Raw genomic sequence first — 83,206 nt, 5'->3', positions numbered from 1 at the left:
AAAGCGCTGCAATTGTTATGACAGACGCTCTATGAACAATAACTGAAGAAAAAAAGCGCAGCAATTGCGATGACAGAGGATCTATCGACAATAACTAAGGAAAAAAAGTGCTGCAATTGCGATGACAGAGGATCTATCGACAATAACTAAGGAAAAAAAGTGCTGCAATTGTTATGACAGACGCTCTATCGACAAGAATTATAAAAATTTGAGGTGGAACTTGTTTAAATAGCTGCTACCCACAATGGCGTTTTCTAATTCACACTTATACTATATACATATATCAAATTACTCTTAGGTAATAAAACTGTCTGAAAATGGAGGGGAGGACTTTAAAATTCAGAGGGTAACTATACCCTCTGAATTTTATAAGAAATAGGAATTGATCTTCTCTGGATGAAGCCGATGGCCGATGTAAAAAGACCCAAATATACCATATTTTGCGCTTACCTCATCAAATCTGGTATCATAAATTAATTTTTTAAATTGAAGCGGGTCATTACAGAATAAGGAGACACCCCATTCATAGTCATCCAACCCGATAGCTCCGGTGATGATTCGTTTCACTTTTTCGGTAAAAGGTTTAGCCGTTTTGATATGGTCGAACATCATTCGTCCGCGATCGTTCTTTTCCAGCGTGAACCAATTATTGATTTCACCGCGTAGTTTGCTCATTGGATAGAAACAAATATATTCCTCAGATGGAATTTGTGGATAAAGCTTTTTAAGCATTTCCGGGTTATGATATGGATCCGTTTCCGGTTTTGTATAGGAACTTTTTTCAATGATGGAAACAAAAGATGCTTTTGGTTCTAACAAATGTGCTATTTCGAGCTTGTTGAATTTTGTTTTCCAATCAATAATATCTTTTATTTCCGGCCTTAAAATCATAAACATGAGATCCGCCTTACTGCCGGCAATGGTATATATTGCGTGACTGCCCTCTTTTTCTTCCACAGTATGCTCCCATTGCTTAATAGCTGTGTGCAATTCGTTAAGTAAACTTCCTTTTCTTTCATTAGTCAACTGTTGCCATTTCTCCCAATTCATGGTCCGGAAATCATGCAGTGAAGACCAGCCATCATACGTTTCTACCGTTTCAACCATAATCACCACTCCTTGCGTCGTTTAAATCTATTTCGATATGTTAATCATAATGCAGCGGTCGAGAGTAAAGTGTGATGTTAATCACTTAGAAGAAAAAGAAAATGGCATTTATATGAAAAAATGACGCACCGTTCCGGTGCGTCATTTTCTTAACTCATGCCATGGGGCCCAAGTGTTTGCGTGTCTTTCGCATTGCTCATTTGATTGACAAACGGAATCATCTTTTGCATGGTTTGGCCAATGCCTTGCTCATTTTTAGTCATGCTGTAAAATGTAGCGGCACCAACGCCTACAGAAGCAACTAATGGTATCCAAATATTGTTATTGTTCTTTTGCATTTGAATCATCCCTCCGTTTTTTGTCTTTCCCCATACATTAGTAGCATGTACCAATGTCAAAAATGCAAACGAGGAATCATCTGCCAGCAAGTGCTGCATTCATACCAGCCAGTCTTCCTGTCACAAGAGCGCTTGTGATGTTATAGCCGCCTGTATAACCATGAATATCTAAAATTTCTCCGCAGAAATACAATCCATCCATCTTTTTTGACTGCATCGTATTTGGGACGACTTCTTTGATCGATACGCCGCCCCCAGTCACGAACGCTTTTTCCAACGGCAAAGATCCGTTGACTGAGAAAGACATTTGCTTTAAAAAATGGATGTAAGACATCAGTTTTTCTTTGGAAATGTTTGCACATTTTTGTTCTTCACCAATCTGCAGTTTCAACAATATAAATTGAAGAAGTCGTTCGGGCACCATTCCTTTCACCGTGTTTTTAAACGTCTTTTTAGAATTTTCCTGCATTAGCTTTGTGAGCTCTTGATGCAGGGTTGTTTGGTTTTTCTCAGGAAGCACGTCTAATAGCATATCCACGGTCCGATGTCCCTTCATCAGCTCTTTAACGACAAATTGGGAACATCGCAGTACAGCCGGTCCGGATATGCCAAAATGGGTGAAAATCATGTCCATTTGATGTGTGATAATTGGTTTCTTTTTATTGTTAAGTACCGACAAGGCGATATTTCTCAACGAAAGCCCCTGCAGGCTTTTATCCTTGATGAAAGTTTCATCTGATGTTAATGCTACTTCTGTTGGGTACAATGTGGTTACAGTATGCCCGGCTTTTTTTGCCCAGGCATAACCATCTCCAGTTGAACCAGTATATGGCACTGCTTTGCCGCCAACAGCGATGACAATGGATTTTGCGGAAATTTTTTCGCCGTTTTCCAGAATTGCAGTATGAGAATGATCCCCATAATCAATGGCCTGGACAGGTGTTTGCAGCCGAATGGCCACGTTCAGTTGTTCTAATTTATTTAATAATGCTTGTACGACTGATTTTGATGAATTGGATACCGGAAACATTCGGCCGTGATCCTCTTCCTTCAAAGCCACACCCATTTCTTCAAAGAAAGCGATAATATCATAATTATTAAAGACCGAAAAAGCACTGTATAAAAATCTGCCATTACCGGGTATGTGCCTGATCACTTCGTCCTGTGGCAGTCGATTAGTCACATTGCAGCGGCCGCCTCCCGAGATTGCCAATTTATTACCGGGTTTTCTTCCTTTTTCCAATAACAGTGTCCGTGCACCGTACTCTGCTGCTGCAATCGATGCCATCAAACCAGACGGTCCGGCACCGATGACAATGACATCATAGTCCATATCGTTCATTCCTTTCGCATAGTATATTACCATTAGAGCCACCACATCCACAATTATTTTCAATGGTTTCATGGCAAATATTTTTCAAGGCTAGCTTTTTTGACGTGAAATTTTTTAAGATAAATGTCATGAAAAGTTAGAAGCTGTTTCGAATGATTTATGATAAAATAGCGAGTATGGTAAAGAAAAAGCAAATTCATGTTGATGAAAGTAAGTGCGGGTGAAATAATGTCGAATAAAATTGTCAGAGGAACGATGCTCCTGACTGGAGCGACGTTTTTGTCTAAATTCTTGGGGATGATTTATGTCATCCCATTTAACAGCTTAGTGGGGAATGAAGGTGGTGTGTTATATAATTTTGCCTACATTCCATATAACATTTTAATCAGTATCTCTACTGTCGGGGTGCCACTGGCTGTTTCCAAATTCGTTTCAAAGTATAATTCGCTTGGAGATTATCGAACAGGAATGCGCATGTTCAAAGCTGGTACCATGTTGATGGCGATTACCGGCTTCATTGCTTTTCTGCTCCTGTTCTTTGCAGCCGGGCCAATAGCAGGGATGATCGGTCTGGAAGATAGTGGAGAGGTAACGTTGCATGACGCTACAGTGGTTATACGAATGATCAGTTTTGCTTTACTGATCATACCGGCAATGAGTATTGTAAGAGGTTTCTTTCAGGGGTACCAGTCCATGGGACCGACAGCGGTTTCGCAGGTTGTTGAACAGATCATCAGAATTGTGTTCTTACTTGTAGCTGCGTTCCTTGTCCTGCATGTATTCCATGGTTCTATCGTCACCGCCGTTGGATTTGCAACCTTCGCTGCTTTTGTAGGCGCGATTGGTTCCTGCATCGTTTTGTGGTGGTATTGGCGTAAACGCAAACCTTATATTGAAAAAAATATTCAAAGACAAAAGGTGAAGAATGATATTCCACTCAGAAGTCTTTTCAATGAACTGCTAAGATACGCGGGGCCGTTTGTACTTGTCGGCCTGGCAACTTCTCTGTATCAGCTGGTGGATGAATTCACGTTCACCCGGGCAATGATCGCTGCCGGATTAAAAGATGAATGGGTTGTTTCTTTGGCGGCTATCAATATGTACGGCCATAAGATCATCTTGATACCTGTATCGCTTGCGACAGGTCTGTCCCTTGCAATTCTGCCTGCATTGACGGAAACATTTACCAAAAAAAACAAGCCTTTGTTATTTCAGCAGATCAACCAAGCGTTGCAGGTTATTGCCGTATTAGTAATACCAGCCGTATTCGGTTTGATTATATTATCTCATGAAACTTATGGGGCACTGTTTGGTGGGATGAAGGTGCTTGATTTGACTGGTACGTTATTGGCTTGGTATGCACCAGTAGCTTTGCTGTTTGCATTGTTTACAGTTTCTGCATCTTTGTTGCAAGGAATAAATGAACAGCGTTTCGCGGTCATTAGTTTGACTGCAGGTTTACTTGTAAAAGTTCTCTTCAATATCGAATTGATTCATCTCTTTGGTGCGAAAGGTGCAATTTTTGGTACAGCACTGGCGGCGGGCATAGCAACAATATTGAACCTGTGGCGTATGCAGAGAGCGATTCAGTTTTCGTTTAAACAAACCGTGAAACGAACTTTGCTCGTCTTTATCTTTTCCATTATCATGTTCATGGTCATTTGGGTCCTTAAATGGTTGATAGGGATATTCCTGCCATTTGAAACTTCAAGGACCGCTGCAGTCGTTATGCTGGGTATCGGAGTTGCCGCGGGAGGCGCTGTCTATTTATGGCTGGCATATGCTTCAACGCTGCTTGAACGGGTACTGGGATCACGTGTGCGGATATTGGATCGCTTTTTCCGACGTCATTGATAAGGAGAGGATTTTCATATGAGGCTGGATAAGCTGTTGGCTAATGTTGGACGATATGGAAGCCGGAAGGACGTAAAAAAAATACTGCAGAAAAAGCGAGTCACGTTAAATGGAGAAACGGTGAAGGATGGCAGTATACATGTGGATCCGCATACAGATAATATTGGTGTTAATGGGGAGTCAGTACATTTTCGCGAGTATATTTACATTTTGATGAACAAGCCGCAAAACGTCATTTCTGCGACAGAAGATGGAGTGCATAAAACAGTCATCGATTTGCTTGATGAAGAACAAAAACACTTCAAGCCATTTCCAGTGGGACGACTCGATAAAGATACAGAAGGTCTGCTTTTGCTTACGAATGACGGCCAATTGGCTCACTGTCTGCTGTCTCCAAATAGACATGTCGAAAAAACGTATTTTGCAAAGATTAGAGGTATCGTTACCGAAGAAGACCAGCAAAATTTTGCTGAAGGCGTAATTTTGGATGACGGATACCTAACAAAGCCAGCAAAACTGTCGATATTAAAACGAGGAGAAAATTCAGAAATAGAAATTACCATTACAGAAGGAAAATTTCATCAAGTAAAGCGAATGTTTGAAGCTGTCGGAAAAAAAGTAGTTTATTTGCAACGAATCCGAATGGGAGACATCCACTTAGATATGAATTTGCGGCCGGGACAATGGCGAGAATTAACAGAAGCAGAGCGGGCGTTTTGCGAAACACTGTTCCCTGTTGAATAGAGATTATAAGCGGGGAAAATAATGGCAAGGAGGAAAGGAAATGATTGCAGACAATCCACATTATTTTGTAGCAATCCCTTTGCCTGACAGTATCAAACAGAATTTGTCCGGGTGGCAGCATGAGTTGAAAGAAGTGCTTCCTTATAAACAATGGACGCAGCAGTCTGATTTTCATATTACGTTAAAATTCCTGGGTGGCGCATCAGGTAAAAAAATCAGCGAATTGGGAAAAAAGTTGAAAGTTATAAAAGAGCTGCCGCTATTTGAAATTGAAATTGCTGGTTTACACACCTTTGGAAAGCCTTCACAACCGAGAGTATTATGGGCAGGCGTTCAGAAAACAGACAGCTTGTTGAAATTACAAGGAATCGTAGCAAATCTGGCACATTCGGCGGGTTTTTCAAAGGAAGACCGAGCTTACCAACCACATATCACAATAGGAAAAAAATGGAACCACCAGGAAGCTGGAAAGGCAGTGCAACATTATATAGAGGCTTATAAACAGAAAAAGATGCAATTTTACGCGAACCAGATTGTGCTGTATCGCATCGAGCCGAATCACGTGCCGAAATATCACGTACACGAAGTTTATTCACTGCTTGGGAGGGGAGATTATGGCCCAGTTGATTAAGTTGCGTGATTATATTTCTCGCTATGAATGGAATATGTACCGTTATCCCAGTCAATTCATCCGCTTGAAACAGGAAAACTGGAAAAAGCTCAACCAGGCATGGGAAGAGCAAAGCGATTTATCAGTTGCTAAAGAGGAAAGTGTTCCTGATAAAGACATGCTTTTTACAAAGCTGAAATCCCTGCTAAAACGGAGCAGTAATCTATCTGTGGAGGACGGTCAAAACAGGCCACCGAGGTTATTGCCAGCTAAGCGCGAGGATCTAAAACATTATTTTCTAGATAAGTTGTATCCATCGCAATTGAATTGGGCAACCTCGACAGTTTCCGATATTTCCTTCATTGCACAGAAATACTATAGAGATACACAACTGAAATATTTTTTGCAGCGTTTTCCAGATACTTACCTGTTGTTGTATTATCCGATTTTTTCTATCAAAAATACGCCAGTCGATGGAGAAATCATTTTAATCAGTCCGCTGGGAATGGAGATTATTTACCTGTTCGCCGATGGGGCGGCAGAAAATATTATAGCTGAAGAAGGACGCACGTGGACGTTACATGACAAGGGTGACACGATCAGTGTTCTAAATCCATTTATTGCATTGAGAAGAACAGAGAAAATCATTAAAAGTATCATCCATCAGAAAGAAATTGATTTCCCTGTACAAAAAACGGTTTTGGCCCCTGATACACCGATTTATTTTCAAAAAGAACCGTACCAATCCCGGATTATCGGGTCCAGACAGTATCCAGACTGGTTTGGAGACAAACGTGCGTTAGTATCCCCATTGAAAAACCGGCAGCTGCGGGCTGCAGAGGCGGTATTAAATTATTGTGAAACCAATGCGGTGAAACGGCCTGAATGGGAAGAAGACGATTTGGATCAGTTTCCCCTTTCGGACGAGGTATGATATGTACGCATTCATTGTGAACCCAGCCGCAGGACATGGGAAAGGTAAACGTGTTTTTTTGCGGATCAGCAATAGTAAATTGTACAGCCAGCTAGATTGCAGATATTTCTATACCGATGCGGCTGGTGACGCAGAAAGGATTGCAAGTGAACTTTGTACAATAAAGAACACGAATCTGCAGGTCATTATTGTAATCGGAGGAGATGGGACGATCAATGAGGTGATCAATGGTATTGGTTCAAAATCGATACCTTTGGCATTCATACCTGGCGCCTCTGGCAATGACTTTGCCAGAGGCACTCGTATCACAGGCAGCCCTTTAGAAATATTTGAAAAAATTGTATCAGATACCGAGGGAGGAGCTTGTCCGTATTGGAGTGGTACATATTCACTTGACTTGCAGGACGAAAGATTATTCGTCAATAGTATCGGATTTGGATTTGATGCCCAGGTTGTCAGGCAAGCTAATAAATCCGCAGCGAAAAAACTATTTAATTTTTTCCGGGTGGGCAAGCTGAGTTATGTTTTTGCACTGCTGAATGTATTAATTCATTTCAAGCCGTTTCAGGTCAAAGTAGTAGCAGACGATAAAAGGTATATTATCGACCGCTGTTTCATGGTGACAGTGACGAATCACCCCTATTATGGTGGTGGAATGCGAATTATACCAAACGCCGCAATTCAACCGGACAGGATGTCCCTCTTGTTAATCCATTCCATTTCAAAATGGAAAGTACTTGCATTGTTTCTTACAGTATTTTGGGGCGGACATCGGAATTTTAAAGAAGTGAATATCATAGAAGCAAGCCAAATAGAAATCTCTGTCTCCAAACAAAATATGTGTCAAATTGACGGTGACGCCGTTTATTTTAGCAGATGCAGCTTAAGCAAAAATGCCACACCGATTTCAATGATAGGAAACTCGAGGAAAGCGCAAGCTGTGGAAGTGATAATGGAGAAAATTGAGGGAAAGGCCTCTGTAACGGGTAAAGAAACGTAAATATTCATCAGTTGCCTTGCAATACAGACGTTTTTTCGATAATCTATAACATGTCTGATATTTTTATCTGTCTATTTTCTTGTTTATACACGAAAAATTAATGAATGTAACGCAATCCTTTTTATGCATATTTGAAGCGATAATTCACCATGGCTTAGTATGTAGATGCCATGTTATTTTTCTAATATAACATTTTAGATTGATTAGATTTGGGGAATGAATGGTGGACTGGTTTAAAAAAGTTCTGAATGAAAATTGGGAAATATCAGCTGCTGGCGGGATGACTGGTGAAGCTTATGTAGCTGCAAAAGGAACTGAACGTTTGTTTTTAAAGCGTAATTCTTCTCCATTCCTAGCTGTTCTGTCAGCGGAGGGCATCGTGCCAAAATTGGTTTGGACGAAGCGGCTGGATAACGGTGATGTTATCACCGCTCAGGAATGGCAAGAGGGCAGGAAATTGTCTCCTTTTGAAATGCAGCAGCATGATGTGACGGCGATTTTGCAAAAAATCCACCATTCTTCTGAACTTCTGCATATGTTGATGCGGTTAGGAAAAAAGCCGATATCAGCTGATCAGCAGCTGTTGGCTGTAAGCGAGAACCTTTCTTTACTGCAATTGCCAAAAAGATATGAAACGTTGAATACATCACTACAATACTTGCAACAATTATTGCCTGTGACCGCATCCAGAAAGCAGGTCGTATGCCATGGAGACATCGATCACCATAATTTTTTACGTGCAGCGAATGGCAAGCTCTATCTAATTGACTGGGACAATGCATTGATTGGCGATCCGACAATGGATTACGCCAACATTCTGCATTGGTATATACCTAAAGAAAAATGGGGTGTATGGCTTGCTCAGTATGGAATTGAAAAAGACGAATATCTGTTGCAGAGAATGTATTGGTATCTGGTTTTGGATGCAATGTCCTATATTGCCTGGCATTTTGAGCGCAGGCAATGGGGAGAATTAGAAAAACGATTGAACCATATTCAGTCGCTCAATAAGGAAATTAAAAAATGGTTGATGAGTTAGATTGCTCGATGTGTTTAAGCCAACTGTCTATATTTTCTTTATTAGCGTCAATATGACTTTGCTGGCTTTGTGCAGCCTCTCCCTGCGTGCAATATTCATATATCTGTGGCAGTGACGCTGACAGCTGGGAGTGCAAAAGCTGCTGATTTGTCTGTATGGAATCGATCAATCTGCGAATTTGCTGATATTCATGTGCAGTTGCTTGTGCCTGGGAATGATGTTCTTCCAGAATGTCATGGAGCAATTCAAGCTGCTGATTTATCTTGATAGTCATTTTTTTCACCTCTTGGTTAGTTTGTGCTTTTGAAAGTTAGTTATGTATATACAGGAAATGAATCAGAATATAGGAGTGGTGAACTGTTTTGAGACAACGTCATAAACCTTGGGCGGACGATTTCATCCAAGAGCACAAGGATATATTTATTACCAATGCTGCAGACAGTAAACTTGATTGGACGGCAGTTTTCGGAAATTCCAATCCAGTCCATCTAGAAATCGGAACTGGCAAGGGGCAATTTATCACAGGTATGGCCCGTCAATATCCTCATGTGAATTTTGTCGGCATCGAGCTTGCAAAAAGCATCATTGTTTCGGCCGGACAGAAGGTGATCGAGGCCGAACAGGCTAACGTACGGCTGGTGTTAGGAGACGCAGCTGGTATTTCTAGGCTTTTTGATAAAGATGAAGTAGCAGCCATTTATTTAAATTTTTCTGATCCATGGCCCAAAAACCGCCATGAGAAAAGGCGCCTGACTTATCATGCTTTTCTGGAGCAATATGAAAATATCTTGTCCGGAGGCGGAGAGCTTGTATTAAAAACGGACAATAGCGGTTTATTCGCATACTCTTTAGTGAGTTTTTCACAGTATGGTATGACATTGAAGAATGTTTCACTCGACTTGCATGCTGAAAATGACCTGACGAATGTCCCTACTGAATATGAGCAAAAGTTTGCTGCCAAAGGCCAGCCAATTTATCGCTGCAAGGCTGTGTTTCAAGGAAAATGAAAAAGCTGCTCACTTTTGAGCAGCTTTTTCATTTGCTTATGCAGTTTCAAAAGAATCGATCACAGCACCGGTTTCCACATCGACATGGAATTCATACTGTTTGTTGGCACCGTCGATGTTTCGGGTAACTCCACCGCGGTATGCTTGATAAAGTAAGCCGTTCTTTTCATGTTCTTCCGGCTTCATGTAAATCCAGGAGCCGCTGATCGGTCCTTGTTTTTTAAAGGATTCTTTCGCATTTTTAAGTGCCTTTTCAGGTGTGATTTTCTGCATTTGATCTACTTGTTTTTTTGCCAGATAGCCAGCGGCAACACCGATCCCAGCCGCAATGATAACATTTTTCTTGCTCATTTTTTCACCTCAGATTTTTATTGAAAATGTGTACATAGTTTGTGTATGAAATATTCTTTTCGTTTAGTATACCGCAATTTGATAAAAATAGAAACTGATTCAACATATCCGCTATTAGCAAGTGCTGTTTGTGGAAAAGGGAACACAATCTTCGGTATACTTATCCGTAGTACATAAATGAAGGTGGGATAATGAGATGAATCAAGAGACTAAAGCAATGTTTGAAACGTTGACAGAGCTGCAGGGAGCATCAGGTAATGAACATCCTGTAAGAAATTTTATGAAAGAAGAATTGAAAAAGTATTCCGATGACCTGATTCAGGACAACTTGGGTGGCGTCTTTGGTGTACGTAAAGGTGAGGGCCCCCGTGTCATGGTCGCAGGTCATATGGATGAAGTCGGGTTTATGGTTACACAAATCACTGACAACGGCATGATTCGATTTCAGCCGCTTGGCGGATGGTGGAATCAGGTCCTGTTGGCGCAACGAGTACAAATCATGACTGATAATGGTCCAGTGATTGGGGTAATAGGTTCGATACCGCCACACAACCTGACAGATGAACAAAGAAAAAAACCGATGGAAATCAAACATATGCTGATTGATATCGGTGCTGACGATAGAGATAACGCTGCTCAAATCGGTGTCAAACCAGGACAGGCAATCTTGCCTATCTGCCCGTTCACCCCGATGGCTAACGAGAAAAAAATCCTTGCCAAAGCCTGGGATAATCGCTATGGCTGTGGCTTGTCCATTGAACTATTAAAAGAATTGCAAGGGGAATCCTTGCCAAATGAACTTTATTCCGGTGCCACAGTACAAGAAGAAGTTGGACTCCGCGGTGCAAGAGTAGCTGCAAATATGATCAAACCCGATATTTTCTATGCGTTGGATGCTTCTCCTGCCAATGATATGTCAGGCAATGATAAAGAATTCGGCCAGCTTGGCAAAGGAGCTTTACTGCGTATATTTGACCGTACAATGATCACTCATCGTGGAATGAGAGAATTTATACTGGATACTGCTGAAACAAATGGTATCAAATACCAGTACTTCATCTCCCAAGGAGGAACAGATGCAGGTCAGGTACATTTATCCAATAATGGCGTTCCTTCAGCTGTAATAGGTATTTGCTCGCGATATATTCATACATCTTCATCAATCATCCATGTGGATGATTATGCAGCAGCAAAAGAGCTTTTAATCAAACTGGTTAAAACGACTGACCAGAATACAGTAGACCAAATTCGCAGCAAATAAGCCAGCGTGAACACTAAGCCTGCGCTTGAGTTTTATTTATAAAGGAGAGGAATAATGCAGATCATAGTGGGTTCCAAAAACCCTGCTAAAATTGATGCGGTAACTTCAGTATTTTCGGATACTGCTATTGCATCCAAAAGTACTGAGTCCAATGTTTCGGCACAGCCTTTTTCTGATGAAGAGACAATGCGAGGGGCCATCAACAGGGCCAAACAGTGTGCTAATGAACCAACTGGTACAATCGGGATTGGGCTGGAAGGCGGCGTGATGTATATCGAAGAGGCTTTGTACCTGTGTAACTGGGGAGCCCTGGCCATTTCAGAAGATAAAATATACACAGCCAGCGGTGCTCGCATTATCTTGCCAAATGAAATAGCTAAGAAGCTGAAAAATGGGGCAGAACTTGGCGATGTGATGGCTGAGTACACTAAAAAATTGGACGTTCGCCAAAAAGAAGGAGCTATTGGCATTTTTACAAATGAGCTTGTGAGCAGGAAAGAGATGTTCACCCATGTGGTCCGCTTATTGCGCGGTCAGATGGAATTTCACCAAGAGCAGCACTGATGCAGTGCTGCTCTTTTTATTGTCTTGTCAGCGTCCTGTAGGGTCATCTTTGCTTTAATGCGTAAATCATTTATAAGGGATTATCGGCAAATCGGAATAATTTCGATTTATGACTAATAGATTGTATTATGAACAACCACCAATTAAGCTTATATGACTTTGTATACTGGGAGGGACAGAATGAATCATAGATTACATGCACTATTATTTGATGTTACTGGTATGTTTTCCATTGCCATCGTTGTATTCATAATATCGACCAGCCAGACGGTCGGACAAGCTTTATCCGTTTATATTCCAAATACATTTCATCAATTGAATACCATATTTTTAAGTATTCTAATAGAGGCGCTTCCTTTTGTTTTAATAGGTGTTTTGATTGCGGGATTCATTCAAATTTTTGTAACGGAAGAAATGGTCAGACGATGTATCCCTCAAAATAAATATTTGGCAGTATTAGTGAGTTGTGTGATTGGAGGATTATTTCCCGCTTGTGAATGCGGCATCGTTCCGATTGTAAGGAGATTGGTTTCTAAAGGTGTGCCGATTCATGCAGCAGTCGGTTTCATGCTTACAGGGCCGTTAATCAATCCGATAGTTATATTATCCACTTATATGGCGTTTGGAAATGATATGAAAATGGCGGCCCAACGGATGGGATTTGGATTTCTAGCTGCTTTAATTATTTCAGCTATTGTTGCTTTTTTGTATCAGTCTAACCAATTAAAAGAACCAGCCGTCGTACACACCCATAGCACAATGGCAGATTCTCGCCCCAAAAAAACTTTCAGTCAAAAGCTGGGAGAAATAATGCATCATGCCATTGATGAGTTTTTTGATATGGGAAAATATCTGTTTATTGGAGCCTTTATTGCAGCAGCCTTTCAAACTAGTATTTCTACATCTTCTATTGATTTGTTTGGTGATGGTATTTTTGGATCTACTGTCGTCATGATGGGGCTTGCTTATCTCATGTCTTTGTGTTCAGAAGCAGATGCATTTATTGGCGCTTCGTTCAGTCAAACTTTTCCAGCTACTGCAATTTTGGCCTTTTTGATGTATGGACCCATGATCGATTTAAAAAATACACTGATGCTATGGGGGGTGTTTAGAGCAAAGTTTGTGCTCGTTCTTCTTGTGATTATCACCTTGGTAGTGTTTTTATGTGCCGGCTTCGCAGATATGATAGGGTAGGGATGATAGATGAAAATACGTTTCGCACAATTATTTCGTACCATCGTTTTAGCATGTTTTGCAGCGTTTTTTTTCAAATTGCATTATACAGGAGATATTGCCAAATTCATTAATCCAAAGTACGACATCATGAGTAAAATTGCTGCAGTGGTATTTATCTTCTTATTTTTTATTCAGTTAACAAGAGTATGGCATTTTCACCAACACACACATGCTTGTGAAGACGATTGTGGGCATCATCACGATTCAGGCTCTTTTATGAAACGGTCCATTGGTCATTGCATTATTATTTTTCCGCTATTAACAGGTTTTCTAATTGCGCCAACTACCTTGGATGCCTCTTTAGCAGCCAAAAAAAGTAATATTTTGCCTCGGACGAACCAAACCGCAAACCAGTCCAATAAAGAGGAAGCCTCCAAAAATCTAGATATGGAGGACAATGGCGTTCCTGCGTTAAATAACGGACAAACACAGCACGAGCGTGTCATGACCAACAATAACTATTTCTCCAAGGAAGAGTATGATAAAGCGATGGAGGAGTTGCATCAATCGGATGAAATTCAAATGAACAATGAAATGTACGCCGCTTATTATGGAGAAATAGAGACGAATATAGAAAAATATATTGGAAAAAAAATCAAAACTACAGGATTTGTATATAGGGAAAAGGGTTTACAGTCCAATCAACTTGTGCTTGCCAGGTTTTATATGATCCACTGTGTGGCAGATACGAGCGTACTCGGTTTTTTAAGTGAGTTTGAAGAAGCAGGACAAGTGGAAGAAGATACGTGGATTGAGATAGAAGGCAAGCTTGATGTTACTACGTATAATGGCGCCCCAATCCCGGTCATAAAAGCTGAGAAATGGAAAGTCATGGAGGAACCTAGTGATCCTTATATATACCCCCCTTTAATTCAAGTGATAAAATAAAACCAACAGGGCCATACCCAGATTATATTGGTGGGGCCCTGCTTTTGTTAGAAGCATGATGCATGAATGGAAAACTTCATTGAGCGTCTTCCATTTTCAAATGCTCATTTTTTGTTTGATCATAATATGAATAAACTGTTTTTAAATGGTTGTTTGACCTAAGACTAAAAATAAATATTTTTTAATCGAAAACATATGCCAGTACATCTAAGGCTTGTTCCACTGTTTCAACCGTTACGTTCGCTTTGTTAGATAGTTCCTTCAGCGGATGGATCAGTGACTTCGGCCGAACAATGATAGTAGGCTTGTTCATGGTAATAGCGCAGCTTGCATCCATCGCGGTGTTCCATTGCTTGTACTGTTCCCCGAATAAAGCGATTACCGCATCCGACTTTTGCATAAGAAGCTGCGTACGGAAATTGTTGATATCAGAAGCAGCGTCATCCTTATGGAGCTTGTCAGGCTGTTCGCCAAGAATTTCTTCACCGATATTGTCGGAACGATCATGATTCGTTTGGGGGGCCACAAAAGTCAGCGGCAGATCTTTTTCTTTTGCGAGTTTCTCTAATTGTTCTCTCCAATCATCATGGATTTGTCCAGCTAAATATACGATAAAATTCATACTATCCCTCCTCAAATGTATAGTATAGCGTTTTTCGCCTTGAGGAAAGTGATTTGCCTGTGACTTCCAATTTTTTACGCTTTACAAAAAAACAACTGAAGGAAACTTCCATAGTACTTTATAAAATACACCTGCCTTCGGAATGAAACGTACGGAATAATCACTGCTCCAATGATTTTCCGTATCAGCGCTTGTCTTTATTGAAAGAGTAGACAAACCAATGTATGATATAAAGTGAACTATTCAATGGAGCACGTGCTTTCTTAATAGATGCTCCCATGATGCAAGTTGCATTAACGTTACCAATAATGGTCTAAAGAGAGCTGACCCAGACTGTGTTGTCTATATTACATTTGCATGCCGCACCCATGCGATTTGAAGTGAAAGACTCGTCGTAAAGCAATAGTTAGGTGCTAAAAAAAGGAGTTGTTAACATGCAGTCATTAAAATCAAAAGAAGAATTCCAAGAAATCATCCAGTCACCAAAGTCTATTTTTGTATTTTCAGCTGACTGGTGTCCGGACTGCCGCTTTATTGAACCATTTCTTCCCCAATTGGAGGAAATGTTTGATGAATATATATTTGTGATGGTAGATCGCGATGAGTTCATCGATATTTGCCAGGATTACGACGTGTTTGGAATACCAAGTTTCATTGCTTTTCAACATGGTAAAGAAGCTGGCAGGCTTGTCAGCAAAGATCGCAAAACAAAGCAGGAAGTCATACAGTTTATTGAGGCCCTCCCAAATGAAGTGTGATTTCTAAATGAGGCTACAGTATAAAAGGAGGGTTTTCATTGAAAATGACAAGCATCAAAATGAAGCGTCTGCTGGAAGAAAAACTGTCTGAGCCTGGATTTAAAACTTCTTTCAACAGGGAAAAAGATACGTTTCGGATAGAGTGGAAAGAAAACGGTGAAGGTGTGACAATTACACTGCCGAATGTAATTGCCAAGTATGAAGAAAATGGTGAAGGGGCCATTGATGAGCTGATTGATCATATCAAGGAATCGATGCGCATTATGCAGCAGCAATTTCGTTTATCAGGTAATGAAAAAAACATTTATCCCGTTATTAGAGCGACATCCTTTCCTTTGCAAACAAAGGCAGGTAAAAAACTTGTTTGGAAAGATCATACTGCTGAAACAAGAATATTTTATGCCATTGATTCTGGCAAGTCGTATCGGTTGATCGATAACGACATGCTGAAAAGGGATAATTGGACATTGGATCATGTTGCTGAGGTGGCTAATTTTAACTTGCGCGCTTTATCAACGGAAACAAAGGCAGACACGGTTGCAGATAACGATTTTTATTTCGTTTCCCAACAAGATGGCTATGATGCCAGCAGGATATTGAATACTGCATTTCTTTCTGAAATGAATGCAAAAGCAAAAGGAGAATTGGTCATAGCCGCTCCGCACCAGGATGTACTAATCCTGGCTGATATCCGAAACAAGACAGGGTATGATATTTTGGCACAGATGGCGATGAAATTTTTTGCTGAGGGACGTGTTCCAATCACCTCGCTTTCATTTGTTTATGAAAAAGAAAAATTAACACCGATTTTTATTTTGGCAAAAAACAGACCCGAAAATAATTGAAGAAAGAGTGAATGATATGGATGTATTTTATAACCCTGAAGGAATGGGGGATGTACTGATTGTCCCTGTTAAAGAGGGAGACCGCTATGAAATAGAATATATGAATTATGGCCCGGTAACTAAAATCACTGATCGACAAGGTGAATTGCTCGGTTATAATATTTTTGAAGCTTCTGAACATCTTTCTCTAATCGAAAAAGGAAAAATCATGCTGAGCGAGGCAATGCTTGATGAGATTCGCACCTTATTTGCAGCGCACGGGCTTGAAGACAAGCTTGATTTCGATTTGCGTCCGAAATTTGTAGTCGGCTATGTGGAAGAAAAAAAAGCCCATGAGAACGCTGATAAATTAAGTGTCTGCCAAGTAGACGTTGGAGATGAAATGCTGCAAATTGTCTGCGGCGCCCCAAACATAGACCAAGGGCAAAAAGTGGTGGTAGCGAAAGTAGGTGCAACCATGCCGAGTGGAATGCAAATAAAACCGACAACATTAAGAGGGGTTCCATCGAATGGTATGATATGCTCCCAAAAAGAACTGGGTTTGCCGAATGCACCAACAGAAAAAGGCATTTATGTACTGAGTGAAAAGAGCAAAGCAGGAGAACCTTTCGTTTTTTAGCACATGAATAGGACAACCTAGCCTGTGGGCAATGGTTGTTTTTTTCAAGGAAAAGAACATGGCATTGAAAATAGCTGCCTGTAATTCAACTGCTATTGCAATAGCAGTCACACTGACTATAGTGTACGGTGGTTTATTGATGAAGCAGGAAATTGCAGCCATGGACATTTCGTTTTGTCTTTAACTTCAGCCGCTAAAAAGCTTTCAGTTTTTCTCTACGCTTTTGTCAATTTTTTAACCCTTTTATCAAGAAAGAGAATGATTGGCTTCGGCTTCGACGTTGCAGTATCATGTCGACTATCTTTCTAAAGAAACGAGCAGTGGATTGCCCTTAGGCATCATCACTCGGAAGCGGTGTACAATGGCAAAACCTTCTACCAGTTTACTATCAAAAAATGCTAGAATAGGAGCAGAGGATTAATTTAGAAATGAGTGAAATAAATGTGGGATAAATGGAAAAAAAGAATCGGTAATTTTATTTGGAAAGAAGTTGAAGAAACAGTAGAGGTAGCGCCCGAACAAAACGACAATATGATACCCGAGCATACACATCGTGAAAAAGAACGCCATGAAAATGTGCAGGCGAGAATCGCTTATCAGTATCCAAAGAACACGCTGCACCATGACCATCCTTTGGAAAAACAGAAGCAAATAGGAAAAACGAAACAAGTTGAAAAGCCTGCATACCAGCGCAGAAAAGAAAATAAGCCTAAACATGATGCAGACAATAGCAGCAGAGAGCTCCAGAACAGTCGATCTAATAAAAAAGTACAAGAGTCAAGAAAGGTATATAAAAGAGAGCCTAAAAAGCCATTTAAGTTAAGCAGTGTCCCTTCACCTATATATGGCTTCCATAATCGAACCGAAGAGAGCAAGGAAGTACCTGCTTACCAGCGCAGACAGGATATGCTGCGTACGGACGAAGAGGCAGGGTCGAAACAGATGGATTCTGTGCAAAAAGAAATGGATACAACGCAATTAGAAACGGCAGCTTCAATGGAAGAAGTACATGTGGAAAAAAAACCAGCGGAAAAAAAAGAACGGACTGGTATGGATTACCAAGAGGTTCATTCATTGCTGAGAAAACAGAATCAGGAAAAGAAGCACGATAAGGTAGCGGAGCAGCCAGAAAAACTGGAACCGATAATTCCTTTGGATAATAACATGAAAAATCGTCATTCACCTAAAAAGGAGGAGCCGAAAAAGAGACGCAATGATGATGGCTCCATGCCATATAATGTGTTGATGAATCACCAGGATAGGAAAAATCAACAGTTGCGTGAAGCTGCCAGCAGACCGATACATTATGTTCCGAATACAAGCAGGCAAGAAGAACCAGTAAAAATGAAGCCTGCTATTTCTCAGCCGGAAAAAAAAGTGATGCCTGATAAAACTTTGCCTGCCGCTAATCCTACGGGGGGTAGTGCTGCCGGCCAACCATTGCAGTTGCCACTTCATTTGCTTGACGATACATCGGATGAAAGCAGCGGAGATGATAGTTGGGTTGAAGCTCAGCAAGAGCTTCTCGAACAAACGCTAAAACACTTCAATGTCCGTGCTAAAGTGGTCAATGCGACTCAGGGACCGTCTGTCACCAGATTTGAGGTACAGCCCGAACTGGGAGTCAAAGTCAGCAAAGTGAAGAATCTCAGTGATGATTTGAAATTGAATATGTCTGCGAAGGACATTCGTATTGAAGCACCGATTCCTGGGAAAAACACGATCGGTATAGAAGTGCCGAATCACCATGCAAGAATGGTAGGTCTGCAAGAAGTCATCGGAACGAACTCGTTTCAAGAAGCAAAATCCCCATTAACAGTAGCTCTTGGACTGAATATTGAAGGAACACCGATGATGACTAACATTCAGCAAATGCCGCATGGATTGATTGCCGGTGCAACAGGGTCAGGGAAGAGTGTCTGCATAAATACGATTTTGGTCAGCCTGTTATATAAAGCGAACCATGAAGAAGTGAAATTCATGCTTATTGATCCGAAAATGGTTGAATTGGCAGCCTATAATGGCATTCCGCACTTGATTTCCCCAGTAATTACGGATGTGAAGGCTGCTACTGTCGCATTGAAATGGGCTGTCGGAGAGATGGAAGACAGGTATGACCGCTTTGTTCAGGAAGGCGTAAGGGATATCAAACGTTTTAATGAACGAATGAGAAATCAGGACCGTGAGGAAGAAAAGATGCCCTATATCGTCATTGTCATTGATGAGCTTGCAGATTTAATGATGGTTTCCCCACAGGATGTAGAGGATGCGATTTGCCGAATTGCCCAGAAGGCCCGTGCATGCGGCATCCATTTGTTATTGGCAACACAGCGTCCATCAGTAGATGTGCTTACCGGATTGATTAAGGCGAATATCCCGACAAGAATCGCTTTCAGTGTGTCCTCACAGGTCGATTCCAGAACGATTCTGGACAGTGGTGGAGCGGAGAAATTACTTGGCAGGGGGGATATGTTGTTTATTGAAAACGGCACTGGAAAAACATCCCGTCTGCAAGGGCCATTCGTATCAGACGAGGAAATCGAACGTGTGACCAATCATGTTAGGACGCTTGCTCCTGCAAATTATTTATTTGAACAGGATTCACTGCTTGAGAAGTTCAGCATAGAAGAAGAGGAAGACGAATTGCTGAGGGAAGCCATCACCTTTGTCATTAACCGTGGAGGCGCCAGCACTTCTTTATTGCAAAGACATTTTAAAATCGGCTATAACCGTGCCGCAAGATTGATCGATTCTCTGGAATATAAAGGAATCATTTCAGGACAAAACGGCAGCAAGCAAAGAGAAGTTCTGGTTTCTGAAAATCAAGTAGAAGATATGATGCAGTATTAAAGGTTAGCAAATTATTGAAATGCATCCCCAGGAACGTTGGCTGCTGCCATTGTATATAATATGATGGATAGCAGCCATAGTGTCGATAAGAAGTGAGGCAGGATAGAAGAGGGGCGGCTGGAGAAGACAAATTATTTTCAACTTGAGGTGCTTCTGCTATAATACTATAGGTATAGTAATGCTTCATGATATTGGTAATATGCTTTCATGGATGCTTCTTATCATATCCGGCAATCCAGAACGGATGCTTTTCACACAATCATTGGAGGTTCTTTTTTATGACAACTTACCATTTTATTGGTATTAAGGGTACTGGAATGAGTGCACTTGCGCAAATACTGTATGATTCAGGGGAAAACGTCCAAGGCTCTGATATTGAAAAACGTTTCTTCACACAGGCCGCTCTTGAAGAAAAACAGATTCCAATCTACCCTTTTACAGAAGACAACATCAAAGAGGGATTTACAGTAATCGCAGGGAACGCCTTCGCAGATGATCATGTTGAAATTGTTAGAGCGAAGGAACTGGGTGTTACTTTTTATCGGTACCATGAGTTCCTTGGAGAATGGCTCAAACAATATACAAGCATCGCAGTTACTGGTGCACATGGAAAGACATCGACGACCGGCTTGTTAGCGCATGTATTAGACCAGACTTTTCCTATTTCCTATCTGATTGGCGATGGAACAGGGAAGGGACATGTGGAAAGTAAGTACTTTGTGTTTGAAGCATGCGAGTATCGCCGGCATTTTTTGAATTATAAACCGGACTATGCAATCATGACAAATATTGATTTTGATCATCCGGATTATTATTCAAGCATTAACGATGTGTTCGATGCGTTTCAATCTATGGCCGATAATGTCAAAAGAGGCATCATTGCATGCGGAGATGACATGGAGCTGCAAAAAATACAAGCGAAAGTTCCGGTTGTTTACTACGGCTTTCAATCCGGAAATGATTTTCAGGCACAAAATGTGGCAGAAACAGACAATGGCACCACTTTTGATGTATTTGTCCGCAATACTTTTTATGATACCTTTCATATTCCAATGTACGGCAATCACCATATTTTGAATGCTCTTTCCGTGATTGCGATGTGCCATTATGAAGGCCTGCAGGCAGATAGTATCAAAAAAATCAGTACTTTCGAAGGTGTCAAAAGAAGGTTTACCGAAAAGACAATCGGCAGTCAGGTAATCATTGATGATTACGCGCATCATCCCAGAGAAATTTCTGCAACAATCGAATCAGCACGCAAGAAATATCCGAACAAGAATATTGTCGCTATATTCCAGCCGCATACGTTCACACGTACAAAGACGTTTCTGCAAGAGTTTGCTGACAGTCTGAATGCTGCAGACAGTGTTTATTTATGTGATATTTTTGGTTCTGCACGGGAACAAAGCGGCCAACTGACAATCGATGATTTGCAAAAGCGCGTTGACAACAGTGTGATTCTGGAATTGGACCGTACGGAGATTCTTAGTGAACACCATGACAGTGTGTTGATTTTCATGGGTGCCGGGGATATTCAGAAATTCCAAAAAGCCTATGAAGCTGTTGCGACTATTTGATGTTCGAAAAAACAAGTAATCTTGTGCAAAATCTCTCTCATCCCATGCTGGTACATATTATGGAAACCAGAGGCAAGTAATTTTAAATGGAAAATGTACAACCTTGTATCAGGAAACTAAAAATAGATAAAATATGTTTAAGAGCTTATGTTTAGGGTATTTTTAAACAAGACATCTTTTTGTCTTTCCAGATTAAAAGAGTGTACAGAAGAAAAGGAGCTGTTAGTTGGAATGGAAAGTTTATTATATGTTGCAGCCTTAATTGCAGCTGTAGCTTTCGCTGTTTTAGTTGTATTTTTGGCAATTACATTAAAAGCAGTGTCCAAAACATTGAACAATGTTGCCAGTACGGTAGAAGATTTGGAAAAACAAATGAATGGCATCACCTTCGAAACAACGGAATTACTGAAGAAAACGAATAGACTGGCTGAAGACGTAGGAAAAAAATCAGCCAAACTTGACGGCCTTTTTGATGGTATTAAAGGTATCGGAGAAACTATCCAGGAATTCAGTGATTCGTTAAAACAAATTTCTTCCAAAATCAGCCGTGATGCATCTCAAAATCAAGAAAAAGCCTCACAAGCTGTAAAATGGGGATCAGCAGTTGTTGATTTCGTGAAAAAAAGCAAGAAAAAATAAAACAATATAATCGGGGAGGATTTTGCATGAGTGAGCAAGAACAAAATTTCAGTGGTAAAAACTTTGTGATTGGTGCAGCGATTGGTGCAGCAATCGGAGCAGGTCTGGCGTTAGTCTTCGCGCCTAAATCAGGAAGGGATTTCCGTTCCGATTTGAACCAGGGAGCAATGAAGATGAAGGATAAGGCCTCGAGCTTGGCTGACAACGCCCAAATCAAAGGTTTGGAAATCAAAGATAAAGCTGTGTCAAAAGGTAATGAACTGAAAGAAAAAGCTGTAGAAAAAGGTAATGAGTTAAAAGACAAAGCACTTGATAAAAGCAGTGACTTAAAGGATAAAGCGAAAGATTCAACAGTAAAATTGACTAAAAAAGCTGCTGATAAATCGCAAGAGCTGACAGACAAGACAAAAGGTAAAGTAAAAAAGATCCAGGAAAAACAGGATCAAGCAGTAAAAAGTATGGATGAAGTTTCCAAAAAGATGGACAAGGCCGCTGAAGAAGCGAAGAAATAAGTCAGAACCGCAAAGCCCGACAAAAATGTCGGGCTTTTTTTGGGTTAAAATAAATAACCATGTTTATTGTGCGAATACTACTTGATGATCGTACTTCTGGCTATCAGCTAACAGGAAAGCTAAGGTTAGGGATAAGCAATTATTAACCGGGAATGAGAATTTTTTCAGCAGTTTTAGAGGAAATTTTAAGTTTAAGGATGACATTTGTTAAATTATTCGCTATAATTGTGTCTAATTATTTCATTTGCTGTGTAATATACTGCATATGATGTTGGAGGGGTAAACATGGGAAAGTTCGATATGGATCAGCTAAGAAAACAAATGGATGACGTCAACTTAAAGCTTTTAGAACTGATTAATGAACGCGCGACAGTCGTCCAGAAGATTGGCGAGATTAAGAGCAAGCAAAGTATGAATCGATTCGATCCTGTAAGAGAAAGGGATATGATTGATAAAATTATTTCGAATAATCACGGGCCTTTCGAAAATTCAACCATCGAACATATTTTCAAAGAAATTTTCAAAGCCAGTCTGGAACTTCAAGAAGACGATCATCGCAAGGCTTTGCTTGTTTCACGTAAAAAGCAGCCACAAAACACGGTCATTTCCATAAAAGACGCTGTTATTGGAAATGGCAACCTGGAGTACGTCATGGGCCCATGTTCAGTGGAAAGTTATGAACAAGTGGCACAAGTTGCCGAGGCAGTCAAAAGCCGGGGCATTAAGCTGCTTCGGGGTGGTGCTTTTAAACCAAGAACTTCTCCATACGATTTCCAGGGCCTTGGCTTGGAAGGACTTGAGATCCTGAAAAGGGTATCTGATGAATATGATCTTGCTGTCATTAGTGAAATTGTCAATCCCGCACATATTGAGATGGCCGTTGATTATGTGGATGTCATACAAATTGGTGCTCGGAACATGCAAAATTTCGAATTGCTAAAAGCAGCTGGTGAGGTGGATAAACCAATCTTACTGAAGCGGGGTCTATCTGCAACAATTTCAGAGTTCATCAATGCAGCAGAATATATTATTTCAAGAGGAAACGGCAATATTATATTATGTGAACGCGGTATCCGCACTTATGAAAAAGCGACAAGAAATACACTGGATATTTCAGCAGTACCTATTCTGAAGCAAGAGACACATTTACCTGTCATGGTGGATGTGACCCATTCGACAGGTAGAAGAGATCTGCTTTTGCCAACGGCCAAAGCAGCATTGGCTATAGGAGCGGATGGTATCATGGCAGAGGTTCATCCAGACCCGGCCGTTGCCCTGTCTGATTCTGCACAACAAATGGATATACCAATGTTCCATTCATTCATGGATGAAATCACACAGCTGCAAAACCGCATCTTGCCAGCGGCAAAGCTCAGCTAACCTGCAACTTCTACTGATATGTGGGGCTGACACCTTGCTTCATTGCAATAGCTACCTGTTTTCGGGTAAGATATTGCAATGTGGAGGTAGTCAGCTCCTTTTTCAATGAATTTGCAAATCTGTAGCTGCATCTGTGTAAGAAACATCATCATGAATACTGTCTGAGATACCCAGTCATTGCATGGAAAAAGTTTTTTGATGTAATTTTAAAATGAAAATGTACAAAATAATAATAGATATACCCGCGTTCCCTTTGTAATTTTATTCATGGTAGAGTATGATAAATACTAGCTAAACTATAAAATAGGCTCATGTAATGTTTTGAAGGAGGTACTCAAATGACTATCACTATATATGATGTCGCACGTGAAGCAAATGTATCTATGGCAACCGTTTCCCGTGTAGTGAATGGAAACCCGAATGTAAAACCCGCAACAAGAAAAAAAGTATTGAATACGATCAAGGAATTAGGTTATCGACCAAATGCTGTGGCACGTGGTTTGGCCAGCAAAAAAACGACAACTGTCGGGGCAATTATCCCGGACATTTCGAGCATCTTTTTTGCGGAGTTGGCCAGAGGGATAGAAGATATCGCTACAATGTATAAATATAATATCATCCTCAGCAATTCTGACCAGAATAAGGATAAAGAATTGCAGCTGATTAACACGATGCTGGAAAAGCAAGTGGATGGCATTATTTTTATGGGGGGAAATATTTCCGAAGAACACGCAGAGGCTTTTAAAACAAGCTCTGTACCTGTTGTTCTGGCTGCAACATACGATGCAACTGGAACATTGGCTTCAGTGAATATAGATTATAAGCAGGCTGCCTATGAAGCAGTCAGGTATTTGCTTGAAAAAGGCAATGACAAAGTTGCTTTTGTATCGGGCACTGAAAGTACATTCATCGATGAACTCAAACTGGAAGGGTATCAGCAAGCAATGAAGGAAGCTGGTAAAACAATCCCAGAAAATTATGTGCTGCATGGGGATTATTCCTATAATTCTGGTTTGAAGGTAGCTGGTACATTACTTGAACTGGAGGACAAGCCAGCAGCAGTATTTGTTTCTTCTGACGAAATGGCTCTGGGTGTCATTCATGGTGCGCAAGATAAAGGATATACCGTTCCAAAGGATTTAGAAGTCGTTGGCTTTGACAATACACGTCTGGCGACAATGGTACGGCCTACGCTTTCGACAATTGTACAGCCGATGTATGATATTGGCGCAGTGGCGATGCGCCTGTTGACAAAGTTCATGAACAAGGAAGAAATTGACGAACAAAAAGTCATCCTGCCGCATCGAATTGTAGAAAGAGATTCAACAAAATAAAATAAAAGCCGATATCAATCATATAAGGCATTGGATGTGTGACTCCATAGACGTCTGCACATCCATATTTTATTTACATATATTATCAGCTCATAAAAGGGTGGAAAGAGACAAAATGAGAAAACGGGATTTACTGACCCCTGCCGGTATCACCCTTGGTTTCGTGATGATTATGCTGGCAATTATCGCCCAAGACAGTGATCACGCTGCTTCTTTTTTGGATATCTCATCCATATTCATTGTTATTGGGGGCGTGGTGGCATCCCTGCTGATCAATTTTAAGCGGGAAGAGCTGCATTCACTGCTCCCAGTTTTAAAAGAGACACTCAAAAAGCAGGATCAGTCATTGACAGAGGTGCTTCAGTTATTTGTAAAGCTGTCAGAAAGAGCTAGAAGAGAAGGATTGCTTGCATTGGAAAAAGATTTGGATGAGGTTGAGGATCCTTTCATTCGCAAGGGTGTATCATTAGTTGTTGATGGTATGGAAGCAGAAATGATTACAGAAATAATGAATGCAGAAATCACAGCTTTGGAAGAGAGGCATTACAGAGGCAGGATGATGATTGAGAAATGTGGGGAATATGCCCCCGCATGGGGAATGATCGGGACACTGGTAGGGCTTGTTCTAATGTTGACAACTTTGGAAAATCCCGCCACGCTCGGACCAAGCATGGCAGTGGCATTATTGACAACACTATATGGTACGGTGCTGGCCCATTTGGTTTTCCTGCCAATGGCGGGCAAGCTCGAAAATAAAACAGAAGCTGAAATTTTTACTAAACAAATTATTTTAGAGGGCGTTATCAGTATTCAGTCCGGTCAGAACCCGCGTATCGTAGAGGAGAAGTTGTCTGCTTTCCTTCCAAATGGAAAGTATACGGGGCGAGTACGCTCCATGGAGGATAAAGTCCATGGAGCGTAAGAAAATCAGAAAAAGCAAAAAAAATGGGTCACCAAAGTGGATGGTGACCTATTCTGACATGATCACATTGATTCTGGTCTTTTTCATTCTATTATTTTCCATGTCTCAAATCGACTTGGAGAAGTTTAAGGCGATTACCCAATCTTTTAACGACAGGGCCATTTTGGACCAGAAATCCACGGAAAAAGGCCAAGAAAATGAGAGTGATGTCGCTGCACCTCCAAAAAATGTACAGGAAGAGTCATTGGAAGGTTTGCTGCAGGAAGTAGAAAGGTATTTGGCTAAAAACGGTCTTAACGATGTCATCACTGCAAGCAGGACAAGACGCGGGGTAGTTCTTATTCTTCAGGAACGGATTTTATTTGCATCTGGACAGGCCGATATTCTAACTTCTGGAAAGCCATTTCTGAACAAGGTGGGCTCCCTGTTACAAAATATAGACAATCAAGTGGAAGTGCAGGGGCATACTGATAGCCGACCAATCAAAAACTATCGTTATCCTTCAAATTGGGAATTATCAGGTGCGAGGGCGAGCAGCGTCATTCGATATTTGATTGCACAGGGGAACTTTACTCCTTCACGTTTTACAGCTGTCGGCTATGCGGATACAAGACCAGCCGCAGCAAATGATTCCGAGGATAATTGGAAGAAAAATCGTCGTGTTGAAATCATTATCTTGAAAAAGGATGCGAAGACATCAAAATAAACGCTTTTTAGTGTATAGCTCGGTCTGCATGAGATAGATTTTATAAAAAAATCTCCATAAAAAAGAACTGCTAAGTTTGTCGTTGCAGTTCTTTTTCTAGTTCAATTATGGGGTATCGCGTACTTCATTGCGGCTTGAAGTGTTCTTTCGTTTTTCTCATTGATTTCCGTTTTTCTTGGTATGGTCGGCAGTGAATCCACGGGATCATTCCAGCATGCAGGAAGTTCCACAGGAGACTGATCTTGCCAGCTTGCAAGCCATGCTTCAGGCAATTTGCCTTTTTTTATTTCATTATAGCGCATAACATGCCAAATTTGTGCCCAGGCTCTCGGAGTAACACGCCAATGATCGTACCCGCCGCCTCCCAGACCGATCCACCTGCCCTTACAATATGTATGAGCCAGTTCATGAACCAAAACGGGTATCCTTTCATAAATGCGCATACTCGCGCATAGATGTGTCAACGGATCATGAAAATGCGCATCAGCCCCGTTTTGTGAGACGATAATATCCGGTTTAAAAAACGCAGCCACCTTGGACACCGCAGTCTCAAAAACTTGCAGGAAGGATTCGTCCTGTGTAAAGGCATCAATTGGAATGTTGAATGTATAGCCGTGCCCTTCTTTGATGCCCCGTTCATTCACAGTGCCTGTGCCGGGGAAGAGATACCTGCCGGTTTCATGAATAGACAGCGTACAGACATTCGGATCTTCATAAAAGGCCCATTGAACACCATCCCCATGATGAGCATCCGTGTCAATATACAATACACGTAAATCATATTTTTCCCTAATATACTTAATGCCCACGGCCCCATCATTATACACACAGAACCCGGATGCCTTGCGTTTCAGCCCATGGTGAAGACCTCCACCCAAATGGAGAGCATGTGAATAACCGGATTCCAGCACAGCATCAACAGCTTGCAGTGTTCCACCGACCAGCATGGCAGAAGCTTCGTGCATCCCTGGAAAAATCGGTGTATCCTGTGTTCCAAGGCCGAATGGGAATGCCTCTTGCTCGCTCAGCTGCTGTGCACCGCATTTTTTTACGGACTCAATGAACGCCTTATCATGGAAAAGCGCCAATTCTTCATCTGAAGCCAATCTTGGCTTGATTATATCCTTTTTTTCCAAATGGTTATCCGCTTCCAATAATTCCTTTGCCAGAGAAACTCTGATTTGGTTAAATGGATGATCTTTGTGAAAATGATAGCGAAGTAATTCATCTGAATAAATAAACGCTGCATTGCAAGTCATGGCCTCGGCCCCTGCATATCAAGTTTTGGCCATATCAACGTAAAACCGGCTTCTTGCAGATCATCGATGACAGGCAAAGGATTCATCGTCTGAATGCGGAAAACCAGAATTTTAAATGCAGGATCTTGTTTGTATGGATAAATCAGCACAGAAACAATATTTGTTCGGCGCTTTCCAAATATTGCTGTCACCTCTGGCAAAATCCCCGGACGATCTGGCACCTTCACTTCTATATGGGAACCTTGTACATTCGTTCCGGTTAGTTGAATCAAAGAATAGAGCATATCCTTCTCTGTAACCATGCCAATAAGCTTATCGTTGCTTACCACAGGGACACAAGCAAATTCCTCCTCATAAAATATGCTGGCTATTTCTTCAGCAAAATCAAGAGGGTGGACCGTGACCACTGGGCTGCTCATGATGGTGTGCAGCTGATTTTGCAGCTCTGGATGTGCATCTCCTGATGCACTTTCAAAAATAGAAGGGCTCGCATCACGTACATCACGGTCAGAAACAATGCCAATTACTTCATTTTCTTCATTTACAATCGGAATATGTCTTATTTTATGTTTATGCAGCAGTTCCAATGCTTTAGCAATGGTTGCAGAAGGCTGCAACGTAACGACGTTCGTGTTCATTATATCTTCTACAAGCATTCAAAATCCTCCTCTCATGCTGCGGTATTGATGTCTTTGGAGAAACCTGAGCTTATCAAATTGTTCGATAGATGCAGCGGGCACATTTTTCCCAATGCGAACCATCAAACAATTTGCTGGATGTGAGATGATTTCGGGATCATCCGTCGGTGATGGTGACAATCCGCCCGCGGACATCATCTTTTCCATAATCTTTCTATACTGCCAAACACTTAAATTCGTTTTGTCCAGATCCCAATGCCAATAATATTCCGTAGAAATGACAATATAATTTTCCATGAATTCGTCCATCATGGACACTTCCAGCAGACCAGATCCAATTTTTGCTCCGCGATAGTCAGGTATCACTTCAATAGCACCAAGCACAATCAAGTCTTCCATCTGGAAGGTGGACCACCTTTCCAGCGGATCTGCGTAAAGATAGGTTACATAACCAATAATCGTATCATCTGTTCGGGCAACGATCAGCCGGCCTTCGGGGAAATCTGCAATGTCCTGTATGGCTTCAAATTGTTTAGCTGCAGGCCGAAAAGCTGTCAAATCTTCATGGAAGGCATATTGCCGCAGCTGTTCAGAAGAAAGTGGCCCCTCAATGATTATCGTCTCATTTTTTGATTGGCGTGTCAGACAATGGCAGGATTTAATATGTTCCAATGCTTCACCACCTAGAAGTAGTCTATCTATCTTTATTATACCGTTATATAAACTATTTTTACAATCTAGGGCTTGGAATATTGTGATATTTACAAGTATTTGTACGCAAGAAGGTTTCAGCTTATCAATGACTAAAAACGAAAAAAGAGCCAGCCACTCTTTGAATCAGCAGTAATTCATACAGCTGTGTTTGCAAAGAGTGACTGGCACTTCAGGAGGTGGGCTTAGCCTTGGCAATAAATTTGTTTGTTAATCATCTTTCTTTTTATCTTTTTTCTTGTCGGCTTTTTTCTTTTGGTCTCCTTGGTCCTTTTGATCTTTGTTCTTTTTATCCTTCGTTTTATCATCGTATTTTTCTGGCTTATCTTTCGCACCGCCAACTTGCACGGTGTTAGAGGAAGCGGATTCTCTGCCAAAATAGTCGACTGCTTTCACTTGATATACGCCTGGACCAGGTAGGCTGTATTGCTTACTAGTTGTATGGTCAATCAGGCTGAAGGATGAGCCCTTACTAGAAGCACGATAAATGCGATACCCGATGACATCACCAGTGGCTTGTCCCCAGCTGAGATGTTTGGTTGAAGCGCTCAACTCTCCCGGTGTACCCGGAGCCTTACCGCTGTCTTTAATCGCATTGCCGATTTTTCCTTTCGGGAAGGCGATTTTCTCCCATTTTTCTGTTTCGATCCGCGGGTATAACTCTTTTAAATCAGATATCCGGTCATAGCCATTTCGTTTCAGCCAGTCGGGGTTAAAGGAAAGGCCATTACCGTTGACAAATTCTTTTGGTGTTTTAGGACCGGCAGCAACTGCTCTCCCGTTCACCTCAACGAAGGAACCTGATATTAAACTATCATCTTTTTTGGTAGGTACGAATTTGGCATTGAATAAATCTGTTTTCACCAAACCTGCTTTGCTGCATAGATCAGATGGCAGCATACCTGAAATGGCGCAATAACTTTTGGATACAATGCCATCCGGTTGTTTGAAACGTTTGGTCGGGGCCATCAGCTCCTTGTTTTGGTCTGTTGCGGCATTGACCAGTTCAGCCCACAGTTTGTTGGCCCGCTGGCTGTAAGATAAAGGTGAGCAGCCGTAGCACCGCAAAGATTTAGGAGAGCGATAGCCGATCCATGTTCCCATAGTGACATTCGGATTTGTACCGACAAACCAGGCATCCTTCCAATCTTGTGATGTACCTGTTTTTCCTGCCCAGTCTACACCGCCATATTTCAACTGACTTGGAATGTAGGAAGCCGTTCCGGATTGAATCACGTCACGCATCATATCCAATGTCAGATAAGTTGTTTGCGGTGAAAATACCTTCACAGGTTTGGACTTGTGTTTATAAACTACTTTTCCATCACTTGTCGTTATTTTGTCGATCATATAAGCGTCGACAAAATTGCCGTTGTTGCCGAACGTTGCAAATGCGTTCGTGTTTTCCTCTGGTGTAATCCCCCATGTAGGCTGTCCCAAGGAAAGGGAAGGGTGGTAATAATCGCCTTTTTCCAAAGTTGTGATACCCATTTTATCCAAATATTGTTTTGCCGGGTTATCATTAATGATTTTGGCATAGGTTTTGACCGCAGGAATGTTGTATGAATTTTTCAATGCGTCCCTGGCTGAAACGATGCCGTGATACCCTCCTGCATAGTTTCCTGGATGATAAGATTGGCCAGGAAATAGAATTGGCTCAGACGTATCGGCAATAGGCGTTCCGGGTTGTACGACACCTTTTTCCATTGCTGGTGCGTAGTCCAGGAGCGGCTTCATTGTACTGCCGTTAGGGCGACGTTGTGTGACATAATTCAGTTGGTTCCCATCATTGTAATCGCGGTTTCCAACAAAGCTGAGCACCTTCCCGGTTTTATTTTCAATCAAGATGGAACCGGTTTGCACTTGCTGTTTATTCTGTTTAGTTTTCCCGTTTTTGTCAATGACAGTCACAGTAGTGTCAGGGCCGTAATAGGCATAGTCTTTTGCAACCTTTTGGAACTTCATATAAATGTCTTTATCGATTGTTGAATGGATTTTATATCCATTTTGGCGCAAATCCCGTTCTGCCTGGATAGTATATTTATCTTTGAGCTTCTTATTTTTGTCAAGATCTTTCTTATTATAGCCATCTTTTTTTGCATCAAGTTCAATTAATATTTTGGTTGCACGCTTCTCAAGTTCTGTCATCAAGATCGGATTTTTTTCACTTGATGTGACTGACTTCTTGGTGAAATCAGCTGTGATATCATATTTAACCGCTTTGTCATATTGCTTTTGACTAATGTAATTTTCTTCATACATTCTTTTCAAAACGGTTTTCATCCGATTGATTCCTGGTTTTAAACCTTCCTCGTCCTTGAGCTTGCCGCCACTTGCGAATGGTGTATAGTAGTATGGATTTTGCGGCAGGCCGGCAAGGTAAGCAGCCTGTGGCAGTGAAAGTTTTTTAGCATTCACGCCGAATACTCCTTTGGCCGCAGTCTGAATGCCTGCGATGTTTTTTCCGGATGCTTCACGGCCATAAGGAATGATATTCAAGTAAGCCTCTAAAATCTGATCCTTGGTGAAAAAACGTTCCAGGCGGAGCGCGAGTAAAATCTCTTTTCCTTTTCTTTCAAATGATACTTCATTTGTTAACAATTGGTTCTTAATCAACTGTTGTGTCAATGTACTGCCGCCAGTTTTTATATCAGAGTTTATTGCTTCTTGCATAATGGCGCGTACGATTGCCTTGGGGACGACACCATTATGATCCCAAAAATGTTCGTCTTCAGTTGCCACAACGGCGTTTATAAGATTCTCGGAAACATTTTTCAGTTTTGTTTCATCACGATGCAGATCTGAATTGACATCTGCAAAATATTTATTGCCGGCAAAATACAGCTTGGATGTTTCTTCGTAGTTATAGATGTCGCTTTTCATAGTTTTATAATCCAGAATCGGTTCATCCTTTACAAGAGAGGCGAAATAGCCTGCTCCAATACCGATTCCAAAAAATATACCAATAAAACCGATGATTCCAATAAATAAAATGATATTCCAAACAACATCATATGTAACACGGGATACACGCTGGATTTTGCCTGCTTCCCACAACTCTTTTATTTTATCGGCTGTGTTGTTGAGCAATTGTTTTAGATCCACTGTATAACCTCCCAAAATCTTCTATCATTATAGCATAAGCACCTTTTATGGTATATAAAAATATATGACCATTGCCTTTTACCCGAAAATGTGGTATCAATATTACATGATCAATTATGAAAACAACATTTGCATATCGAAGCTGTGATGGAAATGAAGTAGTTTTGCAAATCCCTGTCAAAGAGAACCGGCGGAAGGTGCGAGCCGGTACATATTTGCGAATGAATTACGTTACCGGAGCTTTTGTTCTTTAAGGGCACTTCTGAAAAATGAAAGAATGCCGTTAAAGAGCAAACGGTTTAGAAGCCGTTATAAAGAAGTGGCATTTTTACATGCAACAAGGGTGGTACCGCGTGTCCATATAACTCGTCCCTTTTATGAGGGGACGGGTTTTTTGTGTGTTATCCGCACACAATGGATAAAAGTTGCAAATAGCGCTATGATTGACAACGCGCAAAATTGCGGTGATTTTCAAGTGCCCGGTGGTATTTTCCGTTTTGGTAAAGCAATCTCTAGAAAGCCGCCATTTTTAAAAATTAGATTGGAGTGTATTTAAATGGATATTTTGCAGGACTTAAGCCAAAGAGGACTTATACAACAAGTGACTGATTCCGAAGGTTTGAAAGAACATTTGGAAAAACAGCAAGTCACGTTATACTGTGGTTTTGACCCGACAGCAGACAGTTTGCATATTGGTCACTTAGTTCCGATAACGATGCTGAAAAGGTTTCAAAAGGCTGGACATCGGCCAATAGCCTTGGTGGGCGGCGGTACTGGTATGATCGGTGATCCGAGCGGCAGATCATCAGAGCGGTCCCTGAATACAGCAGAAGTAGTGAAAGGTTATGCTGAAAGTGTGAAACAGCAAATTGCCAAGCTTCTTGAGTTTGATCAAGGAGAAAATCCTGTTGTCGCCAGAAATAATCATGATTGGCTGGCGAATATGACGGTAATAGATTTTTTGCGGGATGCAGGAAAACACTTCTCTATCAACTACATGCTTGCCAAAGAATCTGTGTCTGCGAGGATAGAGCAGGGGATATCTTTTACGGAATTCAGTTACATGCTGCTCCAATCCCTGGATTTTCTGAAACTGTATGAACAAGAAAACTGCACATTGCAAATTGGCGGCAGTGATCAATGGGGGAACATCACTGCTGGAATGGAGTTGATTCGTCGCAGCCGTGAAAATATGGAAGAAGAAATCAATGTGTTCGGGCTAACTGTCCCCTTGATTACGAAAGCAGACGGTACAAAATTCGGTAAAACTTCAGGAGGAGCGATTTGGCTGGATCCAGAAAAAACTACACCGTATGAATTTTATCAATTCTGGCTCAATACGGATGATAGAGATGTCATTAAATTCATTCGCTTTTTCACTTTTTTGCCTGAAGAAGAAATAGAAGAATTGGAAGCATCAGTTATGAATGAGCCTGAAAAGCGTTTGGCCCATAAACGTTTGGCCGAGGAAATGACTGCTTTTGTACATAGCGAAAAAGCGCTGGTACAAGCTCAAAAGATTTCCCAAGCATTGTTTAGCGGTGACCTTCGCCAATTGACACTAAATGAAATTAAGCAAGGGTTCAAAGATGTCCCTTCATTCGAAATGAAAAAAGCGGACATTGGGTTGGTGGATTTGCTTGTCCAAGCTTCGATTTCGCCTTCTAAGCGCCAGGCAAGAGAAGATATAACGAATGGTGCCATTTATATCAATGGGGATAGGCAGCAGGATGTCAACCATATTGTTGATGCTGCAGACCGCATAGACGACGAGGCGACCATTATTCGACGCGGTAAAAAGAAATATCAGGTAATCCATTTTCATCAATAACGACACGTAAGCCATGAGAAGAGAGCTGAAACATCAGCCTCTTCTTTTTTTTGGATGAAAAGCTATGCACTTTTCCAAGCGGCTTATATGCGAATCGATAGACATCTGAAGGGAAGACTGCTGGATTTTTATTTTTGTATTTTTATTAGTAATTTCGAGTAAAAAACAATTGCGGGACAACTGCTTCAATTCATTATTTTTCTCCAAAAACAACTATTTAACAAGTACTTGAAATCACTTTTCTGGTGCATCATAATAGGAAAGTATTGTATAAACGGAGTATAAATATTCATAATTTTCGTTTGCAGTAAACAGATTCAATTGACAGAAAAGGAGTATTCTTATGCAAATGAGCAAAGAAGATATTTTAAAAACAGTTCCCCAGAAAGGTTTTTTCGGTCATCCGAAAGGCTTGCTTACTTTATTCTCCATTGAGTTTTGGGAACGGTTCTCATATTATGGCATGCGGGCAGTGCTGATTTACTATATATATTATGAAACAACCAAAGGTGGATTAGGCCTGGATAAGACGACTGCGACTTCCATCATGTCTATATACGGGTCGCTGGTTTATATGTCGACCATTCTTGGCGGCTGGCTGGCAGATCGCATGTTGGGGAGCAGGTCAACCATCATTACAGGGGCCATTTTGATTATGTTGGGCCATATCGCTTTATCTTTACCTGGCAGTATCACAGCACTTTTCGTATCAATGGCGTTGATCATCCTGGGTTCTGGGATATTGAAACCAAATTTGTCCAACATGGTTGGCGATTTATATTCCAAACAAGACTTTCGCCGTGACGCCGGGTTCAGTATCTTCTACACGGGTGCGAACGCAGGCGCATTGATTGCTCCTTTAGTTGTCGGAACAATTGGACAAACTTATAACTTCCACTATGGTTTTGCGCTAGCTGCGATAGGTATGTTTATTGGCCTTATCTGGTATATGGTCACCTCACGTCGTTCTCTTGGAGAAGCGGGACGTTATGTTCCTAACCCCATCGCGCCTGAGGAGAAGGGGAAGTTAATCAAACAATTCAGCTTTGCTGCTTTAATTATCGCGATCGTATTATTGCTTGTAATTACCAAAGGCTGGCTTACAATTGATGGTTTTACACTGGTAGTCAGTGTTTTAGGAGTTGTGATACCGACCATTTATTTCCTAGTGATGTTTTTGAGCAAGAAAACGACTACAATGGAAAAATCCCGGTTGTTGGCGTATATCCCATTGTTCATCACGGCCATTTGCTTCTGGTCTATTCAGGAACAAGGATCAACCATTTTTGCTAGGATTGCCGATGAACAGACAAACCTCAACGTAGGATCACTGCATATTCAATCAAGCTGGTTTCAGTCTATTAATCCATTGTATATTGTTGTATTAGGACCTTTATTTGCCTTGATGTGGACAAAGCTTGGCAAAAGACAGCCGACCACACCAGTGAAATTTTCTATCGGGGTCATTTTAGCGGGTTTATCATTCTTGTTGATGATCATTCCTTTCGGTTCAGGAGCGAGCCACATTAATCCGTTATGGCTTGTATTCAGCTTTCTGCTTGTGACGCTTGGAGAATTGTTCTTGTCTCCGGTTGGAGCTTCGGCAACAACCAAATTGGCGCCGGCGGCTTTCGCTTCGCAAACAATGAGTGTATGGTATTTGTCCAACGCATCTGCACAGGCGATCAATGCACAGTTGGTAAAACTATACAGCATCCATACGCAAGTAAATTATTTCTTTGTTATCGCGATTGTATCTATCGTCATCGGTATAATTCTCTTGATTATGTCCAAAAAAATTCATGGTTTGATGCGCGGTGTCGACTGAATAATGGATATCACTGAAACAACGATATTTTAGCCTCAGCCTGGAAGTGAACCAAGCTGAGGCTATTTTTCTGGTTATTGAATATATGGTGGCTGGATAGTTCGTATCGTTTTCGCAGCTGCCTGCAATAAGTTGTATAACACGGGTACTGTCCATCGAGCGAAGAATCACGCAGGAGGCTGAACAGTGGGGGAGCTGTTTCAACGATCATAAAATGTATAGCTTTTTTAAAAGTGTAGACAAAAAAACACAAAAGCTGAGAAGCTTTTGTGTTTTTTGCTTTTTCTATTAACGTGAGTAGAACTCGACGATAAGAGATTCGTTAATTTCAGCAGGCAATTCACTGCGTTCTGGCAGTCTGTTGAATGTACCTTCCAAGCTGTTTTTATCAAAAGTCAGGTAATCAGGTACAAAGCTGTTCACTTCGATAGCTTCTTTAATGATGTCCAATCCTTTTGCTTTTTCGCGAAGTCCAATCACTTGACCAGGTTTTACACTGAATGAAGGGATGTCAACGCGTTTGCCATCAACTGTGATATGGCCATGGTTTACCAATTGGCGAGCTTGTCTGCGTGTGCGGGCAAGGCCAAGGCGGAAAACCAAGTTATCCAGACGTGATTCTAGAAGAATCATGAAATTCTCGCCGTGGACACCTTTCATTTTACCAGCTTTATTGAACAGGTTGTGGAATTGACGCTCGTTCAAACCATACATAAAACGAAGTTTCTGTTTCTCTTGCAGCTGCAAACCATATTCGGAAAGCTTTCTGCGTTGATTAGCTCCATGTTGCCCTGGAGCATAAGGGCGTTTATCCAGCTCTTTGCCGGTTCCTGTTAGTGAAATGCCAAGACGACGGGATTTTTTCCATACGGATCCTGTGAAACGTGCCATGGGACATTTCCTCCTTTTATTTTATTTGCATAAAATAAAATGAAGACCGTGATTCCATTCATTTGGGTATTATGTTTTCATGTACCATCGCCCCAGCAGCTGAGGGTTACACGATACACCTCAAGATAATGAGGAACAAAATACTAACAAATGCAGACTCACTAAGGCTACTATATTATTTTACACAATCTATAGTATATAAGCTGTTGGACACGAAGTCAATAAAAATTTAGATCTTTTATTTTTTCGGCATTCTCACGGAAATTGGGGCAGGGCAGCACTGTTTTGTGATTCTTCATGATAAATCTTGCAAATGTTATTTGCAATTCAATCGAAAAAGGTGATCGCAACGTACATCAGTGTTGAGAAGAAACGGGAAAAACAAGCTTATTGCGCTATTTACCTTGGCAATAATCCGGCGGATGATGCTAATAAAAACAATTTTTCTATTACTTATGGTACACATATAGGAAAATATACCTATGTACGATATAATGCAGATGAGGAGGTCAAATGTTGTGAAAGCATGCCAATACTGAAACGAAAAGGGGTTATCTCATGGAAATGACGGTTCCAATTTTTTTCTTTTTAGTTGGTTTGATAGTCGGATCTTTTTTCAATGTTGTTGGGTTGCGTTCTCCCAAAAAAGAAAATTATATAAAGGGCCGGTCATATTGTCCGGATTGTAACAGCGATCTCTCTTGGTATGAGCTTATTCCAGTCATTTCTTTTTTGCTGCAAAAGGGAACTTGCAGACATTGTAACAGTAAAATTTCCTCGATTTATCCTGCCACCGAGCTATTGACAGGCTTTTTATTTATGTATAGCTTCCTGATCATCGGATGGCAAATGGAATTGGCAGTGGCATTATTTTTCATCTCTATGCTCATGATTATTTTTGTTTCAGATCTCAAGTATATGGTTATTGAGAATAAAGTTCTGTTATTTTTTTTGCCTATATTTATTTTATTGCGCAGCATGCAGCCGCTCGAGACATGGTGGACCGCTATGGGCGGTGCGCTCTTGGGTGCGGGGATTGTTTTTATGATCATCTTCCTCAGTGGGGGTGGTATGGGAGCCGGAGATATGAAGCTGTTTGGTGTTATAGGGATTGTACTAGGGACGAAATTGGTTTTGTTTGCTTTTTTTCTGTCCTGTGTGATTGGAGCTGTTTTTGGAATAGCGTTGATTATGCTGAAGGTGGTGCAACGGAAACAGCCTGTTCCTTTCGGGCCTTATATTATATCAGGGAGCCTTGTCAGCTATTTTTATGGAAATGAAATCTTAAACTGGTATTTTTTTACCTTTTATGGATAAGCAGGAATAACGTGGTTCATACAAAACAAACATGCACTCAATGTGTCAGACAAAGAGTGCATCTGAATGTTTCGGGTAAATAAAGTTAAGATTTTTAGTTCAGTATATCTTCGAGAATTTCTGCATACTTCTCCAAATATTCCTGATCCTTTTCATCGAAGCGATCAGTTTCCGGACTGTCGATATCTAGTACGCCGAATAATTTATCGTCAACAATCAACGGAATGACGATTTCTGATTTGCTTGCCCCATCACAATAAATGTGATTCGGGAACTTTTCTACATCCGCTACACGAAGTGTTTTACGCTCTGCGACAGCTGTACCGCATACACCTTTCCCATAACCGATACGAACACAAGCAGGGAGACCTTGAAAAGGGCCAAGAACTAACTCGTTTTCTGTTTCTTTCCAAATATAGAAGCCAACCCAGTTCACATCGTGCAGAAATTGAAACAACAATGCAGATGCATTGGCTAAATTGGCAACTGGATCTTTCTCATCTTCTGTGATGGCTTTTAGCTGTTTCAGCACAAGCTCATAATTTTGTGTTTTCTCTTTTGTGTAAGCTAATTTTTCAAACATTCGATCACGACCTTTCTTTTTGGTTGCTGGCAGAGTTGGATTGGACTATAATCACATACGTTCAACAGATTATCGTTTCGATTAAACGCAGCTTGTCGAAAAAAATCATATTCGTTTTTGTTGTAAGAAATTGTCGACAAAAAAATGCAGGACTTTTACGCTTCCATGTCGTATTTGTCATATAAGTACGTATTGGTAAGTATTTAGCCAAGCAGAAAACCGATATAGCAAGCTCTGCATGATTTCGAATAACCTTTTTTTCTTTGCAAGAGCTTCATGAAAAGTACCTACAAGGAGTTGTGCGATTCATGCAAAATAATACAACAAAAGAAAAAATTATGCACGCGGCAAGTGCGTTGTTTTTCCAAAAAGGGTTCAGCGGCACGTCCGTAAGGGACATTGCTGATAAAGCTTCTGTCAACGTTTCTGCAATTAGCTATCATTTTAAAGGAAAGCAGGGTTTGCTGGAATATGCCATTACACATTACTATGAGGCATATTTCGTTGAGATTGAAAAAACACTGCGGAAGAATGAAGCCTTGTCGGCGTTGGACAAGCTGAAGGAGCTTATTTTCGCTATTATACAATATAAATACCAAAACCATCAATTTTCTTATTTCATCCACCGCGAATTATCGTTTGATTCGATATTTGTCAGGGAAATTGTTGTAACATATCTTGCAAAGGAAAATCATTTGCTTTCTGAAACATTTCTTGAAGCGATGCAGGGTAAATATCATGTCAATAAAAGGCATTTTCTTTTCATGCAGCTAAAAGGGATGCTAATGACTCCTTTTATGTTTCACAGTGAAACCCAGAATCAAATGATCGGATCTTATTCTACTGAAAATTTCGTGAGACATTATACGGAAGTGATAAATGAATGGCTTGATTTTAGTGTAAGGGAGTTGACTGTCAAATGAGGAGGCAGCATCGTTTTGTCATAAAAAAGACCGTTGGCAAGCGGTATTGCTGACTGCCATTCTCATCATAAAGAACGAAAAGGCCATTTTTTGCCTGATATTTTAATGGATGCTTTAAAAAAATGTCAGGAAATGAATTATTCTGTTGGAATATAGCGCAAAATGCTTAAAAACATGGTAATATAAATAGTATACTTTTAAATGAGATGCAAAGAAAATGCAAGAATAAATAAACTAGTTATAAAAAGAAAGTGGAAATTGGATCGGGAGGCTTCATCGTATGGGATACATAGTCGGCGCCATTCTTCTTATTATTACATTACTTATTATCGGCCTTATTTTGAGAAAGAAAATTTATGACGAAGTGGACAGACAGGATGAGTGGAAGCTGGACATCATGAATCGGAATGTCGCTGCGGAAATTTCTCGCATCAAAAAGTTGAATTTATCGGGCGAAACCCAGGATAAATTTGAAGATTGGAAACAGCAGTGGGAAAATATCATTACAAAGAAAATGGCCGACATCGAGGAAAATCTTTTGGAGGCAGAGGAAGCAGCCGACCGTTATCGGTTCTCCAAAGCGAAAAAAGTTTTAAGGAATACAGATGAACGGCTTTCCTCCATAGAAAAGGAAATTGAAAACATATTAAATGAACTGGAACAATTGATGGAAACGGAAAAGAGCAGCCGCGAAGACGCTGAGCAAGCAGCGCCTGGCATCCATGCATTAAAAAAGAAACTGTCTCAAAATCGTTACCAATACGGCAAAGCTGAATCTGTGTTCGAGCAAAGGTTGAAACAGCTGGACAAACAGCTCGATATGTACAACGGGCTGGCTGGAGATGGCAACTATATGGAAGCGAAAGACTTGATGGAGGAACTGAAAAACGATCTGGAAGCTCTGCAAGAGGTAGTAGATGTTTTTCCAGAAATATACCGCGCCTGCAAGCATGATTTACCGAGCCAGCTTTCAGAACTGAAAAACGGCTTGAAAGAAATGAAAAATGAAGGTTTTGTTATAGAACATCTTGGTTTTGAAGAGGAAATGAAAGAGTTTGAAAAGAAATTAGACCACTTGATTGGAGAGTTGGATAACGGGGAAATTACAGCGTCCCAAAAGTTTATCCCAGAGCTTGATGAACGTCTGAAGGAAATATATCAGGCGCTTGAAGACGAAGCAGTTGCAAAAGGTTATGTCACTGCTAACCTACCTGGATACGAATCATCTCTTGAAGAAACTGCCGCGGCGTTTGCCGAGACAAAAAGTGAAGTGGAACTGCTGGCCAGGGCGTACTATATTTCTGATGGAGATATGGAAAAGTACCGGGAACTGGATAAACAAATCAATCGACTGCAAAAACAATATGAAATGATTTCAAATCAACTGGAAGAAAATAATTCTTCCAATTTGGAGATCAGGGAGCAAATAGAAAGTGGTTTTTCCCAGTTGAAAGCAATCAAGGAAAAACATAATGATTTTAAAAAACATATGGAAAATATTCGTGGAGATGAAATGAAAGCAAGAGAGCAGCTTTCACAGCTCCGAGAGCAAATTCATGTGACATATCGCAGGTTGAAAAAAAGTAATATTCCTGGTGTCCCCGGTTTTATTTACAGCTCGATTGAAAAATCAACACAGCAGGTAGACCAGGTTTTGCAAGCATTGGAACGACAGCCGCTAGATATGGCTCAAGTCCAGGCTGCATTGGAACAGGCAAAAAAAGCTAATGATCATTTGGTTGAACAGACAGACATGATACTTGATCAGGCGTATTACACGGAACGGGTCATTCAGTACGCTAACCGCTATAGAAGCAGGTATCCGCAGTTAGCAAGCGAATTGAAGGAATCGGAGCGATTATTCCGTTCCTACGAGTACGAACTTGCTTTGGAAAAGGCAGCGCGAGCAGTTGAAGAAATCGAGCCAGGTGCATTGAAAAAAATCGAACAATATCAGGAAATGAATGCTTGAAGGGCAAAAGTTATATGACCGATGACTTTTGCAATATATTTAAAAGGCTGTCTTGCAGAAGAACGGATCTTTTGCGGCCAGCCTTGTATTGTTTTTATCCATTCTTTGAAAGAGGAGTATCAGCAAGATGATTTATTTGGACAACAGTGCTACAACAAAACCTGATAAGGCAGTTTTGAACAGTTTTATGCAAGTCTCAGAGCGTTTTTATGCTAACCCGTCTTCGATTCATCAGTTTGGGGGCGAATCGGAGAAATTACTCTACAAGGCAAGAACGCAAGCAGCACGGCTATTGGAAGTGGATGCTGAGGAAGTTATTTTCACTTCCGGAGGAACAGAAGGAAACAATATGGCAATTAAAGGTATTGCACACCAGCACCGAAATCGCGGCAAACACATCATAACGAGTGAAATTGAACATCCATCTGTGTATGATGCATGCAAAAGCCTTGAAAAGGAAGGGTATGACATCACCTATGTTCCGGTAAACAAAAACGGTTGCGTTGCGGTTGAAGATGTGGAGAAATCAATTCGTGAGGATACGATTTTAATCAGCATCATGCATGTGAATAATGAGATTGGTTCCATACAGCCGATCCAATCCATCGGCGAGATGGCCAATAGATATCCTAAATTGCTTTTTCATGTGGATAATGTGCAAGGTTTTGGCAAAATACCGCTGAATTTAAAGGCTTGTAAAATCGATTTCGCCACAATCTCAGCACATAAGATACACGGTTTGAGAGGAAATGGCATTGTGTATATGAATAAATCGAAACGGATTGCGCCATTATTGGATGGCGGTGGACAGGAAAATGCCAAAAGGCCAGGAACAGAAAACCTTGCCGGAATAGTATCCATGGTCAAGGCAATGCGACTGATTAAAACACGGGAACAAAGAGCTTTGCCCGCTTTACAAGAAGTAGGGCAATATTTACGTAAAGGGCTGAAGTCGATAGATAAAGTTTTTATCAATTCTCCTGAGCCACCGATAGGCGCACCGCATATTGTCAATTTTTCCATTCCCGGATTGAAACCGGAAGTTGTAATTCATACGCTTGGTGAAGAAGATATTTTTATTTCAACAAAATCGGCATGCTCTTCAAAACATATGGATGACAGCCGTATTGTATCAGCTTGTGGTTTTGATGGGGAGCGTTCAAAGTCGGCAATGCGGGTAAGTCTTTCATATGAAAATACAAAAGCAGAAATTGACACTCTTTTAAAACATTTGCAGCAGGCAGTGTCATATTTAACGGAAGTAATGGGGTAGATAATGATGGAATTTGATCATATTTTAATTCGTTATGGCGAATTGGCATTAAAAGGGAAAAACCAAAAAAAATTTCTTGTTCAATTGCAGCAAAATATTAGACGCAAGCTGAAACAATTTCCACGGGTTTCCGTACAGCGTTCACAAGGGCGGATGTTCATTGTTTTGCATGGTGAGGATCCGTATCCCATCATGGATATTTGTAAAACCGTCTTCGGTATTCATAGCTTAAGTTTAGCAATCAAAACTGAAAATGACTTGGCTGCCATCAAAGAGGCGGCACTTTATGCATTGCAGTCGGCAGCAGCACCTCGATCATTCAAGGTTTCTGTCAAAAGAATCCATAAGGGGTTTCCTATTCACTCTCAAGAAATGAATCAGATACTCGGTGGCCATTTACTATCGAATTCTTCAAACGTGAAAGTGGATGTACACCGGCCGGACGTGACCGTAAAGGTTGAAATCAGAGCAGAAGCTACTTATATCACTTCCAGCGCAATGGAGGGGGCTGGCGGCCTGCCAGTTGGCACCGCCGGAAAAACCTTGCTTATGCTGTCAGGTGGAATCGACAGCCCTGTTGCAGGATTTTTGACGATGAAAAGGGGAGTGGACATTGAGGCTGTCCATTTTCATTCACCACCGTTCACAAGCGAACGGGCTAAACAGAAAGTCATTGATCTGGCCGAAAAGTTGACAGCCTATGGACATCGCATCAAAATTCATATGGTTCCTTTTACGAAATTGCAGCAAAAGATTTTTCAAGACACACCAAATGGATATAGTATGACAGTCATGCGCAGGGCGATGTTTCGTATTAGTGAAGCAATATGCCGTGAGAATAACATTCTTTCCATTACCACTGGAGAAAATCTCGGTCAAGTTGCTAGCCAAACAATGGAAAGTATGCACGCGATCAATGAGGTGACCAATTATCCGATATTGCGGCCGCTCATTTCTATGGATAAACGGGAAATCATCCGAATTTCGGAACAAATTGCGACCTATGATATATCCATTCGGCCGTACGAAGATTGCTGTACTATCTTTGTGCCAAAAGCACCGAAAACGAAACCGAAACGAGACCGGGCCAGTTACTATGAAGAAAAATTGGATTATAATGAAATGATTAAAGAAGCACTGGATCATGTAGAGACTGTCATAGTTGAGAGTAATAAAGAAGTGACCAGCGATGAATTTGAAGATTTGCTGTAACAAAAACTATTTTCAGGCTATGTAAAAGGCAAGACTTACCAATTGTTTTCATGCATGTAAAATCGCCTCCTGACACATTCTATAAGTACCAAGGAGGTGATTGATTATGGCAAGTAACAATTCAAACCAATTGGTAGTGGCTGGTGCACAGCAAGCACTGGATCAAATGAAAACTGAGATCGCTCAGGAATTTGGTGTACAGCTTGGTGCTGATACGACTTCCCGTGCCAATGGATCTGTTGGTGGAGAAATCACAAAGCGACTCGTATCCATGGCTGAACAACAGTTTGGTGGATCTATGCAAAGCTAATTAAACAAAAAACATGGCTAGAGGCTGTCTGGTAACAGACAGCCTCTTTCATTTTCACAAAAATGTGCGTTTCACGCGGTTCCAATAAGAATTGTTTTTTAATTTGACAGTTTTAACTACCTTATCGGAAAGCGTCACCTTTATTTTTTTTATATTTTGTATCGAATAAGCTTCATTGTCTAGACCAATGACGGGGTAATCCTTCTCATGTTCGTCAAGAGCCAGTGTCAGCATACGTTCTTTACCTAAAATGAATGAAGAACCAAGTGTACGGTATTTGTTATTATTCAATGACGCGATCTCTGACACTTGATAACAACCGAGCAGTGGATCTACGACTGCTCCCATGGTGGATTTACTATACCCAGTACTGCCTGTAGGTGTAGAAACGATCAGTCCGTCGCCGCGGAAAGTTTCAAAATGCAAATCGTCGATCAATACATCGATATTGATCGTTTTAATAATGGAGGAGCGGATGCTTAATTCATTCAAACAATGAAAGCTGGTTTCATTCACCAAAACATCGATGACAGGAAAACGCCTCACTTCCAGCTCTTCATTTTGCAAGGTTTCCAGCATTTCATCGAAATTATCCATGTTGAAGTCGCAATACAGACCCGAAAGATCTTTCTCGGTAATCCCCGCGTATAGACAATCCTGCCTAAAACCTGTTTTTCTGACAGCTTGTAAAAAAGCGCCATCCCCGCCTACGCTGATAATGATATTAGCATCAGCTGCTTGTTCCACCATCCTATAGTCATTCTGTTCAGCAAGTTCTATCAAAGGCTGAAGTTTTTCAACGTCTTTATGTGGATTGTAAAAGTATATTTTATTTCTTTTCTGCATCACTATCACTGCCTTTTTATATAATCAATTCAATTCTATACTATCATTTTTGGCTAAAGATGCCGAACAGTATGCAAAAAAATGTCTGTCACCAATACAAGCTTTGGATTCAATTCAGGATAAATTAGTAAATTTTGGCTAAAACTAAATCAATGAAATTGCTGGCCGGTTCAGGGGGGACATACATGCTTCTTGTTTTTGGAATCATTTTGGTTTTGATTTCCATAATTGTGCTCGTATTCGTATTGCTGTCACATGTGCATATCCATATCCAGTACAAATACGCCAATTTGGTTTTCGTCTGGGAAATAACTATGCGTTTTTATGGAATGGAAATAAGGCATTATGAAGGATCCAGTGAATCTGGTGAAGATGAAAAATACCTAGCCGAACTGATTCATAATGCTCTAAATCAGTCGGATTTTCACTCGTTATTTACTGAAATGAAACGAAAAATAAACAAATATTATTTGCTTTTAAACGCACTCTTACCAAAAGTGCGAGTAAGGAAATTATATTGGCAGACAAAATTTGGTACAGGCGATGCGTGCAGTACAGGGATATTGGCAGGGGTATTGTGGAGTATGAAAGGGAGTGCGGGAGCTTTCATCCAGGAGAAATGCAACGTGGAAAAACAGCCGCAAATTGGTATCAGCCCATATTTTCAAACACGAGGTTTGCAGTCCGAATTAGATTGCATTGCTACGATAAAAATGGGGAAAGCTATACGCATGAGAAAACAATTCAAGCAGATCATGATGCAACAACAATCTGGATAATCAAGGAGGAATTATAGTGGACGAACATCCGATACAAGGTTTAATGACTACTACGATGGAGAATTTAAAAGAAATGATCGATGTTAATACGATCGTTGGTGATCCGGTAGAAACTCCAGACGGCAGTATAATCATACCTGTTTCCAAACTGGGATTCGGGTTTGCTGCGGGAGGCACAGAATTTAATAACAGCGATTCTGGTTCGGATTCAGAATCCGGAGAGGCGACACTGCCTTTCGGTGGTGGAAGCGGCGGCGGAGTTTCTGTCACGCCAATCGCCTTCCTCATTGTCAATTCCAAAGGCGTAAAGATGGTACACCTGAATGAAAATGTCCATATTTATGAAAAAATGATAGACTTTGCTCCAAAAGCAGTTGAAAAGATCCAGCAAATCATCAAAGAGTCAGGGAATAAACAAACGCCGCAAAAGCAGAGTGAAGTAAAAGGAAAACCGCGTATGAAACATAAAGAAATTAATGATGAGAACGTAGATGATGACTGGGACAGCAATTACATGATCTAAAAATGTCAAATTGGTTACAATCAGAGTCTTTGGCTAAGAAAAAATGGGCGATTTATTGGACATGGTCCGTAAAATTCTTCATAATGGATATGTAGAAGCAATAGATATGGGGAGGAATGATCTGAGTGGCAAATGTAACATTCAATCATGAGCCTGTTACACTGGAAGGGCCTGAATTAAAAACTGGTGATAAAGCTCCTGATTTCACTGCTGTATCTAATGAATTGAAAGATGTATCGCTTCATGATTTCAAAGGAAAAGTAAAATTGATCAGTGTCGTACCATCAGTGGATACTGGTGTATGTTCCGAGCAAACAAAACGTTTCAATGAAGAAGCGGATAAATTGGATAATGTGCAAATCATTACAATTAGCATGGACCTGCCGTTTGCACAAGGGCGTTTTTGTGCGGCAAACGGTATCAGCCATTTGGAAATATTGTCTGATCATCGAGATGCCGATTTTGGCAAAAAATATGGTGTGCTGATGAAGGAACTTCGTCTTTTAGCACGAGCTATTTTCGTTGTCGATTCCGATGACAATATTACTTATGCGGAATACGTAAGTGAAGTGACAGACCATCCTGATTATGATTTGGCGTTATCAGAAGCAAAAAAAGCCAAATAAGAAAAAATGCAAAAAGGTTTTAAGCCCTCTCTCTCTTCAGGTCTTTTTGAAGAGAGAGTTTTGCTGTGTAACTGGAGGTGCGGAATGGAAAAAACGAATGTAGAAAAACTGTACGAATGGCTCAATGAGGCAGTAATGACAATTAACATGCACGAAGATGCGCCATACTTGGACAATCTGGCAATGGCTATTAATGTGTTGTTCTATCATGATACCCAAAATTTAAACAATGATATTGTCAAAAAGAAACTGCAGACAGCGTTGGAAAACATCCAATTGGAACAATATGATAAAATGGAGAAGAGCAAAGCGGTGCAATTAGCCATTCTGACTGGCATGAAACAATCCACACAGCAACAGCACATGATGACCCCTGAAACTGTCTCACTACTTACGGGTTACCTTGCAAGTAAACTGATGGCTGGTCATGAGAAAATCAGGATTTTTGACCCGGTATCAGGTACTGGAAGTTTGTTGTGCACTGTCATAGATCAGTTGCAAAACCCCGTTGAGGCTTACGCGAGTGAAGTAGATCCAACGCTGATACAATTAGCAAATGGCAGTGCTAATCTATTGGAAAAAGAAATTGAATTCTTCCATCAAGACAGTTTGCGTCCACTTTTGCTGGATCCAGTTGATCTGGTTGTGGCTGATTTGCCGGTAGGATATTACCCTGATGATGTAACAGCTGCAGCATATCATTTAAAATCCGATGAGGGACACTCTTATTCCCACCATCTATTGATAGAGCAATCCATCAACTATGTCAAAGAAGCAGGATACTTGATTTTTGTTATTCCAAATTTCCTGTTTGACAGTGACCAAGCAGACAAATTGCGTGGTTACTTGCTGGAACATGCACATATCATCGGGCTTTTGCAATTACCCGAGACTGCTTTTAAGTCAAAAAACAATGCAAAAAGCATTTTAATTCTGCAAAAGAAAAGTGAGAAAAGCAAGGAGCCAAAACAGCCCTTGCTCGTCAATCTGCCTTCTTTCAAAAACGCCAGAGCGATGGAAGATATTATGAATCAAATCAACACTTGGTTCACTGGCTTCAAACAAAATTGAGCGGCAGATTGCTTTCGTCTTTAAGAGGAGTTGGTATTATGAGAAACATCCTGGCTATCAATGCTGGCAGTTCGTCATTAAAATTTCAGCTGATACAAATGCCGGAGGAAAAAGTCTGTGCCAAAGGGCTCGTGGAAAGAATCGGCTTGCCGGACTCTATTTTTACATTAGAATTTAATGGAGAAAAAAATAAACAAACTGGTGATATTGAAAATCATCAAATAGCAGTACAAATGCTGCTCAACCAATTGACCGCTTCTGGCGTCATCCATTCATTGGAAGAAATTGACGCAGTGGGCCACCGAGTAGTTCACGGAGGAGAAAGATTTAATGATTCCGTATTAATTACTGAGGAAGTCATGGAAGAAATAAATAAATTATCTGATTTGGCACCCCTGCATAACCCTGCAAACTTGACAGGCATAATGGCTTTCAAAGAGGTGCTGCCAAATGTTCCGATGGTTGCTGTATTTGATACCGCTTTTCATCAAACTATGCCGGAAATGTCTTATCTTTACAGCCTGCCATACTCCTATTACGAAAAATATGGCATTCGTAAATATGGTTTTCACGGAACATCACATAAATATGTTTCGCAGCGGGCTTCCGAACTGCTGGGAGTGCCTTTGGAACAGCTGCGTCTGATTTCGTGCCATTTAGGAAACGGGGCGAGCATCGCTGCAATAGAGGGGGGGAAATCCATCGATACATCGATGGGATTCACCCCATTGGCAGGAGTGACAATGGGAACGAGATCAGGAAATATTGATCCTGCGTTGATTCCTTATATCATGGAAAAGACTGGGCAAAGTGCTGAAGAAGTCATTGAGGTGTTAAACAAACAGAGTGGTATGCTCGCTTTATCCGGATTTTCAAGTGATTTACGCGATATCCAGGAACAAGCGGACACAAACGATCGGGCGGAATTGGCGTTGAATGTTTTTGCCAACCGTATTCATAAATACTTGGGTTCCTATGCTGCAAAAATGTCGGGGGTGGATGCGATTATCTTTACGGCAGGTGTTGGCGAGAACAGTATTACAATCCGGGAAAAAGTTTTGACTGGCTTGGAATTCATGGGAATATACTGGGATCCGAAATTGAACCAGGTAAGAGGAAAAGAAGCCTTTATCAATTACCCGCACTCTCCGGTGAAAGTTATCGTCATTCCAACGAATGAAGAAGTGATGATTGCCAGGGATACTGTAACTCATGCCTTTGGATAAAGTAAATGAAGGAGCGGGGATGCGTTTATGGCGATGAAAGAGCATAAGAAACAAAAACACCAGGCTCACTGTGTGGTTATTACCGTAAGTGATACGCGAACAAATGATACGGATAAAAGCGGCAATATCATCTCTTCGCTGCTGACTTCTTCCGGGCATCGTGTGGTGAACAGAATCATTGTGCCTGATGAATTGGTGGAAATTAAGCAATCTCTGCATACATGCTGCGAAGATCCTAGGGTAAATGCCGTCGTCGTAAATGGCGGCACAGGGGTCGCCAAAAGAGATGTGACAATAGAAGCTGTCGAAAGTTTGCTGGAAAAAGAAATGCCTGGATTCGGAGAACTATTCAGACTTATCAGCTACCAAGAGGATATTGGTTCTGCCGCCATTTTATCCAGAGCAATTGCAGGCATTCATAATCACACTGTCATTTTTTCTGTGCCGGGCTCTTCCGGTGCGGTTAAACTGGCTATGGAACGCTTGATACTCCCTGAGGTATCACATGTTTTGCATGAACTGCAAAAAAACTAGAGGGCAACACATGCCAAAAAGTAAAGGGCTGATTCATCGGGATTGAATATCTGATGGATCAGCCCTTTTTCTGTTATTATATTCTTTATGAGCGTACGACGAGCACGTCGCAATTTGCATAACGTGTAATACTTTCGGAAACACTTCCAATCAAAAACCTTTCTACTGCATTCATTCCTGTCGCCCCGCATATAATTAGATCCGCATCATAATCTTTAGCAATATCTTTTGGGATTTTTACTTTCGGGGATCCGAATTCGATTGTTTTTTCTACTTGCGCGACCTCGGCCTGTTTTGCTTTTACTTCATAATCTTCAAGCAGTTCTTTGGCATACTGCTCAGCCCGCTCTCCAAGTGTCCTGTCATATGCTTCAATTGTTGCAAAAGAACGAGAATCGACAACATGTGCCAGGATGAGGCGTGCCTGGTTACGTTTTGCTATTTCCAGCGCTTTTTTAAAAGCAATCTCAGCTTCTTCTGATCCATCCACTGCAACGACAATATTTTGATAATGAGCATTCATTGCTGATTCCTCCTCGGTTTATTAGGATAAATGCTGTTTATATGGCTGGTAAAAGTATACAGGGCAAATGCCGGCTAAAAGGCACATACTAATCATGCCTGGCATTTCAGGTGTCCTTAGTGATTCTATTCCCGTAATAAGGCGAGGTAAAACACATCAATCGTAGTGGGGGTGCTAAAATGGCTGCTGACGAAAAAAAGGTCACGCAATTTGTACAGGAAGAAAAAGACGGTGTCGCCGCTGTAAGGAATCAGCTTTTTGAAAGTTATCAAAGTGGTGTTGTCGAAGACCAGCTTCACAACAATAAAGCGATTCATCATTTTAATAACCAAAAGAAATAGGTTTTAGGGAGGCGTTCCCGTGCAAGGGAACGCCTCTCTTTTTAGTGGTATTGGTTCGAAATTGCAACGTTCTCATACCCGATATGCAAAATATTTGTTAAAATAGTATTGGTGGATGAATTATTATCGGTAATCTGCTACAATGAAAGTGCTTACAAGATGAGAACTGTAAAGGGAGAGTGTTTACCAATGAACATCGGGGTACCGAAAGAGATTAAAAACAATGAGAACAGGGTGGCAATGACACCTGCTGGTGTTGTGGCTTTGAAAAGCGCCGGGCATAAAGTATACATTGAAAAAGGTGCCGGGCTAGGTTCCAATTTTACGGACGAGCAGTACAGCGAAGTCGGAGCTGTCATGGTAAATAGTGCTTCTGAAGCATGGGACCAGGAGATGGTCATGAAAGTGAAAGAACCGTTACCTGAGGAATATGGTTATTTTCGTGAAGGCCTTATTTTATTTACATATTTACATTTGGCTAATGAACCTGAGTTGACAAAAGTAATGATTGAGAAAAAAGTGATCGGGATTGCTTATGAAACAGTACAGCTGCCGAACAGGACACTGCCGCTGCTGACCCCGATGAGTGAAGTTGCTGGAAGAATGTCTGCACAAATTGGCTCTCAATTCCTGGAGAAAAATAACGGAGGCAAGGGTGTACTTCTTTCAGGCATACCTGGCGTCAAACGTTCACGGGTTACAGTCATCGGCGGGGGAGTTGTTGGCATGAATGCTGCTAAAATCGCTTGTGGTCTTGGGGCTGACGTAACCATTGTCGATTTGAATCCAGAACGATTGCGCCAGCTTGAAGATATTTTCGGTTCATCCGTGAACACGGTGATGTCTAACCCGATGAACATCGCTGATGCTGTAAAGGAATCTGATCTGGTCATTGGGTCGGTGCTGATTCCAGGAGCAAAGGCGCCGAAATTAGTCAGTGAAGAAATGATTAAGTCTATGGCTGAGGGCTCAGTTGTTGTTGATGTCGCAATCGATCAGGGAGGAAATTTCGAGACAAGTGATCGGATCACAACACATGATGAACCGACATTCGTCAAACACGGTGTCGTCCATTACACAGTTGCCAATATGCCTGGAGCAGTTCCACGAACAGCAACTATGGGATTGACAAATGTGACCATTCCTTACGCGCTGCAAATCGCCAATAAAGGTTACAGACAGGCTTGTCTTGACAATGAGGCGTTATTAAAAGGGATCAATACATTGGACGGTTATGCAACTTATCAAGCAGTCGCTCAAGCACATGATATTGAATATCATAATGTCCATGGATTACTGGAAAGATAATTTACGTACTAAAGAGGCTCGAACCAAAGGGATCGAGCCTCTTTTAATTCACATCAATCGAGAACAAGAAGCTCTTTAGGATATTCAGTCAATATCTCGGCACCCTTTTCCGTCATGAAAATCATGTCTTCAATACGCACGCCGCCTTGGTTTGGAACGTATATACCAGGCTCAATGGTATAACACATCCCTGGCTGGAGCTGGAGCTGATTATTTTCGTGCATGGAAGGATATTCATGGGTTTCAATACCTAAGCCATGGCCAATGCGATGTTTGAAATAGTCACCATAGCCTGCTTCTTGAATGTGAGTCCGTGCAGCACGGTCAATCGCCCCTACAGCAGTTCCAAGCTGCGATGCATCAATCGCTTTTTGCTGTGCAGTTCTTACGGTTTCGTAAATGGTTCTTTGTTGGTCGGTGACAGACTTATAGGCGACTGTCCGGGTAATGTCTGAACAATATCCTTCATAGATGACTCCCAGGTCAAATAAAACCATGTCCCCTTTTTCAATCTTTTTGGCTCCTGGTGTACCGTGTGGTGAAGCTGTTTTATCTCCGGATAGTGCCATTGTCGAGAAAGACATACCTTGTATGCCTTCTTTTTTTAAGGTGTATTCGATCGTTGCAATCAGATCGAATTCGGAGACACCTTCCTGAATGGCCGCCACACCAGTTCTCACTCCTAAATCAGCGAGCGCAGCAGCTTGTTTCAGCAAGGTATACTCTTTTTTATTTTTGATAAGACGAAGCCCTGCAAGTGAGTCTTCGGCGTTCATCATTTCTGCTTGAGGAAAAATCTCCTTCACCTTTAAATAGCGTTCCAATGTGACTTGGTTAGATTCGAGAGCGATGGAATTGATTTTAGTACTGCGTTTTTGAAGAAATAACCGGAACATTTCCCACGGGTCTTCATGATCATAATAAGCGATAGTAGGAAACTTCCAACCGGCATTTTTCGCGTCTTCTTCTTCCATAGCAGGCAGTATCAAAAGCGGGTCCTCATGTTGGCAAACAAATATAGCGAGCAGACGCTCATGGGGGTCTGAATTGTAATTACTCAAATAATAAACATTTGCTGGCGATGTGACCAGCACGCTGTCCATATTATTTGTTTTCATTTGTTTCAGCAGGTTTTCCAGGCGTTCTGTCATGAACATTTCACCTCTTCAAATTGATTATCTGTTCCATAATAACTCTATACCAAGCCTTGGTCATCTGCAAATAATTAACCGGCCGGAATTGTTTTTTTGAAACCTTTAGCGCATTTTTTCGTAATACATAGGGAAGAGTTGAATAGACGCTATATAAATTGAAGGAGGAATACTCATGTTCAAATTTTTTGGCCGTATTAAAACTATTGTTAGTTCGGAACTGAATGCAGCGTTGGATAAAGCAGAAGACCCTGTGAAGATGCTTGATCAATATATGCGAGATATGGGCGAGGAAATTGCAGAAGTGGAAAAAGCTGTTGCAAAACAAATCGCCAATGAAAAGATTCTTAAACATAAGAAAGAGGATGCTGAAGCTAAAGTCGCTAAAAGACAACATCAGGCGGAACAAGCCGTGCAAGCCGGAAACGATGATTTGGCTAAACGTGCTCTGCAAGATAAAAAAGAACATGAAAATACTGTTGAAGCCTTGTCTCATTCATGGGAACAGGCAAAGAATGATTGTGAAATTCTTAAAAACAAATTGAATGAAATGAAAAAAGAGTATCAGCAAATGCAGTTGAAAAAAGATTCGTTAAAAGCCAGGGCAGAATCTGCCAAAGTGAAAACAAGACTGAACAGGACCATGTCAACGATTGGCAATGATGAATCCAAACGCGGTTTCGAGCGAATGGAAGAAAAAGTGCTGCAATTTGAAGCGGAAGCGGAGACAACGGAAGATTTAAGTAAGGAGTCCCGTACATTAGATGATGAATTTGCAAAACTTGACAACGATGTCACGGATGAACTGGCCGATTTGAAAAAAAAGCTTGCAAGCGAAGAATGAAGCATTCGAGAGCATATTACACAGCAAGATCAAGGGGCGGTCTTGGAAATCGGACTGATCCTTTAGAATATGAAAAAGGATTTATCTGTTTGAATGTCGAATATTAAAGGTATACCCCTAATGAAACTATTTGTAAGGAGAGATTTTATCGATGCAAGTATCTTACCATGGACATTCTGTTGTCCGCGTTAAAACAGACGAATATACTATCTTATTTGATCCGTACATTTCCGAAAATGAACAATGCGATCTTGATGCTGATAGTGTTGAAGCAGATGTCATCTTATTGACCCACGGACACAATGACCATGTGGGCGATACGATTGCGATTGCCCGACGCAACAATGCGTTGGTGGTAGCTCCCAATGAATTAGCTAACTATCTGGCTTCAAAGGGGTTGAATACCCATCCAATGCACATCGGCGGAGCTCATACATTTGAATTCGGCAAAGTCAAGCTCACACAAGCCTTTCATGGCTCTTCTTACACAGAAGAGGATGGTACAATCGTTTATACCGGTATGCCCGCTGGTATCATGCTGATGATAGATGGTAAGACAATTTATCATATGGGAGACACGGCATTATTCACCGACTTGAAAATGTATGGTGACATGCATGACATCGATTTGGCGTTTATACCAATTGGTGATAATTTCACGATGGGTCCCGAAGATGCCCTTGTCGCCACAGATTGGATAAAAGCGAAAACCGTCGTTCCCGTACATTACGATACATTCCCGGTTATCCAACAAGACCCAGATGCTTTTGCAGCCAAGGTGAAAACTGGCGAAGGGAAATGCATGAAGATCGGGGAAACAATCGAGCTATGATTATTATCGGGGCTAGGAAAAGCTAGCCTAAAATAACTAAAAATAGGCAGTACAGTTCAATTTCACATTTGGTTGACTAGCGCGAAAGGCGGCTGACTCCTTGAAAAAGAAATTCGCTTTTTTTGTGTGAGATGTAAATGCTGCTAAAGCGTTTCTTGTCCTGCGGGAACAAGGTCTTAGACCGGGTGAGTAATCACAGCGCAAGCACGAGTCTGAAGCCCTTGCAGCGATGGTTTCCTCTTAGAAAGTGCATGAGGGAAGGCAAGCTAAATACAGCTTTTGCGGTTAACGCTTGCCTATCCCTTGCCAGGACGCCCGCTAAAAAGCAGTAGCCTGGCGTGTGAAGCAACGAAATGGCTAAGCTGATAAAAAAGTTGAGCGGTTCCATGTCAAGATGGTACCGTCCAACTTTTTTTTACATTTACTGGGGTTTTGTTTCCCCCTTTTTCATGTTTAAGAAGATTGTATGCGTAATGGGCTATGATGATCCAGCTTGCCCGATTGTGAAATGAACGCTTCAGCTACTCGTACCTTATAATCTTCCGTGAAATGGAACTATTGTTTTTTATGTATGTCGGGGGCTGTCTGTTCTTAAAAAAACACGGCTGGCATAAACTAACAGCATAATGAGGAGGGTGTATATGAGACATTATGCTGTGTTGAGATTACTGCTTGCATTATTTTTCTTGTATTTCGCTTGGCCATTGATTCCTCAAGCTTCTTCAAGCATGGAATTACTTTTCTGGGCTGTCTGGATTGTTTTCCTTCTGCTGGTAGTAGGAGCGAACTTGGCTACGCTATTACAGATGACTAAGCCGCCTGTTATGGAACAGAAGTCTATGCAGAGAAGCAAAACGTATAATCGTTGAGGCATTCGGCAATCAACTGTATAATAGAAGGGGAACAAAATCATTAGTACAGTTGAAAGTCGGTGAAATGCATGGCGACAAAACATGAACAAATTCTTCAATATATTAATGGCTTGGAAATCGGACATAAAATTTCTGTCAGGCAGATTGCTAAAGTATTGAATGTCAGTGAGGGCACTGCCTACAGGGCAATTAAGGAAGCGGAAAACCAAGGACTGGTCAGTACAATCGAGAGAGTTGGGACCATACGTATTGAACGTAAAAAAAAGGAAAATTTTGAACGACTGACGTTTGCGGAAGTGGTCAATATTGTTGATGGACAAGTACTTGGGGGTAAAGCCGGGCTTCATAAGACGCTAAGCAAATTTCTAATTGGTGCGATGCAGGTGTCGGCGATTGCGAAATATACAGAACAGGATTCATTGCTGATTGTCGGTAACAGAATCAAAGCCCAGGAATTAGCGCTCAATGATGGAGCGGCTGTTCTGATTACCGGCGGATTCGATACAGACGATTATATCAAACAGATCGCAGATGAAAAGCAATTGCCAATCATTTCCACAAGTTATGACACATTTACAGTTGCCACGATGCTTAACCGCGCTATATATGATCAGCTTATTAAAAAGGAGATTGTTTTTGTCGGTGATATATTCACTCCTTTTTCCCAATGTTTATATCTTGAAAAAAATGATACAGCAGGTCGCTGGTTCGAATTCAATGAAACATATTCCCATAGCCGATTCCCTGTCCTGGACAACAAAAAAAGGGTAGTCGGCATGGTGACATCAAGAGATGTCATTGGCAAAGATATTCATATGCCAATTGAAAAAGTGATGACAAAGCATCCGTTGGTTGTCCAGACAAAGACTTCTCTGGCGTATGTCGCACATATGATGGTATGGGAAGGAATCGAGGTCGTCCCTGTAGTGGACCAGTCGAATGAGTTGAAAGGAATCGTATCCAGGCAGGATGCACTGAAGGCTTTACAGCAAATGCAGCGACAGCCGCAAATTGGCGAAACGATTGATGATATCGTATCCAGAAATATTGAGGTAGTCGAAGAAGAGAATGAAGAAATGTTTTGCCAAACAAAGGTGATCCCACAAATGACAAATCAGCTTGGTACATTGTCAAATGGTGTTTTCACTACGCTGATCACTGAAACGGTGAGAAGGCTGCTGTTGCAAATGAAAAAAAGTGAATTTGTCGTAGAGAATCTGACAATATTTTTCATCAAACCTGTTCCAATTGATACTGATTTGAAGATCAGACCGCACTTGCTGGACGCAGGGAGATTGTATGCCAAAATAGATGTGGAATTGTATAGTGGAGACAGGGTGGTTGGCAAGGCTCTGATGATGGCGCAACTGATAGACAAATAAAGCAAGGCGTTCAGAAAACTGTAAACAATGCACGATATACAGTGGGCAGGCTGAAGATGGGACTTCAAATTTTCTTGTGTTCCAAAAAAGGCTTTCCCACAATGATCGATTGAGGGAAAACCTATCGAAGCGGCTTACGATTCCGGATACAAACGCCGGAATTCTTTTCTATAATGTTTACTTTCTTTTAAACCTACATATAATTGCAAGCCGCCTAATATGATAAATACAATTCCGATGAACAGGGACAACCTTGTCTGATAGTAAACATATTGATTGATCCCGAAAAACAATATGAAGCTCCCAAGACAAATGCGGGATTTTCCATTATAATAACCGCGTGTAAGCCCATCAGGCGCTTTGATGATGGCTACTTTATAATACACGTATAATACGAGTGATATCACGATGATAATGGGAAAGATGACAGTCACGATAATTTCAGCTCCTTGCGTGTTTATCGGCTCGATATGTGAGCATCTATCGTTCATTGTAGCTTTTTTCTGTAAAAAAAGAAAGTCACAGAGCGTTTTAGAAGCAAGAAATCACCGGGATGTCTATCAAATGGAAGATTCGGGTTTAGCGATGTATTGACTCGGCGCAAAAGTATGGCAGTAAGGGTAAGAAAAAATAAATCAATTCAAAAGAGGTATTTGTATGATCTTAGATGAGATTCTGACAGCAATAGAAAAATTCAATACGATTATTATTCATAGACATGTTCGTCCTGATCCAGATGCTCTTGGTTCTCAAGCAGCTTTGCAAGAGGTGATCAGGGTATCTTATCCGGAAAAACAAGTTTTCAGCGTGGGTGAAAACGAACCATCGCTTTCTTTTCTTGCTGAAATGGATGATGTGGATGACGCGTTGTATGCAAACGCCCTTGTCATTGTCTGTGATACAGCGAATACGGATCGAATCGATGATGAACGTTACCAGAGGGGAGAAATGTTGATCAAGATTGATCATCATCCTGAGGTGGATCAGTACGGGGATCTGCAGTGGGTGGAACCTTCCGCCAGCTCCACAAGCGAAATGATTTATTCGCTGTCTCTGCATGGAGAATTACTGCATATGAACACGACGGCTGCAAGGCTTTTATATGCCGGAATTGTTGGGGATACGGGAAGATTCATGTATCCTAATACAACAAAGCGCACCATGGCTTATGCCGGTGATCTCCTTGCCTATGATTTTGACCGCCAGCAGCTATTTGATGGTCTGTACCAAATCAAACCGGAAATTGCAAAGTTGAAGGGATATATTTTACAGAATTATATATTGGGCGAAAGCGGATTGAGTACGATTCGACTGACACAAGACATTATGAATGAGTTCGGTTTGGATGCAAGTCAAACGAGTCAGACAGTCAGTACACTTGGGGAGTTGGAAGGGGTTGTTGCATGGGTCATGTTTGTGGAAGAGAAAAACCAGATTCGTGCACGTTTGCGGTCAAAAGGACCGATAATCAATCATATTGCTGAAGCATTTCATGGCGGAGGTCACCCCTTGGCTTCCGGAGCGACGGTGTACTCCTGGGAGGAAGCTGATAAATTATGCCAAGCCCTTGACGTTGTATGTAGTGCATATGCGAAAAAATTAAAATGACCGCTGTAATCGAGCAGGAGACAAAGTTACCAGATGGAAGGGTCTGACCATTGGTCAGCCTCTTCCTCTTGCAATCAACTGCTGATTGCATCCTGTACAGGGATGAAATAGCAGCCGCCCTGTGTATAATCAATTTGCACTTGAAGATTTTCTTTTCTGATTTCTTTGGAAAGGCGTTGAACCAATGTGGGGGATTCGACATAAGCAGTGTAGCCTTGACGAAGCAGTTTCATTTTTTCCTCACAGAGGCGTCCGTCTGCAATGACATGCATGTTACCATCTCCTTTTCGTCATGTTCAAGCATATTTCGATCAGTCGGAAATTTTTGCGGTAAGAACCAATTTTAATTTAGAAGATACAACCATACGATCAACTGTGAATGTATAAGAGAAATCATCAACATGATATGTTTTATTTTCTATTGTTGACACTATCAATTCATCACTTTTTCCAATCACTTCAGTTTCCAGGCCGATCAGCTGATCAAGATCTTTTTTTATTTTGTCTGAAAGCTGATGAATGATGAGGGGATCCAGTTTCAATTCTTCTGCATTTGAAATTTTGATTTCCATGATTTCTATTGTACTTGGCTTGTTATTTTCCTGATCTAAATCCTCGTTGTCTTCCATCAATGCTTCTTTTTGTTTCTGCAAGTCATTTACTTTCGATTGCAGTTCATAATTTTTTTCTACCAGCTTTCCATACATAGTCCCATGCATAAAAATGACGATCAGATAGCCTGCCAAAGCACCAAAAAAAACGCCTAAAAGGAATCGCTGCCAACTCGGTTTTTTATAGTATGGTGGAATATGCATCAGCCAACATCCTCCTGAATTGCCCAGCTCAGGAGCACCATTGCAGTTTTTACCCCGCCCATTGCGGAAAAAATGATCAATATTTGCTTGAATACATCCAATGCTGAACCATCCAAAGCTTTTTCGAAATTGGCTATTGCATCAAAAGTGCCCCCGATCGCAGCTACAATAGCCCATATTCGTAATTGTTTCGCTACTCGCGTGACAGCGTTCAATGGCGGATTACCTGTTATGAAATACCCGATACTGCCAATTAATGCCCCGCCAATAATAACCCCTAAAGCAATGAAATAACATTGAATAAAAGAAACTAAAAAGCGTTCCTCCATGGCAAAAGCGCCCCTTTATAGCTGATCTTTTATTATTGTATGAACGGGCAGGACAGGTTATGCTAATATGCTTCTGGGCCAGCCGACATGCTATAAGGGATTTCGGAGGAAACAACAATGCAATTTTCATGGTCGATGTTTTGTTCTATGATCTGATGTGAGGGCTGTGTACTATGCTGTTTATTCAGACATGTTTAAAATAGAGAGCTTTGTCAAAATACACGCATGGCTGGATGACTTGATTCGCATCATTTATAATGAAAAAAGAGAAAGAGGTGGGAACTGATGTCATTTACACATTTGCAGGTAAAAAGCGGATTTAGCTTCATGCAAAGTGCAGTCACCATTCCGAAGTTGATAAGGAAAGCAAAACAGCTCGATTTTACTACACTTGCAATCACCGATGAGCATGTTTTATATGGCGTCATCCCCTTTTATAAAGCCTGTTTAGCAAATGATATCAAGCCTGTCATAGGCATGACAGTGCAAATCATTACACAAGAGCAGGAAACGGACACTTGTGTTCTGCTGGCGAAAAATAATAACGGTTATCAACAACTTTCCAGATTGAGTACCTTTCTTCAAACGGCACATCAATCCGGTGTAGAAAAAAACGTTTTCCAAGACTACACTAATGACCTGATCTGTATTTTGCCTTTCTCGCACAGCAGGTTGAATTATATGCTTGGAGCTTCTTCTGATGAACGAAGTAAAGATTATCTTCATTCCTGGCAAAAATTATTTGCCCCGGGTGATTTTTATGTTGGCGTGGAGGATCATGGTAATGAACAAGAACGGCTACTGAGAAAAAAATTGAAAATACTGCTGGAAAAAAATAAAATTCCGGCCGTGGCGATAAATGACGTCTGCTACCTGGAGGCCCAGGATGATATGGCCCACGATTGCTTGCAGGCGATCCGCAGGGGAGTACAGTGGGATTCGGAATTTGCTGATCCTGTAAAAAAACGGCACCATCTCAGAACAAAGGAAGAGATGTCCCGGTTATTCGCTGATTGGCCCGAGGCGATTAGCGAAACTGGGGCGATCGTGGAAAAATGCCATGTGCATTTTTCATTTAACAACCGAATGCTGCCCTCCTACCCGTTGCCGGCCGACCAGGATGCGGCGTCATATTTGCGGGAATTATGCCAGAAAAACCTGAAAAAAAAATATCCGGATGCAAAGGGGAGTGTTCAAAAACGGCTTGCCTACGAGCTGGATATTATCACTTCTATGCAATTTAGTGATTATTTTTTGATTGTGTGGGATTTTATCAAATATGCGAAAGACCATAATATCATGGTGGGACCTGGAAGGGGATCCTCAGCAGGGTCATTGGTTGCGTATGTGCTGGATATAACGGAAGTGGACCCAATAAAGCATGAATTGCTATTCGAACGTTTTCTTAACCCGGAACGAGTGACAATGCCTGATATTGACGTCGATTTTTCTGATCGCAGAAGAGATGAAGTGATTGCATATGTCAAAAACAAATACGGTACGGAACACGTAGCGCAAATCGTTACATTCGGGACATTTGCGGCCAGATCAATCATTCGGGAACTCATGAAGACGATGGCTGTCGATCAGCAGGACAGCCATTTCATTCTGAAGCAAATGCCGCAGCATACCAGTAAAACGTTGCAAGAGATTGTACAGGAAAACCCTGAGTTGAAAAAATATATCAGTCAGTCTAAAAAGCTCCAGGAATTATTTTCTCTTGCAATCCGCTTGGAGGGGCTGCCAAGGCATATTTCCACACACGCTGCGGGGGTGGTGATCAGTGAACAACCATTGCTTGAACATGTTCCATTGACATCGAGCGGCGGAGATATGTACTTGACACAATTCACTATGACTGACTTAGAAAGCTTGGGCTTATTGAAAATTGACTTTCTTGGACTCCGCAACCTTACTTTGCTTGAAAGAATACTGCAATCAGCGAGCCAAAGCACTGGCCAGTCACTATCACTCAAAAATATCAGGCCAGAGGATGCAAAAACATTCCGTATGCTTAAAAATGGCAAAACAAACGGTATCTTTCAGCTGGAATCCGAAGGGATGAAAAGTGTTTTGAAGCAGCTTGAGCCATCTTCTTTCGATGACATTGTCGCTGTCAATGCGCTATACAGACCGGGTCCGATGGAGAATATTCCTGTTTACATCGCTCGAAAGCATGGCAAACAAAAAATCACTTATCCGCACCCGGATTTGGAGCCGATCCTGCAGCCGACCTATGGTGTACTGATCTATCAGGAACAGATTATGCAAATTGCTCACCAAATTGCAGGCTTCTCTTTAGGGGAAGCAGACATTTTACGTAGGGCAGTCAGCAAGAAAAAAAAGGAAGTCATGCAGCAACAAAGGGCTCTTTTTATACGAGGGTGTGTGGCAAAAGGTTATGACTTGTCTGTTGCAGAAGAATTGTTTGCTTGGATTGTCAAATTTTCAAATTATGGTTTTCCGAAGGGACACGCAGTAGCCTATAGTAAAATAGCATATCAGCTGGCATATTTGAAATCGCATTTTACTGTATATTTTTATGCGGAATTGCTAAGCTCGACCACTAATCAGCCAGACAAGCTGCATTTGTATCTGAAAGAAATGAAAGAGTCCGGTATCCAGCTCCTGCCGCCTGCCGTCAATAAAAGTTTTGGAAGATATACGGTTGAAAATGGCCATATCAGAATTGGCTTGCTTGGCATTAAGGGTATATCAAACAAAACTGTTCAGGAAATTATAAAAGCTCGTGGCAAAAAAAAGTTTACCAGTTTGTCCGATTTTTACTTGCGGGTTTCAGGCAAGGCTGTCAGCCGAGGGGCGATGGAAATACTGATCATGGCAGGGGCATTTGATGAAATTTATCCTAACAGGGCCAGTGTGCTGGCATCGATCGACAGAGCTATGGAGCAAGGGGAATTATTCAAGGAATTCGCTGATCAGCCTGATCTGTTTGCAGAACAATTTCCGTTGGAAGAGTCATATGTGGAAATGGAAGATTTCAGCTTACCGAAAAAACTCGCAGACGAAAAGGAACTGCTTGGCATGTATGTCTCAAGCCATCCTTTGAAGAGTTACCGTCATACTTTGGATAATCAGGGATACATACCACTTGCCGGTGCTGAAAGGTTTGCAGGTCAAAAAAATCGCAAAGCCGTTGCCATTGTTCAGCAAATCAGAAAGATACGTACGAAGCGTGGAGAATCCATGGCATTTATAGTCTTGGCAGACGAAACAGACGAAATAGACGCAGTTATTTTTCCGGATTTATATCGTGAACATGGCAACTGGCTTGAGGAAGAAGCAATGGTGAAAGTTACCGGAAAAGTCGAATGGCGACGTACGAATTTGCAATGGGTCATTTCTCGACTGGAGCCGTTTCATATAGAAGAAGTGCAGACTGACAGTAAAGCAGTTTTGATATCGATCCGTGTTGTCGATCGCAACGGACGGGAAACAATGCAATTTCTAAAAAAAATAATGGAACATCATCCGGGACAAACACCGGTGAAGCTGGTCCATGACCAACAAACCTATCATGTGAAAAATTGTTTGCTGGCGCCGGATCCTGCCTGTATCGCACAGCTGCATTCTTTTTTTGGTGAGGGAAATGTAGAGATGATTCAAGGGGAATAACACTGCCATCGCTTTACTTTACAGTGTAAACTGTTCTGTTATAATAAAGTAGTTGAGTGGTCTGACCACCAGGACGAACCGTTAAACTTATATGAAACAAGGGGAGATATCATATGGACATGCGCGATGAAGCTTTGCATATGCACAAAACGGCTAAAGGAAAAATTGCAACCCAACCCAAAGTTAACGTAAAAACCCCTAGAGATTTAAGCTTGGCTTATTCACCATGGGTTGCGGAGCCATGTAAGCAAATACATGATAACAAGGCTAAAGTTTATGACTATACAATGAAAAGCAACATGGTGGCGGTCGTGACAAATGGCTCTGCCGTTCTCGGTCTAGGTAATATCGGACCGGAAGCTTCCCTGCCTGTAATGGAAGGGAAGGCAGTTCTATTCAAAAACTTTGCCGGAGTGGATGCCTTCCCGATTTGTCTTGATACACAGGATGAGGACGAAATCGTACAGGCTGTCAAGCTGCTTCAGCCAGGTTTTGGAGGCGTCAACTTGGAAGATATTGCTGCTCCGGCTTGCTTCCGGATAGAAGAAAGATTGAAAAAAGCGACAGACATCCCGATTTTCCACGATGATCAACACGGAACGGCCATTGTCACTGTTGCGGGACTGATGAACGCACTGAAACTGACCGGCAAATCTTTTTCAGAGATCAAGGTGGTTGCCAATGGTGCGGGTGCTGCAGGTGTGGCGATCATTAAGTTGTTATATAGTTTCGGTGTGCGTGAAATGATTATGTGCGATTCGCGCGGAGCCATTTATGAGGGCAGAAAAGATGGTATGAACAGCGTAAAGGATGAAATTGCCAAATTTACGAACAGCCAACGGAAACTAGGATCCCTGGCAGAAGTAATCGAAGGGGCGGATGTATTTATCGGGGTATCTGTTGGAGGGGCATTATCGAAAGAAATGGTCCAAACGATGGCTGAAGATCCGATCATTTTTGCGATGGCGAATCCTGAGCCGGAAATCATGCCGGATGATGCGAAAGAAGCGGGTGCGAAAGTTGTTGGGACAGGCCGCTCTGATTTTCCGAATCAAGTGAACAATGTACTGGCCTTTCCGGGGATATTCCGCGGTGCTTTGGATGTCAGAGCGACGAGGATCAATGAGAGAATGAAGATTGCTGCTGCCAAAGCGATCGCATCTCTGGTGACAGAGGATGAACTAGGGGCTGACCATGTGATACCTGGCCCGTTTGACAGCCGGGTTGCACCTGCTGTTGCAGCGAGTGTGGCCAAAGCTGCCATGGAATCCGGTGTAGCCCGTATCAACGTGGATCCGAAAACGGTGGAGGAAAAAACCCAACAGTTGACGCGAATTCCGGATTGAGCATGTGTTTGCAGGAATGGTTTGTTTCCTGCCTTAGTACAATGAAGGCATTCACCATGGGCTTGGCGAATACCAAGTTTTTTAAGAAGGAGTGACCATGGCCGTGACCATGTCCCCAAAACAAAAAGTGTATCAGGAAGTTTTGCAGGAAATTCGAACTTACATTGATGAAAACCACCTTCAAACCGGTGACAAACTTCCTTCGGAAAGAGATTTATCAGAGAAACTGCACGCTGGCAGATCCTCTGTCAGAGAAGCATTGCGGGCGATGGAATTACTGGGGCTGATTGAGACTAGACGAGGAGAAGGAACGTTTTTGACAACCTATCAACCTTACCAGTCAGTAGAACTGCTGTCGTCATTTATTCTAAGGAAAGACGGAATCAAAGATGAACTATTCTTGACAAGAGCAATTTTGGAAAAAGAGGTTGCCAAAATTGCTTTTCGTGATCTGGATGAGCAAGATTTGTCCATTTTGGAAGGTTTGCTCCAAGATGATGCAATAAAACCTGAAGAAAGACATTTGGACTTTTTCGGATTATTATTTTCTAAAATAAATAACTTGCTTCTGGCAAAAATATGGGGGCTTATTGAAGCATTTTCGTTGACGGCCCAGCATTTTTACTATGATGAGGATTTCTATCATGATTTGCTAAGTTTATATAAACATGACCAGTACGATGAAATTGAAGATCTATTTCACCACAACATAAAAATTAGAAACTAAAACATATAAATATATGATATCGACAGAAAAAGACAGCATTTTTATAAGAAATGCTGTATAGTGACTGCAAGCATACAAGCGCAAAGATGTCGTTATGTTGAAATGGAGGGCATTTTTGCCGTTCCGGGGAAAGAGAGGGATAATCTTGCTGAAAGATTTTTTTATAAAAAAAAGGAAATATGCATCAATACCAGGGGCAGATTCCAAGGTGGATATACCCGCAGGGCTGATGAGAAAATGTGAAGCATGCCACAAAATATATTACAGAAAAGAATTGAAGAAAAATTTGAATGTATGTCCCAACTGTGGGCATCATCATCGCCTTGAAGCTTGGGAGCGTATTGAAAGCTTGTTTGACATGGAGACATTTCAAGAATGGGATGCTTCCATGATTTCTGCCAATCCGTTGGAATTCCCCGACTACGAGAAAAAGTTAGAAAAAGATATGCAAAAAACCGGTCTTCATGAAGGTGTAGTGACTGGGAAAGGAAGTCTGGACGGGCATGTTGCAGCAATAGCCGTGATGGACGCACGTTTTCGTATGGGCAGTATGGGTTCCGTTATTGGGGAAAAAATAGCAAGAGCCATTGAACGGGCAAAAGAGGAATCTATTCCATTCATCATCTTTACCGCATCAGGGGGAGCAAGGATGCAAGAGGGTGTGTTAAGTCTAATGCAAATGTCAAAAACCTCTGTCGCTATCAGCAGATTTTCTGCGGCTGGCGGATTGATGATCTCGGTTATGACTCATCCTACGACAGGCGGGGTATCTGCAAGCTTTGCGTCACAGGGGGACTACAATTTTGCCGAACCAGGTGCTTTGATCGGATTCGCAGGCAGAAGGATCATTGAACAGACTACAAGGGAAAAACTGCCCGATGACTTTCAAACTGCGGAATTTTTATTAAAACACGGACAACTCGACAAAGTGATTCATCGTCATGATATGAAAAAAACACTTGGGACATTGCTTAGGATGCATCAGAAGGGCGGGACACAACATTGAAACATGTCTTGGAATTTGAAAAACCTGTAGTGAATTTGAAAGATAAAATTTCTGAGCTGAAAAAAATGACCAGTGATAGCGAAATCGATCTGACTGATGAAATAGCCATCATGGAGCAGCGTCTTGCAAATCTGGAGAATGATATATATGGCAATTTGAAACCATGGGAAAGAGTACAGATGGCAAGACATCCGGAAAGACCGACAAGTCTTGACTATATTTCGGAAATATTCGAGGATTTTATCGAATTCCATGGTGATAGATATTTTGGTGACGATGAAGCTCTCGTCGCAGGTGTGGCTTTTTATAAAAGCAAGCCAGTCACAGTAATTGGCCATCAGCGTGGGAAAAACACCAAAGAAAATCTCAAAAGAAATTTTGGCATGCCTCACCCGGAAGGTTACCGGAAAGCATTGCGACATATGAAACTAGCCGAAAAATTTCATCGGCCGATCATCTGTTTCATCGATACAAAAGGGGCCGATCCTGGCAAAGAATCTGAAGAAAGAGGCCAAAGTGAAGCGATTGCGAACAATCTTCTTCAGATGGCAGGTCTGACAGTTCCTATCATCTGTGTTGTCATTGGGGAAGGCGGAAGTGGCGGTGCGTTGGCAATTGGTGTCGGGGATCGTGTATATATGCTGGAAAACGCAACATATTCCGTCATTTCTCCAGAAGGAGCAGCAGCTTTATTGTGGAAGGATTCAGGACAAGCCAAGCGAGCTGCAGAAACAATGCAAATCACATCTTACGACTTAAAGAAGCTGGAAATTATTGATGGCATTATCAAAGAGCCAAAAGGCGGTGCGCATCGTGATATTCAGCAGCAGGCGGCAAACATTGACAAGGTATTGGATAAGACACTGACAGAGCTGTCCAAAATGTCCCCAGATGAATTATTGGACAAACGGTGGGATAAATATAAGTGTATGGGAGCGTTTGCGACCATGGGAGACTGACTGTTTCAGTCTCTTTTATTTTTTAAATCACATTTACGGAATAGAATTATCAGATTGTGTGTCTGATGACAACTCTATATTAAAATGCAATATTTATAAACGCAATGTACGAAAGCTAAAGTAGGGATGGGGAATCCTGACTAGATGAGAAGGTTTCAGCTAACTGCTGACCTTAGCTTTGGATCGCCTTTTGAATTTTTCTTGAAGAGGACTTCGCATAGAATGCCCACACATCAAGTGGGATTCCTGATATGAATCCACTTTGGAAAAACAGCCCTTTTTTAATGGAAGCAGAGGCTTTATGAAACGTTGCCAAAAGTATGTTACATTTGCAATGGCATATACCGTTTTAATTATTTTCAACGCTTATGTACAACACATTTAGAGGATAAATGTTTACATATGAACTATTAATTGATATTTTTTTTGATACCTATTATCTTTGAATAGAACGGGTATTATATCAGTAGTTACAATATATCGTCCATGAGGTGGATTTTATGAAAAAAATTGGAGTATTGACAAGTGGCGGAGATGCGCCTGGCATGAATGCTGCAATTCGTGCCGTAACGAGAAAGGGAATTTACCGCGGTGCAGAAATTTATGGGATTTCAAATGGATATCAAGGGTTGATAGAAGGCCATATTGAAAAGCTTGAGATAGGTTCGGTAGGCGATATCATCCAGCGTGGCGGGACGAAGCTCCGTTCAGCGCGCTGTGACCGTTTTAAAACCGATGCCGGCCAACAGGAAGGAATCACCCAATTAAATAAATTCGGCATTGAAGGGCTGATTGTGATTGGGGGAGACGGAAGTTTCCGCGGGGCCCAGAAGCTGACAGAAAAGGGTTACCCATGCATCGGGGTACCGGCTACTATCGATAATGATATCGCAGGGACTGATTTTACGATCGGTTTTGACACTGCATTAAACACGATCATTGAAGCGATTGATAAAATAAGAGATACCGCTACCTCGCATGAGCGGACTTATGTCATCGAGGTGATGGGCCGCAATGCAGGTGATTTGGCACTGTGGGCTGGCTTGGCTGATGGTGCGGAAAGCATCCTCATTCCGGAAGAAACCGATGACTTGAACAACGTTGTGAAGCGTCTGCAACGAGGGCATGAACGGGGCAAGAAGCACAGTATCATTCTTTTGGCCGAAGGCGTAGGCGATGGAATGGAATTCGGCAAGCAGATTCAGGAAGCGACAGACTTTGAAACAAGAGTGACAGTACTTGGGCATATTCAGCGCGGCGGCTCTCCAACTGCATTTGACCGTGTTCTCGCGAGCCGGCTTGGAGCAAAAGCGGCTGATCTACTATTGGATGGACAGGCAGGGAAGATGGTTGGCATCCAGCAGAACCGGCTGGCCGTTCATGATATCAATAATATATTGACAGGTAAGCATGAAATAGATATGGATCTTTATCATTTATCAAAGGAATTATCCATCTAAATACATTTATACGATTAAAACAGCTATTTTGACAGAACATAAGGAGGAAATTGTTTTGGATATTAGAAAGACTAAAATTGTATGTACGATTGGACCAGCATCAGAATCGGTAGACATGTTGAAGAGACTTATGAAAGCAGGAATGAATGTCGCTCGTTTGAATTTCTCGCATGGCGACTTCGATGAACATGGTCAAAGAATAACAAATATCAGGCAGGCTGCAAAAGAACTGAATAAAACTGTCGCCATTATGCTTGATACAAAAGGACCGGAAATCAGAACTGGCAATTTTGAAAACGGCGAAACAACAATTGAACAAGGCAGCACAGTGTATGTTTCAATGAAAGAGGTACTCGGCACTGCCGAGCGGTTCAATATTACCTATGAAAACCTGATTCACGATGTGCATGAAGGCTCTAAAATTTTGCTCGATGACGGGCTGATAGAGCTGGAAGTACAAGCAATCGATTTGGGAAACAACGAAATCAAAACAAAAGCCATGAATACCGGAGTGATTAAAAACAAGAAAGGCGTCAATGTGCCGAATGTTTCCGTCAATTTACCCGGTATCACAGAAAAAGATGCCAACGACATCAAATTCGGTATCGAACAAGGCATTGATTTTATTGCAGCATCCTTTGTTCGTCGCGCATCAGACATTTTGGAAATCAGAGAACTGCTGGAAAACCATGATGCCGCACATATCCAACTCATCCCTAAAATCGAAAACCGTGAAGGTGTCGATAATATTAAACAGATACTTGAAGTCAGTGATGGTTTGATGGTTGCACGCGGGGATCTTGGTGTCGAAATTCCTGCAGAAGATGTACCACTCGTTCAAAAGGAACTGATTCGTCAGTGCAATCTTTTTGGAAAACCAGTTATTACTGCCACACAAATGCTTGACTCCATGCAGCGCAATCCGCGTCCGACAAGAGCCGAAGCATCTGATGTCGCTAACGCTATTTTTGATGGATCGGATGCTGTGATGCTTTCAGGAGAAACGGCTGCCGGAAATTACCCTGTCGAAGCAGTTCAAACCATGGCAAACATTGCCTTGAAGACAGAAACAGGACTTGATCATGAATCGATACTCAAAAACCGCTCGAAATCTACTGATATGACGATCACGGATGCCATCAGCCAGTCTGTCACGCATACTGCAATGAACTTGGGGGTCAGTGCGATCATCACACCGACTGAAAGCGGCCATACGGCAAGAATGATATCTAAATATCGTTCCAAAGCGCCAATTGTTGCCATCACTTCTTCAGCAATCGTCAACCGTCAATTGTCATTGGTATGGGGAGTGCACTCCATTATTGGAAAACCTGCTCATTCCACGGATGAAATGCTGGAAGGTGCGATAGACCAGGGATTGAATACAGGTATTTTTGAACGTGGCAACCGTGTGATCATTACTGCCGGTGTTCCGGTGGGCGAAAGTGGAACGACCAACCTGATGAAAATCCACGTTATAGGTGATGTAATCGCAAAAGGACAAGGTATTGGTAAAAAAAGTGTATTTGGGAAAGTTGTAATCGCCAAAACCGTTGAAGAAGCATTGAATAAAGTGAGGCCTGGGGATGTTTTAGTGACATATGGAACGGACCGGGAAATGATGCCAGCCATAGAAAGGGCGGCAGGGATCATCACCCAGGAAGGTGGATTGACCTCACATGCTGCTGTAGTCGGCCTCAGTTTAGAAATTCCTGTTATTGTGGGTGTTAAAGATGCCATGCAGCTTCTGAAAGAGGGACAGGAAATTACGATGGACTCTGCCAAAGGTGACATTTATCAAGGACATACAAATGTGCTGTAATAGATGACAGTGTTCATCATTCTGATTTTGTAGAGGTGATAGCATGCGCAAATTTATACCATGGATTTTTATCATGCTGATATTGGAAGCTGTCGTTTTTGTGTTCACGGTTAAATGGCTCGGTCCTGTAGCAGTGATTTTCTTGACCGCAGTTACTGCTTTGTTGGGGATCGTTCTCGCTAAACAGCAAGGGATGAAAATCTGGGCAGACTTGCAACGGAATTTACGTCATCACATGAAACCCGGAAAGCAAATTTTAGACGGCGTTTGTGTATTGGTTGGCGCGGCATTGTTGATTTTCCCCGGGTTTATTACGGATATTCTTGGCCTGCTTTTTGTCATGCCATGGACAAGAGTGTTTTTCAGGCACATGCTATACACTTTCCTGTCAGCTTTATTCAGCAAGAATATCATTATTTATCGACGTCGTTAGTCCAAAGGTGTGGAACCTTTTATAAAATTAAAGACTAATTTTGGGATTCCGGCTTGGATTATTCCAGTTATTAAAATCAATACAATCGGGGTCATTAACAAGCCCATACCCCCATAAAGTTTAATAGCAACAAATAATACCGTCAGACTCAGCAGCGGGCTGATTCCCAAACTGCTGGAAAGAACTTTTGGTTCCATTATTTGCCTTGTCAGTAATACAAAAAGATACAATAATGCAAGTGCAGCAGCCAATGTCAGTTTCTGAGCGAACAGCAGGTAAATGACCCAAGGGATAAAGATAATGCCCGTACCAAACAGGGGCAGCAAGTCAGCAAAAGCTGCAAGTAATGTGATCGTCATAGCATGTTCAATTTGCAAAATCAGTAAACCGGCAAAAATGATTACCGCTGATGTCATTACCAGCAGCAACTGTGCTTTTGCATAGCCTGTCATACCCCTTTTGAAATGGGATGACAGGCTTTTTGCATGTCTGTGCAATTTTGATGGGAAAAATCGTTTTATTCGCTTTATCACCGCTTCATAGTCATTTGTGATGAAGAAAGTGGCTAATACAGTAAAAAGCGTTACTGAGATAGAGGAAGGCAAGACGACGGCAAAACCAGCCAGCTTTAAAAAGAACTGCTGCAATAAGGAGGCTCCATAGCTGGCAGCGTATGAGCTAGCACCTTGTAAATATTGTTCTATCGTGTCCTGCTGTGCAGGATGCAGTCTTTGGAATAAAGCAGAAATCCGTTCATATAACGGTATCAAATGTTCATGCACGAAATCACTGAAAAGGGCGACTCCTGACTCGAAGTATAAGGGCATTCTGTCCGCCAAAAAAAACATCCCCTGTGTTATTTCGGCAATAATCGTCATTATCAATGCAAGACTGGACACGATAAAAATCGTCATTGCTAAAATAGTTGCCAATGGTCTGGGGAGCTTCAACCTTGTTTGGATGAAAGAGACGACAGGATGTAGTAAAAACGCTAAAAATAGAGCAATAATAAACGGGTAGGCATATGTCAATACGATTTTCCCTGTGACATAGCATGATATGAAAATTCCTAAAACCATTCCAGCACGCATAAGTTGTAAAAATAACTGCTTGTACATAACGCAAACCCCATTTATATCGAGTAGTCGGTTTCATGAAATGTATATGCAAAAGGAAGATAAATAGACTACTGCTTGAGCAAGCATTATAGACGATCTTGCTGCGTTTTCGATTCCAGCGTTTTTAGAACACAGGAAAAGGGAATAAAAACAATGTAGTTGAACTGCTCTGAGCCCGCAATTTGCTAAAAATCTGCAGGATTTGGCAAAAATACGTCATTTTAAATACATTCGTTTCACATCAGCGCTTTTTTACTTTATAATGATGGATGGGGAACGAATGGCATCAAATTGTAGGGTTTAGTTGGCTTGGTGCATCTCCCGAATCATATTTCTTGTTTACCTGAAATGATGTCCATTTTAGGGAATTACATAATAGAAAAAGGAGAGGGTTTCATGTCTTCAACAAAAGGTCTTGAAGGGGTTGTGGCAACACAATCAGCTATAAGCTCGATTATTGATGATCAGCTGACATATGCCGGCTATCGCATTGACGACTTGGCTGAGAATTCCAGTTTTGAAGAAGTGATTTATCTGTTGTGGAATCAAAAGCTTCCGACTGAGAGTGAATTGAAAGTATTGAAAACACAATTACGGGAAGAGATGGCTTTGCCTGAAGCTGTAATCGCACATTTGCGTTCTTATGATTTGTCCACTGTCCATCCGATGGCTGCGCTGCGTACGGCTGTTTCTTTATTAGGTTTGTACGACAGTGAAGCGGACGAGATGTCTGAGGATGCGAATAAACGCAAGGCGGTCCGGTTACAGGCCCGGATGGCAACTATTGTTGCAGCATTTTCCAGGATCCGTGAAGGAAAAGATCCCGTCCAGCCGAAGGACAATTTGAGTTTTGCGGCGAATCTTTTGTATATGCTGAATGGTGAAGAACCGAAAGGTATTGAAATTGAAGCAATCAATAAAGCGCTGGTGCTGCATGCTGACCACGAATTGAATGCATCCACTTTCACAGCGCGTGTATGTGTCGCTACGCTGTCAGACATGTATTCCGGTGTCACTGCAGCAATTAGTGCGTTGAAAGGGCCGCTTCATGGCGGGGCGAACGAGCGGGTCATGAAGATGCTGACAGAAATTGGCGAAGAAGAAAACGCTGTCCCTTATATCCAAGAACGTTTGGAAAGAAAAGAGAAAATCATGGGTATGGGGCACCGGGTTTACCGTAATGGGGATCCGCGCGCCAAGCATTTGAAAAAAATGTCCAAAGAATTGACTGAACTGACGGGGCAGCCTAAATGGTATAACATGTCAGTTAAAATTGAAGAATATATCAAAAAAGAAAAAGGACTTCCTGCAAACGTGGACTTTTATTCAGCCTCTGTTTATCACAGCCTGGGCATTGACCATGATCTGTTCACACCGATTTTCGCTGTCAGCCGTGTATCAGGCTGGATCGCGCATATCCTGGAACAATATGCCAATAACCGTTTGATACGGCCTCGTGCTGAATATACTGGGCCACAAACGCAAGATTATATTTCAATTGAAAAAAGAAGCTAAGCTTCTATCGGCATTTTAATAGGCAGACAGCCCGCAGCAATCATGGAAAAATAGAAAACATATAAAGAATACTGAGGAGGATTACACAATGGCACAAGGTGAAAAAATTACAGTTGAAAATGGGAATCTGAATGTACCAGATACGCCTATCATTCCATTTATTGAAGGAGACGGAACCGGCCCGGATATCTGGGCAGCAGCAAGCCGTGTCCTGGAGGCAGCGGTCGAGAAAGCGTACGATGGCCAAAAACAGATTCAGTGGAAAGAAGTTTATGCTGGTCAAAAATCTTATGATAAATTTGGTGAATGGCTTCCAAGTGAGACACTGGACGTCATCCGCGACTATAAAATCGCTATTAAAGGACCATTGACCACACCTATCGGCGGCGGGATCCGTTCTTTGAACGTTGCTTTGCGCCAAGAATTGGACTTGTTCACTTGCTTACGCCCAGTACGTTATTTTGACGGTGTCCCTTCACCAGTTAAGCGCCCTGAAGATGTTGATATGGTCATATTCCGTGAGAATACAGAAGATATTTATGCGGGCATCGAATGGCAAAAAGGTTCTCCAGAAGTGAAAAAAGTAATCGACTTTTTGAAAAATGAAATGGATGTCCATAAAATCCGTTTTCCTGAAACATCAGGTATCGGCATCAAGCCAGTTTCGGAAGAAGGAACAAAACGCCTTGTACGTGCTGCTATCCAGTATGCATTGAACGAAGGCAGAAAAAGTGTGACGCTGGTGCATAAAGGCAACATCATGAAATTTACTGAAGGTGCTTTTAAAGCCTGGGGCTACGAAGTGGCTGAGCAGGAATTCGGTGACAAAGTATTCACTTGGAATGAGTATGATAAAATTGTCGAAGAAAAAGGTAAAGACGCTGCGAACAAAGCGCAAGCCGAAGCAGTATCTGGAGGAAAAATCATTGTAAAAGACGCGATTGCAGATATTTTCTTGCAGCAAATCCTGACACGTCCGAACGAATTTGATGTCGTTGCTACAATGAACCTCAATGGTGACTATATCTCTGATGCACTTGCTGCACAGGTCGGGGGAATTGGTATTGCTCCGGGAGCGAACATCAATTATGATACTGGTCATGCAATTTTTGAAGCGACTCATGGCACTGCACCGAAGTATGCAGGACTTGATAAGGTCAACCCTTCATCTGTCATTTTGTCAGGTGTATTGATGCTTGACCATCTTGGTTGGAGAGAAGCTGGTGAATTAATCTCCAAAGCGATGGATAAAACAATTGCATCAAAAGTTGTCACTTATGATTTTGCACGTTTGATGGAAGGCGCAACAGAAGTGAAATGCAGTGAGTTTGCTGATGAATTGATCAAAAATATGGATTGATAGTTGAGAGGGGAATGATCTTGGGTATTCGACGCAGAAAAATTTCCGTCATCGGTTCAGGTTTTACAGGAGCGACTGCTGCATTGATGCTGGCCCAAAAAGAGCTGGGCGATATTGTCCTTGTGGATATCCCGAAGATGGAGAATCCCACAAAAGGGAAAGCTTTGGATATGTCTGAGGCAGCGCCTGTGCAGGGTTTTGATGCTAAAATAACCGGTACTGCAGACTATGCTGAAACAGCAAATTCCGACTTGGTGATCATTACTGCAGGAGTTGCGCGGAAGCCGGGTATGAGCCGTGATGATTTAGTTGCTACGAATGTCAGCATCATGAAGTCTGTAACGAAAGAAATTGTCAGATATTCTCCCGACTGCGTGATTGTTGTCTTGTCCAACCCGGTCGATGCGATGACATATACGGTATTTAAAGAATCCGGATTTCCGAAAGAAAGAGTGATTGGACAATCTGGCGTGCTGGATACAGCACGTTTCCGTGCATTCATTGCGGAGGAATTGAATCTGTCTGTGAAAGATATCACTGGTTTTGTACTTGGTGGCCATGGGGATAGCATGGTTCCTTTGATCCGCTATTCTTATGCCGGCGGTGTACCGTTGGAAAAATTGCTTTCCAGAGATCGACTTGATGCCATTGTTGAACGTACCCGCAAAGGTGGCGGAGAAATTGTCGATTTGCTTGGCAGTGGGAGTGCTTATTATGCGCCAGCTGCATCGTTGACGGTTATGGCCGAAGCAATTTTAAAAGACCAGCGCCGGGTGATTCCCGCTATCGCTTTCCTTGAAGGAGAATATGGTTACAATGGTATATACCTTGGTGTTCCGATTGTACTTGGGGGAAATGGCCTTGAAAAAATCATTGAACTGGATTTGACGAATGAGGAAAAGAGATTGCTTGATAAATCTGCTGATTCAGTCAAACAAGTATTGCTCAACCTTTAATCACAAAAAATTAGGCATTCGCTAACTTAACAGCGAATGCCTTCTTCGTGCTTATGAATGTCTATGAAACGAGGAATGAAACAAGCATTTTTGCGTCAACTTTCCGATGCTAAAGAATTTCATACATCGAAACAGTATCAATCGATCCTTTCTATCAAGAGGAAGCGGTAGGCGTGCTCACTCGGTCATTCGGCAGAAAGAAAGCCAGCAATGCCCCAGCCAATGGGAGCAAGGACAAGATAGTGAACACAGCAGTCACCCCAAAGATATCAGCAACTGAACCCATGAATACAGAACCTATCCCGCCAGCTCCAACTCCTGCTCCGATGGATAACCCTGAAGCGAGGGCAATATTCTTTGGCAGCAATTTTTGCATATATACTACAGTTACGGAGAAAGATGCTAAAACGGAAAAGCCAAAAATAAGTAATATAACAACGGTCCAAAATCCATTTACGTATGGCAGAAGCATGGCGACCGGCGTGGCAACCAACATGGAACCAACCATCAGCCTCTTCAATCCGATACGATCTGACCAAATTCCACCAATGAAGGTGCCCAGTGCGCCAGCGCCGACAAACACAAAATTCAAGGTTTCCGAAGCTGCAATGGATAAATGCGACATATAAAATGGCAAGAATACAACTACACCCAATTGACACCAAGAACGCAGGATAATAACCGCAATCAGCTGGATGGCGCCGGCTATATTGTTTTTCCCGGTAATTTCCTTCTTCTTGGCAGCCGCCGCCTTTACTTGCTTATTCATCCAGCCTAGCATTTGTGCTGTAAGAGGGATGGATAGAATCGCTAATGGGATAAGCCACAGTAGTCCTTTTAATCCTGTATGGACGAGCAATAATGGGATCACTAGTGGTCCGAATGCCTGCCCTGCATTTCCACCTACTTGGAAAATGGCCTGCGCATGTCCTTTATGTGTGCCAGAGGCCAGATGTGCACCCCGTGATGCTTCTGGATGAAATGCACCCGATCCTAAACCTGAAATCGCAATAAAAAAAAGCAGCCATCCAAACGATGGAGCAATCCCAGTCATTGCCAATCCAGCGATGGATGCAAATACACCAGCACTAAACAACCAAACCCGCGGCTTTCGATCTGTAACCATGCCGAAAAACGGCTGCGAGATAGAAGATGTGATATAAGATATCAGTACAATGAGAGATGACTCCGTGAAACTAAGATGCAGTGCTTCTTTATATAAAACAATCAGCGCAGGAACCATACCTGTTGTTACAAGGTCATTTAAAAAATGTGAAGCACTGAAGGTATATATTGCTCTGCGATAGATAGGCACATTTTTAGTAATTGATTGAAGCGATGCTGTACTATGGCTCATAAATTTGCCTCCTTTACTGATCAAATTGTCATATTCTGCTTTTCGAAAACAGGCGGTTTACGAAAATGAATAATACAACTTATTGTAACACATGCAGCTTGTGTCAAGATAAAACTTTGCATGGCTGGGCTGACGCTCCAAGTTGTTTTGTAAATTTTTCTTTACAATCGTTTCTTTTCTGCGGCAGCCATTGTAAGATGAATGTAAATATACAATCCTCGAGGGGAGAGTTTATCTCATGGCAGGAAAAATCCTTGTGGTGGATGATGAATCATCTATCGTCACATTATTGGCGTTTCATATAGAAAAAGCTGGCTACGCAGTCGATAAAGCGTACGATGGTTTACAAGCCTTGGAAAGGGCAGAAAGTGAAAAGTATGATTTGGTGGTACTTGATTTGATGCTGCCAAAAATAAGCGGTCTTGAAGTTTGTAAATACTTAAGGAAGCATGATAATGATGTTCCTATTTTAATGCTTACTGCAAAAGGAGAGGAAGCTGATAAAATCGGCGGGCTTGACCTGGGGGCGGACGATTATATGACCAAGCCATTTTCACCGAAGGAAGTAGTGGCCAGAATCAATGCGGTATTAAGAAGGACGAGAAAAGAGGACACTATACCTAAGGAATCAATCCGTGTTGGACCCATATGCATTTACCCCGAACGGTTTGAAGCTGTCAAGGGAGATAAAGTAATAACATTTACACGCAAGGAATTCGAATTACTGTATTATCTTGCTAAACACCGGGGAGTGGTCTTATCGAGGGAAAGACTTCTTTTAGCTGTTTGGAACTATGACTTTGTTGGCGACTCTCGCATTGTCGATGTGCATATCAGCAGGCTCAGAGAAAAACTGGAAATGGATTCTAAAAACCCGCAGTACATCAAGACAATACGCGGGCTAGGATATAAATTGGAGGATGCTGCATCATGAAGTATCTTTTTTCAACTGCTTTATGGAAATATACAATAGGAATCATCCTGCTCATCGTGGTTAGTGGTGCAGTGCTGCTTACTGTCATCGAGGACTATATCATACTTATGTGTGTGCTTTTATTTCAAGGCATTATGTTATTTTTAATGCTATTATTCGCCTTTGATAAATTCATCAAGCCGCTGCATCAGGCTGTTCGAACCGTTGAAGAGCTTGTAAAAGGGAACTACCGGGCAAGGATATATCATAGATTTGACGGAGAAATTGGGGAGCTAAGCAAGAAAGTGAATGCTCTGGCAAAAAATTTGAGTGAACTTTCGATCCAGGAACAAATGCAGTCCGAACAACTTGCCAGTGTGATCAACCATACGCATAGTGCATTATTATTCATCGATGAACGTGGCTATATTCAGTTGATCAATCAAGAATTTCTATCAGTTTTTAAGATTTCCGAAGAAGATTGCCAAGGGTATCTTTATTATGAAGCTATAGCAAATGAGCAAGTACATGAAATGGTTCGGAATATATTTCTTTACGAAAAAACGATCAAATCCAACTTGACTCTCCGACAGTCAGTAGTTGACAGATTCATGGAAATGACAGGGGTGCCAATCTTTAACGAACGCGGAATGTTAAGAGGCGCTGTGCTTGCTTTTTATGATATAACAGAATTAAAAAAATTGGAAATGATGCGAAAAGATTTTGTAGCAAATGTTTCTCATGAATTGAAGACACCAGTAACTTCCATTAAAGGATTTTCAGAAACATTATTAGAAGAAAATATGGATGAGCAAACCAGGGAAAATTTTTTACAAATCATTTATGATGAAAGCAGTCGCTTACAGGCGTTAATCAACGATCTGCTGACGCTGTCAAGTCTGGAAAAAGAGTACCCCACAGTGAAGCTTCAGAAATTCGATTTCGAGTTGATTATTGCAGAAATAAAACCTGGTTTTGAAATGCTTGCAAGAGACAGGCATCTTACATTTTATATAGAAATGTCTGGAAATGTGTACATCATGGCTGATTCCAATCAGATGAAGCAAGTGCTCATCAATTTGTTGACAAATGCATTTAATTATACACCTGAGGGTGGTTCGGTCACACTGCGTATCTATGAAACTGAAACAGAGGCAATCATTCAGGTGGAAGACACTGGCATGGGGATGGAGCAAGACATGATCCAGCGTATTTTTGAAAGGTTTTTCCGCCTGGACGAAGCACGTAGCAGAGACACGGGAGGTACCGGGCTGGGGCTTGCTATTGTTAAACATATCGTTGAGAATCACAAGGGGCACATTGATGTGCAAAGTGAACCTGGAGGCGGCACGACATTTACCGTTTCTATTCCTCATGAAGGTCTATAAAATCAAATGGGCGCTATCTGTGTGAAAAGAACGGATAAAATGATAAAATAGTAAAAGAGATATGCTCTGACTAAATGTAACTGCATAGATGCACAAAAATAATAAGGAGGTGAAACCTGGTTATTTCCAAATAAGGTTGTTTTTCAATAAATATCATCCATTTATGCTCAACAACCTCAAAAATGATCAGGTGTCTTCCCTTGACAAAAAAAATGGTATTGATTGACGGGAACAGTATTATTTACCGGGCTTTTTTCGCCCTCCCGCTGTTAAACAATGATAAAGGTGTTTATACGAATGCGGTGTACGGTTTTACAACCATGCTTATGCGAGTCCTGGAAGAGCATAAGCCAACACATTTGCTCGTAGCTTTTGATGCAGGAAAAACGACTTTTCGTCATGCAACATATAAAGAATATAAAGGCGGGCGACAGAAAACTCCCCCTGAGTTGTCTGAACAATTCCCTGTTTTGAAGGAGTTGCTTGATGCGTTTGGTATCAAACATTACCAGCTTGATCAATATGAGGCTGATGACATTATTGGCACACTCTCTCAGCAAGCCGACAAAGATGGTTTTGAAGTCTCTGTTATTTCAGGGGACAAGGATCTATTACAGTTAGTCACTGATAAAGTGACAGTGCATGTCACCAAAAAAGGCATTAGCGAAATGGAAGCATATACCCCGGAACATATGCGGGAAAAAATGGGGATCACGCCTAAACAAATCATTGATTTGAAAGGTTTGATGGGAGATAGCTCAGATAATATTCCTGGGGTGCCAGGTGTCGGTGAAAAAACTGCCACAAAATTGCTGAAACAATTTCACTCTCTTGAGGAAGTATATGTGCATATCGATGAAATAAGCGGTAAGAAACTGAAAGAAAAGCTCACTGAGCACCATGAAGATGCAGTGATGAGCAAACAATTGGCCACCATCGACATGGACGCCCCACTTGTAATCGGCATGAAAGATACAGTGTATGAATCCTATGACGCTGCAAAAGTCAGTGAAATCTTTAAAGACCTCGGTTTTCAGTCATTACTGGCAAAAATGGATGATGGGGAAGAAGAGCCGGAGTCAAAAGTATTGCAGAATATCACTTTTAAGTCAGTGGACGAAGTAAAAGAAGACATGTTTACTGGCAAAGAAGCGTTGATGATTGAGATGCTTGAAGAAAATTATCATAAGGCACCTGTCGTAGGCATTGGAATCGCAAATGAAGAGCATACTTATTTCATTCCTTCAGAAGTTGCCTTCAAATCGAAAGTATTTTGCAAGTGGGCAGAAGATGAAACGAAGCAAAAAATCGTGTTTGACAGCAAGACCTCTATGGTTGCGCTTTTGAACAGAGGCATCCGGCTGCATGGTGTGGTTTTTGATACCGTACTGGCATCTTATTTACTGAACCCTTCTGAAAATAACCACAGTATTGGAGCCATCGCTCATCGTGCCAATCTTTCAGGTGTGCTGTATGACGAAGAAGTATATGGCAAGGGAGCGAAACAGAAGGTACCTGAACCAAGCATTCTTGCCGAACACATTGCCAGGAAATCGCGCATGATGTTCGATGTCCAGCCAGATTTGGAAAAGCAACTTGCAGATAATAAACAAGCTAGCCTGTTAAAGGAACTCGAAATGCCCCTTGCCTGTATATTAGGTGAAATGGAACACACTGGAGTCAGTGTAGACAAAACACGTTTGGAAAAAATGGGCAAGGAATTGAAGGGGCAGCTGGAAAATGTGGAAAAAGAGATTTTCGAACTGGCTGGTGAATCGTTTAATTTAAATTCGCCTAAACAGTTAGGCCCTATCCTGTTTGAGAAGTTGAAGCTGCCAATAATTAAAAAAACTAAAACTGGTTACTCTACAGCTGCCGATGTATTGGAGCAACTTCAGCAAGAACATGAAATTATTCCCAAAATCCTTCTTTACCGCCAGCTCGGGAAATTACAATCGACTTACATCGAAGGTTTGCTGAAGGTAGTGAATGATGAAACGGGAAAAATTCATACCCGTTATAACCAGGCACTCACACAGACAGGCAGATTGAGCTCAATAGATCCAAACCTGCAAAATATCCCTATCAGGTTAGAGGCCGGAAGGAGAATCAGGCAGGCATTCGTGCCATCTGAAAAGGGTTGGATCATGTTTTCTGCAGATTATTCGCAAATAGAATTAAGGGTGCTTGCCCATATTGCCAATGATGAAAAACTTATTGCTGCTTTTAAACAGGAGAAAGATATCCATACAAGTACCGCTATGGAAGTTTTCCATGTAAAGGAAGAAGAAGTCACAGCGAACATGCGCAGACAGGCAAAAGCTGTCAACTTTGGTATTGTATATGGCATCAGTGATTATGGATTATCACAAAACCTGGGTGTGACACGAAAAGAAGCGAAAAAATTTATTGATCGCTATTTTGACACATACCCGGATGTGAAAAAATATATGGAAGACATTGTAACTGAAGCGAAGCATCAAGGCTTTGTCACCACTTTCATGCATCGACGCCGTTATTTGCCCGAGATCAACAGCCGAAATTTCAATAAGCGCAGCTTTGCTGAAAGGACTGCTATGAATACCCCCATACAGGGAAGTGCCGCTGATATTATCAAGCAAGCCATGATTGATTTACATCAGCGACTGAAAAAAGAAAAAATGAAGGCAAAAATGCTTTTGCAAGTGCATGATGAATTGATTTTGGAAGCACCTGAG

General features: G+C 41.5%; 79 protein-coding genes and 1 other annotated feature (1 of these 80 cut by a window edge). Of the genes, 58 read left to right on the top strand and 21 right to left on the bottom strand.

What is annotated here, in order from left to right; translation table 11 throughout:
- Window positions 1-366: 366 nt before the first annotated feature.
- From hemQ to ACFSMW_RS15875, 3 genes are all read right to left on the bottom strand, one after another.
- Window positions 367-1,107 (bottom strand): hydrogen peroxide-dependent heme synthase, encoded by a 741-nt coding sequence (gene hemQ / locus ACFSMW_RS15885; protein WP_390357268.1) that lies wholly within the window; start codon window positions 1,105-1,107, stop codon window positions 367-369.
- 149 nt (window positions 1,108-1,256) lie between these two features.
- Window positions 1,257-1,445: a hypothetical protein gene (locus ACFSMW_RS15880; RefSeq protein WP_390357267.1), complete on the bottom strand. Its 189-nt coding sequence runs from the start codon at window positions 1,443-1,445 to the stop codon at window positions 1,257-1,259.
- A 76-nt stretch (window positions 1,446-1,521) separates the two neighbouring features.
- Complete coding sequence (locus ACFSMW_RS15875) at window positions 1,522-2,778, bottom strand: BaiN/RdsA family NAD(P)/FAD-dependent oxidoreductase (RefSeq protein WP_390357281.1); 1,257 nt, start codon at window positions 2,776-2,778, stop codon at window positions 1,522-1,524.
- Window positions 2,779-3,006: 228 nt separating this feature from the next.
- Here ACFSMW_RS15875 and ACFSMW_RS15870 point away from each other — a divergent pair, with 228 nt between their 5' ends.
- The 6 genes from ACFSMW_RS15870 to ACFSMW_RS15845 all read left to right on the top strand — a co-directional run bounded on the left by ACFSMW_RS15870 (window position 3,007) and on the right by ACFSMW_RS15845 (window position 8,959).
- Window positions 3,007-4,632 (top strand): putative polysaccharide biosynthesis protein, encoded by a 1,626-nt coding sequence (locus ACFSMW_RS15870; RefSeq protein WP_390357266.1) that lies wholly within the window; start codon window positions 3,007-3,009, stop codon window positions 4,630-4,632.
- Window positions 4,633-4,650: 18 nt separating this feature from the next.
- Entirely contained in the window at window positions 4,651-5,376 is a 726-nt protein-coding gene (locus ACFSMW_RS15865; protein WP_390357265.1) for a pseudouridine synthase, read from the top strand.
- Between the two features lie 40 nt (window positions 5,377-5,416).
- Entirely contained in the window at window positions 5,417-6,007 is a 591-nt protein-coding gene (thpR, locus tag ACFSMW_RS15860) for an RNA 2',3'-cyclic phosphodiesterase (RefSeq protein ID WP_390357264.1), read from the top strand.
- Complete coding sequence (locus ACFSMW_RS15855; protein ID WP_390357263.1) at window positions 5,991-6,920, top strand: NERD domain-containing protein; 930 nt, start codon at window positions 5,991-5,993, stop codon at window positions 6,918-6,920. Before thpR ends, ACFSMW_RS15855 begins: the two co-directional genes overlap by 17 nt.
- A gap of 1 nt (window position 6,921) precedes the next feature.
- Window positions 6,922-7,920, top strand: a complete 999-nt coding sequence (locus tag ACFSMW_RS15850; RefSeq protein WP_390357262.1) for a diacylglycerol/lipid kinase family protein — start codon at window positions 6,922-6,924, stop codon at window positions 7,918-7,920.
- Between the two features lie 220 nt (window positions 7,921-8,140).
- On the top strand, window positions 8,141-8,959 hold the full coding sequence (locus tag ACFSMW_RS15845) for a phosphotransferase (protein ID WP_390357261.1): 819 nt from the start codon (window positions 8,141-8,143) through the stop codon (window positions 8,957-8,959).
- Here ACFSMW_RS15845 and ACFSMW_RS15840 read toward each other — a convergent pair.
- Window positions 8,937-9,233, bottom strand: coding sequence for a YtzH-like family protein (locus ACFSMW_RS15840; RefSeq protein WP_390357260.1), 297 nt, complete (start codon window positions 9,231-9,233; stop codon window positions 8,937-8,939). The two genes, ACFSMW_RS15845 and ACFSMW_RS15840, sit on opposite strands and share 23 nt — an antisense overlap.
- An 88-nt stretch (window positions 9,234-9,321) precedes the next feature.
- Here ACFSMW_RS15840 and trmB point away from each other — a divergent pair, with 88 nt between their 5' ends.
- Entirely contained in the window at window positions 9,322-9,966 is a 645-nt protein-coding gene (trmB, locus tag ACFSMW_RS15835) for a tRNA (guanosine(46)-N7)-methyltransferase TrmB (protein WP_390357259.1), read from the top strand.
- 36 nt (window positions 9,967-10,002) lie between these two features.
- Here trmB and ACFSMW_RS15830 read toward each other — a convergent pair whose 3' ends face one another.
- The gene (locus ACFSMW_RS15830; protein WP_390357258.1) at window positions 10,003-10,317 is read right to left on the bottom strand and encodes a PepSY domain-containing protein; all 315 of its coding nucleotides are present in this window, start codon (window positions 10,315-10,317) and stop codon (window positions 10,003-10,005) included.
- Window positions 10,318-10,513: 196 nt separating this feature from the next.
- On the opposite strand from ACFSMW_RS15830, the gene ACFSMW_RS15825 reads away from it, so the two are divergent.
- From ACFSMW_RS15825 to ACFSMW_RS15810, 4 genes are all read left to right on the top strand, one after another.
- The gene (locus ACFSMW_RS15825) at window positions 10,514-11,578 is read left to right on the top strand and encodes a M42 family metallopeptidase (RefSeq protein ID WP_390357257.1); all 1,065 of its coding nucleotides are present in this window, start codon (window positions 10,514-10,516) and stop codon (window positions 11,576-11,578) included.
- 54 nt (window positions 11,579-11,632) lie between these two features.
- Complete coding sequence (locus tag ACFSMW_RS15820) at window positions 11,633-12,142, top strand: DUF84 family protein (protein ID WP_390357256.1); 510 nt, start codon at window positions 11,633-11,635, stop codon at window positions 12,140-12,142.
- Window positions 12,143-12,322: 180 nt separating this feature from the next.
- Window positions 12,323-13,336 carry a permease gene (locus ACFSMW_RS15815; protein ID WP_390357255.1) on the top strand — a complete coding sequence of 338 codons (1,014 nt, stop codon included), beginning with the start codon at window positions 12,323-12,325 and terminating at the stop codon, window positions 13,334-13,336.
- A gap of 9 nt (window positions 13,337-13,345) precedes the next feature.
- Window positions 13,346-14,266 carry a TIGR03943 family putative permease subunit gene (locus ACFSMW_RS15810; RefSeq protein WP_390357254.1) on the top strand — a complete coding sequence of 307 codons (921 nt, stop codon included), beginning with the start codon at window positions 13,346-13,348 and terminating at the stop codon, window positions 14,264-14,266.
- A gap of 181 nt (window positions 14,267-14,447) precedes the next feature.
- Here the strand turns inward: ACFSMW_RS15810 and ACFSMW_RS15805 are convergent, their stop codons facing one another.
- On the bottom strand, window positions 14,448-14,888 hold the full coding sequence (locus ACFSMW_RS15805; protein WP_390357253.1) for a YtoQ family protein: 441 nt from the start codon (window positions 14,886-14,888) through the stop codon (window positions 14,448-14,450).
- Window positions 14,889-15,322: 434 nt separating this feature from the next.
- Here ACFSMW_RS15805 and ACFSMW_RS15800 point away from each other — a divergent pair, with 434 nt between their 5' ends.
- From ACFSMW_RS15800 to motS, 12 genes are all read left to right on the top strand, one after another.
- Window positions 15,323-15,646, top strand: a complete 324-nt coding sequence (locus tag ACFSMW_RS15800) for a thioredoxin family protein (RefSeq protein ID WP_390357252.1) — start codon at window positions 15,323-15,325, stop codon at window positions 15,644-15,646.
- Window positions 15,647-15,684: 38 nt separating this feature from the next.
- Window positions 15,685-16,491, top strand: coding sequence for a DUF1444 domain-containing protein (locus ACFSMW_RS15795; RefSeq protein ID WP_390357251.1), 807 nt, complete (start codon window positions 15,685-15,687; stop codon window positions 16,489-16,491).
- A gap of 16 nt (window positions 16,492-16,507) precedes the next feature.
- Window positions 16,508-17,110 (top strand): YtpR family tRNA-binding protein, encoded by a 603-nt coding sequence (gene ytpR, locus ACFSMW_RS15790; RefSeq protein ID WP_390357250.1) that lies wholly within the window; start codon window positions 16,508-16,510, stop codon window positions 17,108-17,110.
- A gap of 58 nt (window positions 17,111-17,168) precedes the next feature.
- On the top strand, window positions 17,169-17,294 hold the full coding sequence (locus tag ACFSMW_RS15785) for a hypothetical protein (RefSeq protein ID WP_390357249.1): 126 nt from the start codon (window positions 17,169-17,171) through the stop codon (window positions 17,292-17,294).
- 257 nt (window positions 17,295-17,551) lie between these two features.
- On the top strand, window positions 17,552-19,960 hold the full coding sequence (locus ACFSMW_RS15780; protein WP_390357248.1) for a DNA translocase FtsK: 2,409 nt from the start codon (window positions 17,552-17,554) through the stop codon (window positions 19,958-19,960).
- Window positions 19,961-20,238: 278 nt separating this feature from the next.
- On the top strand, window positions 20,239-21,537 hold the full coding sequence (gene murC, locus ACFSMW_RS15775; RefSeq protein WP_390357247.1) for a UDP-N-acetylmuramate--L-alanine ligase: 1,299 nt from the start codon (window positions 20,239-20,241) through the stop codon (window positions 21,535-21,537).
- 231 nt (window positions 21,538-21,768) lie between these two features.
- Window positions 21,769-22,176, top strand: coding sequence for a DUF948 domain-containing protein (locus ACFSMW_RS15770; protein ID WP_390357246.1), 408 nt, complete (start codon window positions 21,769-21,771; stop codon window positions 22,174-22,176).
- Between the two features lie 26 nt (window positions 22,177-22,202).
- The gene (locus ACFSMW_RS15765; protein ID WP_390357245.1) at window positions 22,203-22,688 is read left to right on the top strand and encodes a YtxH domain-containing protein; all 486 of its coding nucleotides are present in this window, start codon (window positions 22,203-22,205) and stop codon (window positions 22,686-22,688) included.
- Window positions 22,689-22,973: 285 nt separating this feature from the next.
- Entirely contained in the window at window positions 22,974-24,068 is a 1,095-nt protein-coding gene (locus ACFSMW_RS15760; RefSeq protein WP_390357244.1) for a bifunctional 3-deoxy-7-phosphoheptulonate synthase/chorismate mutase, read from the top strand.
- Window positions 24,069-24,406: 338 nt separating this feature from the next.
- Entirely contained in the window at window positions 24,407-25,402 is a 996-nt protein-coding gene (gene ccpA, locus ACFSMW_RS15755; RefSeq protein ID WP_390357242.1) for a catabolite control protein A, read from the top strand.
- Between the two features lie 115 nt (window positions 25,403-25,517).
- Window positions 25,518-26,324: a MotA/TolQ/ExbB proton channel family protein gene (locus tag ACFSMW_RS15750; protein ID WP_390357240.1), complete on the top strand. Its 807-nt coding sequence runs from the start codon at window positions 25,518-25,520 to the stop codon at window positions 26,322-26,324.
- Window positions 26,314-27,030, top strand: a complete 717-nt coding sequence (gene motS, locus ACFSMW_RS15745) for a flagellar motor protein MotS (RefSeq protein ID WP_390357238.1) — start codon at window positions 26,314-26,316, stop codon at window positions 27,028-27,030. Before ACFSMW_RS15750 ends, motS begins: the two co-directional genes overlap by 11 nt.
- 101 nt (window positions 27,031-27,131) lie before the next feature.
- On the opposite strand, the gene ACFSMW_RS15740 is transcribed toward motS, so the two are convergent.
- The 4 genes from ACFSMW_RS15740 to ACFSMW_RS15725 all read right to left on the bottom strand — a co-directional run bounded on the left by ACFSMW_RS15740 (window position 27,132) and on the right by ACFSMW_RS15725 (window position 32,743).
- The gene (locus ACFSMW_RS15740) at window positions 27,132-28,289 is read right to left on the bottom strand and encodes an acetoin utilization protein AcuC (RefSeq protein ID WP_390357236.1); all 1,158 of its coding nucleotides are present in this window, start codon (window positions 28,287-28,289) and stop codon (window positions 27,132-27,134) included.
- On the bottom strand, window positions 28,286-28,945 hold the full coding sequence (locus tag ACFSMW_RS15735) for an acetoin utilization AcuB family protein (RefSeq protein ID WP_390357234.1): 660 nt from the start codon (window positions 28,943-28,945) through the stop codon (window positions 28,286-28,288). The genes ACFSMW_RS15740 and ACFSMW_RS15735 overlap by 4 nt, the downstream gene beginning before the upstream one ends.
- Entirely contained in the window at window positions 28,946-29,599 is a 654-nt protein-coding gene (locus ACFSMW_RS15730) for a GNAT family N-acetyltransferase (RefSeq protein WP_390357232.1), read from the bottom strand.
- Window positions 29,600-29,848: 249 nt separating this feature from the next.
- Window positions 29,849-32,743 (bottom strand): transglycosylase domain-containing protein, encoded by a 2,895-nt coding sequence (locus ACFSMW_RS15725; protein WP_390357230.1) that lies wholly within the window; start codon window positions 32,741-32,743, stop codon window positions 29,849-29,851.
- 135 nt (window positions 32,744-32,878) lie between these two features.
- Window positions 32,879-33,120, top strand: a binding site (T-box leader).
- Window positions 33,121-33,299: 179 nt separating this feature from the next.
- On the opposite strand from ACFSMW_RS15725, the gene tyrS reads away from it, so the two are divergent.
- A complete protein-coding gene (gene tyrS, locus ACFSMW_RS15720; protein ID WP_390357228.1) occupies window positions 33,300-34,574 on the top strand; it encodes a tyrosine--tRNA ligase in 1,275 nt (424 codons plus the stop codon).
- Window positions 34,575-34,917: 343 nt separating this feature from the next.
- Window positions 34,918-36,402 (top strand): peptide MFS transporter, encoded by a 1,485-nt coding sequence (locus ACFSMW_RS15715; RefSeq protein ID WP_390357226.1) that lies wholly within the window; start codon window positions 34,918-34,920, stop codon window positions 36,400-36,402.
- A gap of 288 nt (window positions 36,403-36,690) precedes the next feature.
- Here ACFSMW_RS15715 and rpsD read toward each other — a convergent pair whose 3' ends face one another.
- Complete coding sequence (gene rpsD, locus ACFSMW_RS15710) at window positions 36,691-37,293, bottom strand: 30S ribosomal protein S4 (RefSeq protein ID WP_390357224.1); 603 nt, start codon at window positions 37,291-37,293, stop codon at window positions 36,691-36,693.
- A gap of 558 nt (window positions 37,294-37,851) precedes the next feature.
- Between rpsD and ACFSMW_RS15705 the strand changes: the two genes are divergently transcribed.
- Window positions 37,852-38,610 carry a prepilin peptidase gene (locus ACFSMW_RS15705; protein ID WP_390357222.1) on the top strand — a complete coding sequence of 253 codons (759 nt, stop codon included), beginning with the start codon at window positions 37,852-37,854 and terminating at the stop codon, window positions 38,608-38,610.
- A gap of 94 nt (window positions 38,611-38,704) precedes the next feature.
- Here ACFSMW_RS15705 and ACFSMW_RS15700 read toward each other — a convergent pair whose 3' ends face one another.
- The gene (locus tag ACFSMW_RS15700) at window positions 38,705-39,193 is read right to left on the bottom strand and encodes a GAF domain-containing protein (protein ID WP_390357220.1); all 489 of its coding nucleotides are present in this window, start codon (window positions 39,191-39,193) and stop codon (window positions 38,705-38,707) included.
- Window positions 39,194-39,501: 308 nt separating this feature from the next.
- Between ACFSMW_RS15700 and refZ the strand changes: the two genes are divergently transcribed.
- The 5 genes from refZ (at window position 39,502) to ACFSMW_RS15675 (ending at window position 44,883) form a co-directional block, all read left to right on the top strand.
- Window positions 39,502-40,116: a forespore capture DNA-binding protein RefZ gene (gene refZ, locus ACFSMW_RS15695; protein ID WP_390357218.1), complete on the top strand. Its 615-nt coding sequence runs from the start codon at window positions 39,502-39,504 to the stop codon at window positions 40,114-40,116.
- Between the two features lie 280 nt (window positions 40,117-40,396).
- Complete coding sequence (ezrA, locus tag ACFSMW_RS15690; protein WP_390357216.1) at window positions 40,397-42,088, top strand: septation ring formation regulator EzrA; 1,692 nt, start codon at window positions 40,397-40,399, stop codon at window positions 42,086-42,088.
- A gap of 127 nt (window positions 42,089-42,215) precedes the next feature.
- A complete protein-coding gene (locus ACFSMW_RS15685; protein ID WP_390357215.1) occupies window positions 42,216-43,361 on the top strand; it encodes a cysteine desulfurase family protein in 1,146 nt (381 codons plus the stop codon).
- A gap of 6 nt (window positions 43,362-43,367) precedes the next feature.
- Window positions 43,368-44,573, top strand: a complete 1,206-nt coding sequence (gene thiI / locus ACFSMW_RS15680; RefSeq protein ID WP_390357280.1) for a tRNA uracil 4-sulfurtransferase ThiI — start codon at window positions 43,368-43,370, stop codon at window positions 44,571-44,573.
- 106 nt (window positions 44,574-44,679) lie between these two features.
- A complete protein-coding gene (locus ACFSMW_RS15675; protein WP_390357213.1) occupies window positions 44,680-44,883 on the top strand; it encodes a small, acid-soluble spore protein, alpha/beta type in 204 nt (67 codons plus the stop codon).
- A gap of 54 nt (window positions 44,884-44,937) precedes the next feature.
- On the opposite strand, the gene ACFSMW_RS15670 is transcribed toward ACFSMW_RS15675, so the two are convergent.
- On the bottom strand, window positions 44,938-45,729 hold the full coding sequence (locus ACFSMW_RS15670) for an NAD kinase (protein WP_390357279.1): 792 nt from the start codon (window positions 45,727-45,729) through the stop codon (window positions 44,938-44,940).
- A gap of 185 nt (window positions 45,730-45,914) precedes the next feature.
- Between ACFSMW_RS15670 and ACFSMW_RS15665 the strand changes: the two genes are divergently transcribed.
- The 6 genes from ACFSMW_RS15665 to ACFSMW_RS15640 all read left to right on the top strand — a co-directional run bounded on the left by ACFSMW_RS15665 (window position 45,915) and on the right by ACFSMW_RS15640 (window position 50,488).
- Complete coding sequence (locus tag ACFSMW_RS15665) at window positions 45,915-46,508, top strand: DUF2953 domain-containing protein (protein WP_390357211.1); 594 nt, start codon at window positions 45,915-45,917, stop codon at window positions 46,506-46,508.
- Window positions 46,509-46,524: 16 nt separating this feature from the next.
- A complete protein-coding gene (gene ytfJ / locus ACFSMW_RS15660; protein ID WP_390357209.1) occupies window positions 46,525-47,031 on the top strand; it encodes a GerW family sporulation protein in 507 nt (168 codons plus the stop codon).
- 125 nt (window positions 47,032-47,156) lie between these two features.
- A complete protein-coding gene (gene tpx, locus ACFSMW_RS15655; protein WP_390357207.1) occupies window positions 47,157-47,657 on the top strand; it encodes a thiol peroxidase in 501 nt (166 codons plus the stop codon).
- A gap of 84 nt (window positions 47,658-47,741) precedes the next feature.
- Window positions 47,742-48,728 (top strand): class I SAM-dependent methyltransferase, encoded by a 987-nt coding sequence (locus ACFSMW_RS15650; RefSeq protein WP_390357205.1) that lies wholly within the window; start codon window positions 47,742-47,744, stop codon window positions 48,726-48,728.
- Window positions 48,729-48,766: 38 nt separating this feature from the next.
- Window positions 48,767-49,954, top strand: a complete 1,188-nt coding sequence (locus tag ACFSMW_RS15645; RefSeq protein ID WP_390357203.1) for an acetate kinase — start codon at window positions 48,767-48,769, stop codon at window positions 49,952-49,954.
- A gap of 27 nt (window positions 49,955-49,981) precedes the next feature.
- Window positions 49,982-50,488 (top strand): MogA/MoaB family molybdenum cofactor biosynthesis protein, encoded by a 507-nt coding sequence (locus ACFSMW_RS15640; protein ID WP_390357201.1) that lies wholly within the window; start codon window positions 49,982-49,984, stop codon window positions 50,486-50,488.
- Between the two features lie 85 nt (window positions 50,489-50,573).
- Here the strand turns inward: ACFSMW_RS15640 and ACFSMW_RS15635 are convergent, their stop codons facing one another.
- Entirely contained in the window at window positions 50,574-51,011 is a 438-nt protein-coding gene (locus ACFSMW_RS15635) for a universal stress protein (protein ID WP_390357199.1), read from the bottom strand.
- Window positions 51,012-51,190: 179 nt separating this feature from the next.
- Between ACFSMW_RS15635 and ACFSMW_RS15630 the strand changes: the two genes are divergently transcribed.
- Window positions 51,191-51,352 carry a hypothetical protein gene (locus ACFSMW_RS15630; RefSeq protein WP_390357197.1) on the top strand — a complete coding sequence of 54 codons (162 nt, stop codon included), beginning with the start codon at window positions 51,191-51,193 and terminating at the stop codon, window positions 51,350-51,352.
- Window positions 51,353-51,541: 189 nt separating this feature from the next.
- Window positions 51,542-52,660, top strand: a complete 1,119-nt coding sequence (gene ald, locus ACFSMW_RS15625; protein WP_390357195.1) for an alanine dehydrogenase — start codon at window positions 51,542-51,544, stop codon at window positions 52,658-52,660.
- A 53-nt stretch (window positions 52,661-52,713) separates the two neighbouring features.
- Here the strand turns inward: ald and ACFSMW_RS15620 are convergent, their stop codons facing one another.
- A complete protein-coding gene (locus ACFSMW_RS15620; RefSeq protein ID WP_390357193.1) occupies window positions 52,714-53,811 on the bottom strand; it encodes a M24 family metallopeptidase in 1,098 nt (365 codons plus the stop codon).
- A gap of 175 nt (window positions 53,812-53,986) precedes the next feature.
- Here ACFSMW_RS15620 and ACFSMW_RS15615 point away from each other — a divergent pair, with 175 nt between their 5' ends.
- The 4 genes from ACFSMW_RS15615 to ACFSMW_RS15600 all read left to right on the top strand — a co-directional run bounded on the left by ACFSMW_RS15615 (window position 53,987) and on the right by ACFSMW_RS15600 (window position 57,741).
- Complete coding sequence (locus tag ACFSMW_RS15615; RefSeq protein ID WP_390357191.1) at window positions 53,987-54,655, top strand: PspA/IM30 family protein; 669 nt, start codon at window positions 53,987-53,989, stop codon at window positions 54,653-54,655.
- Window positions 54,656-54,806: 151 nt separating this feature from the next.
- Window positions 54,807-55,487, top strand: a complete 681-nt coding sequence (locus tag ACFSMW_RS15610) for a metal-dependent hydrolase (protein ID WP_390357189.1) — start codon at window positions 54,807-54,809, stop codon at window positions 55,485-55,487.
- A 641-nt stretch (window positions 55,488-56,128) separates the two neighbouring features.
- On the top strand, window positions 56,129-56,356 hold the full coding sequence (locus tag ACFSMW_RS15605) for a hypothetical protein (RefSeq protein ID WP_390357187.1): 228 nt from the start codon (window positions 56,129-56,131) through the stop codon (window positions 56,354-56,356).
- Between the two features lie 71 nt (window positions 56,357-56,427).
- Window positions 56,428-57,741: a DRTGG domain-containing protein gene (locus tag ACFSMW_RS15600; protein WP_390357185.1), complete on the top strand. Its 1,314-nt coding sequence runs from the start codon at window positions 56,428-56,430 to the stop codon at window positions 57,739-57,741.
- Between the two features lie 134 nt (window positions 57,742-57,875).
- Here the strand turns inward: ACFSMW_RS15600 and ACFSMW_RS15595 are convergent, their stop codons facing one another.
- Window positions 57,876-58,232 (bottom strand): YtpI family protein, encoded by a 357-nt coding sequence (locus ACFSMW_RS15595; RefSeq protein WP_390357183.1) that lies wholly within the window; start codon window positions 58,230-58,232, stop codon window positions 57,876-57,878.
- 169 nt (window positions 58,233-58,401) lie between these two features.
- Here ACFSMW_RS15595 and ACFSMW_RS15590 point away from each other — a divergent pair, with 169 nt between their 5' ends.
- The gene (locus ACFSMW_RS15590) at window positions 58,402-59,349 is read left to right on the top strand and encodes a DHH family phosphoesterase (RefSeq protein WP_390357278.1); all 948 of its coding nucleotides are present in this window, start codon (window positions 58,402-58,404) and stop codon (window positions 59,347-59,349) included.
- A gap of 74 nt (window positions 59,350-59,423) precedes the next feature.
- Here ACFSMW_RS15590 and ACFSMW_RS15585 read toward each other — a convergent pair whose 3' ends face one another.
- From ACFSMW_RS15585 to ytrH, 3 genes are read right to left on the bottom strand one after another with little or no spacing between them, the layout of a single operon-like run.
- The gene (locus ACFSMW_RS15585; RefSeq protein ID WP_390357181.1) at window positions 59,424-59,621 is read right to left on the bottom strand and encodes a YtzJ family protein; all 198 of its coding nucleotides are present in this window, start codon (window positions 59,619-59,621) and stop codon (window positions 59,424-59,426) included.
- A 39-nt stretch (window positions 59,622-59,660) separates the two neighbouring features.
- Window positions 59,661-60,164 carry a sporulation membrane protein YtrI gene (ytrI, locus tag ACFSMW_RS15580; RefSeq protein WP_390357179.1) on the bottom strand — a complete coding sequence of 168 codons (504 nt, stop codon included), beginning with the start codon at window positions 60,162-60,164 and terminating at the stop codon, window positions 59,661-59,663.
- Window positions 60,164-60,493 (bottom strand): sporulation membrane protein YtrH, encoded by a 330-nt coding sequence (gene ytrH / locus ACFSMW_RS15575; RefSeq protein ID WP_390357177.1) that lies wholly within the window; start codon window positions 60,491-60,493, stop codon window positions 60,164-60,166. Before ytrH ends, ytrI begins: the two co-directional genes overlap by 1 nt.
- 285 nt (window positions 60,494-60,778) lie before the next feature.
- Between ytrH and dnaE the strand changes: the two genes are divergently transcribed.
- The 8 genes from dnaE to ACFSMW_RS15535 all read left to right on the top strand — a co-directional run bounded on the left by dnaE (window position 60,779) and on the right by ACFSMW_RS15535 (window position 71,882).
- Window positions 60,779-64,129, top strand: a complete 3,351-nt coding sequence (gene dnaE / locus ACFSMW_RS15570) for a DNA polymerase III subunit alpha (RefSeq protein ID WP_390357176.1) — start codon at window positions 60,779-60,781, stop codon at window positions 64,127-64,129.
- A 113-nt stretch (window positions 64,130-64,242) separates the two neighbouring features.
- Window positions 64,243-65,475 (top strand): NADP-dependent malic enzyme, encoded by a 1,233-nt coding sequence (ystJ, locus tag ACFSMW_RS15565; protein ID WP_390357174.1) that lies wholly within the window; start codon window positions 64,243-64,245, stop codon window positions 65,473-65,475.
- A gap of 97 nt (window positions 65,476-65,572) precedes the next feature.
- Complete coding sequence (locus ACFSMW_RS15560; protein ID WP_390357172.1) at window positions 65,573-66,202, top strand: FadR/GntR family transcriptional regulator; 630 nt, start codon at window positions 65,573-65,575, stop codon at window positions 66,200-66,202.
- Between the two features lie 145 nt (window positions 66,203-66,347).
- Complete coding sequence (gene accD / locus ACFSMW_RS15555; protein ID WP_390357170.1) at window positions 66,348-67,208, top strand: acetyl-CoA carboxylase, carboxyltransferase subunit beta; 861 nt, start codon at window positions 66,348-66,350, stop codon at window positions 67,206-67,208.
- Window positions 67,205-68,167, top strand: a complete 963-nt coding sequence (accA, locus tag ACFSMW_RS15550; RefSeq protein ID WP_390357168.1) for an acetyl-CoA carboxylase carboxyl transferase subunit alpha — start codon at window positions 67,205-67,207, stop codon at window positions 68,165-68,167. The genes accD and accA overlap by 4 nt, the downstream gene beginning before the upstream one ends.
- A gap of 500 nt (window positions 68,168-68,667) precedes the next feature.
- Entirely contained in the window at window positions 68,668-69,627 is a 960-nt protein-coding gene (gene pfkA, locus ACFSMW_RS15545; protein WP_390357166.1) for a 6-phosphofructokinase, read from the top strand.
- 61 nt (window positions 69,628-69,688) lie between these two features.
- Window positions 69,689-71,449 (top strand): pyruvate kinase, encoded by a 1,761-nt coding sequence (gene pyk, locus ACFSMW_RS15540; protein WP_390357277.1) that lies wholly within the window; start codon window positions 69,689-69,691, stop codon window positions 71,447-71,449.
- A gap of 43 nt (window positions 71,450-71,492) precedes the next feature.
- A complete protein-coding gene (locus ACFSMW_RS15535; RefSeq protein WP_390357164.1) occupies window positions 71,493-71,882 on the top strand; it encodes an FxsA family protein in 390 nt (129 codons plus the stop codon).
- On the opposite strand, the gene ytvI is transcribed toward ACFSMW_RS15535, so the two are convergent.
- Window positions 71,879-73,000 carry a sporulation integral membrane protein YtvI gene (gene ytvI / locus ACFSMW_RS15530; protein ID WP_390357163.1) on the bottom strand — a complete coding sequence of 374 codons (1,122 nt, stop codon included), beginning with the start codon at window positions 72,998-73,000 and terminating at the stop codon, window positions 71,879-71,881. The two genes, ACFSMW_RS15535 and ytvI, sit on opposite strands and share 4 nt — an antisense overlap.
- Before the next feature lie 396 nt (window positions 73,001-73,396).
- Between ytvI and citZ the strand changes: the two genes are divergently transcribed.
- From citZ to mdh, 3 genes are all read left to right on the top strand, one after another.
- Complete coding sequence (gene citZ, locus ACFSMW_RS15525; protein WP_390357161.1) at window positions 73,397-74,515, top strand: citrate synthase; 1,119 nt, start codon at window positions 73,397-73,399, stop codon at window positions 74,513-74,515.
- Between the two features lie 88 nt (window positions 74,516-74,603).
- On the top strand, window positions 74,604-75,875 hold the full coding sequence (gene icd, locus ACFSMW_RS15520; RefSeq protein ID WP_390357159.1) for an NADP-dependent isocitrate dehydrogenase: 1,272 nt from the start codon (window positions 74,604-74,606) through the stop codon (window positions 75,873-75,875).
- 20 nt (window positions 75,876-75,895) lie between these two features.
- On the top strand, window positions 75,896-76,831 hold the full coding sequence (gene mdh, locus ACFSMW_RS15515) for a malate dehydrogenase (protein WP_390357157.1): 936 nt from the start codon (window positions 75,896-75,898) through the stop codon (window positions 76,829-76,831).
- Between the two features lie 154 nt (window positions 76,832-76,985).
- Here mdh and ACFSMW_RS15510 read toward each other — a convergent pair whose 3' ends face one another.
- Window positions 76,986-78,188: an MFS transporter gene (locus ACFSMW_RS15510; protein ID WP_390357156.1), complete on the bottom strand. Its 1,203-nt coding sequence runs from the start codon at window positions 78,186-78,188 to the stop codon at window positions 76,986-76,988.
- 238 nt (window positions 78,189-78,426) lie between these two features.
- On the opposite strand from ACFSMW_RS15510, the gene ACFSMW_RS15505 reads away from it, so the two are divergent.
- From ACFSMW_RS15505 to polA, 3 genes are all read left to right on the top strand, one after another.
- Entirely contained in the window at window positions 78,427-79,122 is a 696-nt protein-coding gene (locus ACFSMW_RS15505) for a response regulator transcription factor (protein WP_390357154.1), read from the top strand.
- Entirely contained in the window at window positions 79,119-80,489 is a 1,371-nt protein-coding gene (pnpS, locus tag ACFSMW_RS15500; RefSeq protein WP_390357152.1) for a two-component system histidine kinase PnpS, read from the top strand. The genes ACFSMW_RS15505 and pnpS overlap by 4 nt, the downstream gene beginning before the upstream one ends.
- 200 nt (window positions 80,490-80,689) lie before the next feature.
- Window positions 80,690-83,206, top strand: the 5' portion of a protein-coding gene (gene polA / locus ACFSMW_RS15495; RefSeq protein ID WP_390357150.1) for a DNA polymerase I. It continues 117 nt past the right edge of the window; only the first 2,517 of its 2,634 coding nucleotides appear in the window; it begins with the start codon at window positions 80,690-80,692; the stop codon falls past the right edge of the window.

This window comes from Tigheibacillus halophilus (assembly GCF_042683165.1).
In the GTDB taxonomy this organism is placed as follows: Bacteria; Bacillota; Bacilli; order Bacillales; family Amphibacillaceae; genus Tigheibacillus; species Tigheibacillus halophilus.
Note: the sequence above shows the minus strand (reverse complement) of the source record. Positions and strands in the feature narration are given on the sequence as shown.

What these genes read in the sequence shown, in the direction of transcription:
- hemQ (WP_390357268.1), bottom strand. Translation starts at nt 1,107, where the DNA reads ATGGTTGAAACGGTAGAAACGTATGATGGCTGGTCTTCACTGCATGAT.
- ACFSMW_RS15880 (WP_390357267.1), bottom strand. Translation starts at nt 1,445, where the DNA reads ATGCAAAAGAACAATAACAATATTTGGATACCATTAGTTGCTTCTGTA.
- ACFSMW_RS15875 (WP_390357281.1), bottom strand. Translation starts at nt 2,778, where the DNA reads ATGGACTATGATGTCATTGTCATCGGTGCCGGACCGTCTGGTTTGATG.
- ACFSMW_RS15870 (WP_390357266.1), top strand. Translation starts at nt 3,007, where the DNA reads ATGTCGAATAAAATTGTCAGAGGAACGATGCTCCTGACTGGAGCGACG.
- ACFSMW_RS15865 (WP_390357265.1), top strand. Translation starts at nt 4,651, where the DNA reads ATGAGGCTGGATAAGCTGTTGGCTAATGTTGGACGATATGGAAGCCGG.
- thpR (WP_390357264.1), top strand. Translation starts at nt 5,417, where the DNA reads ATGATTGCAGACAATCCACATTATTTTGTAGCAATCCCTTTGCCTGAC.
- ACFSMW_RS15855 (WP_390357263.1), top strand. Translation starts at nt 5,991, where the DNA reads ATGGCCCAGTTGATTAAGTTGCGTGATTATATTTCTCGCTATGAATGG.
- ACFSMW_RS15850 (WP_390357262.1), top strand. Translation starts at nt 6,922, where the DNA reads ATGTACGCATTCATTGTGAACCCAGCCGCAGGACATGGGAAAGGTAAA.
- ACFSMW_RS15845 (WP_390357261.1), top strand. Translation starts at nt 8,141, where the DNA reads ATGGTGGACTGGTTTAAAAAAGTTCTGAATGAAAATTGGGAAATATCA.
- ACFSMW_RS15840 (WP_390357260.1), bottom strand. Translation starts at nt 9,233, where the DNA reads ATGACTATCAAGATAAATCAGCAGCTTGAATTGCTCCATGACATTCTG.
- ACFSMW_RS15830 (WP_390357258.1), bottom strand. Translation starts at nt 10,317, where the DNA reads ATGAGCAAGAAAAATGTTATCATTGCGGCTGGGATCGGTGTTGCCGCT.
- ACFSMW_RS15825 (WP_390357257.1), top strand. Translation starts at nt 10,514, where the DNA reads ATGAATCAAGAGACTAAAGCAATGTTTGAAACGTTGACAGAGCTGCAG.
- ACFSMW_RS15820 (WP_390357256.1), top strand. Translation starts at nt 11,633, where the DNA reads ATGCAGATCATAGTGGGTTCCAAAAACCCTGCTAAAATTGATGCGGTA.
- ACFSMW_RS15815 (WP_390357255.1), top strand. Translation starts at nt 12,323, where the DNA reads ATGAATCATAGATTACATGCACTATTATTTGATGTTACTGGTATGTTT.
- ACFSMW_RS15810 (WP_390357254.1), top strand. Translation starts at nt 13,346, where the DNA reads ATGAAAATACGTTTCGCACAATTATTTCGTACCATCGTTTTAGCATGT.
- ACFSMW_RS15805 (WP_390357253.1), bottom strand. Translation starts at nt 14,888, where the DNA reads ATGAATTTTATCGTATATTTAGCTGGACAAATCCATGATGATTGGAGA.
- ACFSMW_RS15800 (WP_390357252.1), top strand. Translation starts at nt 15,323, where the DNA reads ATGCAGTCATTAAAATCAAAAGAAGAATTCCAAGAAATCATCCAGTCA.
- ytpR (WP_390357250.1), top strand. Translation starts at nt 16,508, where the DNA reads ATGGATGTATTTTATAACCCTGAAGGAATGGGGGATGTACTGATTGTC.
- ACFSMW_RS15785 (WP_390357249.1), top strand. Translation starts at nt 17,169, where the DNA reads ATGGCATTGAAAATAGCTGCCTGTAATTCAACTGCTATTGCAATAGCA.
- ACFSMW_RS15780 (WP_390357248.1), top strand. Translation starts at nt 17,552, where the DNA reads ATGTGGGATAAATGGAAAAAAAGAATCGGTAATTTTATTTGGAAAGAA.
- murC (WP_390357247.1), top strand. Translation starts at nt 20,239, where the DNA reads ATGACAACTTACCATTTTATTGGTATTAAGGGTACTGGAATGAGTGCA.
- ACFSMW_RS15770 (WP_390357246.1), top strand. Translation starts at nt 21,769, where the DNA reads ATGGAAAGTTTATTATATGTTGCAGCCTTAATTGCAGCTGTAGCTTTC.
- ACFSMW_RS15765 (WP_390357245.1), top strand. Translation starts at nt 22,203, where the DNA reads ATGAGTGAGCAAGAACAAAATTTCAGTGGTAAAAACTTTGTGATTGGT.
- ACFSMW_RS15760 (WP_390357244.1), top strand. Translation starts at nt 22,974, where the DNA reads ATGGGAAAGTTCGATATGGATCAGCTAAGAAAACAAATGGATGACGTC.
- ccpA (WP_390357242.1), top strand. Translation starts at nt 24,407, where the DNA reads ATGACTATCACTATATATGATGTCGCACGTGAAGCAAATGTATCTATG.
- ACFSMW_RS15750 (WP_390357240.1), top strand. Translation starts at nt 25,518, where the DNA reads ATGAGAAAACGGGATTTACTGACCCCTGCCGGTATCACCCTTGGTTTC.
- motS (WP_390357238.1), top strand. Translation starts at nt 26,314, where the DNA reads ATGGAGCGTAAGAAAATCAGAAAAAGCAAAAAAAATGGGTCACCAAAG.
- ACFSMW_RS15740 (WP_390357236.1), bottom strand. Translation starts at nt 28,289, where the DNA reads ATGACTTGCAATGCAGCGTTTATTTATTCAGATGAATTACTTCGCTAT.
- ACFSMW_RS15735 (WP_390357234.1), bottom strand. Translation starts at nt 28,945, where the DNA reads ATGCTTGTAGAAGATATAATGAACACGAACGTCGTTACGTTGCAGCCT.
- tyrS (WP_390357228.1), top strand. Translation starts at nt 33,300, where the DNA reads ATGGATATTTTGCAGGACTTAAGCCAAAGAGGACTTATACAACAAGTG.
- ACFSMW_RS15715 (WP_390357226.1), top strand. Translation starts at nt 34,918, where the DNA reads ATGCAAATGAGCAAAGAAGATATTTTAAAAACAGTTCCCCAGAAAGGT.
- rpsD (WP_390357224.1), bottom strand. Translation starts at nt 37,293, where the DNA reads ATGGCACGTTTCACAGGATCCGTATGGAAAAAATCCCGTCGTCTTGGC.
- ACFSMW_RS15705 (WP_390357222.1), top strand. Translation starts at nt 37,852, where the DNA reads ATGGAAATGACGGTTCCAATTTTTTTCTTTTTAGTTGGTTTGATAGTC.
- ACFSMW_RS15700 (WP_390357220.1), bottom strand. Translation starts at nt 39,193, where the DNA reads ATGTTTGAAAAATTAGCTTACACAAAAGAGAAAACACAAAATTATGAG.
- refZ (WP_390357218.1), top strand. Translation starts at nt 39,502, where the DNA reads ATGCAAAATAATACAACAAAAGAAAAAATTATGCACGCGGCAAGTGCG.
- ezrA (WP_390357216.1), top strand. Translation starts at nt 40,397, where the DNA reads ATGGGATACATAGTCGGCGCCATTCTTCTTATTATTACATTACTTATT.
- ACFSMW_RS15685 (WP_390357215.1), top strand. Translation starts at nt 42,216, where the DNA reads ATGATTTATTTGGACAACAGTGCTACAACAAAACCTGATAAGGCAGTT.
- thiI (WP_390357280.1), top strand. Translation starts at nt 43,368, where the DNA reads ATGGAATTTGATCATATTTTAATTCGTTATGGCGAATTGGCATTAAAA.
- ACFSMW_RS15675 (WP_390357213.1), top strand. Translation starts at nt 44,680, where the DNA reads ATGGCAAGTAACAATTCAAACCAATTGGTAGTGGCTGGTGCACAGCAA.
- ACFSMW_RS15670 (WP_390357279.1), bottom strand. Translation starts at nt 45,729, where the DNA reads ATGCAGAAAAGAAATAAAATATACTTTTACAATCCACATAAAGACGTT.
- ACFSMW_RS15665 (WP_390357211.1), top strand. Translation starts at nt 45,915, where the DNA reads ATGCTTCTTGTTTTTGGAATCATTTTGGTTTTGATTTCCATAATTGTG.
- ACFSMW_RS15650 (WP_390357205.1), top strand. Translation starts at nt 47,742, where the DNA reads ATGGAAAAAACGAATGTAGAAAAACTGTACGAATGGCTCAATGAGGCA.
- ACFSMW_RS15645 (WP_390357203.1), top strand. Translation starts at nt 48,767, where the DNA reads ATGAGAAACATCCTGGCTATCAATGCTGGCAGTTCGTCATTAAAATTT.
- ACFSMW_RS15640 (WP_390357201.1), top strand. Translation starts at nt 49,982, where the DNA reads ATGGCGATGAAAGAGCATAAGAAACAAAAACACCAGGCTCACTGTGTG.
- ACFSMW_RS15635 (WP_390357199.1), bottom strand. Translation starts at nt 51,011, where the DNA reads ATGAATGCTCATTATCAAAATATTGTCGTTGCAGTGGATGGATCAGAA.
- ACFSMW_RS15630 (WP_390357197.1), top strand. Translation starts at nt 51,191, where the DNA reads ATGGCTGCTGACGAAAAAAAGGTCACGCAATTTGTACAGGAAGAAAAA.
- ald (WP_390357195.1), top strand. Translation starts at nt 51,542, where the DNA reads ATGAACATCGGGGTACCGAAAGAGATTAAAAACAATGAGAACAGGGTG.
- ACFSMW_RS15620 (WP_390357193.1), bottom strand. Translation starts at nt 53,811, where the DNA reads ATGACAGAACGCCTGGAAAACCTGCTGAAACAAATGAAAACAAATAAT.
- ACFSMW_RS15615 (WP_390357191.1), top strand. Translation starts at nt 53,987, where the DNA reads ATGTTCAAATTTTTTGGCCGTATTAAAACTATTGTTAGTTCGGAACTG.
- ACFSMW_RS15610 (WP_390357189.1), top strand. Translation starts at nt 54,807, where the DNA reads ATGCAAGTATCTTACCATGGACATTCTGTTGTCCGCGTTAAAACAGAC.
- ACFSMW_RS15605 (WP_390357187.1), top strand. Translation starts at nt 56,129, where the DNA reads ATGAGACATTATGCTGTGTTGAGATTACTGCTTGCATTATTTTTCTTG.
- ACFSMW_RS15600 (WP_390357185.1), top strand. Translation starts at nt 56,428, where the DNA reads ATGGCGACAAAACATGAACAAATTCTTCAATATATTAATGGCTTGGAA.
- ACFSMW_RS15595 (WP_390357183.1), bottom strand. Translation starts at nt 58,232, where the DNA reads ATGAACGATAGATGCTCACATATCGAGCCGATAAACACGCAAGGAGCT.
- ACFSMW_RS15585 (WP_390357181.1), bottom strand. Translation starts at nt 59,621, where the DNA reads ATGCATGTCATTGCAGACGGACGCCTCTGTGAGGAAAAAATGAAACTG.
- ytrI (WP_390357179.1), bottom strand. Translation starts at nt 60,164, where the DNA reads ATGCATATTCCACCATACTATAAAAAACCGAGTTGGCAGCGATTCCTT.
- ytrH (WP_390357177.1), bottom strand. Translation starts at nt 60,493, where the DNA reads ATGGAGGAACGCTTTTTAGTTTCTTTTATTCAATGTTATTTCATTGCT.
- dnaE (WP_390357176.1), top strand. Translation starts at nt 60,779, where the DNA reads ATGTCATTTACACATTTGCAGGTAAAAAGCGGATTTAGCTTCATGCAA.
- ystJ (WP_390357174.1), top strand. Translation starts at nt 64,243, where the DNA reads ATGGACATGCGCGATGAAGCTTTGCATATGCACAAAACGGCTAAAGGA.
- ACFSMW_RS15560 (WP_390357172.1), top strand. Translation starts at nt 65,573, where the DNA reads ATGGCCGTGACCATGTCCCCAAAACAAAAAGTGTATCAGGAAGTTTTG.
- pfkA (WP_390357166.1), top strand. Translation starts at nt 68,668, where the DNA reads ATGAAAAAAATTGGAGTATTGACAAGTGGCGGAGATGCGCCTGGCATG.
- ACFSMW_RS15535 (WP_390357164.1), top strand. Translation starts at nt 71,493, where the DNA reads ATGCGCAAATTTATACCATGGATTTTTATCATGCTGATATTGGAAGCT.
- ytvI (WP_390357163.1), bottom strand. Translation starts at nt 73,000, where the DNA reads ATGTACAAGCAGTTATTTTTACAACTTATGCGTGCTGGAATGGTTTTA.
- citZ (WP_390357161.1), top strand. Translation starts at nt 73,397, where the DNA reads ATGTCTTCAACAAAAGGTCTTGAAGGGGTTGTGGCAACACAATCAGCT.
- icd (WP_390357159.1), top strand. Translation starts at nt 74,604, where the DNA reads ATGGCACAAGGTGAAAAAATTACAGTTGAAAATGGGAATCTGAATGTA.
- ACFSMW_RS15510 (WP_390357156.1), bottom strand. Translation starts at nt 78,188, where the DNA reads ATGAGCCATAGTACAGCATCGCTTCAATCAATTACTAAAAATGTGCCT.
- ACFSMW_RS15505 (WP_390357154.1), top strand. Translation starts at nt 78,427, where the DNA reads ATGGCAGGAAAAATCCTTGTGGTGGATGATGAATCATCTATCGTCACA.
- pnpS (WP_390357152.1), top strand. Translation starts at nt 79,119, where the DNA reads ATGAAGTATCTTTTTTCAACTGCTTTATGGAAATATACAATAGGAATC.